At 67.1% G+C, this 114,533-nt stretch carries 103 protein-coding genes and 3 tRNA genes (1 of these 106 cut by a window edge); 54 read left to right on the forward strand and 52 right to left on the reverse strand.

The genetic code is table 11. From position 1 onward, the window contains the following. Positions 1–142 precede the first annotated feature (142 nt). Positions 143–862, forward strand: a complete 720-nt coding sequence (gene coxB / locus NGM10_RS03150) for a cytochrome c oxidase subunit II (protein WP_253481725.1) — start codon at positions 143–145, stop codon at positions 860–862. Positions 863–1,037: 175 nt separating this feature from the next. Next, positions 1,038–1,313, forward strand: a complete 276-nt coding sequence (locus tag NGM10_RS03155; RefSeq protein ID WP_253481727.1) for a hypothetical protein — start codon at positions 1,038–1,040, stop codon at positions 1,311–1,313. Positions 1,314–1,352: 39 nt separating this feature from the next. On the opposite strand, the gene NGM10_RS03160 is transcribed toward NGM10_RS03155, so the two are convergent. Then, entirely contained in the window at positions 1,353–2,015 is a 663-nt protein-coding gene (locus NGM10_RS03160) for an HAD family hydrolase (protein WP_253481729.1), read from the reverse strand. Positions 2,016–2,227: 212 nt separating this feature from the next. Between NGM10_RS03160 and NGM10_RS03165 the strand changes: the two genes are divergently transcribed. After that, positions 2,228–3,118: an ABC transporter substrate-binding protein gene (locus NGM10_RS03165; protein WP_253481731.1), complete on the forward strand. Its 891-nt coding sequence runs from the start codon at positions 2,228–2,230 to the stop codon at positions 3,116–3,118. 76 nt (positions 3,119–3,194) lie between these two features. On the opposite strand, the gene NGM10_RS03170 is transcribed toward NGM10_RS03165, so the two are convergent. Both NGM10_RS03170 and pdhA read right to left on the reverse strand, forming a co-directional pair. Next, entirely contained in the window at positions 3,195–4,061 is an 867-nt protein-coding gene (locus NGM10_RS03170; RefSeq protein ID WP_253481732.1) for a cytochrome c oxidase subunit 3, read from the reverse strand. Positions 4,062–4,208: 147 nt separating this feature from the next. Further along, positions 4,209–5,279 carry a pyruvate dehydrogenase (acetyl-transferring) E1 component subunit alpha gene (pdhA, locus tag NGM10_RS03175; RefSeq protein ID WP_253481734.1) on the reverse strand — a complete coding sequence of 357 codons (1,071 nt, stop codon included), beginning with the start codon at positions 5,277–5,279 and terminating at the stop codon, positions 4,209–4,211. A gap of 208 nt (positions 5,280–5,487) precedes the next feature. Here pdhA and NGM10_RS03180 point away from each other — a divergent pair, with 208 nt between their 5' ends. Continuing rightward, positions 5,488–6,798, forward strand: a complete 1,311-nt coding sequence (locus NGM10_RS03180; protein ID WP_253481736.1) for a M28 family peptidase — start codon at positions 5,488–5,490, stop codon at positions 6,796–6,798. 46 nt (positions 6,799–6,844) lie between these two features. Here the strand turns inward: NGM10_RS03180 and NGM10_RS03185 are convergent, their stop codons facing one another. The 16 genes from NGM10_RS03185 to NGM10_RS03260 all read right to left on the reverse strand — a co-directional run bounded on the left by NGM10_RS03185 (position 6,845) and on the right by NGM10_RS03260 (position 23,778). After that, positions 6,845–8,545 (reverse strand): acyl-CoA mutase large subunit family protein, encoded by a 1,701-nt coding sequence (locus tag NGM10_RS03185; RefSeq protein ID WP_253481739.1) that lies wholly within the window; start codon positions 8,543–8,545, stop codon positions 6,845–6,847. A 95-nt stretch (positions 8,546–8,640) separates the two neighbouring features. Then, the gene (locus NGM10_RS03190) at positions 8,641–9,420 is read right to left on the reverse strand and encodes an ABC transporter permease (protein WP_253481742.1); all 780 of its coding nucleotides are present in this window, start codon (positions 9,418–9,420) and stop codon (positions 8,641–8,643) included. Beyond that, positions 9,417–10,445: an ABC transporter ATP-binding protein gene (locus tag NGM10_RS03195; RefSeq protein ID WP_253481745.1), complete on the reverse strand. Its 1,029-nt coding sequence runs from the start codon at positions 10,443–10,445 to the stop codon at positions 9,417–9,419. Before NGM10_RS03195 ends, NGM10_RS03190 begins: the two co-directional genes overlap by 4 nt. Before the next feature lie 40 nt (positions 10,446–10,485). Next, positions 10,486–11,313, reverse strand: a complete 828-nt coding sequence (locus NGM10_RS03200; RefSeq protein ID WP_253481748.1) for a CBS domain-containing ParB/RepB/Spo0J family partition protein — start codon at positions 11,311–11,313, stop codon at positions 10,486–10,488. A 111-nt stretch (positions 11,314–11,424) separates the two neighbouring features. Next, positions 11,425–12,909, reverse strand: a complete 1,485-nt coding sequence (locus tag NGM10_RS03205) for a DHH family phosphoesterase (RefSeq protein ID WP_253481751.1) — start codon at positions 12,907–12,909, stop codon at positions 11,425–11,427. Positions 12,910–13,375: 466 nt separating this feature from the next. Further along, positions 13,376–14,857, reverse strand: a complete 1,482-nt coding sequence (locus NGM10_RS03210) for an NADH-quinone oxidoreductase subunit N (RefSeq protein ID WP_253481753.1) — start codon at positions 14,855–14,857, stop codon at positions 13,376–13,378. Next, entirely contained in the window at positions 14,858–16,387 is a 1,530-nt protein-coding gene (locus NGM10_RS03215) for a complex I subunit 4 family protein (protein WP_253481756.1), read from the reverse strand. Continuing rightward, complete coding sequence (gene nuoL, locus NGM10_RS03220; RefSeq protein ID WP_253481759.1) at positions 16,388–18,427, reverse strand: NADH-quinone oxidoreductase subunit L; 2,040 nt, start codon at positions 18,425–18,427, stop codon at positions 16,388–16,390. It abuts the gene before it with no gap. A 4-nt stretch (positions 18,428–18,431) separates the two neighbouring features. After that, positions 18,432–18,734, reverse strand: a complete 303-nt coding sequence (gene nuoK / locus NGM10_RS03225; protein WP_132057608.1) for an NADH-quinone oxidoreductase subunit NuoK — start codon at positions 18,732–18,734, stop codon at positions 18,432–18,434. Then, positions 18,734–19,135 (reverse strand): NADH-quinone oxidoreductase subunit J, encoded by a 402-nt coding sequence (locus tag NGM10_RS03230; protein ID WP_253481762.1) that lies wholly within the window; start codon positions 19,133–19,135, stop codon positions 18,734–18,736. The genes nuoK and NGM10_RS03230 overlap by 1 nt, the downstream gene beginning before the upstream one ends. Beyond that, positions 19,132–19,401: an NADH-quinone oxidoreductase subunit J gene (locus NGM10_RS03235; RefSeq protein WP_253483745.1), complete on the reverse strand. Its 270-nt coding sequence runs from the start codon at positions 19,399–19,401 to the stop codon at positions 19,132–19,134. The genes NGM10_RS03230 and NGM10_RS03235 overlap by 4 nt, the downstream gene beginning before the upstream one ends. Before the next feature lie 58 nt (positions 19,402–19,459). After that, a complete protein-coding gene (locus NGM10_RS03240) occupies positions 19,460–19,921 on the reverse strand; it encodes a NuoI/complex I 23 kDa subunit family protein (RefSeq protein ID WP_253481766.1) in 462 nt (153 codons plus the stop codon). Further along, complete coding sequence (locus NGM10_RS03245; protein ID WP_253481768.1) at positions 19,921–21,009, reverse strand: complex I subunit 1/NuoH family protein; 1,089 nt, start codon at positions 21,007–21,009, stop codon at positions 19,921–19,923. Before NGM10_RS03245 ends, NGM10_RS03240 begins: the two co-directional genes overlap by 1 nt. Continuing rightward, positions 21,006–22,667 carry an NADH-quinone oxidoreductase subunit D-related protein gene (locus tag NGM10_RS03250; protein ID WP_253481770.1) on the reverse strand — a complete coding sequence of 554 codons (1,662 nt, stop codon included), beginning with the start codon at positions 22,665–22,667 and terminating at the stop codon, positions 21,006–21,008. Before NGM10_RS03250 ends, NGM10_RS03245 begins: the two co-directional genes overlap by 4 nt. Next, the gene (locus NGM10_RS03255) at positions 22,664–23,368 is read right to left on the reverse strand and encodes an NADH-quinone oxidoreductase subunit B (RefSeq protein WP_253481772.1); all 705 of its coding nucleotides are present in this window, start codon (positions 23,366–23,368) and stop codon (positions 22,664–22,666) included. The genes NGM10_RS03250 and NGM10_RS03255 overlap by 4 nt, the downstream gene beginning before the upstream one ends. Beyond that, entirely contained in the window at positions 23,365–23,778 is a 414-nt protein-coding gene (locus NGM10_RS03260) for an NADH-quinone oxidoreductase subunit A (RefSeq protein ID WP_253481774.1), read from the reverse strand. The genes NGM10_RS03255 and NGM10_RS03260 overlap by 4 nt, the downstream gene beginning before the upstream one ends. A 544-nt stretch (positions 23,779–24,322) precedes the next feature. Here NGM10_RS03260 and NGM10_RS03265 point away from each other — a divergent pair. Then, positions 24,323–25,072, forward strand: a complete 750-nt coding sequence (locus NGM10_RS03265) for a hypothetical protein (RefSeq protein ID WP_253481776.1) — start codon at positions 24,323–24,325, stop codon at positions 25,070–25,072. 246 nt (positions 25,073–25,318) lie between these two features. On the opposite strand, the gene purE is transcribed toward NGM10_RS03265, so the two are convergent. The 3 genes from purE to NGM10_RS03280 form a co-directional block, all read right to left on the reverse strand. Further along, complete coding sequence (gene purE / locus NGM10_RS03270; protein WP_253481778.1) at positions 25,319–25,948, reverse strand: 5-(carboxyamino)imidazole ribonucleotide mutase; 630 nt, start codon at positions 25,946–25,948, stop codon at positions 25,319–25,321. Beyond that, positions 25,945–27,084: a 5-(carboxyamino)imidazole ribonucleotide synthase gene (locus tag NGM10_RS03275; protein WP_253481780.1), complete on the reverse strand. Its 1,140-nt coding sequence runs from the start codon at positions 27,082–27,084 to the stop codon at positions 25,945–25,947. Before NGM10_RS03275 ends, purE begins: the two co-directional genes overlap by 4 nt. Before the next feature lie 93 nt (positions 27,085–27,177). Beyond that, positions 27,178–28,947 (reverse strand): flippase activity-associated protein Agl23, encoded by a 1,770-nt coding sequence (locus NGM10_RS03280; protein ID WP_253481782.1) that lies wholly within the window; start codon positions 28,945–28,947, stop codon positions 27,178–27,180. Positions 28,948–29,027: 80 nt separating this feature from the next. On the opposite strand from NGM10_RS03280, the gene ribH reads away from it, so the two are divergent. The 3 genes from ribH to NGM10_RS03295 are packed head-to-tail and all read left to right on the forward strand — an operon-like array spanning position 29,028 to position 31,062. After that, positions 29,028–29,429, forward strand: coding sequence for a 6,7-dimethyl-8-ribityllumazine synthase (gene ribH / locus NGM10_RS03285; protein ID WP_253481784.1), 402 nt, complete (start codon positions 29,028–29,030; stop codon positions 29,427–29,429). After that, positions 29,426–30,568 (forward strand): pyridoxal phosphate-dependent aminotransferase, encoded by a 1,143-nt coding sequence (locus NGM10_RS03290; RefSeq protein WP_253481786.1) that lies wholly within the window; start codon positions 29,426–29,428, stop codon positions 30,566–30,568. The genes ribH and NGM10_RS03290 overlap by 4 nt, the downstream gene beginning before the upstream one ends. 44 nt (positions 30,569–30,612) lie before the next feature. After that, positions 30,613–31,062, forward strand: coding sequence for a hypothetical protein (locus NGM10_RS03295; RefSeq protein ID WP_253481789.1), 450 nt, complete (start codon positions 30,613–30,615; stop codon positions 31,060–31,062). Position 31,063: 1 nt separating this feature from the next. Here the strand turns inward: NGM10_RS03295 and NGM10_RS03300 are convergent, their stop codons facing one another. The 10 genes from NGM10_RS03300 to NGM10_RS03345 all read right to left on the reverse strand — a co-directional run bounded on the left by NGM10_RS03300 (position 31,064) and on the right by NGM10_RS03345 (position 41,649). Continuing rightward, the gene (locus NGM10_RS03300) at positions 31,064–31,660 is read right to left on the reverse strand and encodes a class I SAM-dependent methyltransferase (RefSeq protein WP_253481791.1); all 597 of its coding nucleotides are present in this window, start codon (positions 31,658–31,660) and stop codon (positions 31,064–31,066) included. 289 nt (positions 31,661–31,949) lie between these two features. Then, complete coding sequence (locus NGM10_RS03305) at positions 31,950–32,774, reverse strand: nucleoside phosphorylase (protein WP_253481794.1); 825 nt, start codon at positions 32,772–32,774, stop codon at positions 31,950–31,952. A gap of 91 nt (positions 32,775–32,865) precedes the next feature. Beyond that, a complete protein-coding gene (gene cdd, locus NGM10_RS03310) occupies positions 32,866–33,252 on the reverse strand; it encodes a cytidine deaminase (RefSeq protein ID WP_253483747.1) in 387 nt (128 codons plus the stop codon). A gap of 120 nt (positions 33,253–33,372) precedes the next feature. Further along, positions 33,373–33,660, reverse strand: a complete 288-nt coding sequence (locus NGM10_RS03315; protein WP_253481796.1) for a hypothetical protein — start codon at positions 33,658–33,660, stop codon at positions 33,373–33,375. A gap of 53 nt (positions 33,661–33,713) precedes the next feature. Then, positions 33,714–34,796: an ABC transporter permease gene (locus NGM10_RS03320; protein ID WP_253481798.1), complete on the reverse strand. Its 1,083-nt coding sequence runs from the start codon at positions 34,794–34,796 to the stop codon at positions 33,714–33,716. Beyond that, positions 34,793–36,100: an ABC transporter permease gene (locus NGM10_RS03325; protein WP_253481800.1), complete on the reverse strand. Its 1,308-nt coding sequence runs from the start codon at positions 36,098–36,100 to the stop codon at positions 34,793–34,795. The genes NGM10_RS03320 and NGM10_RS03325 overlap by 4 nt, the downstream gene beginning before the upstream one ends. After that, positions 36,097–37,653: an ABC transporter ATP-binding protein gene (locus tag NGM10_RS03330; RefSeq protein ID WP_253481801.1), complete on the reverse strand. Its 1,557-nt coding sequence runs from the start codon at positions 37,651–37,653 to the stop codon at positions 36,097–36,099. Before NGM10_RS03330 ends, NGM10_RS03325 begins: the two co-directional genes overlap by 4 nt. 97 nt (positions 37,654–37,750) lie before the next feature. Then, on the reverse strand, positions 37,751–38,821 hold the full coding sequence (locus NGM10_RS03335; protein ID WP_253481803.1) for a BMP family lipoprotein: 1,071 nt from the start codon (positions 38,819–38,821) through the stop codon (positions 37,751–37,753). Positions 38,822–38,983: 162 nt separating this feature from the next. Continuing rightward, complete coding sequence (locus NGM10_RS03340) at positions 38,984–40,132, reverse strand: BMP family lipoprotein (protein ID WP_253481804.1); 1,149 nt, start codon at positions 40,130–40,132, stop codon at positions 38,984–38,986. 98 nt (positions 40,133–40,230) lie between these two features. Beyond that, on the reverse strand, positions 40,231–41,649 hold the full coding sequence (locus NGM10_RS03345; RefSeq protein WP_253481806.1) for a phosphopentomutase/phosphoglucosamine mutase: 1,419 nt from the start codon (positions 41,647–41,649) through the stop codon (positions 40,231–40,233). Between the two features lie 246 nt (positions 41,650–41,895). On the opposite strand from NGM10_RS03345, the gene NGM10_RS03350 reads away from it, so the two are divergent. After that, positions 41,896–42,906, forward strand: coding sequence for an aldo/keto reductase (locus NGM10_RS03350; RefSeq protein WP_253481809.1), 1,011 nt, complete (start codon positions 41,896–41,898; stop codon positions 42,904–42,906). A gap of 316 nt (positions 42,907–43,222) precedes the next feature. Here NGM10_RS03350 and NGM10_RS03355 read toward each other — a convergent pair whose 3' ends face one another. Further along, complete coding sequence (locus NGM10_RS03355; protein WP_253481812.1) at positions 43,223–43,696, reverse strand: DUF5793 family protein; 474 nt, start codon at positions 43,694–43,696, stop codon at positions 43,223–43,225. Between the two features lie 447 nt (positions 43,697–44,143). Between NGM10_RS03355 and NGM10_RS03360 the strand changes: the two genes are divergently transcribed. The 6 genes from NGM10_RS03360 to NGM10_RS03385 all read left to right on the forward strand — a co-directional run bounded on the left by NGM10_RS03360 (position 44,144) and on the right by NGM10_RS03385 (position 51,431). Then, positions 44,144–44,647 (forward strand): DUF7549 family protein, encoded by a 504-nt coding sequence (locus NGM10_RS03360; protein ID WP_253481815.1) that lies wholly within the window; start codon positions 44,144–44,146, stop codon positions 44,645–44,647. A 369-nt stretch (positions 44,648–45,016) separates the two neighbouring features. After that, a complete protein-coding gene (locus NGM10_RS03365) occupies positions 45,017–46,657 on the forward strand; it encodes a type II/IV secretion system ATPase subunit (RefSeq protein WP_253481817.1) in 1,641 nt (546 codons plus the stop codon). Further along, positions 46,654–48,924 (forward strand): type II secretion system F family protein, encoded by a 2,271-nt coding sequence (locus NGM10_RS03370; protein ID WP_253481819.1) that lies wholly within the window; start codon positions 46,654–46,656, stop codon positions 48,922–48,924. Before NGM10_RS03365 ends, NGM10_RS03370 begins: the two co-directional genes overlap by 4 nt. A gap of 348 nt (positions 48,925–49,272) precedes the next feature. Continuing rightward, complete coding sequence (locus NGM10_RS03375) at positions 49,273–50,322, forward strand: RNA-guided endonuclease TnpB family protein (protein WP_253481820.1); 1,050 nt, start codon at positions 49,273–49,275, stop codon at positions 50,320–50,322. Between the two features lie 315 nt (positions 50,323–50,637). Then, a complete protein-coding gene (locus tag NGM10_RS03380) occupies positions 50,638–51,309 on the forward strand; it encodes a class I SAM-dependent methyltransferase (protein WP_253481821.1) in 672 nt (223 codons plus the stop codon). Positions 51,310–51,360: 51 nt separating this feature from the next. Beyond that, positions 51,361–51,431: transfer RNA gene (locus NGM10_RS03385), tRNA-Gly, on the forward strand. 340 nt (positions 51,432–51,771) lie between these two features. Here NGM10_RS03385 and NGM10_RS03390 read toward each other — a convergent pair. Beyond that, positions 51,772–52,626 (reverse strand): hypothetical protein, encoded by an 855-nt coding sequence (locus tag NGM10_RS03390; RefSeq protein WP_253481822.1) that lies wholly within the window; start codon positions 52,624–52,626, stop codon positions 51,772–51,774. 133 nt (positions 52,627–52,759) lie between these two features. Here NGM10_RS03390 and NGM10_RS03395 point away from each other — a divergent pair, with 133 nt between their 5' ends. The 4 genes from NGM10_RS03395 (at position 52,760) to NGM10_RS03410 (ending at position 57,210) form a co-directional block, all read left to right on the forward strand. Then, positions 52,760–53,020: a hypothetical protein gene (locus tag NGM10_RS03395; protein WP_253481823.1), complete on the forward strand. Its 261-nt coding sequence runs from the start codon at positions 52,760–52,762 to the stop codon at positions 53,018–53,020. 168 nt (positions 53,021–53,188) lie between these two features. Next, a complete protein-coding gene (locus tag NGM10_RS03400) occupies positions 53,189–56,482 on the forward strand; it encodes a PAS domain S-box protein (RefSeq protein WP_253481824.1) in 3,294 nt (1,097 codons plus the stop codon). Between the two features lie 126 nt (positions 56,483–56,608). Then, positions 56,609–56,926, forward strand: a complete 318-nt coding sequence (gene ddfA / locus NGM10_RS03405) for a DdfA family disk-determining factor (RefSeq protein WP_253481825.1) — start codon at positions 56,609–56,611, stop codon at positions 56,924–56,926. 38 nt (positions 56,927–56,964) lie between these two features. Then, positions 56,965–57,210 carry a DUF7576 family protein gene (locus NGM10_RS03410; RefSeq protein ID WP_253481826.1) on the forward strand — a complete coding sequence of 82 codons (246 nt, stop codon included), beginning with the start codon at positions 56,965–56,967 and terminating at the stop codon, positions 57,208–57,210. Positions 57,211–57,328: 118 nt separating this feature from the next. Here NGM10_RS03410 and NGM10_RS03415 read toward each other — a convergent pair whose 3' ends face one another. Beyond that, the gene (locus NGM10_RS03415) at positions 57,329–59,701 is read right to left on the reverse strand and encodes a DUF2298 domain-containing protein (RefSeq protein ID WP_253481828.1); all 2,373 of its coding nucleotides are present in this window, start codon (positions 59,699–59,701) and stop codon (positions 57,329–57,331) included. A 194-nt stretch (positions 59,702–59,895) separates the two neighbouring features. On the opposite strand from NGM10_RS03415, the gene NGM10_RS03420 reads away from it, so the two are divergent. From NGM10_RS03420 to NGM10_RS03485, 14 genes are all read left to right on the forward strand, one after another. Continuing rightward, positions 59,896–59,970 (forward strand) — tRNA-Met (locus NGM10_RS03420). 384 nt (positions 59,971–60,354) lie between these two features. Then, the gene (locus NGM10_RS03425) at positions 60,355–61,050 is read left to right on the forward strand and encodes a DJ-1/PfpI family protein (protein ID WP_253481831.1); all 696 of its coding nucleotides are present in this window, start codon (positions 60,355–60,357) and stop codon (positions 61,048–61,050) included. A gap of 219 nt (positions 61,051–61,269) precedes the next feature. Beyond that, a complete protein-coding gene (locus NGM10_RS03430) occupies positions 61,270–63,186 on the forward strand; it encodes an ABC transporter substrate-binding protein (protein WP_253481832.1) in 1,917 nt (638 codons plus the stop codon). Positions 63,187–63,234: 48 nt separating this feature from the next. Further along, the gene (locus NGM10_RS03435; RefSeq protein WP_253481833.1) at positions 63,235–64,209 is read left to right on the forward strand and encodes an ABC transporter permease; all 975 of its coding nucleotides are present in this window, start codon (positions 63,235–63,237) and stop codon (positions 64,207–64,209) included. Between the two features lies 1 nt (position 64,210). After that, positions 64,211–65,398, forward strand: coding sequence for an ABC transporter permease (locus NGM10_RS03440; protein WP_253481834.1), 1,188 nt, complete (start codon positions 64,211–64,213; stop codon positions 65,396–65,398). 6 nt (positions 65,399–65,404) lie between these two features. Next, on the forward strand, positions 65,405–66,445 hold the full coding sequence (locus NGM10_RS03445) for an ABC transporter ATP-binding protein (RefSeq protein ID WP_253481835.1): 1,041 nt from the start codon (positions 65,405–65,407) through the stop codon (positions 66,443–66,445). Then, positions 66,438–67,799 carry an ABC transporter ATP-binding protein gene (locus tag NGM10_RS03450; protein WP_253481836.1) on the forward strand — a complete coding sequence of 454 codons (1,362 nt, stop codon included), beginning with the start codon at positions 66,438–66,440 and terminating at the stop codon, positions 67,797–67,799. The genes NGM10_RS03445 and NGM10_RS03450 overlap by 8 nt, the downstream gene beginning before the upstream one ends. 233 nt (positions 67,800–68,032) lie before the next feature. Then, on the forward strand, positions 68,033–71,992 hold the full coding sequence (locus tag NGM10_RS18270; RefSeq protein WP_368408642.1) for an ATPase, T2SS/T4P/T4SS family: 3,960 nt from the start codon (positions 68,033–68,035) through the stop codon (positions 71,990–71,992). Then, entirely contained in the window at positions 71,989–74,016 is a 2,028-nt protein-coding gene (locus NGM10_RS03460; RefSeq protein WP_253481837.1) for a type II secretion system F family protein, read from the forward strand. Before NGM10_RS18270 ends, NGM10_RS03460 begins: the two co-directional genes overlap by 4 nt. 2 nt (positions 74,017–74,018) lie before the next feature. After that, positions 74,019–74,693 carry a DUF7287 family protein gene (locus NGM10_RS03465; protein ID WP_253481838.1) on the forward strand — a complete coding sequence of 225 codons (675 nt, stop codon included), beginning with the start codon at positions 74,019–74,021 and terminating at the stop codon, positions 74,691–74,693. Between the two features lies 1 nt (position 74,694). Continuing rightward, positions 74,695–75,420, forward strand: a complete 726-nt coding sequence (locus tag NGM10_RS03470) for a DUF7288 family protein (RefSeq protein WP_253481841.1) — start codon at positions 74,695–74,697, stop codon at positions 75,418–75,420. After that, positions 75,408–76,466: a DUF7261 family protein gene (locus tag NGM10_RS03475; RefSeq protein WP_253481844.1), complete on the forward strand. Its 1,059-nt coding sequence runs from the start codon at positions 75,408–75,410 to the stop codon at positions 76,464–76,466. The genes NGM10_RS03470 and NGM10_RS03475 overlap by 13 nt, the downstream gene beginning before the upstream one ends. Further along, a complete protein-coding gene (locus NGM10_RS03480; RefSeq protein ID WP_253481847.1) occupies positions 76,463–76,945 on the forward strand; it encodes a DUF7266 family protein in 483 nt (160 codons plus the stop codon). The genes NGM10_RS03475 and NGM10_RS03480 overlap by 4 nt, the downstream gene beginning before the upstream one ends. After that, a complete protein-coding gene (locus NGM10_RS03485) occupies positions 76,942–77,715 on the forward strand; it encodes a DUF7289 family protein (RefSeq protein ID WP_253481850.1) in 774 nt (257 codons plus the stop codon). Before NGM10_RS03480 ends, NGM10_RS03485 begins: the two co-directional genes overlap by 4 nt. Here the strand turns inward: NGM10_RS03485 and NGM10_RS03490 are convergent. Then, positions 77,712–79,454: a DUF7289 family protein gene (locus tag NGM10_RS03490; protein WP_253481852.1), complete on the reverse strand. Its 1,743-nt coding sequence runs from the start codon at positions 79,452–79,454 to the stop codon at positions 77,712–77,714. The genes NGM10_RS03485 and NGM10_RS03490 overlap by 4 nt on opposite strands. Positions 79,455–79,630: 176 nt before the next feature. Here NGM10_RS03490 and NGM10_RS03495 point away from each other — a divergent pair, with 176 nt between their 5' ends. From NGM10_RS03495 to eif1A, 4 genes are all read left to right on the forward strand, one after another. Beyond that, positions 79,631–79,957: a HalOD1 output domain-containing protein gene (locus tag NGM10_RS03495; protein WP_253481854.1), complete on the forward strand. Its 327-nt coding sequence runs from the start codon at positions 79,631–79,633 to the stop codon at positions 79,955–79,957. Between the two features lie 79 nt (positions 79,958–80,036). After that, the gene (locus tag NGM10_RS03500; protein ID WP_253481856.1) at positions 80,037–80,228 is read left to right on the forward strand and encodes a hypothetical protein; all 192 of its coding nucleotides are present in this window, start codon (positions 80,037–80,039) and stop codon (positions 80,226–80,228) included. A 48-nt stretch (positions 80,229–80,276) separates the two neighbouring features. Then, positions 80,277–80,474, forward strand: coding sequence for a hypothetical protein (locus NGM10_RS03505; RefSeq protein ID WP_253481858.1), 198 nt, complete (start codon positions 80,277–80,279; stop codon positions 80,472–80,474). A 71-nt stretch (positions 80,475–80,545) separates the two neighbouring features. Then, entirely contained in the window at positions 80,546–80,833 is a 288-nt protein-coding gene (gene eif1A / locus NGM10_RS03510; RefSeq protein WP_135829043.1) for a translation initiation factor eIF-1A, read from the forward strand. Positions 80,834–80,980: 147 nt separating this feature from the next. Here the strand turns inward: eif1A and NGM10_RS03515 are convergent. Next, positions 80,981–81,052: transfer RNA gene (locus NGM10_RS03515), tRNA-Ala, on the reverse strand. Positions 81,053–81,313: 261 nt separating this feature from the next. On the opposite strand from NGM10_RS03515, the gene NGM10_RS03520 reads away from it, so the two are divergent. From NGM10_RS03520 to NGM10_RS03535, 4 genes are read left to right on the forward strand one after another with little or no spacing between them, the layout of a single operon-like run. After that, entirely contained in the window at positions 81,314–81,778 is a 465-nt protein-coding gene (locus NGM10_RS03520) for a 30S ribosomal protein S15 (protein WP_253481860.1), read from the forward strand. Further along, positions 81,779–82,954 carry an exonuclease RecJ gene (locus NGM10_RS03525; RefSeq protein ID WP_253481862.1) on the forward strand — a complete coding sequence of 392 codons (1,176 nt, stop codon included), beginning with the start codon at positions 81,779–81,781 and terminating at the stop codon, positions 82,952–82,954. Beyond that, positions 82,951–83,214 carry a KEOPS complex subunit Pcc1 gene (locus tag NGM10_RS03530; protein ID WP_253481863.1) on the forward strand — a complete coding sequence of 88 codons (264 nt, stop codon included), beginning with the start codon at positions 82,951–82,953 and terminating at the stop codon, positions 83,212–83,214. The genes NGM10_RS03525 and NGM10_RS03530 overlap by 4 nt, the downstream gene beginning before the upstream one ends. Next, on the forward strand, positions 83,211–83,846 hold the full coding sequence (locus NGM10_RS03535; RefSeq protein ID WP_253481865.1) for a 30S ribosomal protein S3ae: 636 nt from the start codon (positions 83,211–83,213) through the stop codon (positions 83,844–83,846). The genes NGM10_RS03530 and NGM10_RS03535 overlap by 4 nt, the downstream gene beginning before the upstream one ends. Before the next feature lie 63 nt (positions 83,847–83,909). On the opposite strand, the gene NGM10_RS03540 is transcribed toward NGM10_RS03535, so the two are convergent. Continuing rightward, entirely contained in the window at positions 83,910–84,362 is a 453-nt protein-coding gene (locus tag NGM10_RS03540; protein ID WP_253481868.1) for a plastocyanin/azurin family copper-binding protein, read from the reverse strand. 289 nt (positions 84,363–84,651) lie between these two features. Here NGM10_RS03540 and NGM10_RS03545 point away from each other — a divergent pair, with 289 nt between their 5' ends. The 3 genes from NGM10_RS03545 to NGM10_RS03555 all read left to right on the forward strand — a co-directional run bounded on the left by NGM10_RS03545 (position 84,652) and on the right by NGM10_RS03555 (position 86,936). Continuing rightward, positions 84,652–85,392 (forward strand): protein sorting system archaetidylserine synthase, encoded by a 741-nt coding sequence (locus NGM10_RS03545; RefSeq protein WP_253481870.1) that lies wholly within the window; start codon positions 84,652–84,654, stop codon positions 85,390–85,392. Between the two features lie 57 nt (positions 85,393–85,449). Then, positions 85,450–86,706, forward strand: coding sequence for a HEAT repeat domain-containing protein (locus tag NGM10_RS03550; RefSeq protein ID WP_253481872.1), 1,257 nt, complete (start codon positions 85,450–85,452; stop codon positions 86,704–86,706). A 77-nt stretch (positions 86,707–86,783) separates the two neighbouring features. Then, positions 86,784–86,936 carry a DUF7837 family putative zinc-binding protein gene (locus NGM10_RS03555; RefSeq protein WP_253481875.1) on the forward strand — a complete coding sequence of 51 codons (153 nt, stop codon included), beginning with the start codon at positions 86,784–86,786 and terminating at the stop codon, positions 86,934–86,936. Between the two features lie 10 nt (positions 86,937–86,946). On the opposite strand, the gene NGM10_RS03560 is transcribed toward NGM10_RS03555, so the two are convergent. Further along, positions 86,947–87,186: a hypothetical protein gene (locus NGM10_RS03560; protein ID WP_253481876.1), complete on the reverse strand. Its 240-nt coding sequence runs from the start codon at positions 87,184–87,186 to the stop codon at positions 86,947–86,949. Between the two features lie 79 nt (positions 87,187–87,265). Between NGM10_RS03560 and NGM10_RS03565 the strand changes: the two genes are divergently transcribed. After that, on the forward strand, positions 87,266–88,984 hold the full coding sequence (locus NGM10_RS03565) for a phospholipase D-like domain-containing protein (RefSeq protein WP_253481878.1): 1,719 nt from the start codon (positions 87,266–87,268) through the stop codon (positions 88,982–88,984). A gap of 2 nt (positions 88,985–88,986) precedes the next feature. Here NGM10_RS03565 and han read toward each other — a convergent pair whose 3' ends face one another. From han to NGM10_RS03580, 3 genes are all read right to left on the reverse strand, one after another. Then, entirely contained in the window at positions 88,987–90,891 is a 1,905-nt protein-coding gene (gene han / locus NGM10_RS03570) for a Hef-associated nuclease (RefSeq protein WP_253481880.1), read from the reverse strand. 197 nt (positions 90,892–91,088) lie between these two features. Further along, positions 91,089–91,970, reverse strand: coding sequence for a hypothetical protein (locus NGM10_RS03575; protein WP_253481881.1), 882 nt, complete (start codon positions 91,968–91,970; stop codon positions 91,089–91,091). Between the two features lie 178 nt (positions 91,971–92,148). Then, entirely contained in the window at positions 92,149–92,457 is a 309-nt protein-coding gene (locus tag NGM10_RS03580) for a hypothetical protein (RefSeq protein ID WP_253481883.1), read from the reverse strand. Between the two features lie 252 nt (positions 92,458–92,709). On the opposite strand from NGM10_RS03580, the gene NGM10_RS03585 reads away from it, so the two are divergent. Together NGM10_RS03585 and NGM10_RS03590 are read left to right on the forward strand one after the other, a co-directional pair. Further along, a complete protein-coding gene (locus NGM10_RS03585) occupies positions 92,710–93,216 on the forward strand; it encodes a Mov34/MPN/PAD-1 family protein (RefSeq protein ID WP_253481885.1) in 507 nt (168 codons plus the stop codon). Between the two features lie 100 nt (positions 93,217–93,316). Beyond that, positions 93,317–93,745, forward strand: a complete 429-nt coding sequence (locus NGM10_RS03590; RefSeq protein ID WP_253481887.1) for an FAD synthase family protein — start codon at positions 93,317–93,319, stop codon at positions 93,743–93,745. An 81-nt stretch (positions 93,746–93,826) separates the two neighbouring features. On the opposite strand, the gene NGM10_RS03595 is transcribed toward NGM10_RS03590, so the two are convergent. After that, on the reverse strand, positions 93,827–94,984 hold the full coding sequence (locus NGM10_RS03595) for an NAD(P)/FAD-dependent oxidoreductase (RefSeq protein WP_253481888.1): 1,158 nt from the start codon (positions 94,982–94,984) through the stop codon (positions 93,827–93,829). Between the two features lie 147 nt (positions 94,985–95,131). Next, positions 95,132–95,665 (reverse strand): Rrf2 family transcriptional regulator, encoded by a 534-nt coding sequence (locus NGM10_RS03600; protein ID WP_253481890.1) that lies wholly within the window; start codon positions 95,663–95,665, stop codon positions 95,132–95,134. A 166-nt stretch (positions 95,666–95,831) separates the two neighbouring features. On the opposite strand from NGM10_RS03600, the gene NGM10_RS03605 reads away from it, so the two are divergent. Both NGM10_RS03605 and rocF read left to right on the forward strand, forming a co-directional pair. Continuing rightward, positions 95,832–96,752, forward strand: a complete 921-nt coding sequence (locus NGM10_RS03605; protein ID WP_253481892.1) for an NAD-dependent epimerase/dehydratase family protein — start codon at positions 95,832–95,834, stop codon at positions 96,750–96,752. A 777-nt stretch (positions 96,753–97,529) separates the two neighbouring features. Beyond that, positions 97,530–98,450 carry an arginase gene (rocF, locus tag NGM10_RS03610; protein ID WP_253481894.1) on the forward strand — a complete coding sequence of 307 codons (921 nt, stop codon included), beginning with the start codon at positions 97,530–97,532 and terminating at the stop codon, positions 98,448–98,450. An 11-nt stretch (positions 98,451–98,461) separates the two neighbouring features. Here rocF and NGM10_RS03615 read toward each other — a convergent pair whose 3' ends face one another. The 4 genes from NGM10_RS03615 to NGM10_RS03630 form a co-directional block, all read right to left on the reverse strand. Beyond that, positions 98,462–99,061: a hypothetical protein gene (locus NGM10_RS03615; RefSeq protein WP_253481896.1), complete on the reverse strand. Its 600-nt coding sequence runs from the start codon at positions 99,059–99,061 to the stop codon at positions 98,462–98,464. Positions 99,062–99,210: 149 nt separating this feature from the next. Beyond that, positions 99,211–101,700, reverse strand: a complete 2,490-nt coding sequence (gyrA, locus tag NGM10_RS03620; protein ID WP_253481898.1) for a DNA gyrase subunit A — start codon at positions 101,698–101,700, stop codon at positions 99,211–99,213. A gap of 1 nt (position 101,701) precedes the next feature. Then, complete coding sequence (gyrB, locus tag NGM10_RS03625) at positions 101,702–103,615, reverse strand: DNA topoisomerase (ATP-hydrolyzing) subunit B (protein ID WP_253481900.1); 1,914 nt, start codon at positions 103,613–103,615, stop codon at positions 101,702–101,704. A gap of 158 nt (positions 103,616–103,773) precedes the next feature. After that, entirely contained in the window at positions 103,774–104,667 is an 894-nt protein-coding gene (locus NGM10_RS03630; protein WP_253481902.1) for a mechanosensitive ion channel family protein, read from the reverse strand. 222 nt (positions 104,668–104,889) lie between these two features. On the opposite strand from NGM10_RS03630, the gene NGM10_RS03635 reads away from it, so the two are divergent. From NGM10_RS03635 to NGM10_RS03645, 3 genes are read left to right on the forward strand one after another with little or no spacing between them, the layout of a single operon-like run. Beyond that, positions 104,890–107,286: a DNA topoisomerase VI subunit B gene (locus NGM10_RS03635; protein WP_253481904.1), complete on the forward strand. Its 2,397-nt coding sequence runs from the start codon at positions 104,890–104,892 to the stop codon at positions 107,284–107,286. After that, positions 107,283–108,374, forward strand: coding sequence for a DNA topoisomerase IV subunit A (locus NGM10_RS03640; protein WP_253481905.1), 1,092 nt, complete (start codon positions 107,283–107,285; stop codon positions 108,372–108,374). The genes NGM10_RS03635 and NGM10_RS03640 overlap by 4 nt, the downstream gene beginning before the upstream one ends. Before the next feature lie 42 nt (positions 108,375–108,416). Continuing rightward, a complete protein-coding gene (locus NGM10_RS03645; RefSeq protein ID WP_253481907.1) occupies positions 108,417–108,629 on the forward strand; it encodes a TOBE domain-containing protein in 213 nt (70 codons plus the stop codon). Positions 108,630–108,635: 6 nt separating this feature from the next. Here the strand turns inward: NGM10_RS03645 and NGM10_RS03650 are convergent, their stop codons facing one another. From NGM10_RS03650 to ligA, 3 genes are read right to left on the reverse strand one after another with little or no spacing between them, the layout of a single operon-like run. Beyond that, positions 108,636–109,385, reverse strand: coding sequence for an MBL fold metallo-hydrolase (locus NGM10_RS03650; protein WP_253481909.1), 750 nt, complete (start codon positions 109,383–109,385; stop codon positions 108,636–108,638). Between the two features lie 25 nt (positions 109,386–109,410). After that, positions 109,411–109,839 carry a hypothetical protein gene (locus NGM10_RS03655; RefSeq protein WP_253481910.1) on the reverse strand — a complete coding sequence of 143 codons (429 nt, stop codon included), beginning with the start codon at positions 109,837–109,839 and terminating at the stop codon, positions 109,411–109,413. A 36-nt stretch (positions 109,840–109,875) separates the two neighbouring features. Continuing rightward, entirely contained in the window at positions 109,876–111,594 is a 1,719-nt protein-coding gene (ligA, locus tag NGM10_RS03660; protein ID WP_253481912.1) for an ATP-dependent DNA ligase LigA, read from the reverse strand. 138 nt (positions 111,595–111,732) lie between these two features. Between ligA and NGM10_RS03665 the strand changes: the two genes are divergently transcribed. Further along, on the forward strand, positions 111,733–112,533 hold the full coding sequence (locus tag NGM10_RS03665) for a hypothetical protein (RefSeq protein WP_253481913.1): 801 nt from the start codon (positions 111,733–111,735) through the stop codon (positions 112,531–112,533). A gap of 61 nt (positions 112,534–112,594) precedes the next feature. Beyond that, positions 112,595–114,142, forward strand: coding sequence for a glutamate-cysteine ligase family protein (locus NGM10_RS03670; RefSeq protein ID WP_253481915.1), 1,548 nt, complete (start codon positions 112,595–112,597; stop codon positions 114,140–114,142). 159 nt (positions 114,143–114,301) lie between these two features. Here NGM10_RS03670 and psmB read toward each other — a convergent pair whose 3' ends face one another. Then, positions 114,302–114,533: the final stretch of an archaeal proteasome endopeptidase complex subunit beta gene (gene psmB / locus NGM10_RS03675; RefSeq protein WP_368408653.1), read on the reverse strand. Its footprint extends 485 nt past the window's final position; 232 of the gene's 717 nt are visible here — the last part of the coding sequence; its start codon lies beyond the right edge, outside the window; it ends in the stop codon at positions 114,302–114,304.

Consider the following 114,533-nt stretch of genomic DNA (forward strand, 5'->3'; position numbering starts at 1 on the left):
CGTATTTAGTCCAACCGGTCCGGGACCGACCCTGCGTGACGGTGGCCAACTGCGGGGGTCCGAACGTGTTCGCGGAAAAACGGAAGCGGTCGGAGGGGAAGTCAGCAACTATTTATGGGTCTCGTCCAAAGTTCGAAGCAGTATGAGTTCCAAGCGGACAGCGCTCGCAACGCTTCTGGGCCTCGGGGCGCTCGCCCTGTTCGCCGACCCGGTCCTCGCCCAGGGGTACGACTCCACCACCGAGGAGCTGATTCGGTCGCTCAACAACCAGCTCCTGTACATGGCGATTCCCATCACGGTGCTGGTCGAGGGCATCCTCATCTACACCGTGTGGAAGTACCGCAACAACGACGAGCCCAAGCCCACCAAGGAGAACCGCCGCCTCGAAATCTCGTGGACCATCGCGACCGCCATCGTCCTGCTGGTCGTCGGGTACGCCTCCTACGGCGTGATGGCAAACGAGTACGTCTCGACCTCCCAGACCGAGTTCGACACCCAGAACGAGGACGTGGTCGACGTCGAGGTCGTGGGCGTCAAGTACCTCTGGGAGTTCAACTACGAGGGCGAGAACGTCTCGAACCAGGGCACCCTCGTCATCCCGAACGACACCGACGTGCGGTTGCACGTCACGTCCGAGGACTGGATACACGCGCTTCACGTCCCCGAGATGGGGCTGAAGCAGGACGCGATGCCCGGACAGACCAACACCATCGTGACTCACCCGACCGACGAAGACAACTACACGCTCTACTGTGCGGAGTACTGTGGCGTCGGTCACTCCGAGATGCTCGGTGAAGTCGAGGTCGTCTCCCAAGAGGAGTACGACGAGTGGCTCGACGACCAGCGGAACGGTTCGGACTGACTCTCGCGGCTTCGCTTTCTCTCCGTTCTCGACCGTTCGATAGCCCCGCGCGTCGTCGTCACGCCGAGGTCCTTCCGTCGCCGCAACTGTCGCGCGTCGAGCGAGGCCGCTCGCGGGCGGCCTCGCTCGACGCGCGACCGAAACGTACAGAACCGGCCCGCGCGGTACCGTACGTATGTCCCGGACCGTCGACGACCTCCGAAACGAAATCCGGCAGGCCGTCGGGAGATACGAACGCGTCGAATCGACCGCATTCACGAAGGAAGCCCTCGCGGCGATCTGCGACGCGGTGAACTGCGAGATCGACACGAACGGCCGCCCCTCCAAATCCCGGATGCGCGCCGGTATCCGCCGGAGGGTGGAGGGACTGGACGAGGACCCGAACGGAACCGAGCGCCCCTTCCGGAAGGCCGAACTCGAATCCATCGCGGCGGCGCTTCGGGGCGAGTAGCTGGCGGCGCTCCGAGCGGCGTAGCCGACGGTCGTCGGCTCAGACGCAGAGGTCGTGGAGGTCGCTCAGCCCCTCTATCTCCCACGTCGGCCAGACGTTGAGCTCCCAGTCGCGCCGATGGGGCCGCCGGATGAACGCCGAGTCGACGCCCGCGTTCTCGGCGGCACGCACGTCGGACTCGTTGTCGCCGACGAACAGCACCGAGTCGGCGTCGGCGTCGAGTTCGGAGACGGCCTGATCGATGTAGTAGGAGTTGGGTTTGCGCCGCCGGAGGCTCTCGACGGTGGGTTCGCGGCCGTAGGCCGAGCCGAACAGGTCCGAGACGCCGAAGTGGTCGAGGACGAAGTCGACCGTCGCCTGCTGGTTCGAGCTCACGATGCCCATCGGCACGCCGAGGTCGTGGAGTTCGTCGATGTCGTCGTAGAGGTCCTTGCGGCCCGTGCGGACCTCGACCTGCTGGGCGCGCGAGAGCGTCCGGTCGCGCGCGGCGAAGAACGTCCCGGGGTCGAGGCCGTATTCCCGGCAGACCTCGGCGACCGACTCGGGGGTCGCACCGATAGTCATCCCCTCGACGTGGGCGGGGTCGGGGTCGGTGACGTCGAACTGCGCGAAGGTGTCCACGATGGCGTCTTCGAGTACGTCGTAACTCGTTCTGCCGACGAGGACACCGTCGTTGTCGAACACGACGGCGTCGTAGTGCATACCGGATATGGGGTAGTGGGCCTGATAAGTGTTTCACCCGGACCCCGACCCCGATCCGGCCCCCGACCCGGACCGCGAGCGTCGCTCGCGGTCCGGGTCCGGGTTCGGGCCAGCGACCTTCGGGGCCCAAGTCGGTACGCCCGCCCCGAACCCGAGTAACCAATTTCAGTTATGCCAAAGCTATTTTGTAACCGAGAGTAGTTATTTCTGCCATGGACCGTCGACGGTACGTGCAGGCGCTCGGCCTCGGTGGCGTGCTGTCGCTCACCGGCTGCATCAGCGACTCCGGTCCGTCCGAGCAATCTCGAACGGCCGACCGTGACCTGACGCTCGCGACCGCGACGACCACCCACGACAGCGGTCTCCTCGACGCAGTCGTTCCGGGGTTCGAGCGGGAGTTCGGTGCGACGGTACGGACGGTCGTGCGCGGGACCGGGGGAGCACTCCGGACCGCGCGCGACGGTGACTGCGATGCGGTCCTCGTCCACGCCCGGCCGCTGGAGGACGAGTTCCTCCGGGCCGGATACGGCGTCAACCGGCGGTCGGTCATGGTCAACGACTTCCTGCTGGTGGGACCAGCCGACGACCCCGCGAATGCGGCAGGGGACGACCCCGTGGCGGCCTTCGAAGCTATCGCCGACGCGGAGGCGACCTTCCTCTCGCGGGGTGATCGGTCCGGGACACACGTCCGCGAACGGCGACTCTGGGACGAGGCGGGAATCGACCCCTCGGGGTCGTGGTACCGCGAGTCGGGGCAGGGAATGGGCGACACGCTGGTCGCGGCCGGACGGACGGACGCGTACACGCTGACCGACCGCGGGACGTATCTCACGGTCGACGACGATTCGCTGGTGGCCCACGTCGAGCGGGGCATCGACGACCCGCCGGAGCTACTGCGCAACGACTACGCCATCATACCGGTCAATCCCGCGCGACACGAGGTGGCCTTCCCGCTCGCGCTCGGGTTCGCCGGGTATCTCACCGGTCCCGCCCGGTCTCGAATCCGGGACTTCCGGGTGAACGGCGGCCGGGCGTTCCGGCCGCTCGGTGCCGCCGAGGAGCCGAACTTCGGACAGTACCTCCCCACGGACTGGCGCGAGTGAGCGCGAGTCGAGCGACGGGACCGGCGGCGTCGTCTCGGTGGACGTGACGCCCGAACGAGAACAGAAACAGGGTCGTTCAGAGGGTAATCTCTGCGCCAGCGTACATCACGACCACGAGGAAGATCCACACCGCGTCCACGAAGTGCCAGTACATCGAGACGGTCGAGACCGAGACGTGGCGGTCGGCGGTGTACTGCCCGTAGAGCGCGCGGATGAACACGATACCGATGAGCACCGCGCCCATCGAGACGTGGAGGCCGTGGAGGCCGGTGAGGCCGAAGAACGCGCTGGCGTAGATGCCCGAGGTGAGCGTGAAGCCCTCGTTGACGATGAACTCGTAGTACTCGAGGACCTGACCGCCGATGAAGATGACCCCGAGCAGGAGGGTCGCCCCCATGCCGATCAGGAAGTTCTTGCGGTTGCCCTTCCGGAGTTCGACGTGGCCCCAGTGGAGCGTGAGGCTCGACACCACCAGGATGGCGGTGTTGATGAGCACCAGCGACGACAACAGGTGGGGCAACTCGGGCCCCGAGGGCGGCCACGTACCCACGCGGATGAAGAAGTAGTACGCGAACCCGGCCCCGAATGTCGCGATTTCGGACCCGAGGAACAGTATCATCCCCCAGCGTAGCGCGCTCCCGTCGCCGTGCCCGCCGCCCGTCCAGAAGGCCTTGACGAAGGCGTGGTAGACCCACCCGTACAGGCCGACGAGGAACACCCCGACCGACCCGACGAACACCGCGGAGCCGTACAGGCTGTCGAGGATGGGTTGCTCGCCTCGCGCGAGGACGAACAGGGCCGCCCCGACGTAGATGCCCGCCCCGCCGAGGGCGGTGATGAAGGGCCACCAGCTCGCCTCGCCGAACCCTCGCGGCCAGTCCTCGACGGCCGGGAGGTGATGGCTGTGGCCGTGCTCTTCTGCTGAATCGTCCGCTACTGTCATACGAGACGATTGCGACCCGAATAGTAAAAAGCCACCTGAACGCGTCGGCCGCCCGGCCAGTTCCGGTCGGAGTTATCGACCCGTTACCGCCGCCGACCCGTCCCGGGCCGCGGGCGACTCGCGACGAGTCGCCCGCGGTCGGGGCCATTACCGGTCGACTTCGGGGTCGTCGACCACCTGCTCGCGCTGGCGGCGGAGCTTCCGGGGGGTCTCGGCGTACACCTGCTCGAAGATGTCCTCGACACCGAGGCCGGTCGCGTCTTCGGCGGTCGCGACCGCCTCGGCGACCCGCTCGTCGGCCCACTCCCGGAGTTCGCGCTCGTCGTCGTCGGTCCACCCGTGGGCGTCTTCGAGGTACTCGCGGGTGCGCTCGACGGGGTCGCGCTCGACCCACTCGGCGACCTCCTCGTCGTCGCGGTACTTCGAGGGGTCGTCAGTGGTGGTGTGTGCGCCCTGCCGGTAGGTGACCGCCTCGATGAGCCGCGGCCCCTCGCCCGCCCTCGCGGCGTCGAGGGCGTCGCTGACCGCGGCGTACACCGCCAGCACGTCGTTGCCGTCGACCCGGACGCCCTCGAAGCCGTAAGCGCGGGCCTTCTGGGCGATGGTCGCGCTCGCGGTCTGGCGCTCGCGCGGCACCGAGATGGCCCACTGGTTGTTCTGGCAGAAGAACACCGTCGGGGCGTCGAACACCCCCGCGAAGTTCATGCCCTCGTGGAAGTCGCCCTCGCTGGTCGCGCCGTCGCCGAAGCTGACGAGCGTCGCGCAGTCGTCGCCCCTGTAGTCGGCCGCCATGCCCGTCCCGACCGCGTGGGGGAGCTGGGTGGCGATGGGGATGGTCGGCGGGAAGGTCCGGAGGCCCTCCGGGTCCTGCCGGTCGACGTAGTTGCCCTCGCCGAGCAGGTAGACCAGCACGTCTTCGAGGGGCAGACCGCGCGCGAGGTACATCGCGTGGTCCCGATAGGTCGGAAAGCAGTAGTCGTCCTCCGCGAGCGCGTACGCCGCGCCCACCTGCGCAGCCTCCTGACCCTGAAGGGGGGCGTAGGTCCCGATGCGACCCTGCCGGTGGAGCGTGACTGCCTTCTCGTCGAACGTCCGCGCGAAGACCTGCAGGCGGTAGAGGTCCACGACCGCCGACGCCGAGAGGTCGGGGTCCGCTCGCTCGTCGACGGTGCCGTCCGGGGCGAGGACCCGGTTCACGTCAGGTGCCTGTATTGCCATATCGTCGATCACCGACTGTCAACCGATATGAGGGTTCCCATCGTAATAAAGGGTCGCTGAGCCGCCGAAATGCCAAAGATACGGAACCGAGTTTAAAAATGGGGTTCGAAATCGTCCGTTTACGAGGCGGCGAACCCGCTCGCAGGTGAAGAATCGTCGGACCTTTCGATTCGAAAAGCTTAGGCGTCGGGCGAATCCATGCCACAGCATGGCAAACTGGATCGGCGAGACGTTCACCAGCGACGCCGGATGGACCCACTTGGAGGACCTCGTTGACATCGGCGACCGGATGGCCGGGAGCGAGGGCGAGCGCAGGGGCGCGGAGCTGACCCGCGACGCGCTCGACTCGGTCGGGGCGCGCGACGCCCGACTCGAGGAGTTCGACATCCAGGGCTGGACCCGCGGTACAAGCGCGATTCGGGCGGGCGACACCGTTCAGGACTGCATCGCGCTCCCGCGGAGTCCGAGCGAGAGCGCCGCTGGCGAACTCGTCGACCTCGGTTACGGCCTGCCCGAGGACTTCGAGGCGACCGACTTCGAGGGGAAGGTCGTGATGGCGGCCTCGAACGTCCCCGACCACTACGACCGGTTCATCCACCGCAGGGAGAAGTACTACCACGCGGTCGAGGGCGGCGCGGCCGCGTTCGTCTTCCGGAACCACGTCGAGGGGTGTCTCCCGCCGACCGGGAGCGTCGGGACCGAGGAGGACCCCATCGGCGACGTTCCGGCGGTCGGCGTCAGCAAGGAGGTCGGCGCGCGCCTCGCACGCCGATGGGACGGCGAGCGGGTGGAAGTGGAGGTCGAGGCCGACGTTCACGACGCGACCAGCCAGAACGTCCACGCCGAACTCGGCCCCGACACCGACGAGGAGGTCCTCGTGACCAGCCACGTCGACGCCCACGACATCGCCGAGGGCGCGGCCGACAACGGCGCGGGAACCGCGATGGTGGTCGAACTCGCCAAGGCGCTGGCCGCCCGCGAGGACGAACTCGACACGAAGGTCCACTTCATCGCCTACGGCTCCGAGGAGGTGGGTCTCGTGGGGTCGGGGTACGACGCCGCGAACCGCGAGTTCGACTCGGTCAAGGCGGTCCTCAACAGCGACGGGGTCGTGCGCGGGCGCACGCTGTCGTTCTACACCCACGGCTTCGACGCGCTCGACTCGGCGGCCGAGGGCGTCGCCGACGACTTCGGCCACCCCGTCAAGACCATCCCCGAGCAGGGACCCCACAGCGACCACTGGCCGTACGTCAAGTGGGGCGTCCCCGGCTACCACGTCATGAGCGAGACGGGGTCGGAGGGCCGCGGCTGGGGCCACACCTACGCCGACACCCTCGACAAGATCGAGGTCCGGGACCTCCGCGAGCAGGCGGTCCTGCTGACCGAACTCGCGGTCCGACTCGCGAGCGACGACTTTTCGGTCGACCACAAAGAGTCCGAGGAGATCGCGGCCGCGCTCGAAGCCGAGGACAAGGCCGAGGGCATGAAGATAATCGGCGACTGGCCCTACGACGAGTAGCGCCCGGCCGCGTTCTCCGGGGCGGTTTCCGCGACCGAGAAGCGAGTCAGGCGATGCTCACGGTCTCCTGGTAACTGCCGTACTCGGCCTCGAACACCTGCATAATCTCGCCCATCGTGGCGTAGGCCTTCACCGCGTCGACGATGGCGGGCATCACGTTCTCGTCGCTCTCGATGGCGTCCCGGAGGTCGTCGAGCGCGGCCTCCACGGCCGCGTCGTCGCGCTCGTCTTTGACCTCCGCGAGTCGCGCACGCTGGCGTTGCTGGACCTCCTCGTCGACCTTGAGGATGTCGGGCTTGGTGTCTTCGTCGATCTCGTACTCGTTGACGCCGACGACCGTCTCCTCGCCCGACTCGACGCGCTCCTGGTACTCGTAGGAGGCGTCCTGAATCTCGCGGTGGAAGTACCCCCGCTCGATGCCTTCGAGGACGCCGTCACGGACCGAGCCCTCGCCCATCTCCCGTATCTCCTCGATGTAGGCCATCGCCTTCTCCTCGACCTCGTCGGTGAGGCTCTCGACTGCGAACGACCCGCCGAGCGGGTCGGCGATGTCGGCCGCGCCCGACTCCTCGGCGATGATCTGCTGGGTCCGCAGCGCGACCCGGACCGCCTTCTCGCTCGGGAGCGCGAGGGCCTCGTCGAAGCTGTTGGTGTGGAGGCTCTGGGTGCCCCCCAGCACGCCCGCGAGCGCCTGAATCGTGACCCGGACCACGTTGTTCAGGGGTTGCTGAGCCGTCAGGCTCTGTCCGGCGGTCTGGGTGTGGAACTTGAGCTGTTTGCTCGCCTCCTCCTCGGCACCGTACCACTCGTCCATCACGGTTGCGTAGATGCGCCGTGCCGCGCGGAACTTCGCGACCTCCTCGAAGATGGAGTTGTGGGAGTTGAAGAAGAAAGAGAGCTGGGGCGCGAACTCGTCTACGTCCATTCCGCGGTCGAGGCAGTCCTCGACGTAGGCGAAGCCGTCGGCGAGGGTGAACGCGAGTTCCTGGACCGCGGTCGACCCCGCCTCCCGGATGTGGTAGCCCGAGATGGAGACCGGCTTTATCTTGGGGGTCTCCTCGACCGCGAACTCGATGGTGTCGGTCACGATGTCGAGGCTGGGTTCGGGCGGAATCACCCACTCCTTCTGGGCGATGAACTCCTTGAGCATGTCGTTCTGCATGGTGCCCCGAATCTCCTCGCGGGGGACGCCCTGCTGGTCGGCCAGCGCGATGTACATCGCGTAGATGACCGGCGCGGATGGATTGATGGTGAACGACGTGGAGACCTCCCCGAGGTCGATGCCGTCGAACAGGATTTCCATGTCCCGGAGGGTGTCGACCGCGACGCCCTCCTTGCCGACCTCGCCGTCCGAGAGGGGGTCGTCGCTGTCCTTGCCCATCAGGCTCGGCATGTCGAACGCGGTCGAGAGACCGGTCTGGCCGTTCTCGATGAGGTAGTGGAACCGCTCGTTGGTCTCCTCGGCGGTCCCGAACCCGGCGAACTGGCGCATCGTCCACGTCCGACCGCGGTACATCGTGGGGTAGACCCCGCGGGTGTAGGGGTCCTCGCCCGGGAAGCTCAGGTCCTCCTCGTAGTCCATCTCGGCCACGTCGTCGGGAGTGTAGAGCCTATCGACTTCGAGGTTCGAGACGGTGGCGAACCGGTCTTTGCGCTCGCCGTAGGCGTCGAGGACGGGGTCTAAGGTCTCGTCCTCCCACTCCTCTTTGGCCTGCCTGATGTCGTCGAGGTCGTCCTGATCGTACATAGGCCAACGTTCGGGTTCGGGATAATTAATATGATTGCATCGATGGGCGGCGACTCGGCCCGGGCCGCGACGGGTCGGGGGCAGGGGCCGTCGGGTTAGTAGTCGCCCAGCACGCCGCGACGCCGCGCTTCGCGCTGGATGTGCCGGAACGCGAGATAGCCCGCGAGGAGGTACGCGACCGCGACCCCGACCAACAGCGCGAGGTCGCCCGCCGGAAGCTCCCAGAGACGCGCGCCGCCGCCCATGGCGTCTTGGAGGAGCGCGCTACCGAGCGAGAACGGCGCGACCTTCAGCGCGGGGAACTGGCCGACCGGCGCGGCGATGAGGCCGATGAACACGAACTGAAGGATGCGGAACGCGTTCTCGACGCGCTTGTAGAGGAGCGCGAGACCGCCGAAGACGTAGCCGAGCCCGACGGCGGGCGTGAGTGTCAGCACCGTTATCGGGACCACCGTGAGCAGGTCGAGGGCGAGGTACTCGCCGGTCGTCACCAGCATCAGTCCGAGCAGGATTCCGCTGATCAGCAGGCTGACGAAGACGTTCACCACCGTCTTTATCCCGACGACGGAGGTGATGCCCAGCGGGGACATGTAGAGCTGTTCGAGGGTCCCCCACTGGGCCTCCCGGGTGATGTCGCCCGCTATCGACGAGTAGGCGCTCATTATCAGCATCCAGAGGAAGTAGCCGACGATGATGCCCTCGATGGACGAGTCGATGGCGGTCGGCGCTATCTGTCGCCCGCCGAAGAACAGCAGGACGAAGAAGAGATACCCCGTCAGAATCTGGCTCAGGGTGTTGAAGAGGTACCGGCGCATCAGGATGAGCGACTTGTACAGCGACGCGCGGGCGAACAGGTAAATGTGCGAGGCGCTCACGGCCGACCCTCCACCGGCGGGGTCGTCTCGTCGTCGGTACCCGGAACGGCCTCCTCGTCGACCCGGTTGGTCACTTCGAGGAACACCGATTCGAGGTCGGGTTCGACCGCCGACACCGACAGCAACGTCGCGCCAGCGTCACGGAGCGCGTCGGTCAGGTCGTAGAACCGGTCGGGGTCCCGGAGCGACACCTCGAACACCGTCCGGTCGGCGCGCTCGTCCCACGACCCAGCGTCGAACTCGCGTTCGAGTTCGGACCGGAGCCGACCCGAGACGCGGTCGCCAACCGTAACCTCGTACGCCTGCGTCCGGAACAGGTCGACCAAGTCGTCGACTCGCTCGTCGGTGACTATCTCGCCGTCGTCCATGATGATGACTCGGTCACAGAGGTCCTGAACCACGTCCATGTCGTGGCTGCTGAGTATCACGGTCCGGTTCTCCTGTTCGACGAGCCGTTCGAGTTCGCGTCGGAGGTCGTAGGACGCTTCCACGTCGAGGCCGAGCGTCGGCTCGTCGAGGAACAGGACGGGGGTCTGGCGCGCGAGCGCGCACGCCAGCGCCGTCTTCTGCTTCATCCCGCGCGAGAGGTTCCGGACCACCTCGTCGCGCTTGTCGGCGATGCCGAGGAGTTCGAGGAGCTGTTCGTGTTCCTCGCGGGCCTCCCTCGGGTCGATGCCTTGGAGGCTGGCGAAAAACGAGAGGTTCTCCACCACGGTCAGCCGCCAGTAGACGTTGCGCGCGCCCTCCAGCACCGCGCTGACGTTCTCGTAGGCCTTCCGGTGGTCCTCGTGAACGTCGACGCCGTTCAGCCGAATCTCCCCTCGGTCGGGGATGACGATGCCCAGCGCCGACTTGATGGTCGAAGTCTTGCCCGCGCCGTTCGGCCCGAGCAGTCCCACGACGGTGCCCGACTCGACGGAGAACGAGACGTCGTCGACCGCGACCACCTCGCCGTCCCCGTAGGTCTTCCTGAAGTTCTCGACCGAGAGGACGGGTTCGTCGAGGTTCGGTTCTCCACTACCCATGATAATTCCTCACCAATTCGTATTTTATAAACCCACCGCACTACTGCAACCGCTTCGTGGTCTCCACCAGTGGATGGCGGGCGTAGTCGACCACGTTCACGTCGTCGATGGTCTCTAGCCCCTCTTTGGCGGCTGTCTTCGCCATTCCGAGCTCGACCGATTCGTCGACTTCGATGACGTAGGCGTCCATCTCCTCGATGTCGAGGCGGTCGGCCGCCAGCGCCCGGTGGTGGCCGTCGGCCAGCAGGAGGTTCCCGCCGTCCCGGGCGTCGTGTTCGATGACCACCAGCGGTTCGGCCAGCCCGCGTTCGAGTTCGTAGGTCCGGCCCTCGAGCTCGTCGGCGTACACCTTCCCCTGCGTCGGGGTGAGGTCGTGGAGGGGGACCTCCCGGCGGGTCTGGGTGACCTCGGTGTCGTGGATGGATTCGAGGGTCCGCATCAGCTTGCCGACCTTCTCGGGGGTCGCGCGCTCTATCTGCGAGCGAATCACGTCGGTGTTCGAGATGATACCCACGAGGTTGCCCGCGTCGTCGACCACGGGGAGCTTCTGGATGCCCGACCGGAGGATGACCCGGGCGGCGTCGTCGACCTTCATATCGGGGTGGGCGACGATGAGCTCCTGACTCATCACCTTGAAGATGGGCTCGTTGGGGTCGGCCAACAGCATGTCCCGGGCCGTGACGAACCCCTCGACGCGCCGCCCGTCGCAGACGGGAAAGCCGTTGTGCTCGTCGCTCTCGGCGATGCGACGCGACACCGCTTCGACGGTGTCGTCGGGCGACACCGTCGCCACGTCGCGGGTCATGTAGTCTTTGACCTTCGCGTTCCCGCTGGCGGTTCCGCCGTCGGACACTGCCGCCACGTCCATGCACGCACGGACGGACCCCGTCCCCAAAAGGCTTCGCGGTCGGGCCCGGATTCGTCGGTCGGGGTCAGACTCGTCGAGCGCGAGGCGTCCCGCGCCGACCGGCGGCGGCCGTCAGTCCTCCGGTTCGGCCACCGGCGGGTCGAAGGAGGTCTCGCCGCCGGGCGCGTACTCACTGTCGGCGCTGGGAGCAGACTGGATCGTCTCGAAGAAGCGGTCGGTGACGACGTCGCTGACCACGTCGGCGAGCGACGACTCCTCCTCGGCTTCGACCTCGCCGAGCAGGCCCAGCGAGATTTGCGCGCCCGCCATGTCGGCGTGGCCGCCCGCGCTCCCGATCTGGCCGAACGCCGCCCGAAGGGTCTCGCCGAGGTCGACGTCGGTGCCCCGCGCCCGCGCGGAGACGTACACCGTGCCGTCCCTGAAGCCGTAGACCAGCGTGGTCGTGACCCGGTCCATGTTGAGCAGCTGGTCGGCCGCCTGCGCCAGCGCGTCGCGGTCCGACAGCGACCCCACGCACGAGGCCAGCACGGTGCCCTCGATGCGGCGGTTGCGGATGGCCCGGGCGATGGTCTCGAAGGTGTCGGCGCTGACCGACGGGCTCTCGACTCGCTCCAGCATCGACACGTCGGCGCGGGGCAGGAGGTAGGAGGCCGCCTCGAAGTCGGCGGTCGAGACCTCCCGCGAGAAGTCCTTGGTGTCGACCCGGATGCCGTACAGCAGGCCGGTCGCCACGTCCTCGGTGAGGTCGATACCGAGGCGCTGGAGGTGCTCGGTCAGCAGGGTCGAGGTCGCGCCCACGTCGCTGCGGAGGTCGACGAACGTCGCCTCGACCGGTTCCTTGGGCGGGTGGTGGTCGACGACCACGTCGACAGGGGTGTCGGGGGGCAACTGGTCGTTGACGCCCGGCCGGGAGTGGTCGACGAGCGCGATGCCCGCGAACTCCGAGAGGTCTGCGCCCGCCTCGAAGTTCCGCAGGTCGATGTCGAGGAGGTTGACGAACGCCCGGTTCTCCTGGTGGGAGATGTCGCCGAAGTAGCAGGCCTCGGCCTCGACCCCGACCGCCTCGGCGACCCGCGAGAGCGCCACCGCGCTCGCGATGGCGTCGGGGTCGGGGTTGTCGTGCATGAACACCCCCAGCTTGCCGTCGATCCGCCGGAGGGTCCGGCGGAGGTTCGCGGTCCGGAACGCCGCCTCGCCGGTCGAGACCGACAGGGCCTTCTCGGCGAGCGCCCGCTTGGGGTCGACCACCTTCGACGCGAGTCGGGCCATCGCGTGCCTGTCCTCGTCGCTGGGGTCGTCGCCGACGAACGCGAGGATGTAGGCGTTCGGAAACAGGTCGGCCGCGAGTTCGGTCGCCCGGCGGTTGGCCGACGACTCGCCGCCCGCCACGACCACGACCTCCGGGTCGTCGGCCGCCTCGCCGACCACCTCGGGGTCGGTCGGGTCGGCCCGGCGCGCCGAGACCCCCTCGTCGCGCAGCGCGTCGACCCGATTCTCGCTCTCGTCGACTACCAGCAGGCTCCCGGGCGCGTCGGCTATCGCCTCGATGAGCGCCTGTCCGTCGGTGCCACACCCCAGCACCAGCCGGGAGACCATTCTAGCCCGCGGTTTCGCTTGCTCGGCCTAAAGTCTACCGTCTACGATACGACCCGAGAATCCGGCGGGAAAAATCCGTCTTCGGGCGTCACTTCTCTGCTCGACCGTCCTTCCGAGACCAGAGAAACGGGCGCAGGGATGTCGAAGCTAGCGACTCCCTCCCGGTGAGAGGACCGCACCGCGACCGCGCGCACCACGAAGACCGTGTCGTCTCGCCATTCCGTCCCTCGGTCACGGCGCGCGCTGGCGCGGCCCTGTGCCGCGCCATCGGTCGCGCGAGGGATGAGTGAGCGACTGGAAGGAGCGAGCGAATCGGCTGGGGAGGCGTGTGGTTGCGGTCTCATAGGTATCGGGAGTAGCTAGCGTCACGTCGAGCAATCCCGTCGAATCACGTCGAGCAATTCTCCCGACTCGACCGTTCCAAAAAATCCGCGGAAACCGAGGTCTGCGAACCGGTTCGGCGAGCCTACGCCACGAGCGCCCCGGCGGCGCTCTGGGCGAACTCCCAGACCGGGGCGAACCCGGGCAGGAGCAGGACGGTGGCGACTGCGGCCGCCACGATGGCGGCGTAGAGGCCGACCGGCTTGGACTCGATGTCGAACTCCCGGGTCGGCTCCTCGATCCACATCGCCTTGACGACCCGCGAGTAGTAGTACAGCGACAGCGCGCTGTTGATGGCACCGACCGCCGCGAGCCACCAGAAGCCCGCGCCGACCGCGCCCGCGAACAGGAAGTACTTGCTCAGGAAGCCGCCGAACGGCGGGAGCCCAGCGAGGCTGAACATGAACACGGTCATCGCGACGCACGCGAACGGGGCCTGCTTGGCGAGGCCGTTGTAGTCCTCGAACGTGCGGCCGACCGACCAGTACTCCGCCAGCGCGATGAACAGGAACGCGCCGGTGTTCATGAAGCCGTAGACCAGCAGGTGGGTCATGCTCGCGCCCAGCACGAACTGGTCGTTGCCGCCCGACAGCGCCGCCAGCCCGATGAGGGCGTAGCCAGCGTGGCCGACCGACGAGTACGCGAGCATCCGCTTGACCGTGTCCTGCGTGGCGGCGGCGAAGTTACCGAGCGTCATCGTGACGACGGCGAGAATCTGGACCGCGAGCACCCAGTCGATGCTCGCGAGGTACGCATCCACGGGGAACGCCACGGTGAACACCCGGAACGCCACGGCGAACCCGGCGGCCTTGGAGGCCGACGAGAGGAACGCCGAGATGGGCGCGGGCGCGCCCTCGTAGGCCTCGGGGGCCCAGAAGTGGAACGGGACGCTCGCGGTCTTGAACGCGAACCCGCCCAGTATCATCAGGACGCCGATGCCCAGCACGCCCGTCAGACCCTCGGTTCCGGCCGCGCCAGCGACCTCGGGGAGCAACAGCGAGCCGCTGGCCCCGTAGACGAGGCTGATACCGTACGCGAGGATCGACGACGACAGCGCGCCGATGAGGAAGTACTTGAGTCCCGCCTCGACGCTACCGCGGTTCTTCTTGAGTATCGCGACCAGCGCGTACGACGGCAGGCTGGAGAGTTCGAGGCTGACGAACACCACCGCGAGGCTGTTCGCGGCGGGCATCAGCGTCATCCCGGTCGCCGCCAGCATCACCAGCGCGTAGTACTCGCCCTGATAGGAGTGGTCGCGCATGTAGTCGTAACTGGCGACCGAGACCAGCGCGGTCACGCTCGCGAACACGAACGCGAAGAACAGCGTCATCGTGTCCACCACGAGCGTGTCGGCGTAGAGGCTGATGGGCTCGTCGCCGGTCCCCGCGAGCAGGAACCACACCGCGAACCCGGCCGCGGCGAGCGACCCGAGGACCGAGACGCCCGCGAGCAACGCGCGGTTCTCCGAGTCGGGGTCGATGCTATCGATCAGGAACAACACCAGTGCGGTGGCGACGAGCACCAGCGTCGGTGCCAGCGCCGCCCACGCGGGAAGTTGGTACGCCATTCAGACACCACCTCCGGCTTCGGGAACCAGCGGATTCACGGCGTCCTGAATCATCTCGAAGAAGATGTTCGGGTCGACGCCCAGCAGGATGACCAGCAGGACGAGCACCACGAGGGGTGCCACGTCGTGGAACGCCGCCGGGCCGACCTCGTAGTCGGTCTCGACCTCGAACTCGCCGAACAGCGTGCGCTGCATCGCGAGCAGCAGGTAGCCCGCGACGATGACGATGCCGAACATCGCGGCCGCGGTGAACGCCACCGACCCCTCGAACGCGCCGAACGCGCCGAGGAAGATGAACAGCTCAGCGGCGAACCCGGCCATCAGCGGCAGGCCCATGTAGCCGAACGCGCCCGCGACGAACACCGCCACGGTGATGGGCATCTTGCTCGCCAGCCCGGACATGTCCGAGACCATCCGGGTGTGGGTCGTGTTGTAGATGACGCCGACAGCCATGAACATCAGCCCCGAGATGAGGCCGTGAGCGACCATCTGGAAGGTCGCGCCGCCCAGCCCGTAGACGGTGTAGGCGACGAGACCGAGGATGACGTACCCCATCGACGACACCGAGGAGTACGCCACGATTCGCTTCAAGTCGGTCTGGGCCAGCGCCAGCATCGCGCCGTAGATGACGCTCACCACCGCGAAGATGGCGATGAGCTGGGCGTTCTGCTGGGCCACGTCCGGTAGCATCGTGAAGTTGAACCGGAGCAGGGCGTAGGTGCCCATCTTCAGCAGGACTCCGGCCAGCATGATCGAGACCGGCGTCGGGGCCTCGACGTGGGCGTCCGGCAGCCACGTATGGAACGGGACGACCGGCACCTTGACCGCGAAGCCGACGAACATCGCGACGAACGCCGCGAGCTTCAGCGTCTCCGGGCCGACCGGACCGAGCGAACCGAGTTCGCCCGCGCGCAGCGCCTGCGCGACCGTCGGCATGTCGAAGGTGGTGACCGAGTCGCCGAGCCCGAACACGAGCGCGACGAACCCGATGAACAGCGCGAGGCTCGCGATGTTCGTGTAGACGAACATCTTGATCGCCGCGTACTTGCGGCGCGGCCCGCCCCAGACGCCGATGAGGACGTACATCGGGACCAGCACCATCTCCCAGAAGACGAACCAGACGAAGAAGTCCAGCGCCGTGAAGACGCCGATGAGGCTCGCCTCCAGGAAGAGCATCAGGCCGTAGAACTGGCTCTGGCGCTCCTGAATCGGCGTCCACGACGCCAGCAGGGCCAGCGACGTCAGCACCGTGGTGAGCGCGACCAGCGGCATGCCGATGCCGTCGAGGCCGACGTGCCAGTTGAGGCTGTAGGGTCCGGCCACGACCCACTCGGTGTTCGTCTCGAACGCCAGCGTGCTACCCGACAGCAGGGCGTTTCCGCTGGCCTCGTACGTGCTGTACATCCAGAGGCTCCCGACCAGCGGGAGCAGGCTGAGCGCGAACGCGAGCTTCCCCGCCACCTTGTTCGGCGCGAGGAAGACCGCGGCCGCGCTCGCCAACGTTACCGCGATGAGTGCTTCGATCCACATCTAGAACCAACCTCCCATGAGACCGAGGACGACGAGAAGGACGACGAGGCCCGTCGTCAGCAGGAAGGCGTAGTTGGTCACCACGCCCGACTGGACGCGCTTGATGCGGTCGCCACCGAACAGGCTCACGCTCGACACGCCGTTGACCACGCCGTCGATGACGCCCTGATCGAACTTGTCGGCGACGCGCGCGAGCGGGAGGGTGAGACCCGTCGCGAGCCAGACCTGGAACTCGTCCTGGTAGTAGTTGTTGAACAGCACCGTCTTGGCGCTGCCGAGCTTGTCGGTGTGCTCGACGGGGCTCGGAACGGCGTAGAGCTTCCACGCGAGTCCGGCACCCGCCAGCGCGAGCCCGAGCGAGACGCCCGCGCTCAGCAGTACCGTCGTCACCTCGCCGCCCACGTACGCCGACGAGTAGGGGATGAGGTCGGCGTAGTGGTGGGCGGTCAGCGCCTCGGGCCCGGCGTCGAGCCACTGGTGGAGGAAGTCGATTCCCTCCACGCCGAGGACCTTCTGGACCGGCACCATGTTGACCAGTCCGGCCACCGCGGCCAGAACGCCCAGCACCGCGAGCGGGACCTTGACGTTCCAGCCCACGCCGTGGGGGTTCCGGGCGGTGTCGGTCCGGGGCTCGCCGTGGAAGGTCAGCGCGACCATCCGGAAGGTGTAGAACCCGGTGAAGAACACCGCGAGCAGACCCATCGCGTACGCCCCGAGCAACAGCGGGCTGTCGAGGCCGTGGATGAGCGCCTCGTAGAGCACCTCGTCCTTCGACCAGAAGCCCGAGAACGGGAGGATGCCCGCGAGCGCGAGCGACCCCGAGAGGAACGCGTAGTAGGTCACGGGCATCCGCTCTTTCAGGCCGCCCATGTCCCACATGTTCTCGTTGTGGTGCATCGCGATGATGACCGACCCGGCACCGAGGAACAGAAGCGCCTTGAAGAACGCGTGGGTCATCAGGTGGAAGGTCGCCGCGACGTAGCCGCCAGCGCCCAGCGCGAGCATCATGTACCCGTACTGGGAGATGGTCGAGTACGCCAGCACCTGCTTGATCTCCTTCTTGACGACGCCCATCGTGGCGGCGAACAGCGCGGTGAAGCCGCCGACGAACGCGATGAGCGCAAGCACCTGCGGGAGCAGGGCGTAGAACCCGTACATCCGCGCGACGAGGTAGACGCCCGCCGCGACCATCGTCGCGGCGTGGATGAGCGCCGAGACCGGGGTCGGGCCCTCCATCGCGTCCGGGAGCCAGGTGTGCAGCGGGAACTGGGCCGACTTGCCGACGACGCCGCCGAGCACCAGCAGTCCCAGCACCGAGAACCACGCCTCCGGGCCGAGCCCGAGGAACGTGGTGGCGCTCGCGTCGCCCGCGAGCGCCTGCTCGGCGAGGTGGGGGAACGACTCGCTCCCGGCGAACGCCGTGGTGCCGAAGGTGGCGAACACGCCGACCACGCCGATGAGGAAGAAGTAGTCACCGAACCGGGTGACCAGGAACGCCTTCTTCGCGGCGCTCGGCGGGCCGTCCTCGCGGAACCAGAAGCCGATGAGCAGGAACGAACACAGGCCCACCAGCTCGAAGAACATGAACGCCATCAGCAGGTTGTCGGCGAACACGAACGAGAGCATGCTCGCGGTGAACAGCCCGAGACCGGCGTAGTACCGGGGCAGGCCGGTCTCGCCCTCGTCGTTCATGTAGCCGAGGCTGAAAACGTGGACGAGCAGGGCGATGAGCGAGACGATGACGAGCATCATCGTCGACAGCGGGTCGAGCAGGATACCGAAGTGGAGGTCGAACGCCGCCTCGCCGACCCCGGCGACCCACGTTATCGAGTCGTGGTACATCCCGTCGGACGCGCCCGAGACGGCCACGAACGCCCACACCGAGAGGACGAGCGACCCGGCGGTCGCGAGGATGCCGGGAATCGCGCCGCCCTTCGGGAGCAGTCGCGGGGCGAACGCGCCCACGAGCAGTGCGATCAGGAACGATACGAACGGCAACGCCGCGATGGCCGGTGCCAGTTCGAAGGGGAGTGCTGCCATCGTTTTACCACCTCATGGTTGTCGCTTTCGTCACGTCCACGTCTGCGAAGTTGCGATACAGCACGAGGATGATGCCGATCCCGATGGCCACCTCCGCGGCCGCCAGCGCGAGCGTGAACAGGCTGAACGTCTGTCCAGTCAGGTTGCCGTGGAACCGCGAGAACGCGACGAGATTGATGTTCGCGGCGTTGAGCAACAGCTCGACGCTCATCAGGAACAACAGCGCGTTCTTCCGCGTCAGGATGCCGAACACGCCGATGCAGAACACGGCGGCCGACAGCAGGAGGTAGTACTCGATGGGTACCATCAGTCGTTCACCTCCTCGGCGTCGCGGTCGGTTCCGGCGGGCGTGCCCCCGTCGGTCGCGACTCGCTCCTCGGTCGCGTCTTCGTCGGCCGCGTCCGAGCGCAGCGCCGTCGTGATGACGCCGTCCTCGTCGCGTCGTGCCAGCAACACCGCGCCGTCGAGCGCGGCGTCGAGCACCACCGCGATGACGAGGAACGCGACGAGGAAGCCCTCGCTCGGGATGGCGTCGGGGTGCTGGATGTTGAACATCGCGTAGCCGATGCTTGCCGTGACGCCCGCGTCGCCCGCGAACTCCGCCGCGGGGTCGCCGAACGACGCGCGGACGAACACGACCGCCAGCACTGCGAACAGCGCGACGGCGGCCAGTCCCGGCAGCAAGCTACCTCTGTCTCGGTTGGTCATGCTTCGGTCACCTCCTCTTCAGTCTGTGCCTGGCGCGTCAACATCACCGCGAACGTGATGAGGATGAGAACCCCGCCGACGTAGACGAGGATCTGCATCGCTGCGAGGAACTCCGCCTGCAGCATCACGTAGTGGACGGCGACGGAGAGCAGCGCGACACCCAACAGCAACGCGGAGTGCCACACGTCCCGCACCAGGACGACGCCCAGACTGCTCGCTATCGTGACGAGAGCGAACAGGCCGAACGCGAGCGTCTCGTATACCATTTCAGTCACCTTGGATTTCTCAGAATCGCCCTTTTAAGGTTTCGAGATGGGCGTCTCGTTATTGGTAGTCTACCTCGCCTTCTCCCTCGCCGATCCACGCACCCCGGTCGGGTTCGCGGGATTCGAGGGGGTCGATGTCCTTGTACCAGGGGACGTTCTTCAACTGCTCTTTGTTGTACACCAGATCGTCCTTGGTGTCGCCCGTGAACTCGAAGTTCTGGGTGAGCAGGATGGCGTCCACCGGGCAGACCTCCTCGCACAGCCGACAGTAGACGCACTGGCCGATGTGGAGGTTGTACTGCTCGCCGTTGCGCTGGTCGTCCTGAACGATCTGGATGGTGTCGTTCGGACAGACGTTCTCGCACTGGCGACACCAGATGCAGCGCTCCTGGCTGAACTTGTGGACGCCGCGGAACCGCGGGCTCACTTCGGGTGCCACGTCGGGGTACTCGACCGTGAACGTGGACCCGTCCAGTGCGTGCTTCAGCGTGGTTGCCATTGACTTGAGGACTCCGATCATTAGAGCATCACCCCGACGATGATGGCCGTGAGGATGAGATTGGCGAACGAAAGGACGAGCATGCCCTTCCAGCCGATCTCGATCAGCTGGTCGATCCGGACGCGCGGCACGGCCGACCGCGCCCACTGGGTGAACAGGAAGACCGCCCAGATCTTGATGATGAACCAGACGAACCCTGGCAGTACCGGACCGGCCGGTCCGCCGAGGAACACGGTGGCGACGATGGCACCGCCGAGGAAGATGTGGATGAACTCGCCCATGTAGAACAGGACGAAGTAGATGCTGGAGTACTCGGTCATGTACCCGGCGACGATCTCGGTCGGTGCTTCGGGGATGTCGAACGGGTTCCGCCCGACCTCCGCGAGGTTCGCGACCATGAACAGCACGAACGCGAACGGGTTCACGAAGGCGTACCACGACGGAATCGTTAGGCCGCCGAGGCTCACCAGCGGTTCGGCCTGCTGGGCGACGATTTCGCTCATCTGGAGCGTGCCCGCGAAGATGACGACCGACGCCGCGGTCACGATGAGCGGAATCTCGTACGCGATGTTCTGCGCGATGGCGCGCAGACCGCCCATCAGCGAGTACTTGTTGCTCGAGGCGTACCCGGCCATCGCGAGCGCGAGGGTGGCGATGGAGGCCACCGCGAACACGAACGCGAGTCCGGTCTCGGGGTCGGCGATCTGGAGGTTGATTCCGAAGATCGACCCCATCGGGATGACCGCGAACCCGAGCAGCGCCGAGAGCGCGAGGATGATCGGCGCGAGGTCGTACGCCGGACGGTCGACCCCGTCCGGGATGATGAGCTCCTTCGCCATGAGCTGGACCGCCGAGGCGGGGATGATGAGCAGGCCCGCCGGTCCCACGCGGTTGACGGCGATGCGGTCGGTGAACGCCGCGGTTATCTTGCGTTTGGCCCACGGACCGGCGACGCCAGCCTGCGCGAGCATGATGTTCGCGACGACGAACGCCGCGAGGAAGCCCGCGATGGCCTCCTGCCAGATGGCCATCTCGGAGCCGAACAGCAGGCGGCCGATGGTCTCGGGGAGCAGGGGGTCGGATTGGCCCTGCAGGGGGACGAACGTCATCGGTCCACCTCCCCGAGAATCACGTCGAGGCTACCCAACGTCGCCACGAGGTCGGGCACGTACTCGCCCTTGCTCATCGCATTCAGCGCCGAGAGGTTACAGAAGCACGGGCTCCGAATCTTGAACCGGCCGGGCTTGTCGGTGCCGTCCGACCGGATGTAGATGCCGAGTTCGCCCTTCGCGCCCTCGACGGCCCGATAGACCTCGGTGTCGGGGTCGGGCTTGAGGGTCCGGGGGACGTTGGCCTGAATCGTCTGCTCCTCTTCGGGCCACTCTTCGAGCAGGTCGACACACTGGCTGATGATCTTGGCCGACTCCTCGACCTCCTGCATCCGGACGAGGAATCGCGCGTAGTTGTCACAGCCGTCCTCGGTCACGACGTTCCAGTCGAGTTCGTCGTAGTAGCCGTAGGGGTCGTCCCTGCGCAGGTCGTAGTCGACGCCCGACCCGCGGGCGACCGGACCAGTACAGCCGAACTGCTTGGCGTCCTCGGGGTCGAGGATGCCGGTCCCGATGGTCCGGGTCTGGAATATCTCGTTGCCCGTGATGAGGTCGTGGTACTCTTCGAGGGTCTCGGGCAGGTCGTCGATGAAGTCCCGAATCTTCCCGAAGAACTCCTCGCGGGGTTCCGGGATGTCCCAGACGACCCCGCCGAGTCGGAAGTAGTTGAACATCATCCGCTGGCCCGTGAGGTCTTCGAGGATGTTCTGGACCTTCTCGCGGTCGCGCATCGCGTACATGAAGATGGCGGTGAAGTCGCCGTAGATGTCGAGCGCGAACGTCCCGACCGCCAGCATGTGGGCCGCGATGCGACACAGCTCGGCGCTCATCGTCCGGAGGACCTGCGCGTACTCGGGGACCTCGATGTCGTTGAGGTCCTCCGCCACGCGCGCGTACGCCCACTCGTTGAGCAGTCCCGCCGACGCGTAGTCCCACCGGTCGGGGTACGGCATGATCTGGTGGCGGTAGGTGCCCTGCTCGCACATCTGCTCCTCACAGCGGTGGAGGTAACCGATGTCGGGTTCGACGTCGGCGACCTGCTCGCCGTCGAGGACGGTCTTGAGGTGGAGCACGCCGTGGGTCGCTGGGTGGTGGGGACCGATGTTGATGAACATCGTGTCCGATTCGGCGTCCGACCGCCGGTCGTCCTGCAGGGGGTTCTTGTGCTCCTCGAACGAGACGATCTGGGGCTTGTCCTGGTCGTAGTCCGAGCTCAGGGGGTGGCCCTGCCACGTCTCGGGCAGGAGGATGCGCCGCAGGTCCGGGTGGCCGTCGTACTCGACGCCCACGAGGTCGTAGGCCTCCCGCTCGTGCCAGTTGGCCGTCTTGTACACCGACGCGGCCGACTCGCTCACCGGGTTCTCCGGGTCGGTGGGGACGACCACGCTGACCTCCTGAGTCCGGTCGGCGTACTTCGTCAGGTGGTAGATGGTCTCGTAGCGGTCCTCGTAGTCCTGCGCGGTGACCATCGAGAGGTGGTCGAACCCGGCCTCCTCGCGGAGGAGTTCGAGCGACTCCGCCACGTCGTCGGGCCGGACCACGAAGCCCTCGGCGTTGAGGTGGCTCTCGCGGCGAATCACGCGGTCGCCGAGCAGGGCGTCGAGCGCGTCGTAATCGACGCCCTCGGTGTCGGGAGTACGTACTTCCTGCGAACTCATGGCGAGTCAGCCCAGTTGTAGCGCATGACGAGGTCCTCCTCGTCGATCTCCTTCGCGAGCTTCTCGACCAGCTCGTCCTGTTCGAGGTCGCCGAACTGCTCCAGTTCGTACGGCTTGACGGTCACGGGACTGCTCTCGCCGTTGGCGATCCGCTCCTGGAGCTTGACGACGCCGTAGATGAGGGCCTCGGGGCGGGGCGGGCAACCGGGGACGTGGATGTCCACCGGGATGACCTCCTCGGCACCCTTGATGACGTTGTAGCCCTCCTGGAACGGGCCGCCGGAGATGGCACACGACCCCATGTTCACGACGAACTTGGGCTCGGGCATCTGGTCGTACACCCGCTTCATCCGCGGGGCGAACTTCGTGACGATGGTGCCGGGCACGATCATCACGTCGGCCTGCCGGGGGGAGGCCCGCGGCACGCCCGACCCGAAGCGGTCGAGGTCGTGTTTGACCGCGTAGGTGTGCATCATCTCGATGCTACAGCACGCGATACCGAACTGTAGCATGAACATCGACGACCCCCGCACCCAGTTCATGAACTTGTCGAACTTCGTGAGGATGAACGGCGAGGAGCCGAACGCCTCCCGTAGCTTCGAGTTGAACCGGTTGTCGACGCCCGGGCCCATCCGGGCCTCTCGGGTCTTGCTCTGGGGTTCTGTACTCCCGCTGATCGCGTCTCGTGGTTCGTTGCTCATTGTCTATCGACGCTCCGTTGGGATTCGGTCGGGTTCTTGACCCACTCGACGGCACCCTGTCGCCACGCCCAACCGAGACCGACGACGAGGATGCCGATGAACGCCAGCATCGGATACAGTGCGCCTGCGAGTCCGACGCCTTCCATCGAGACCGCCTCCCGGTAGATGACCGTCCAGGGGAAGATGAGGACCGTCTCGATGTCGAACACGACGAACAGTAGCGCGACCATGTAGTACTGGATGTTAAAGCGGATGCGCGTCCCGCCCGTCGGAACCTCACCGCTCTCGTACACGGTGGTTTTCCCTTTTTCGGGCACGCTCGGCCGGAGCAGGCTGGATACCGTCATCATCCCGAGCGGTATCAACAGCCCCACCAGCGCCAGCGCGCCAATAGCTATCCACGGATTCATTCTCCTACCACGCGGAGGTTATGACCGCACCCCTATAAGCGTTGATTCTTGTGATTCGCATGGATTCGGCCGCCTCACGCGCCTTTCGAGGGGTTGACGGTTACTGTCGAGAAACGGGAGGTTTCGAGGAGGAAGTGGCGGGACGCGAGCGGTCAGCCCCGCCGTCCCGCGAATCTCGATGCGGGATAACCGATAGTATGCCGACTCACCCCGATTCGGGGTCGTCCGCCGAGCGGACCCGTCCGATTAAGGTCGTCGTTACTCGCCGCCCTCGCGGAACCCGGGGGTCCCCTTCTCGTGGAGTCGCCGGGACACATCTTCATTAGTCACCCCGATCTTGGTCATTTACGCGACAAGAAATATTATCGAGGTTTTGAATTGGCGCCGAGGAAAACCGAACAGCCTCCGCTTCGGTTGGCATGCAAAGTGCGTACAAACTTTCTGAATCAATCCGCGAGAGGGCTATTTAATAACTGAGTTTTCATTATTTATGCTAAATAAATTAATAACACTTATTTTTACTATTCACAGATTCGTGATTGCAATGGTGAAATCAAACCGTAGAAAGCTACTAAAGGCAGTAAGTACGGGAGTAGCGGCCAGTTCGGGGTTCGGACTCGGATCGACCAGTGTTGCCGGTTCTGAGGGCGATGGACCAGACCTTACGGAACTCGACGGTGAGCGGAAGAACCAACTCAGAGCGAAGGCAGTGAAGTCCCCCGAATTCAAGACGCTGAAACGTTATGTGAAGAAAACCTACGATGTTCGGCCGAGCATCTCGGATGCCAGCGCGTATAAGGTAGAAAACGGGAATGAGACACGGTACGGCGTTGAGATACCGCTTCCCGGTATCAAAGACTCCATTCACTCCGCGATAGCCGTGTTCGTTCGCGAGGGTGCAGTGATAGGAGCGTCTGGGAGTACGGCGAAAGTTGATGGCGAACAAGTAGTCCGATATACGCGGTTCAAAGCTGAGGACGGAGCAGTAACCGCCGAAAGTATCTCGCTAGCCACGGAAGAAGATAGGAGGACTATTCTCAAGGACTATGGACCGTCAGGCCCACATCTCGCCGGTCAATGTAGCGACTGCGAATGGGCCATCAGTCGCCTCTGTGGCTGGGGTTGTGGCATTTCGGCGGCCACCTTCTGTGGATTGATAGGTGTCGCCTATCCCATCGCTGGCATCGGATGCGGTTCGCTATTTGCGCTGTACTGCTACGAACTCGACGCCTCCGGATCGTGTTACTACAAGGGGAGCGCGAAAGCGGATTGCGAATTTATGGGCTACTGCTGAACTCGACCCCACCCGTAATCTACCCGTAATTTTCAATGTTAAGCGTAAATGAAAGCTGGCATGGGATTGAGAGTGGGTAAGTCGAAGCGGAATCTCGTCTTGCTAGGTCAGTTCGTCGGCGTTGCCGCGTTGATCTGGGTGTTATACGGGTCCCTCGTCGAGAGTGTAATCGCCGGAGTGGTGACGGTCGCCCTCATGTACGCGCTATTCTTTAGAAGCTCGTAAACCGCCAGTCCGGAGTTACGGTTATTCCTCTCGGAATCCCGGCGTCCCCTTCTCGTGGAGGTCCCGCGAGACCTCCGCGACGCCCTCCTGCAGGTCGTCGTGGTACTCGACCAGTCGCTCGCGGAGGTCGTCGTGCTGGCGGGCGAGCATCTGGACCGCCGACAGCGCGGCGTTGAACGACTTGCCAGCGTCCACCGCGACGATGGGCGCACCGGTCGGCATCCCCACGACGGAGGGCAGGGACTTCTCCTGGACCGGCACCCCGACGACCGGCAGGGGGTACGCCAGCGAGGCGGTCATGTTCGGCAGGTCGGCCGACTTGCCGCCCGCACCCGCGATTATCACGTCGAGCCCGCGCTCCTCGGCGGTCTCGGCGTAGGCGTACATGAGTTCGGGGGTGCGGTGGGCCGACACCACGTACGTCTCGAAGGTGAATCGGGCCTCGGGCGGGTCGTCGTAGTCGGTCACCTCCTCGAAGCCCAGTTCAGTCAGCGCGTCGTAGGCCCCGGGTCGGCCGTCCTCGGACCCGGCCATCACGTCGAGGTCCGAGTCGCTCCCCATCACGATGCCGATTTCGGGTGTGTCCTCGGGGTCCCTGTCGCGCTCTGCCTCGGCTCGCAGGTCGTCGATGAGTCTCTGGAGTTCGGTCATTCGAAGGTCACCTCCTCGCGCAGTCGGCGGGCGGTCGCCAGCAGTTCGTCGGTCGATTCGTCGTTTCGACCCACCAGCGTCATGTGGCCCATCTTCCGGAGTGGTCGGACCTCGCGCTTGCCGTACCAGTGGTAGCTCGCGCCGGGGTGAGCGAGGACGGACTCGACGCCCGCGGGATTCGCGGGCCGGGGCTCGGCCACGTCACCCAGCACGTTCGCCATCACCACGGGACTCCGGAGGTCGGTCGCGCCGAGCGGTCGTCCGGTCACGGCGCGGGCGTGCTGTTCGAACTGCGAGGTCAGCGCGCCCTCGATGGTGTAGTGGCCCGAGTTGTGGGGCCGGGGCGCGATCTCGTTCACCAGAATTTCGCCGCCAGCGGTTTCGAAGAGTTCGATGCCGTACACGCCCCGGCCCGAGAGCAGGTCAAGTACGTCCTCGGCGACCTCGCGGGCGCGCTCGGCCACGTCCTCGTCGGTCCGGGCCGGGACCACCGTCTCGCGGAGTATCTCCTCGCGGTGGACGTTCTCGCCCAGCGGGAAGGTCCGGGTCTCCTCGTCGCCCTTTACCCCGATTATCGACACCTCGCGCTCGAAGTCCACGAACCGCTCGGCCATCGCGGGACCGTCGAGTTCGTCGAGCGCGTCGAGGTCCTCGGCTCCCCGGACCGGGACGTTGCCCCGGCCGTCGTAGCCGCCCTCGCGGGCCTTCAGCATCACGTCGCCGAACTCGTCGAGCGCGGCTTCGAGGTCCGAGCGGTCGTCCACCCGCCGGAACTCCGGCACCGGGATTCCGGCCTCGCCGAGCGCCTCCTTCTGGACCAGCTTGTCCTGAATCGTCCGGAGGGTCTCGGGGTCGGGGTGGACGGGCACGTCGTACTCCTCGCCGACGCGTTCGAGGGTGTCGGGGTCGGCCAACTCTATCTCGTACGTGAGGTAGTTCGCGCGCGAGGCGAGTTCCCGCACGCCGTCCTCGTCGCCGAAGTCGCCGACTATCTGGTCGCGGGCGACCGTCGAGGCCGGACACTCCGGGGTGGGGTCGAGCACGACCACCTCGATTCCGAGCGGTGCGGCCGCTTCCGCGAGCATCCGGCCGAGTTGCCCGCCGCCGACGACTCCGAGGGTCTCTGCGTCGCTCATCTACCCCGATGTTGTGGACACGACTGCATAAGATTTGCCAAATAGGGGCTTCAATATGCACGAACGTGAGGTATTAGTCGCGCTCGTCCGAGGCTACTCGTCGTCCCCGTCCGGGTCGGCCCCGTCGGCGCGCTCGACGTACTCCTCGTCGACGAAGAACACGGTCTCGCTGCCGTGGACGGTGAGTTCGTGCTCGAACGCCCGGTAGCCGTCGAGTCGGGACTCGACGCCAGCGCGGTCGTCGGCGCGGGCGACGACGACCGGCGCGGCGGTCGACTCGACGTCGGCGAGGTCGTTCGTGCTGTCGACCTCCGCGCCGTACAGTTCGGTGTACCACGGGACGGGGAGCCGGTCGTACCAGTTGCCCTCCGCGGCCCAGTCGTCGTTCTCGGTCTCGTCGGCGACGTAGAAATCCGAGCCGTACCACAGCACGTCGGTGCCGTCGTTCCGGTCGATGGCGTACTCGACAGTCTCCAGCGTCGGCCGGAGGCCGTCTGCGGGCTGGCCGAACTGGACCAGCATGTTCTCCTCGGTTCCGGCCTCGTCGAGATACTGGTCCTGCGGGTGGGCGAACGAGGTGTCGGCCGCGGTCACCGCGACCTGCCCGGCGACGAGCAACACGACCATAGCGGCCAGCACCGCGCTCACGCCGTCCTCGTCGTCGATGGCGTCGAGCCCCCACCGGACGAAGATGGCGAGGCCGACCGCCGCGGGAATCGCCAGCGGAACGACGGCGTGGACGGTCGCCCACGGCGCCTGGATGTCGGTGGCGATGGGATAGCCGAAGATGCTGACGAACCCGCCGTAGAACGCGAACGACACGAGGTCGCGGGGTCGGTCGCCCCGGTAGCGGTCGGCGACGAAGCCGACGCCCGCGAGCAGGGTCAGCGGCGCGGCCCCCTGCCAGAGCGTCTCGACGTAGTGGACGAGGAAGGGGATGTAGGCGTGGTCCTGGTGGCTGCCCGCCCACGTACTCGCGAACTCCTCCCACGCGCCGACCGTCCCGGCTTCGAGGACCGCGGGGAACATCGCGGGATTCGAGAACGCCTTCCAGAGCCCAGGGCCCGAGACCCCGCGGGCCCGGGGCGCGTAGAAGAAGACGACGACGGCGAGGAAGACGAAGAGGGCGGCCAGCAGGTGGGGCGACCAGTGCCGGAACGCGGTCCACCCCGACCGGACGTACCCGCGGGCGAGCGCAAGGCGCTCGCCCGCGTCGGCCCGGAGCGTGAACCGGTGGTCGAGCAGGAGGACCGCCGCGCCGACCCACGTCAGGACGTATATCAGCACGTTCTCCTTGGTGGTGAACGCCAGCGCGAGCGCGAACGTCCCGGCGTAGAGGTGGCGCGCCCTCCCGGTGTCGAACAGTCGGACGTAGAATCCCAGCGCGAAGATCATCAGCGCCGCCAACAGCGCGTCGTTGCGCATGAACCGCGAGTAGTACAACAGCACGGGGTTGAATGCGAAAAAGAGCGCGAGCGCGACCATCTCCGTCCGGTCCAATCGCTCGCGGAACAGCCACGCCGACAGCGGGAGCAGGCCGGTCACGACCGCGACCGGGAGGCGCGCGACGAAGTCGCTCGGCCCGACCAGCCCGAACAGGAACTTATCGACGTGATAGAGGAAGGGCCCGTGGATGATGGCGTGGTACTCCCAGACGCCGGTCTCGGCGTACCGGAGTATCCAGTAGCCGACCCGGCCCTCGTCCCAGTGGAACACCCGCGACCCGAGCCCGAACAGTCGAACCGAAAGCGCCAGCGCGGTCACCCCGACGAGCGCGACGGCCGTCCTCGTCCGAACCCCGAACGCGGTCTCGGAGGAGGCAAGCCGCTCGCGAACGCTCGCGGGCGTCTCGTCTGCACTCATCGTCTGCGGAAAGCATCCCGGGGGATACAAATTTTCCGGAGAGCGGTAGTTCTTTTACCCGCGCAGGACACCCTTCCGGTATGACTGCACTCGGCCTCGTCGTCTCGCGGTTCAACCGCGAGGTAACCGAGCAGATGGAAGAACACGCCCACGAGGCGGCCGCCGACCGGGGCGCGGAGGTCGTCGAGACCCTCCACGTCCCGGGGGCCTACGACGCGCCGCTGGCGGCCGACAGGCTGGCCCGCCGGGAAGAGATAGACGCTGTGGCGGTCGTCGGTACCGTCGTCACCGGCGACACCGATCACGACCGGGTCATCGCCGACGCCGCCGCGCGGGGGCTGACCGACGTGAGCCTCGACCGCGACACCCCGGTCACCTTCGGCGTGAGCGGACCGGGGATGTCGGGCGCGGAGGCCCGCGAGCGCGTCGGCAAGGGCGCGGAGGCCGTCAACGCCGCCATCGAACTCGCGGAGGAACTATGAAGTTCAGCGACCGCATCCGGCGGGTCGAGCCGAGCGCGACGCTGGCCATCTCCAACCTCGCCTCCGAACTCGAAGCCGAGGGGGCCGACGTGGTGGACCTGAGCGTGGGCGAACCCGACTTCCCGACGCCCGAGAACGTGGTCGAGGCGGGCAAGGCGGCGATGGACGCGGGCCACACCGGATACACCTCCTCGAACGGCATCCCCGCGCTCCGAGAGGCAATCGCCGCGAAGCTCCGGGACGACGGTCTGGACCACGAGGCCGGGAACGTCGTGGTCACGCCCGGCGCGAAGCAGGCGCTCTACGAGGCGGTCCAGACGCTCGTCGGAGACGGCGACGAGGTCGTCCTCCTCGACCCGGCGTGGGTCTCCTACGAAGCGATGGCGAAGCTCGCGGGCGGCGACCTGAACCGCGTGGACCTCGCGCCCTACGACTTCCAGCTCGAACCCGCGCTCTCTGACCTCGCCGACGCGATGTCCGACGAGACCGAGCTCCTGATAGTCAACTCTCCGAACAACCCCACCGGAGCCGTCTACTCCGACGCCGCGCTCGAAGGGGTCGCCGACCTCGCGGTCGAGAACGACGTGACCGTCATCAGCGACGAGATCTACGCCGAAATCACCTACGGTGCGGAGCCGACCAGCCTCGGCACGTTCGACGGGATGGCCGACCGGACCGTTACCGTCAACGGCTTCTCGAAGGCCTACTCGATGACCGGGTGGCGGCTCGGCTACTACGCGGGACCCGAGGAACTCGTCTCGCAGGCCGGAAAGCTCCACTCCCACTCGGTCTCGTGTGCGACCAACTTCGTCCAGCACGCAGGGGTCGAGGCGCTCGAACACACCGACGACGCGGTCGAGGAGATGGTCGACGCCTTCGCCGAGCGCCGGGAGTTCCTGCTCGACCGCCTCGGCGAGGAGGGCGTCGACGCCCCCGAACCCGACGGCGCGTTCTACCTGATGATTCCGGTGGACGACGACGACCAGACGTGGTGCGAGGCGGCGTTAGAGGACGCCCACGTCGCGACGGTGCCCGGAAGCGCGTTCGGCGCGCCGGGCTACGCCCGCATCTCCTACGCCAACAGCAAGGAGCGCATCGGCGAAGCCGTCGACAGACTCGTGGACGCCGACCTGCTGTAATCTCCGACAGAAGACTTATACTTCTCTCCAGAACGGTAGTACGTGTGACAGTTCGATCTCGCCTCGGGGTTCTCCAGCTACCGATAGCTGGCCTCGGCGTCCTCGTCGTGGCGTGGACCGCCTACCAGTTCGCGACGATTCCGCCCTCCCCGCCCGAGAGCGACGGGTTCGTCGAGGGGCTGGTCGGCTTCTTCCTCGGCGTGAGCGCGTGGAGCGGGTTCCTCCTCGCGGCGCTCGGGTTCGCCATCCCGCCGGGAGACGCCCCCGGAATCCGGTTCAATCGGTGGCAACGTCGACTGTTCGTGGGTGCCGCGGCGGCGGCGGTCCTGAGCCTCGCCGCACCGTTGGTCGCGCTACTGCTACCTTCGGTTGGCGTCGGGATGGGAGTCGCCGTTCGGACGTGGCTGGTGCTGTGGCCCGCCGCAGTCCTCGCGTTGGTCGGTGGCCTCGGATGGCGCGCCGCCGAAGCGGTCGCGGTGCGGGTTCGGGCGTGACTCACGCCCGCGCGAGCAACGTGATCCACTCGCCGTCCGAGAGCGACTCGACCTCGAACCCGGCGTCCGACACCAGCGACCGCAGTTCTCCGGCCCGATACAGCGTGAACCGACGGCTATCGCCCTCGTAGCCGTCGCCCTCTTTCTCGCCGTCGCCGCGCTTGACCGAGAGGTAGGCGACGCCGTCGGGTCGGACCGTCCGGCGGAACTCCCGGAGGGTCGCGGGCGCGTCCTCCCGGGGGACGTGGAGGAACGACGCGCACGCCCACAGGCCGTCGAAGGCGTCGGCGGCGAAGCCGAGGCTCCGCATGTCCATCCGCGCGAACGCGGCGTCGGGGGCCTCCTCCCGAGCGACCCGGAGGAACGCGGGCGTGAGGTCGGCGGCCACGACCTCGTGGCCGCGGTCGGCGAAGGTGGCCGACTCCCACCCGGGACCACAGCCCACGTCGGCGACGCGACCGGGTGCGCCGCCGGTCGCGTCCTCGACGGCTGTCAGGAACTCCTCGACCAACTCGGCGACGCCCGAGCGGTCGGCGTGGCGCTCGCGGTACTCGTCGGCGACCGACTGGTAGGTCGCCACGGTTTCGGGGTCGGTCACGTCCGGAGATTCGGAGCCGTCGCTCAAGAGTGTTGTCACGAGTCGTCGCGGCCCGGGCCGCGACGACTCGCGGGATGTTTCTGGGGCTCGGCCCTCCCGGGCTTAGCCGGACTGGCGGTCACGAGATGGAGCGATTTCGCCGCCGTTCGGCGGCGAAATCGCTCGGCGACCGTGCTGACTGACTCGCCAGCTATCTGTCCGTGACCGCGCGAAGCGTCCGAGGAGAGTTGGCCTCGGCTTCGTATTTAAACTCTCGCGTCCGAGTCTCGATGAAAGAACAGCCCCGGTCCTACTGGTCAAGACTCAGGCCGGGGTGCCACCGGTCGACGCCCGCCTCGGCTTTCACTTCGTCCATCTTCGCCAACAGTTTGACCGCGAGGCTCGCAGTTTCGGCGGCGTGGTTCTCGCCCTCGGTCAGGAACTCGCCGGTCTCGCGGTTGGCGAACACCGAGCAGACCGCGCCCGCCCGCAGGCCGTAGATGTTCGCGAGGGTCATGATGGCGCTGGCCTCCATCTCGATGTTCTTGACGTTGGCGGCCTTGAGGCCCTCGACCAGTTCGTCGCTCCCGGCCGCCTCGAACCCCTCGAATCCGGGCCGACCCTGCCCGGCGTAGAAGCTGTCGGCGCTCATCGTGATGCCGGTGTGGTAGTCGTAGCCGAGGCGCTCGGCCGCCGCGACGAGCGCCGAGACGACCTCGTAGTCGGCGACCGCGGGGTAGTCCTCGCGGACGTACTCGTCGCTGGTGCCCTCCTGACGGACGCCGCCTGTCGAGATGACCAAGTCGCCGACCGCCATGTCGGGCTGGATGGCCCCGCACGACCCCACCCGGATGAAGGTGTCGGCACCGACGCGGGCCAACTCCTCGACCGCGATGGCCGCCGAGGGGCTTCCGATACCCGTGGAGGTGACGCTGATGGGCGTCCCCTCGTAGTCGCCGGTGACCGTGCGGTACTCGCGGTGGTGGGCCATCTCCTCGGCGGAGTCCCAGAACCGGGTTATCTTCTCGATGCGCTCGGGATTGCCGGGGAGGAGGACGGCGTCGGCCACGTCGCCCTCGCCGACCTCGACGTGATACTGGACTTCGTCGTTGGGGTCTTCGCTGTCGCCGGGCATGAATACGGGACGTTCTCCCCGACCCCTCAAATAAGCTGTCGGTCCAGTCGGGGTCGAGACGGGTCGGAAGCGACGGCTCTCGGACCCGACCCTACTCCAGCATCTCCTCGGTGATGGTGTTCGGGAGGAGTTCGCCCAGCGAGTACTCTGCCACCTCGTCGCCCTCGTCGCAGACCACGGGCAGGTCGTCGTCGCAGAACTCCGCGAGCGTCTGTCTGCACATCCCGCAGGGCGTGACGCCGTCTCGCCGCGCGGAACTCACCGCGAGCGCATCGAACTCGCGGTGGCCCTCCTTGACCGCCTCCGCGATGGCGACCTCCTCGGCGTGGAGGCTGTTGCTGTAGTTGGCGTTCTCGATGTTACAGCCGACGTAGACCGTGCCGTCGGCGGTCCGCAGGGCGGCCCCGACCGGGTAGTCCGAGTATGGGACGTGCGCTCGCTCCTGTACTTCGCGGGCTGACTCGATGAGTTCGTCCATGGTGGCGAGGTTGGGAGCCATCGGTCAAGTATCCCCCGTCTGCGCGGTCGGCGCTCGCGCTCGCTCGACGCCCCTCGCGCGTGGGACCCCGGCGTTCACCTCCGACGACTCGTTCCCCCGTTAGCTCCCGAGCCAGTCGTTGTCGGACACGTCGTAGCCGTTCCGCTCGCAGAACTTGCGCGCGCGGCGACGGACCTCCCTCGACCCCGGTCGCTCGCCGTCGGTCTCCAGTCGCTCGACTATCCAGTCGGCCACGGCCGCGATTCCCTCGTCGTCGTCGTCCGGTTCGATGTCTTCGAGTGCCCGGAAGGTCTTCCGGTACATCTCGTACTGCTGTTGGCGGTCGTCGGCGTCGGTGCGGGAGTCGTCGGCCGCTTCGATGCGGCGCATCGCTGATTCGACTGTCACACCAGTACGTCGAGAGCCACGATAGTAAAGTTCCGGACCGCTCGGGCGGTTCGCTACTCCTCGCCGGACTCGTAGTGCTCGCCCGCCGCCGAGGGAATCCGCGTCCGGCCGACGAACGCCAGCACCACCACGACCGTCACGTAGGGGATGATTCCGATGAGGTCGCTCGGAACGTTGTACCCGACCTGCTGGAGGCGGAACTGCAACGCGTCGAGGCTCGCGAACAGGAACGACCCGCCGAACGCGCCGACCGGGTTGTAGTTACCGAACAGGTAGGCGGTGATGCCGATCCAGCCGCGTCCGTTGATCATCGTGGTGCCGCCGCCGATGAACTGCCCGACGCGGCCGATGGCGAGCCCCGCACCGCCGATGCCCGAGAGGAATCCCGACAGCAGGACGCCCGCGTACCGGACCTTCCGCACGTCCACGCCGACGGTGTCGAGCGCCTTCGGGTTCTCGCCGCTGGCCTCTATCCACCGGCCGAACGCGGTCCGGTTCAGGACGTACCACGACGCGGCCACCGCGACGAGCAACAGGTACACCATCGGACTGGCGTCGAACAGCACCGGACCGACGAACGGAATCTCGGCGAGTAGCGGGACCGTCCAGTCGTCGAACGTCCCGATGGTCGGACTGTTGACCTGTCCCCAGATGACCTTGCTGGCGAACGGCGCGAGACCGAGCGCGATGAGCCACACCGCCAGCCCCGCGATTATCTGGTCGGCCTTGAACTCGATACAGACTATCGCGAACAGGAGCGCGAACAACGTGCTCACCAGCACCGCGATACCGAACCCGAGCCAGAGTTGGGTCTGGTTCGGGTCGCCGCCACCGAGCGCGGCCGCGGCCGCCAGCGACGTGAACGCCGAGATGATGAGCAGTCCTTCGAGACCGATGTTGATGACGCCGGACTTCTCGGCGAAGATGCCGCCGAGCGCCGCGAACGCTATCGGAACCGTGAGCCGCAACACGGAGCTCACGTAGTTCGCGTCGACGACGATGGTGGCGAGGACGACCGCGATGTCGGTGATCGGATTCGCGGGGAACAGTAGCTCCACCGCGAGGAGCGCCGCGACCGCGAGCCCACCGAGCGCTACGAGTAGCCGACGACCGGTCGGGAGGCGGCCGACGCTCATCGGTCCTCACCTCCCTCGTCGTCGTCGGACGCGTCGGTCGGCCCCGAGTCCCGGTCGGTCCCGGGGTCTTCGGGTCCCGCCCCGTCGGCGGCGACCGTCGCGTCGTCGCCGTAATCGTAGCGAATCCCGATCATCCGGAAGAACTCGGGCATCGCGACGAACAGGATGACGAGGCCGCGGAGGATGCCGACGAGTTCCTGGGGAACCGCGAGTTCGAACTCGATGGCGAGGCTCCCGCCCTTCAACGCCCCGAACAGTAGGGACGCGGGGAGCACGCCGATGGGGTTGTTGCCCGCGAGGATGGACACCGTGATGCCGTCGAAGCCGAGCGACGGAATCCCCTCCTGCCAGTATCCGGCGACCATCAGCACGTACACCGCGCCGCCGATTCCGGCGATGGCACCCGAGAGCGCCATGCTCGTCACCGTCATCCGCTTGGCATCGACGCCGCCGTACTCGGCGGCGTCGGGCTGTTCGCCGCTGGTCCGGAGGTCGTAGCCGAACGTCGTCCCGCGGAGCATCCAGTAGACCCCCACCGCGAGGGCGATACCGCCGATTAGCACGAATATCGAGAAGTCCTGAACGCCGAGTAGCGACGGCGGGAACTCCGCGTGCTCGGGGACCGCCCGCGTCTGGATGTTCTGCGTCTCGGGGTCCTTGAACACCTCCGAGACGAGGGTGAGCGCGAGTCCCGTCGCGACGAAGTTGAGCATGATGGTGGTGATGACCTCGTTGGCGTCGGCGTACGCCTTCAGCGCGCCCGGAATCGCGCCCCAGACGCCGCCGACCAGCGCGCCAGCGAGGAGGCCGAACGCGGCGAGGACGACGCCGCCGACGAGTCCGGCGGGCACGAACGGCGCGGCCCACACGACTCCGAGACCGGTCCCGAGCGCGCCGAGGACGAGCTGGCCCTGCGTCCCGATGTTGAACAGGCCCGCCCGGAACGCGACCGCGACCGACAGCCCGGTGAACACGAGCAAGGTCGTCTCCTTCAGCGTGATTCCGAGGTTGTACGTCGAACCGAACGCGCCCACCACGAGGACCCGATACACCTCGATGGGGTCGTAGCAGAACGCGCCGACGCCCGGAATCGAGGCGAACGGGGTCGACGGACACGGCGACAGCACCAGCCCCGAGACGAGGATGACGAGCGTGCCGACCACGACCGACAGCACGAGCGCCGCGAGGCTGATGAGGATTCGCTCGACCGCCGAGGCGTCGACGAGTCGGCCGAGGGTTCGGCCGAACCGACCACCCGAGTCGCCTCCGCCGTCGACCGAGTCCTCGGCGTCGTCGCCGCTCATGCGTCGCCCCCGCTGGCGCTAGCGATGCTCGGGGCGTCCTCGGGCGTCTCGCCCGCCATCAGCAGGCCGAGTTGCTCTTCGGTCACGCGCTCGGGGTCCACGACGTCGACGAGTTCGCCCTCGTACATCACGCCGAGTCGGTCCGAGAGCTGTCGGACCTCGTCGAGTTTCGAGGAGACGAGCAGGATGGTCTTGCCCTCCCGCCGGAGGTCGAGCAGGCGGTCGTGGATGAACTCGATGGACCCCACGTCCACCCCGCGGGTCGGGTGGGAGGCGACCACCACGTCGGGGTCGCGAGCGAACTCCCGTCCCACGATGAACTTCTGCTGGTTGCCGCCCGACAGCGATTCGGCCTCGGCGTCGGGGTTCGGCGGGCGGACGTCGTACTCCTCGATGACCGCCTCGGCGTGGTCGCGGGTCCGCGACCAGTCGATGCGGCCGTTCTCGGCGTACGGGCGGGCGTGCTGACTTCCGAGCAGGCCGTTCTCCACGAGGTCGAATCCCATCACGAGCCCGCGCTCCTGTCGGTCCTCGGGGATGTAGGCCATCCCCTCGTCGATTCGCTCGCGCCGGGAGCGGTCGGTCACGTCCTCGCCGTGGAGCGAGACCCGTCCCGAATCGGGCGTCCGAAGCCCCGTGATCGCCTCTACGAGTTCGGACTGACCGTTGCCGTCCACCCCCGCGATGCCGAACACTTCGCCCTCGCGCGCCTCGATGTCCACGTCGCTGACCTGCTCGACGCCGCGGTCGTCGGTCACGCGGAGGCCGGACACCGACAGTCCCGCCTCGCCCACGTCGGCGGGGTCCTTGTCGGCTTCGAGCAGGACCTCCCGACCCACCATGAGTTCCGCGAGTTGCTCGCGAGACGTCTCGTCGGTGTCGACGCTCCCGACGTTCTTGCCGTCCCGAAGCACGGTGATCTCGTCGGCCGCCTCCATCGCCTCCCCGAGTTTGTGGGTGATGAAGATTATCGTCTTGTCCTCGGCCGCGAGTTCGTCGAACACCTCGAAGAGGTCCTCGACCTCCTGTGGCGTGAGGACCGCGGTCGGTTCGTCGAGAATCAGTACGTCCGCCCCGCCGTACAGCGCCTTGAGAATCTCGACGCGTTGCTGGACGCCGACGCTCACGTCCTCGATCCGCGCGTCGGGGTCCACGTCGAAGCCGTACCGCTGGCTGAGTTCCCGGACCTCGCGCTCGGCGCGAGCGCGGTCGACGGCCAGTCCGCCCCACTTGCGGGGTTCGTGACCGAGGACGATGTTCTCGGCGACGGTGAGCGTGTCGACGAGCATGAAGTGCTGGTGGATCATCCCGACGCCAGCGTCGATTGCGTCCCGCGGGGTCTCGAACGTCCGGGGCTGGCCGTGGAGACGGATTTGGCCGCCGTCGGGGCGATACAGGCCGTACAGCACGTTCATCAACGTGGTCTTTCCTGCGCCGTTCTCACCGAGTAGCGCGTGAACGGTCCCGGCCTCGACCTCGAGGTCCACCTCGTCGTTGGCGACGACGCCGGGGAACCGTTTGGTTATCCCGTCCAGAGTGACGGCCGTGCTCATCTTGGTCGGTGTTCCGGGCCAGTATGCTTAAGAGAACCGGATTTCCGGCCGATGCTTCAAACGAATTATCGGTGATTCGACCGACGTATCGGCGGAATCAGAGGTCGCCCGGTTCGGCGGGCACCTCGATGTCGCCCGCGATTATCGCCTCGCGGGACTCCTCGACGCGCTGGACGACCTCCTCGGGGATGTCGTCTTCGAGCCCCCGACCGTACACCGCCGCGACGCCGTCCTCTTCGAGTCCGAGCTCGTTGACCCCGCCGCCCTCGAACGCGTCGTTCACGACGCTCTCGACCGACCGGAACACGGCTTGGTCCACCCGCTTGACCATGCTGGCGAGGATGACGTCGTCGTACTCGGGCAGGCTCTCGGACTGGTCGGCGTCCACTCCAATCGCGAATCTGCCCTCCTGTTGGGCCGCCTGGAACACGCCGTTGCCGGTGCCGCCCGCGGCGTGGTAGACGATGTCAGCGCCCTCGTCGAACATCGACAGCGCGACCTCCTGACCCTGCGCGGGGTCGTTGAACGACCCGACGTACGCCGACCGGACCTCGATGTCCTCGTTCGCGTGGGCGACCCCGGCCCGGTACCCGGTCTCGAACCGCTCGATGAGCGGGACCTCTTGGCCGCCGACGAAGCCCACGAGCGACTCCTCGTTGGTCTCGCCAGCACCCGCGCTGAACTCGCGTGTCGTGAGCAGACCGGCGAGGTGGCCCACCTGGAACGACCCCTGGTGTTCCTCGAACACGTAACTGGAGACGTTGGGTTCCTCGACCGTCGTGTCCACGACCATGAAGTTCTGGTCGGAGAACTGCTGGGCGTTCTCCGCGAGCGCGTCCCGCTGGACGAACCCGATGCAACAGATGAGGTCGTAGTCGGGATTCGACGACTGGGCGAACCGGCGCTGGAGGTTCGCGACGTCGCTCTGGCTCTCGGGTTCGGCGTTCCGGAACTCCACCCCGAACTCCTCGGCGGCGTCCTGAACGCCGGTGTGGGCCATGTCGTTGAACGAGTTGTCGCCCAGCCCGCCCGTCGCGTACACCATCCCCACGTTGACCGCCCCGTCCTGTCCGACCCCGGCGGCCCCGACGTTCCCCACGACCCCGGCGGTTCCGAGCGCCGCGGCCAGCCCGCTCACGAACTGTCTGCGTGTGTTTCTCCCCCACATACCCCTCATCTCGACACCCCGGGCAAAGAAATCGACGCTTTGTTGCCGGGCGACTCGCGCGAAACCGACGAGTTCCGACTCGTCGGCGAATTCAGACTTCCGGACGAATCCCACCGCGCCGACCTCGGCCGCGGCCGAGGTCGGCGGGGCGAACCGACGGCCTCAGACCTCGTCGGGGTCGGTCGGCACCTCGATGTCGCCGTCCACGATGGCGTCGTGGGAGTCTTCGAGCGTGGACGTGACCTCCTCGGGGATGTCGTCTTCGAGTCCCTGACCGTAGACGACCTCGACGCCGTCCTGTTCGAGGCCGAGCTCGTTGAGTTGGCCGCCCTCGAACTCGCCGTTCACGACGTTCTCGACCGAGCGGTACACCGCCTCGTCGACGCGCTTGACCATGCTGGCGAGGATGACGTCGTCGTACTCGGGCAGGCTCTCGGACTGGTCGGCGTCGACGCCGACCGCGAACCGGCCCTCCTCCTGGGCCACCTTGAACACGCCGTTGCCGGTGCCGCCCGCGGCGTGGAAGATGACGTCCGCGCCCTCGTCGAACATCGACAGCGCGATCTCCTGGCCCTGCGCGGAGTCGTTGAACGACCCGGCGTACGCCGACCGGACCTCGATGTCCTCGTTGGCGTGCTTGACTCCGGCCGTGTATCCGGCCTCGAACTTCTCGATGAGGGGGGACTCCTCGCCGCCGACGAACCCGACGACCGCGTCGTCGGTGGTCTCGCCAGCGCCCGCGCTGAAGTCCATCTCGGTCAGCAGACCGGCCATGTGACCGACCTGGAACGACCCCTCGTGTTCGCGGAACGTGTAGCTCTCGACGTTCGACTCTTCGACCACCTCGTCGACGACGGTGAAGTTCTGGTCGGAGAACTCTTGGGCGTTCTCCGCGAGCGCGTCGGCCTGCACGTAGCCGATGCAACAGATGAGGTCGTAGTCGGGGTCCGACGACCGGGCGAACCGGCGCTGGAGGTTCGCGACGTCGCTCTGGCTCTCGGGTTCGGCGTTCCGGAACGAGATGCCGAACTCGTCCTCGGCGCCCTGAACGCCGGTGTGAGCCATGTCGTTGAACGAGTTGTCACCGAGCCCACCCGTCGCGTACACCATCCCGATGTCGCCCGCGCTGTCGTCTCCGCCGTCGGAGCCGCTCTCGGTCCCCTCGTCGTCCGAGCCGTCGCTTTGGTTGCCCTCGTCGTCCGAGCCGTCGTCTTGGCCGCCGAGACATCCCGCGAGACCGGTCACGCCAACCGCGCCCGCGCCACCTGTGAGTTCGAGGAATCGCCGCCGCCGCGGATCTATTTTCACCATCTCTACCAGAGAGACACGGACAGTTCGGCATAAATTCGTCGCTTCAGCTATCGGACGGTGGGAGATAGTAGAATCAGCGAGCGCTACGGCGACGAATGCTACTCCGAGTCGCCGACCGCGGTCGCCTCGACGGCCGCCTCGACGACCGCGACCGCCTCGGCCACCAGCGCGTCGACGTCGTCGCTCTCGGCGTAGACCCGGACGTACGGCTCCGTGCCGCTCGGCCGGACCAGCACCCACGACCCGTCCGGGAAGGCGGCCCGGACGCCGTACTCGGTCTCGACCGACGCCTCGGGGAACCGCTCGGGAATCGCGGTCTCCAGTCGCTCCATCGCCCCGCCCTTGGCGGCGTCGGGACACGAGACGCTGCGCTTGCGGTAGGGGCGCTCGGTCACGGGCTCTCGGAGGGGGCCGACCCCGCCAGCCTCCGCGACGAGTCGGCAGACGACCGCGGCGCTGGTGACGCCGTCTATCCACCCGCCGAAGCGGGTGTGGACGTGCTTCCACGGTTCGGCCGCGAACGCGACCTCGGTGTCGGGGCCGCCGTCCTCGCGCGCGGTCGCGATGCCCTCGTGGAGCGCGCCGAGTCGAACGCGTTCGACTCGGCCCCCCTCGGCCTCGACGCGCTCGTCGATTCGTCCGGACGCGTTCGGCGTCGTGACGACCACGGGGTCGGCGGCGTCGCTCTCGCGAGTGTAGTGTGCCGCGAGGACCGCGACCACGGTGTCCTCGTGGACAACCTCCCCGTCGGAGTCGACCACGACGATGCGGTCGGCGTCGCCGTCGTGACCGATGCCGAGTTCGGCGTCGCCGGTCCGAACGAACTCCCGGAGGTCGGCCAGCGTCTCGGGGGTGGGCTTGCTCTCGCGGCCGGGGAAGTGGCCGTCGACGTTCGCGTTGAGGGTGACGACCTCCGCGCCGAGCGCCCGGAGTACCTGCGGCGTGGCGAGCGCGGCCACGCCGTTACCGCAGTCGACCGCGACCCGGAGGCCGTCGAGGGGCGCGCCCTGCTGGCGCGCGTCATCGGACTGCGTCCGATTGCTCGTCGAGCTTCGCTCGACGGTGTACTCGACCACGGCGTCGCGGTAGGCGTCGAGGACGCCCACGCGCTCGCTGTCGCCCCACTCGTCCCACGCCCCCGGCGGGTCGTCGGCCTCGACCCGGTCTTCGACGGTCAGTTCGGCCTCGCGGTCGTACTCCTGCCCGTCGGCGAACAGCTTGATTCCGTTGTCGGTCGGGGGGTTGTGGCTCGCGGTGATCATCACGCCGCGCCGCCCCCGCGAGGCGAACGCGAGCGCGGGGGTCGGGAGTCGGCCCGCCCGACGCACGTCGGCACCGGCGCTCTCCAGTCCGGCCTCCATCGCGGCCGCCAGCGCCGGGCCGGTCTCGCGGCCGTCGCGCGCCACGACGAACTCCGACCCGTCGCGGCCCGCCGCCCGCCCGACCGCGAGCGCCAGTTCCGGCGTCACCGTCTCGACTGCGCTCCCGCGGATGCCCGCGGTTCCGAAGAGGTCCATGCCCGACACTCACGGTCCCGGATACTTAGCTTTCCTCGGTTCGCGCCTCGGTCGCCGCCCGGCGACCGAGGCGCGTCGGCGGCGGATGCGGGGGTGGAAAGCGAGGCACGTCGGCGTCCGGTGCGGGGGCGGAAAGCGAGGCGCGTCGGCGGGCGAGGCGAGGGACGCGACCGGACGCCGTCGAACCCCGTCGCTCTGCCGATTACTGAACCCTTTTGGGCCGACGCCCGGTAGGTGGAGACGAGCATGACCGACGCAGACGCACTCGACCTCGACTTCGTCCAGTTCGGCGGAACCGGAATCCACACGAGCGAACTCCAGTTCGGCACCTGGCGGTTCGGCAAGGAGACCGAGCAGGGCAACGTCGAGATCGACGAGGACCGCGCGTACGAACTGCTCGACGCCTACGAGGCGGCTGGCGGGCGCTTCATCGACGCCGCCGACGTCTACGGCGGCGGCAAGGCCGAGGAGTGGATCGGCAACTGGCTGGCCGAGCGCGACCGCGAGCGGTTCACCGTCGCGTCGAAGATTTACTGGCAGATACGCGACGACGACCCGAACAGCCGGGGGACCAACCGCAAGAACCTCCGCCACCGGGTCGACCGCATCCTCGACCGACTCGACACCGACTACGTCGACGTCCTCTACATCCACCGCTGGGACGACCTGACCTCGACGCGCGAGATGATGAAGACGCTGAACGGCCTCGTCGAGGCCGGGAAGGTTCACTACCTCGGTGCCTCGACGCTGCGACCCAACGCCTGGAAGGTGGCGAAGGCAAACGAGATCGCTCGCGCCGAGGGCTGGGAGCCGTTCGCGGTCCTCCAGCCCCGCTACAACCTCGTCGACCGCGAGATTGAGGGCGACTACCTCGAGATGGCCCACAGCGAGGACCTCGCGGTCTGCCCGTGGAGCCCGCTCGGGCAGGGCTTCCTGACCGGGAAGTACAGCCGCGAGGACGGCCTCCGCGGGGAGTCGCGGGCCGCCGAGTCCAGCCGGTTCCAGGACGCCTACCTGACCGAGGAGAACTTCGACGTTCACGACGAGCTCGACGCGGTGGCCGACGAGGTCGACGCCACGCCCGCCCAGACCGCGCTCGCGTGGCTGATGCACCGGCGAGGGGTCACCGCGCCCATCGTCGGCGCGCGCACGACCGACCAGCTGGAGGAGAACCTCGCGGCGGCCGCAATCGACCTCACCGCCGAGCAGGTCGACCGGCTCACCGAGGCGAAGGGCGGTCCGTACGCCGGTCTCTGAGCGGCCGCCGGTTCTACCGTCGCCCCGTCCGGGGGCGCGGGTCGCGCCGATTCGTCCGAGGGCGCTGGCCGTCCCGACGACCGACGACGCAGTCGGCCCCGAACCCGCGAAAGCGGGGCGTTCGCCGTGACTACTAAGCGTTCGGTCGTCGGAGAAGGTACCATGCAACTGCCGAGTCTCACCACGCCGGAGGGGCTGTTCGACTACCTGCTCTGGAGCATCGTCCTGCTCGCGTTCGTCATCGCGGTGGTGCTGGTGGTGTTCGGGACGCTGTAGCGGTGGGCGGGCGAGCCCCCGGCGAGCGACACGGGCCCGTTCAGAGTTCGACGCCGCTCGGGATGAGGCTGTGCTGGCGCAGGAGGTTGCCCTCGCTGTTGTAGACGAGGAAGGTCCCCTTGTCGTACTCGACGAGGTCGTCGTCGTTGATGCTGATCTCGACGTGGTAGCGTCCGTCGGCGTCGCCCGACTCCTTGCCGTACTCGCGGGCGGCCTGGATGAACTTCAGCACGTCGTCGGCGTCCTCGTTGAGTTCGAGGACGAAGTCGCCCGTGATGCGGTTGGTGACGCTGACGACCCCGGTCGCGTCCTCGTCGTCTATCGAACCCTGGAGGCGGAACGCGACGTCGGTCTCTCCGGCGTCGAGCAGTTCGTCGTCCATCCCCGTGAGGCGCTCGCGGAGCGTCGAAGAGGGCCCCTCGAAATCGATGATTACGGTCGGCTTCCGAGCCTCGCCGCCCTCTTCGACCCAGTCGATGTTTCGAACGTCCAGCGTGAAGTAGTCGCGCCTCATTCCGTATGCCCTCGTATGGTCCGGCGCGTCATGAACGTAACGCCGCCGGAGGTCTCCGGACGGATGATTTATCAGACGTGTTACGGATGCTCTGGCGGCGCGTCGGCCGCGTTCGCGGCCGACGCGCCGCCCGCAGTCGCTACGGTTCGGACCGCGCACTGAAGGCGGCGTGGCCGTCCTGATAGCGCGTGACGCGGTAGCCCTCGTCGGTGAACGTGCACCGCAACCGCGGGACCTCGTTCAACCGGCGCCCCCGTGTCGACCGTTCGGCCGCCTCACGAAGCGATTGCTGGCCGGTCAGTTCGGGTTTCGGTTCTAATCCTCTCGTTACGACGACGGTCTCGCTCTCCCGGGACGAGCAACGAACGATGTCGCTCCGTCCCGCGCGTCTCGTCGGGCCGCTCTCGTCCCGATAGCTTTTACCGTCGGGGCTTCGCGGTCCTCCGCATGGTCTGGGTACGCTCGGAGTACGCCGGAGAGCTCGCCGTCGTGTCGGCGTGGCTCGCGGCGCTCGTCCCGTGGAACATCACGTACTCGACGCTTTCGGGCCTCGGAAGCGTTCTGTTCGTCCGCTTTCCGTTCGCGCAGGTGCGGTTCGCGTTCGGCATCCCGCTGGCCGAGGGTGTCGCGGTCTCGACCCCACTCGGCGCGCGGGCCTACCAGCAGGGCCACCCCATCGCGGCGGCCTACACCGCGTGGGCGGTCGGCGCGGCGGTCGTGGGCGCGGCCGTCCTCGTGAGCGTCCTGCTCTATCGCTACGAGGCGCGGTTCGAGCGCTCGCGGTTCGACGCGGTCCGGGTCATCGGCGGCCTGCTCGCGCTCGCGGGCGTCGTCCTCACGGCCGCGACGTGGCTGCTCTGGACCCGGGGGTTCCCGGGTCTGCCGATTCCGGTCGGGGTCGTCCTGCTGTACCTCCTCGGCGGCGTCCTGCTCGGTGCGCGTCGGGAGTGAATCGATAGGGCTTCTGTGGGTTCTGTGAGCATTTCGCGTGTCATTGCACAGTGAGAAATAGCTACGTCTTCGAAAGCCCCCGGACGCTCGCGGGCCTTCGGCCCGCGAGCGCCCGAAGACAAACCGCGTCTTCCGAGGTCACACTCGCTTCGCTCGCGTGACCGCCCGGCCCCTTTCAGTCCACCGTCGGAGACAGGCTCCGAGGAGCCCTCGTTCGCTTCGCTCACGAGGACCACCCGAGGTGAATTAGTCGCCCTGCACGACACGGCGTCGGTCCCGCGAGACGCCCGACCGTTGATTTAAGTACCGCCGATTCGATGTGGCGGGTGAACCGGTGTGCGGGGCACGATTCCCGGCCCGGACCCAGCCATGTCCCAGTGGACCACCGACGACGTTCGGATTCGCATCCAGGAGTTCGAGCGGACGCTCCGTCGGACCGCGGAGGTCATCCGGGGGTCTGCCGTCGAGGTCGACGGCTACGACCCCGACGACCACGGGCCGCTGGTCTCGTTCTCGGGGCTCGACGGCTTCGAGGAGGTCGACCGCTACTGGGTCAACGCCCCGTTCGCCTTCGTCTCGGTCAACTACGACGACGAGGAGAACGAGCACCGCTACCACGTCGTCGAACCCGACCTCGACGACCTCGAAGCCGACCTGCTCGACCGACTGCTCGAAGACATCCGCGACTCGCTCATCCACCGACGGGAGGTCGGCGAGGGGACCGACGAGGACGCCGAGGCGGTGCTGAAAGACGAACTCCGCGAACTCCTGTCGGTGTACGGCGTCGAAATCGAGCCCGCGAGCTTCTATCGGCTGTTCTACTACCTCTACCGGTCGTTCCGCGGGTTCGGCAAGCTCGACCCGCTGATGCGCGACCCCGGCATCGAGGACATCTCGTGTGACGGCTACGACCTGCCCATCTTCGTCTACCACGACGGGTACACCGACATCGAGACCAACGTGGTGTACGGCAAGGAGGAACTCGACAACCTCGTGGTCCGGCTCGCCCAGCGGTCGGGCAAGCACGTCAGCATCGGCGACCCCGTGGTCGAGGCCACCCTTCCCGACGGCTCTCGGGCCGAGCTGGCGCTCGGCGAGGAGGTCACCCCGCGCGGGTCGGCGTTCACCATCCGGAAGTACGCCGACGAGCCGTTCACTCCGGTGGACCTGATCGAGTACGGCACCTTCAGCCTCGACCAGATGGCGTACCTCTGGCTCGCCATCGAGTCGAACAAGTCGCTCATCTTCGCCGGGGGCACGGCCTCGGGCAAGACCACCTCGATGAACGCCATCTCGATGTTCATCCCGCCGCGCTCGAAGGTGCTGACCATCGAGGACACCCGCGAACTCGCGCTGTATCACGACAACTGGCTGTCGTCGGTCACGCGCGAGCGAAGGGGCGCGGGCGCCGACATCACGATGTACGACCTCCTCCGGTCGGCCCTGCGCCACCGCCCGGAGTACATCGTGGTCGGGGAGGTCCGCGGCGAGGAGGCCATGACGCTGTTCCAGGCGATGAACACCGGCCACACCACCTACTCGACGATGCACGCCGACTCGGTCCAGACCGTCATCAATCGTCTCGAAAACGAGCCCATCAACGTCCCGCGGGCGATGATACAGAGCCTCGACATCCTCTCGGTCCAGACGCTGACCTACGTCGGCGACGAGCGCGTGCGCAGGAACCGCACCCTCGCCGAGATAGAGGGCATCGACCAGCGGACCGGCGACCTCGACTACTCGACGGCCTTCTCGTGGAACGCCAACCGGGACACCTTCCGGCGCGACGACAGCACCGTCCTCGACGAGATACAGGACGAGCGCGGGTGGTCGCGGAGCCAACTCCTCGGGGAGGTCCGGGACCGCAAGCGCGTCCTCCAGTACCTCCGCGAGAGCGGCGTCACCGACTACCGGCGGTTCACCGCGATGGTCAACGAGTACTACGCCCACCCCGAGCGCGTGCTAGACGCCATCGACCTCGACGACCAGGTCTCGGCCGGGTTCGAATGATGCTCGAGTTCCTCCCCCTCGCGGTCGTCGCGCTCGTCGCGCTCGCGCTGGCGCTCGCGCCGCTGACCCGGCCCGGCGACCGGGTCGTGACCCACCTCTCGCTCGCGGCGTTCGGCGGGTGGGTCGCCGACCGCGGCAGGCGACACCGCGAGCGCCGGGGGCTCCTCCAGTCGGTCCACCTCGACGACACCTACCGGATGTACGCCGCCAAGACCCTGCTGTACTCGGGGGTCGCCGCGGTGGTCGGGAGCGTCGCGGGCGTCTACCTCGTGGCGGGGGTGCTGGCGGTCCTCGGAATCCCGCCCGAGACGATTCGGGCGACCCTCCCGACCCGGCTCTGGTTCCTCGCCGACCTGCTGGTCGACCCCGACCTCTCGGTCGGCGAACTGTTCGGCGTCCTGCTGGCCAGCAGCGCCGTCCTCGGCGCGGCCGCCGGGGGCCTGACCTACTGGATTCGGTGGGAGAACCTCTCCTACAGGGCGAACGCCCGCGAGCGCAAGATCGACGAGAGCATCGCGCGCACGGTGGCGTTCGTCTACGCCCTCTCGCGCAGCGGGATGGCGTTCCCCGAGATACTGCGGACGCTCGCGCGAAACCGGAGCGTCTACGGCGAAGCCGCCGAGGAGCTCTCGGTCGCGGCCAAGTCGATGGACTACGCCGGTCTCGACATGCTGTCGGCCATCGAGCGACTCGCCGACCGCACGCCAAGCGAGAAGTTCGGCGACTTCGCCGAGAACCTCGCCAGCGTGCTCCAGAGCGGCCAGTCCATCCCGGCGTACCTCGACGACCAGTACGAGCGCTACCAGGAGGACGCCGAGGCCCAGCAGGAGTCGTTCCTCGAACTCCTCGCCACCCTCGCGGAGGCGTACGTCTCGGTGTTCGTGGTCGCGCCCCTGCTTTTCATCACCATCCTCGTCATCATGGGGCTGATGGCGCTCGGGGACACCCTCTCGCTCCTGCGTGTCATCGTCTACTTCGCGCTCCCGCTGGCGAACGCCGGGTTCGTCATCTACCTCGACAGCATCACCGAGTCCCTGCGGGCGACCCGCGAGGACCGCGACGTGGACCTCGCTCCGGGCTTGCTCTCGGGCGTCCGGCGGACCGATTCGCCCGACGCCGACCGGGACGGCGTCGAGCGGCCCGCGGCGTCTGCAGACGCCGCGGGCCGCGGGGCGCTCGCTCGAAGCGACGGCGGGAGCGTCACCCGCGGCGAAAGCGTGGCCCGCGACGAGACCGCGTCCCACCGCGACAACGCGGTCGCCGGGGGCGTCGCCGACGCCCCCGGCGACCCGACCGATCCGGTGGCCGGGGGTCGCCCCGATGTCGACTCCGCCGCCGCGAACTTCGAGCGCCTCGACGCCTTCGAGCGCGTGCGCTGGCTCCGGGACCTCGTCTCGGACCCGGTCCGGACCCTCCGAGACCGACCGACACTCGTGCTCTACGCGCTGGTCCCGCTCGGCGTGCTCTCGGTTGCCGTCCGAGCGTGGCCCCACCTCGCGGCGGGGTCGCTCACGCTCCGACTCGTCGACGACTTCGTCGTGCAGGCCGCACTGGCCGTCCTCGGGGGGTTCGCGGTCGTGCAGGAGCTGCACCGGCGGCGCATCGCCGCCATCGAGGCCGCGGTGCCCGACTTCCTCGACCGCCTCGCCAGCGTCAACGACGCCGGGATGTCCGTCGTCGAGAGCCTTGGCCGGGTCGCGGGCGGGGACCTCGGCGCGCTCGACGACGAGATAGACCGCGTGTGGGCCGACGTTCAGTGGGGCGTCGACGCCGAGACCGCGCTCTACCGACTGGAGGACCGGGTGAACACCCCGACCATCACGCGGGTCGTGACCCTGCTCGGGAACGCGATGCACGCCAGCGGCGACCTCGCGAAGGTCCTGCGCATCGCGGCCGACGAGGCTCAGGACACCCGACGGCTCAAGCGAAAGCGCCGCCAGGAGATGCTGACCTACGTGGTCATCATCTACCTCTCGTTTTTCGTGTTCCTCGTCATCATCGGAGCGCTCAACAGCATCCTCATCCCGAACCTCCCGACCGGGGGCGCGCCCGACGGCGGCGGAGGGGTCGGGGGCGGCCCGCTGGCCGACATCGCCAGCGTGAACGTCGACGCCTACACCCTCCTGTTCTTCCACGCCTCGCTGGTGCAGGCGGTGTGTTCGGGCCTCCTCGCCGGGCAGATGGGCGAGACGAGCGTCAGGAACGGCGCGAAGCACGCGACCGTGCTGTTGGCGGTCGCGTACGTCGCGTTCCTGGTGATGCCGTGAGGCGGCGTTTCGGTGGGTGAACTCACCCTCCGGATTACGGCCGGTGACGCGAACCGCAGGGGTGGGACTGAAAGGGGCCGCCCGCTCGCGGGCCGTAGGCCCGTGGTTGCTCCGCAGGCAACTATTTCCGCGCCGGGCAGTGCTGAGAGGCGCGGAAATATCCCGGGGAGCAACCGCGAGCGGGCGGGGGCTTTCTGAAACGCCACCTTCAGTTACGGAAGTGCGAGGAGAAAGCCCCGCCCTTCAGGGCGGGGATGAATCCGACAATTGATTACACGGTCCACCGACGATAGCACGGCCTGATATTTCAATAGGTACTTAACCCATCAAAATCTAATTACAATTGTAATGGTCACGGTGACTGTCACCGCGAAGTTCCACAACCCATCCCTCTCACGGAAAAAAGAGTGGCAACACGCTGCTCATCTCTACCGTGATACCAAACAGTTCTGTATCGACGGATGGGAGAACGACGACTTCGGCAAGTCCGTGACCACCGCCAGCATCAACAACGACCTCTACTCGGCCATCCAAAACCAGGCCATCCGAGAAGCGAAATCCGACCACAACAAGGACGGTGAGGTTCGCTATCGAGAGAGTCAACCGTTCGCCGTCAACAACCAAAACTGGGAAATCGACACGACCGAGAACGGCACGGTTATCGTCGGCTTCCCGTGCGTCTCCCAATGGTGGTTCACCCCGATAGAGGTGTACGACGACATAGCCGACCCCGTAGACCGACTGGTCGAAGGAGACGCCGACAAGACCCGCCTACAGGTCTACCGTCGTAGTGACGACTGGTTCTGTACGTTCAACGTCAAGTATGACACCAACACGTCGGGTGAGACGCCCATCGGTGTCGATATTGGTGAACGACACATCCTCGCTGTGACGGCCTACGGTGAGGGTGAGTCGATGTTGGTGTCTGGTGGTGAGGCGAAGTACGTTCGACGCAAATATCGTTCCCTACGTGATTCGCTTTCGGAAGCGGGTGCGCTTCGCGCACGTAACCGCGTGGGTAACAAAGAACAGCGTCGAATCAAGGATTTGAACCACAAACTCTCCCGTCGTCTCATTACGTTCGCGGAACAGTTCGAGAATTCCGTCATTCGGATGGAAGACCTCGAAGGCATCCGTGAGAACAGTTCGTGGTCGGGTGTCCACTCGTGGCACTTCCACCAACTCCAACAGTTCATCACGTACAAAGCCGAACGCGCTGGTATCTGCGTCGAGAAGGTTGATGCGTACCATACCAGCCAGCGGTGTTCGGAGTGTGGTTCGATGGGAACCCGTGATGGCGACCACTTTTTGTGTTCGGAGTGTGGTCGTGGACGCCACGCCGACCTGAACGCTTCGGAGAATATCGCACAACGGGAGGGTGAACCATGCACGGCGTAGCAGTTCGGCTGACGCGAACCGTGCTACCTCGCTGGTTGAACAACCAGACGTCGTTGACGCCCGCTGTATGCGGGGAGGAAGGCCCCATTGACAGGGCTGTACGCGCTGAAAAGCACACCGTTGGTCACAACTCGGTGGCGACCTTCGACGTTCCACGCGAAAGCGTACTTGAGAACCGAGGAAACGCGCAACCTGAATATCCCCTTCGGGGAATCCTCGCCCTTTAGGGCGGGGAGGATGTCAAGCAACCACTATACCGAGCGGCTTTCCCGCACATCCGATGCCGTTTTGTCTCACCACCGCCCACGAACCGACATGGAGGACGCCGAGGAGTCGCCCGTCGCCGACGCGACTCGCGACGAGGTCCGGGAGACCTACGACCGCATCGCGGCCCACTTCTCCGCGACCCGCGAGTACCCGTGGCCGGAGGTCGAGGCGTTCCTCGCCGACCGGTCCCGGGTCGAGGTCGCGCTCGACCTCGGATGCGGCAACGGCCGCCACGCCGAACTCCTCGCGAGGTCGGCCGACCGCGTGGTCGGTGCCGACGCGAGTCCGGCACTCCTCGCGGAGGCCCGCGACCGCGCCGCAGACCGCGGGTTCGACGCCGACCTCGTGGGGGCCGACGCCGCGCGGATTCCGCTCCGGGACGCGACCGCGGGGCTGGCGGTGTACGTCGCGACGCTCCACCACCTCCCGTCCCGCGAGCTGCGAATCGCGAGTCTGGACGAACTCGCGCGCGTGCTGACACCCGGCGGGACCGCGCTCGTCAGCGCGTGGAGCACCGCCCACGACCGATTCGAGGAGAGCGAGAGCTTCGACACGACGATAGACTGGACCCTGCCGGGCGGCGAGCGCGTCGAGCGCTTTTACCACATCTACTCGCCCGCGGAGTTCGAGGCCGACATCGCGGCGAGCGCGCTCGAACTCGTCGAGTTCGAGCTTTCGAGCGGGAACTGCTACGCCACCGTCTCCCGGGCGAAACAGTAAGGCCCTTAACGCCCGGGGGTGAATTTCCGAGTGCGGGTAGAGTGACCGACTGCGCCGATGGTCTAGTGGTAGGACCTGAGCCTTCCAAGCTCATGGCCCGGGTTCAAATCCCGGTCGGCGCACTTCTGGGCCGAACCGATTCGAGTGATTTGACGGAGACGGGTCTCACCCCTCCGGAATCGGACCCCTCGCGAACGACACAGCAGGACAGACTCTTTCGACGACGAACCGCGGTACGGGACACCGATTTCTCACCGCTGGGAGATAGCTCTGGTACGCCCGGTAGAAGTAGACGGATACTGATTACTCGGAGAGCCGCCCGAGAAGGCGGTCCAAGAGCTTATTCTGCCGGTCTTCGCGTCGAGGACCCTTCGAGACGCTTTGGCCCTCGAACGCGTCGTCCTTGTCGGCCATTCTGTGTGTTACTATTCTTTTTCGGGTTATAATTCTTTGTGGTACGGTTCAGTATTCGAGGTGGTAGATGGAGTACCCCACGAACGGATAGCTCACTAGAATCAATCCAGCGGTCAGGAGGTCTATCGTGAACCGCTTTTCTGTAAGCGGGACGCTGGCCCAGATTCGGAGTGGGGCACGAAGAAGGCCCTCCATCGGCCCGACGAACGACGTTCCGAAGAGACCGAGTAAACCGACTGCCAAGAGCCCTCCCGTCGCTTTCAGATACCTCGGTAGCGACCACGATTCGAGGAGCCAAATCTTGTTCCAGAACAGGGCGGCGAGACAGAGACAGACCAACAGAGCGTGAACGAATATGAAATAGGTCTCCGCGTTCACGATTGCAGTTACGACTACGCCCCCCGAGAGATAGGCGAGCGCCCAGACCTCGACGATGATCGTATAGACCATCAGGTCGCCGTTTTCCTGTAGAACGTCGTCGTTTTCGGCTATCCAATCGGCGTATCCGCTCGCCAATCGGAAATACAGGTCCTTCGAGTTGTAATCGTCCTCTATCGCGTCTCTGATATCGTTGTGAGTCACTCCGATCTCCAGATTGGACGAAGTGTACGTGATTCCTGCGAGCGCGATGGCGACGACGAGCAACAGGAGGCCGAGAATGGAGTTGAGATTAGCGAAATACGAAAACGCCCCGTCCGAAGCGAGCGACATCGCACCGATGATGACACTCAAAAGCAGGACGTTCGCCCGATAGATACGAATCGCCTTGTCGTCGATGTCCGTGAGCGTTCGAGTCTGCTGTTCGAGGGTGTTTCGCCCCTCCTCCGCGATCTTACGAGCGGTTACGAGTGATGCGTCCGACGCTTTGATATCGATTCCGTCTTCGGCCCTCTCTTCGGACATGAGTTCCGGGGTATCGAAATCATCCTGACACCGAGGACATGATTCTTGCTATATTCATCTGGAGGAAATCAGCTGGCGAATCCGGCTACGAAACGGGCGTAACCTTCTGGACCTTCCGCCCCCTTCACCACTCATGAGCAAACGCCCCTTCGAGCGTCGAATCTACCCGTGCGAGAACTGCAGTCGCGACGTGACCGTTCGGTCGGTGTTCCGCCACTACGAGACCATCCACGGCGAGCGCCTCCTAGACCCCCGCCGCGAGGGACCCGACGCGTGCGCGCTGTGTCGCCTCGAACTGCCCGCCCCCGACGAGACCCACGGCTGGAAGCGCCGGGTCCGTCACTTCCGGGACGAACACGGCAAGCGCCTCCTCGACGTGGGGTCGCTCGGGTGAGACCCCGGGCGCTCGACGCCGTTCCCCGGCGTCTCGGGTCCGTTCGGGCCGCACCTTTTTTTACTCTTGCCTCCCTGTCTCCGGTATCCGTACTCCGACGACGCTCCCGAGCGCGCCGTCCCAGTCAGAGATGTCGAGACGAACCCGACCCCCGTCCCCACGCCATCGATGACTGACGCCGTTAGCGTCGTCTACCTCGCGCCGGACCGCGCGACCGCGGAGTCCGTCGAGTCGCTCCTCGAAGACGAACGCCCCGGGATATCCCTGTCGGCGGTCACGAGCGTCGAGCGCGTCGAGCGCGCGCTCGACGCGCTCGACGGCGACCCGCCCGGCCGCGTGGTCGTCGACGCCGAAGTCGTCGGGCGGTCCGACGGCGACCTCGTCGCGGAGCTCCGCGACGCGAACCCGGACGTACCGGTCGAGACGGTCGAGTCCGACGCGTCGGGCGGCGAGCGCGAACGCGCGCTCGCCGCCGGAATCGCGGCGGCCGCGACGCCCGCGAACGGCGACGGATTCGTCGAGGACGCCCACTTCCGCGCGCTGGCGGAGGCCGTCTCCGACGCCATCCTCGTCATCGACACCGACAGCGTCGTTCGGTTCGCCAACCCCGCCGTCGAGGGCGTGTTCGGCTACGCCCCCGACGAACTGGTCGGCGAGTCGCTGACCGAACTCATGCCCGAGGAGTACCGCGAGCCCCACCGGGAGGGAATCGAGCGGTACCTCCGCGAGGACGAGCGCCGACTTGACTGGGAGTCCCTCGAATTCCCGGGCGAACACCGCGACGGCCACGAGATTCCGCTGGGCCTGTCGTTCAGCGAGTTCGTCCGCGAGGGCGAACTCCTGTTCACCGGCATCGTGCGCGACATCACCCAGCGCAGGCGTCGGGAGGACGAACTCCGCGACCGGGTCGACCAACAGCGCGCGGTCGCGGAGTTCTCCCAGCGCGCGCTCGAAGACCGACCGCTCGACGAACTGTTCGAGGAGGCGGTCGAACTCGTCGCCGAGACCCTCGACCACGAGTACACCAAGGTGCTGGAACTGACCCCCGACCGCGATGACCTCCTGTTGCGGAGCGGCGTGGGGTGGGACGAGGGCGTCGTCGGCTCGGCGACCGTCCCCAGCGACGAGGGGTCGCAGGCGGGCTACACCCTCCTCTCGGAGGAGCCGGTGGTGGTCGAGGACCTCGACGCCGAAGACCGGTTCTCGGGGCCCGACCTGCTCACCTCCCACGGCGTGAAAAGCGGCGTCAGCACCGTCATCGGGACCCCCGGCGACCCGTGGGGCATCCTCGGCACCCACGACACCGACCGCCGGACGTACGCCGACCACGACGTCCAGTTCGTCCGGAGCCTCGCCTCCATCCTCGCCACCGCCGTCCAGCGCCGCGAGCGCGAGCGCGACCTCAAACGCTACGGGGCGATGGTGGAGGCGGTCGGCGACGGGGTCTACGCGCTCGATTCCGAGTCGCGGTTCCTCGCGGTCAACGACGCCTACGTCTCGCTGACGGGCTACTCCCGCGAGGAACTGGTCGGCGAACGCGCCTCGACGGTCGTCCCGGAGTCGGCGCGCGAGGCGGTCGAGCCGACGCAATCGGCGCTCGACCCCGAGACCGTGACGACGACCGAGACCGCGACGACGGAGACGGCGATTCGGACCGCCGACGGCGAGGAGGTCCCCGTCGAGGCGCGCGTCTCGGCGCTCCCGCTCGGCGACGGCCGGTGGGGACAGGTCGGCGTCGTCCGTGACATCTCCGACCGCAGACGCCGCGAGCAGAAGCTCACCTCGCTCCACGAGATGATGGGGGCGCTGGCCGACGCCGAAGCCAGCGACGACATCGCGAGCCTCGCGGTCGACGCCGCGGTCGAGACGCTGGGGTTCGAGAACGCGGCCGTGGCGCTCTACGACGACGACGAGGGGCGACTCACGCCCGCCGCCCGGCGGTGGCGCGAGGACGAACCCATCGACGAGGCGCTCCTCGGGACCCGGAGCGACGACCTGCTGTGGCGGACGTTCGTCGACGGCGAGACCCGGGTCGTCCGGGACCTCCCCGCGGAACTCGACGCCGAGGTGTCGATGGGAGCCGCGTTGGCGGTGCCGCTCGGGAAGCACGGCGCGTTCCTCGCGGCGGACCCCGAACCGGGGTCGTTCGAGGAGACCGACGTCTCGCTCGCCGACATCCTGTGTGCGAACGTCGAGTCGGCGCTCGACCGGGCGGGTCGCGAGGAGACGCTCCGGGACCAGCGCAACGCCCTCCGGGAGAAGAACCGAGAGCTCGAACGCGTCAACCGACTCAATCGGGTCATCCGGGAGATGACCCGGGTCCTGACCAGCGCCTCGACCGACGAGGAGGTCATGCAGGCGGTCTGCGACCGGCTGGCCGCGACCGGTCCGTACCGGTTCGCGTGGTTCGGCGAGCCCGACCCCGCGACCGGCGAGGTCGAGCCGCGAGCGTGGGCCGGAGTCGAGGAGGGGTACCTCGACGAGATATCGGTCACGGCCGACGAGTCGCCGACCGGGAGAGGACCCGCGGGCCGGGCGCTCCGGACCGGAGAGCCCAAGGCGCAGGCCGACCTGCTCGGCGACCCGCCGTTCGAACCGTGGCGCGAGCAGGCGCTCAAGCGGGGGTACCGGTCGAGCGTGTCGGTTCCGGTCACCTACGGCAACACGACGCACGGCGTCCTCAACATCTACGCGGGCGAACCCGGCGTGTTCGACGAGACCGAGCGGTCGGTGCTGGCGGAGCTCGGCGAGACCATCGGGTACGCGCTCAACGCCATCGAGCGCAAGGAGGCGCTGGTGAGCGAGCGGTCGGTCGACCTCGACTTCAGGGTCCGCGACGAGGACGACCCCATCCTCTCGTTCGTGGCCGAGACCGGGGCGCGCCTCGACTTCGAGAACGCCGTCCAGCGAAGCGACGGTCTCCTCCACATCTTCGTCACGCTCAGCGACGTCTCCCCCGATTCGGTGGCGTCGGCCGCCGACGACATCTCGCGGATCGCGGAGGCGCGACTGGTGGCCGACCGCGGCGACGAGACCCTCTACGAGGTGGCGCTCGGCGGCGAGTCCATCCTCGCGGTGCTGGTCGACCACGGCGCGATTCCCCGGTCGATGACCATGGCGGGCACGGAGGCCCGGTTCGTCGTCCGGGTGCCACAGAGCGCCGACGTGCGGACCATCGTGGGGCTGTTCGAGGACATCTACGACGAGGTGGAACTGGTCGCCCGGCGGGAGCGCGACGAACCGGTGATGACCCGCCACGAGTTCGAGCGGGAGCTCGAGGACCGACTGACCGACCGCCAGCGCGAGGTGCTGGAGCTCGCGTACTTCAGCGGCTTCTTCGAGTGGCCCCGCGAGAGCACCGCCGAGGAGATCGCCGAGGCGCTCGACGTGTCCCAGCCCACCGTGAGCCGCCACATCCGGGGTGCCGAACGGACGCTGTTCTCGCTCATCTTCGAGGAGTAGCGCGAGGCGGCGGCTCGCCCCGCGAACCGAGGGATTTAGATGTATAAATCGACCGCACCCGGGTCGGATATACATCTATCGTGAACCCCTATCCCGGTAGCCCCCCTCAGAGTGAAGTAGAGATAGATGAGCCAGACAATGACCACGGAAACCTTCGACGACATGTCGGCCAGCCAGCGCGTGATCGAGGCGGTCGCAGACGAGACCGGCGACGACCTGACCGAGGTCGGCCCCCTCTATCACGTCATCGACCCCGACGCCCTCGACCGACTGTTCGCGCCGACCAACCGGACGGGACGCACCGAGGGGTTCGTGGAGTTCACCTTCGCCGGATGCGACGTGGTGGTCCGCGGCGACGGGACGGTCGACGCGACCCGGCGCGGCATCGACGCGGAGACCGAGAGTGACGCCCACGTTCGGCCGCGGTCGAACGCCGACCGCTGACCGCATGACCGCACCCCAGCACCGCACGCGGAAGACCGATGCTCGAACCGACTGAATGGCGCGGAGACCCGACCCGGCGAGCCGAGACCGACGACGCGACCAGACGCGAGGAGGCGACCGTTGAGCCCGTGTCGAGCTGCGACTACTGCGGCGGCCCGATAGCCGCCGACGAGTGGCATCCGGTCGTGACCCGACGCGACGACGGCGAGCTGGAGATCTACGCGTTCTGTGACGAGACCTGTCGGGAGGAGTGGGAGCGCGACCGCGACGACCTCGACCGGTGAGGCGACCCCGACCGGTGAGGCGACCCGGACGCCGAACTCGACTGCGGGCCGCGGCCGACGATTCCGAACCGCCGGTCTGCGGTTCCGATGCGCCTGTCTACGATTCCGAACCGCCCGTCTACGATTCCGAACCGCCCGTCTCTAACTCCGAGTAGTCCACCCTGTAGACGACCACGCCGTCGTTCTCGAAGACGGGGTCGTACCCCGGGCGGTCGCCGAATCGGAGGTCCTCGCCGTCGTAGCGCTCGCGCTCCAGCGGCCCGACGTAGACGTACTCCACGTCGTACTTCGCGAGGAGTTCCGCGCGGTTCTCCCAGCTCGCGTCGGTGTAGATGAAGTCAACGTCCTCCTCGCGGCGGTCGGCCACGTCGTAGCCGCGGTACGCGCCCTCCTGATACACCCACCCGACGACCGCGGGGAGTCCGGTCAGCGACGGGACCGGGCTCGACCACTGGTAGGGGCTCCCCGGTGCGGTGACGACGTGGGGTCGGCCCTCCCTGTCGTCGAGCCAGTGGATGGCCTCGGCCTCGTCGGGGTGCTGGGTTTCGAGGTACGCGAGTCCGTCGAGGGTCGCGTCGTCGGTCGCGAGCTCGCCGTCGGTCGTGAAGTGGTCCTGCATCGTGAGCCCGCCGTAGAGGCCGGTCGAGACGAGGAGGACCGCGGCCCCCACGGCCGCGAGGTCGCCCCGACTCACGTCGAACCCCCCGACGGAGCGCGGGCGGGCGGCGGGGGCGACGCGGTCGCTCACCAGCGCCGCGAGCATGGCACCCGCCGCGGTCCCCCACAGCACCCACACCTGCATGTACACCTTGAACACCGTGTTGAACCGGCCCGCGATGGCGTTGTCCTCGACGTACGCGAACTCCACGAGCGTCACCAGTCCGGCACCCGCGATCAGGAGGACCGCCTCGTAGCCGACCGACCCGTCTGCGCGGAGCAACAGCCACCCGACCGCGAGCAGGGGGACGACCAGCACCACGACCGGGTAGCCCGCGAGCCACGCCAGCAGGGCCGCGAGGGCCGCGAGCCCGCCGACCCGGACCGCGTCGGTATCGAACGCCTCGCGGGCCCGCGGCCAGAGGTAGCCCGCGAACACCGCGAGGAACGCGCCGTGGACGAGCAGGAGGCCGACGGCGGTCGACTGGTCGGGGAGGAACGCGAGGCTCCGACTGCTGGAGGAGGCCAGCAGGACGCCGACGAGGAACGGCGACAGCCAGACGACCGCGAGCGCACCCACCACGCCGGTGGCCGCGAGGGCCGCCGCGACGCGGCGGCCCTCGCCCAGCAGGGCGGTCGCCGGGGACGGCTCGCCGCCACCGTCGGGCACGGGCGCGGCTCGCTCTCTCGCCGAGACGCCGGGGAACAGGGTGAGCGGGTCGGCGGGCGCGAACACCAGCGCGAGCCAGACCACGCCGAGACCGGTCGGGAGGCTCCAGACGTTGACGAGTCCGAGGAGGGCGACGACCGCCGGGAGGACGCCGAACGCGAGGAGGCGTCGCCGCCCGCGGTTCTCCGGCGGGGTCCGGAAGTAGGCGTAGCCCAGCGCGGCCGCGAGTATCAGGAACTGGGTGCTGAGCATGTGGCCGTGGAGGTCGCCGTTGTAGAACGCGAACAGCGGGAACTCGTTGATGGTGCCCGGAATCACGCGGCTCGGGGCCCAGTAGCTGAACTCGCCGATCCCGTCGAGCACGAGCTGGCCCGACGAGGAGAGTTCGCCCCCCGAGTCCCGCAACGCGTCGGCGACCCGGTCGGCGATTTGGGACGCGAGCGTCTGGGGGAGGACCCAGATAAGCCCCACGACGGGCGCGACGAGGTTGCTGGCGAACCCGACCAAGAAGGCAGCGAACACCCCGCCGACCCGGCTCGACGCGCCCCGGGCGTCGGCGACGGCCCCGCCGAGTCCGTAGACCGCGGTCACGAGCGACGCGTAGAAGCCCGCGAGCGCGAGGTTGTAGGCGTACCGGGGCGCGGTGCCCGTCAGAGACGAGAGGACGGCCGCCATCAGGTGGCCGCCGTAGTAGTACATGACGTGGTCGCCCGCCCACCACATGTCCTCGGGCGGGAGCGCCTCCGCGCGCATCAGCGATTTGAAGATGCCGAAGTCGAGGAACTTCTCGCCGCCGCCAGGAACGATGGCGGGGTCGACCGCCCGGACCGCCACGAGGAACAGGAACGCGACGGTGAAGACGGTCACGGCCTCCGCATACGCACGCGGGCGAATCAAACCTTTATAAACTCGCGGTCGGTTGTTCCAGACGACGAGGGCCGACAGCCCCGCGACCGCGAGGACGCCGAGCGCCGCGGTCCACCGGCCGAACGACAGGTGGCCGACCCAGTAGACGACGGTGGTCGCGACGAACAGCGAGACCGGCAGGGAGAGGGCCGCGCCGCGGTCGGGGAACCGAGGGAACAACCGGGCGGCCACCGGCAGGCCGACGAACGCGAGCGCCTGAAACGCGACGAGCCACAGCAGGACGAGCGCGTACTCCATCGGTTCGTAGAACGAGCGACGACCGATAAACCTCTTGGGGTTCGCGAGCGCGTTCGACGCCTCGAAGGCGCGAGCGGTGTCCGAACGGCGGATTCTCGACGGGCGACTCGGTGCGGGTTCGGACGGAGAGGGAGAAACTCCCATACGGCGACCGAATCACAATCCTTATCTGTCGAACGGGGTTACGAGATAGTAGCGGGATGGGATAGCCAGGAGATTCCGGCGGGCTCATAACCCGCAGACCGGTGGTTCAAATCCACCTCCCGCTACTTTTCCGAAATTCAACGCACGAGCGACGAGCGTCACGAGGAGCGAGTGCCGAATTTCGGAACGTGCTTCGGAGTGGATTTGAAATAGACCGGACGCACGCCCGCGGAGCGAAGCGAGCAGGACCGTCCGGGCGTGGTTCAAATCCACCTCCCGCTATGTTTTGTCGGACTCACTCCCGACGAGGCGTGCCAACGCCGAGTCGAATCCGAATCCGACGAACTCGCACGGAGTGGATTTGAACTAGTCCACCTCCCGCTACGTTTCCGAAATTCGACGCACGAGCGACGAGCGTCACGAGGAGCGAGTGCGGAATTCGCCACCGGAACCGGCAACAGCGCGAGGGGCCACGGCGCTTATTGAAGTACGGGCCCAATCTATCGGCGATGACATCCGTACTGTTCGTAGTCAGCGAAGAGGGGTACTGGGGCGAAGAGTGCGTCGAACCGCTCGAAACCCTGAGCGAGACCGACGCCGACATCGACGTGGCGACCCCGAGCGGAGGAACGCCGGTCGTCGACGAGCGGTCGGTCGACCCCGACACCGTCGGGGAGGAGACCGCCGAGCGCGTGAAGGAGGTCCACGAGAACGACGAGCGCCTGCAGAATCCGATACCCGTCGCCGACGCCGACGCGGATATGTACGACGCCGTGGTGTTCCCCGGCGGTCACGGCACCGAGTGGGACGTGAATCAGGACAGACACGCCCGCGCACTGCTCCGCGAGGTGGTCGAGCGCGAGGACGGCGGCAAGGCGCTGGTGGTCTGTCACGCGGTCGGCCTGCTCGCGTTCACCCGCGATAGCGACGGGGGCTTCCTCGTCGACGGCCGCGACGTGACCGGGTTCCCGAACGAGTGGGAGGAAGACATCGTGGACGACCGCGACCGGATGCCCGACGGCCGCAAGCTCCCCTACTGGGTCGAAGACGAGGTGGAGGCCGCGGGCGGCGACTGGGACGCCGAACTCGACTCGGACGCGAGCGTCACCGTCGATGGCGACCTCGTCACCGCGAGAGGCCCCGAATCGTCGGCTGCGGCCGCCCGAACGCTGGTCGAGGTACTCGGAACGACACCGCCCGCGTAGCGGTACGGACTGCTTACCGTCGGTTCTGGACGGCCGTTATCCATAATATCGGTCGTTTTTGCTCCGATTGTATCGAGGAATATCCAAACCCAATTCGTATAAGCGCATCATTCTGTAGATTTGCACCATTAATACCGCGGTAGTTAATACCACATCCGATATCTGGGTTAGTTGAACAAACCGGTACATATTTGTAGGTGGTGGGAACAGTTAGCCGATATGCCATCCGGCAACAGAAGTTTTGATAACATTGGGCAAGGGACGACCGGCATCAGCCGCCGAAAGTGGCTTCAGGCCCTCGGCGTCGCCGGTGCGGCTGGCCTCGCGGGCTGTCAGGGTTCCGACGATCAGGAGACGACCACCACGACCGACGACGGGACGGAGTCGGACCCGAGCACCGACTCGGAGACCGAGACCGAGACCGAGAGCGGCAGTCGGTCGGTCGGCGGCACCTACAACAGCGTCACGTCCTCCCCGTACGAGACGCTCAATCCGCTGTACAACGACGAGTACGGCGCTGGCGTCGCGATCGGGTACGCGCTCGACCTGAACTACACCTTCGCGCCCGAGACCGAACCGTTCTGGCTCCACACGGAGTTCGAGACCGACGACAACGAGGTGTGGGTCGTGAAGGTCCGGGAGGGGCTGGAGTTCGGCGGCGACTACGGCGAGGTCACCGCCGAGACGTACACCTACCAGATACAGGAGGTCCACCAGAGCGAGTGGGCGAACACGCCCGACGCGACGAACTGGATCCGAGACGAAGAGCCCATCAACGTCGAGGAGACCGGCGAGTACGAGTTCCAGATCGAACTCCCGAGTCCGGACCCGGTGTATCTGGAGTCCTACGACCCCCAGATGTACCCCATCCCGGTCGATCTGATGCAGCCGTACGTCGACGAGGAGGACGCCGAGGGGCTACAGGACGACGAGGACCTCCTCGAGCTGACGTTCACCGGGAACCTCGGGGCGTTCTCGCTCGACGAGTGGAACCGTAGCTCCGGAGTCACCTTCTCGCGGAACGACGATTACTTCCTGCAAGACGTCGACGACGCGCCCGACGAATTCGAGAACGCGCCGTACTTCGAGGGCGTGCAGGTCGACGTCGTTCAGGAGGAATCTTCGCGGCTCGCCGCGCTCGAAACCGGCGAGACCGACACGGCGGCCGTCCCGCCGAACCGCGTTCAGGAGTTCCAGGACCTCGATAGCACCTACGTGAGCGTCCAACCGCAGTCATACAACGAGATCTGTGCGTACAACATGCGGGACAACGGCTGGACCGCGGGTCCGGGCAACCTCTTCCGCGAGAAGGAGTTCCGGCAGGGACTCGCCTGCGCCGTCAACAAGGAGCGACTCGTCGAGGGCGTCTACCGCGGCTTCGCCGAGATCGAGTACACCTGGCAACCCCCGTGGTCGCAGTGGTACCCCGACGAGGACGACCTGATGACGTTCGGTACCGGCGACCTCTACGGCCCGGAGGAGACCCGGAGCCGCATCGAGAGCGCCATCGAGAACGTCGACGAGGACTACCGCTACGACGGCGAGAACCTCGTCACGCCCGACGGCAATCAGGTCACGCTCAGCCTCTACCACAGCGCCGGGCAGAACACCGAGAAGAACTTCGCGCAGTTCATCGCCCAGGAGTTCAGCGAGAACGCGGGCATCGAGGTCGAAGTCGAGGCCATCGACGGCGTGAAGTTCTCGGAGGACTACTGGCAACAGGAGGTCCCGGACAACCCCGACGAGTACGAGTGGAGCGAAGGCCCCAACAACGCCGGACCGCGCGAGGTCACCAGCGCGAACGAGTGGGACATGTCGGTGGTGTTCGGGCTGAACGCCTACCCGCTGAACCCGCTGACGGCCGACGTGTTCTTCCTCAAGGACGGCGTCTACAACCCCTACGGCTACTACCCGTCGTGGGACGCCGAAGGGCTGTTCGACAAGGCCCGTAACGCCGAGAGCAGGGACGAACTGAAGGAGGCGCTTCGGGATATCTTCATCAACATCTCCGAGGACCAGCCGATGGGGATGCTCGCGTTCCCCTCGGACACCATCGGGTACAACAGCAGTGTCCAGGGTCCGATGGAGGACTACTTCAGCGGTTGGGACTTCCCGGCCTGGTACTTCGAGGAGTAGCGCGTCGACCGACCGCATTCCGTTTTATACAAGGTAAGACACAGATACATGGGACTCGAATGGTACGTTGCGAGACGGGTGGCGTGGGCGATAGTCGTCACGTTCATCATCGTCTCTGTTACGTGGGCACTATTAGCGGCAGCACCGAATCCGGAGGTATCGCAGGCGGCGTCACAGGCGGCGTTGGAGGGCGGTGACCCGGCGGAGGCCCAAGAGCGGGCCAAAGAGCTACGCGGCCTCGACGCACCGCTACACGAACGATACATCGACTACGTGACCGGAATCTACACCTTCAACTGGGGGTGGTCCGAATCGCGAAACCAGCCGGTGACCGACGCACTGATGGAGTCGCTGTACTACACCGTCCAGTACTCGGTTCCGTGGACGATTCTGACCATCCTCCTCGGACCGCTCGTGGGGATATACTCGGCCGCCAACCAGTACAGCTGGAAGGACCACGTAGCCACGGGATTCGCGTTCTTCGGGTACTCGATACCGAACTTCTTCTTCGGTATCATCCTGCTACTGTTGTTCGGGGTGTACCTGGACGCGATTCCCATCGTCTACAACACCGACGTCCCGGTGTTCAGCGTCGAGAACGCCATCCAGTTGGCGATACCGGTGTTCGTTCTCGTCACCGGTTCCATCGGCGGAACGATGCGCGTCTCGCGTAACGAGTCGGCGGAGTACATCAACGCCGACTTCGTGAAGACCGCGACCGCGAAGGGCGTCTCGCCGCTTCGGGTGTACGCCAGACACATCCTCCGGCCGACCATGGTCCCGCTGTCGACGACCATCGTCGCCCAGTTGCTCTACCTGTTCGTCGGGTCGTCGCTGCTGGTCGAGGTCGTCTTCGGCATCCCGGGGCTCGGTCGAACGACCTACCGGGCAATCGTCTCCCAGGACACGAGCCTCGTGCTCGGGGCGACGCTGTTCTTCACGTTCATTGCGACCATCGGAAACCTGCTACAGGACCTGGTGTACACAGTGCTCGACCCGCGAATCAGCTTCGACGATAGATAACATGGCGACCGATAGATCCAATTCCAAGTTCGACCAAGTCGATTGGGACGAGATTTCCAGCGGTAGCGGCCGCGAGCTGACGATTAACGCCAAAGGCACGTTGCTTTCGACACTCGCGCTGGTCGCGCTCCTGCTGTACGACCACTTCGCGGTTCCCGAGCGGACCCCCACCTTCGATGCCATCGGGTGGGGCTACGACGTCCCATACATCGACTACATGTTCGCGTTCACGCTCGTCCTCTTCGGCTTCTACGCGGTGCTGCCGCTGTATCAGAATCCGCGGATGACGAAGTACTACTGGCAGGAGTTCAAGCGCAATCGCCCGGCCATCGTCAGTCTGGCCTGGCTGATCGCCATCTTCCTGATCGGCGTCGTCGGCCCGCTTTTCATCAGTCCGACGGAGACCGAACTGTTCCGGAAGTACCAGCCGCCGATCTGGATGACGATAGAACAGAACTACGTCATCGAGTGCGTCGGGACGATGTCCGACGGCACCTGCGCGGGGACCTGGGAACACCCGCTCGGCACGACCCCCGACGGCCGCGACATCCTCACGATGATCGTCTACGGGATGCAGATCAGCATGAAGATCGGCTTCATCGCGACGTTCATCGCCGTAGCCATCGGCACCGCGTTCGGCACGGTCAGCGCCTACATGGGCGGGATGGTCGACGAGGTGCTGATGCGGTACGTCGACATCCAGCAGTCGTTCCCGACGCTCATCGCGTACCTGCTGATCATCTACATCTACAGCGGCGGGCTGTGGTTGCTGATACTCCTGCTGGGGCTGTTCTCCTGGGAGGGAATGGCGCGGTACGTGCGCAGTAAGGCCCTCTCGGTCACCGAGGAGGAGTACATGAAGGCGACCAAGATAAGCGGTGCGAGCACGTATCGAATCATCCGACACCATGTGATTCCGAACTCCGCGAGCAGCATCATCACCGACATCACGCTCCTGATTCCCGCGTTCCTGCTGGCCGAGGCGCAGCTGTCGTTCCTCGGACTCGGGGACTCGACGGTCTCGTCGTGGGGTCAGCTCATCGCGATCGGTCGGGACTACCTCTCGTTCGCGCCGTGGATCACGCTCGCGCCCGGCATCGTCCTCTTCATCACGATTCTCGCCTTCAACTTCCTGGGCGACGCACTGCTGGACGCGCTGAACCCAGAAGCGGAAGCGGAGTCGGAGTGATTCACGATGAACGACACACCACTGCTCTCGGTCGAGAACCTCACCACCACGTTCAGAACGGGGAACGGAACGCTAACCGCGGTCGACGGCATCGACTTCGAGGTGCGCGAGGGAGAGACCCTCTGCATCGTCGGCGAGTCCGGGTCGGGCAAGACGGTCGCGACCGAGTCGATCACGAACATCGTCAAGACCCCGCCCGGAAAGATAGACGGAACGGTGCGGTTCCGCGGTCGGGACATCACGGAGATGAGCGACGACGAACTCCGAGAGATCCGCGGGAACAACATCGCTCACATCTTCCAGAACCCACAGGACGCGCTCAACCACTGCTACACCATCGGGTGGCAGATCACCGAGGCGATCCAGATTCACGAGGACGTCTCGGATTCGGCGGCCCGCGACCGCGCGGTCGACCTGCTCGACAGGGTCGGCATCGCCAACGCGACCGCGCGCTTCGACGACTACCCCCACGAGTTCTCGGGCGGACAGCGCCAGCGCGTGATGATCGCGATGGCGCTGGCGACGAACCCGGACCTGCTCATCGCCGACGAGCCGACCACCGCGCTCGACGTGACCGTCCAGTCTCAGATACTCCGACTGCTCGACGACCTACAGGAGGAGTACGGCATGAGCATCCTGTTCGTGACCCACGACCTCGGGGTCGTCGCCAACATCGCCGACCGCATCGTGGTGCTGTACGCGGGCAAGGTGATGGAGCGTGGCGGCGTCTACGAGGTGTTCGAGCGACCCGCCCATCCGTACACGCAGGCGCTGATGAAGTGTCTCCCCGGGCGGGGAAGTACCGAGGGCGGAATCCCCGGCTCGCTCCCCGACCTTGCCGACCCGCCGGACGGCTGTCGGTTCGCGCCGCGGTGCGAGTACGCGGTCGACGAGTGTCGGTCGGGCGGCCAGCCCGAGGAGATCGACGTCGGCGACGGACACCGGGCCTCCTGTATCTACTACCGGCCCGGCTACGACGAGTCGGTCCTGTTCGACGACCCGGTGGGAACCGACGCCGCCTCCGAGGGAGGTGTCGGCGATGACTGAGCGCAGCGAGCCGCTTGTCTCGGTCCGGAATCTGAAGAAGCACTACCCCATCAGAGAGGGCATCTTCTCGAAGCAGGTCGGGGCCGCCAAGGCCGTCGACGGCATCAGCTTCGACATCCAACCGGGCGAGACGCTGGGGCTGGTCGGCGAGTCGGGCTGTGGGAAGTCGACCGCCGCCTCCTCGATCATCCGCCTCGAAGAGTCCACCGACGGCGAGGTGATATTCAACGGCGGCGGCCGCGGCGGCCGGACCCGAAACGAGGACGGCACCCACCCCAACGACGTGACGAAGTTCGACGAGCGCGAACTGAAGGCGTTCCGCCGGGACGCCCAGATGATCTTCCAGGACCCCTCTTCGAGCTTCGACCCCCGGATGACGGTCGGGAGTTCGGTCGCCGAACTCCTCCAGGTCCACGGGATGAGCGACAGGGAGCGTCGCCGCGCCATCGTTCAGGACCTGCTCGAACGCGTCGGCCTCTCGGCCGACGACTACGACCGGTACCCCCACGAGTTCTCCGGCGGGCAGAAACAGCGCATCGCGCTGGCGAGGGCGCTCGTGTTGAATCCGGAGTTCATCGTGGCCGACGAGCCGGTGTCGGCGCTCGACGTCTCCATCAAGTCCGAGATACTGTCGCTGATCAACGACCTTCAGGAGGAGTTCGGGCTGTCGTTGCTGTTCATCAGCCACGACATGTCCGTTATCAGGGAAGTCTGCGACCGGGTCGCGGTGATGTACCTCGGGGAGATCGTCGAGATCGGCGAGACCGAGGAGCTGTTCTCGAACCCCGCACACCCCTACACCGAGGCGCTCCTGTCGGCGATTCCGACGCCGGACCCGCGGGTCACCAAGGAGGGAATCGAGCTCAAGGGGACGGTTCCGAGTCCGAGCGACCCGCCCAGCGGCTGTCGGTTCAACACCCGGTGTCACCGGGTCCTCCAGTCCGACGAGTACGACCTCGAACAGTCGGTGTGGCGGTCGGTGTTGAACTTCCGAAACAGGACGCTCGGCCGCGAGATAGACGTAGAGAGCGTCCGGAAGTTCGTTGCGGCCGAACAGGACGTCGACCCCGAAACGGTCTCGGCCGACGCGGTCAAGAGCGAGATTCGGGCGGAGTTCGAACTCCCCGACCGGCTCTCGGACCCGGACGCCGAGCGGGTGCTCGACGAGGCGCTCGACCACGTAGCCGCCGAGGAGGCCGAGGAGGCCATCGAGATGCTCTCGGAGGTGTTCACCACGCCCTGTGAGGAGACGGCTCCGGAGTTCGTCGAGATCGGTCGCGGCCACCGCTCGGCCTGCCTGCGCAACGAACCCGACGCTCCGGGCGAGAGTATCGCGGCCCCCAACGACGACTGACGGCCGTCGGCCGACCCCTCGCTCCGAAGCGCGGGCCCGGCCTCGGTCGGGCGGCGGGAACGGCGACCGCCGGAACCCGTCGCCGGACCGGCGACGGGTTCCGGAAGCCGATGAAATACGTTTTGAAGCCTTGCGAGCTGGTTTTTCGAGATACTTCGATGCTCTTCAACCCCCTCCACATGTTTCTAAATCGGCAAGAGGTTTTTTCAACCATTAGCCGAAGGAAATAGCCAATGAACGACGGATCGGACTCGGGGAATGGGTCCCCCGACGAACCGGGCGCGGAACGCAACGACGAAGCGGCCGATTCGGAGCCGGTCGACGGAGGAACCGAACCGGAGGACGACGCGGCCGACCGACGGGAGACGAACGACGGGAGCGAACCGGAGGACGATAGGAGCGAGTCGGAATCCGACGGCGAGACCGAACCGGAAGCCGACGAGACGGAAACGGGACACGGCGACGAGACGGAAACGGAACGTGAGGACGCGAGCGGTCCGGAAGATGACGACGAGAAGGGTTCAGCGGAAGTCGAAAGCGACCCGGAACGAGACGACCGACCCGACGGACTCGACATCGCCGACGAGCAGCTCGCGTCGGCCCGCGTGACCGCGGGCGAGTACGACTGGGAGGATTTCAAGCGGGAGTTCTTCTACGAGGACGGCAGTCCCCCGACCAACTGGCGGGGCAAGGCCCGTCCCTTCGAACCCGAGGAGTACCTCGGCCACGACCCCGAGGAGACCGACGACAGGGTCGAGACCGCGGCCGAGACCGCCGCGGGGCTCTCGACGTACTTCGAGGCGTTCCTCGACCCCGAGGAGACGCCGGTCGAACTCGGCGAGTACCTCTGGGAGCACTTCCGCTACGAGTACTACTACGAGGAGAGCGACGAGGGCGTCGCGCTCCCGCGCGACGACGCGGGCGAGGTCGTCGCCTTCGACCGCAGCGAGTGGACCGGCCACGACGACGTGGCCGCGAGCGTCTTCGAGTCGGGGCTGGCGGTCACCGACCTGAGCGCAGACTTCGAGGAGTGGCTCGACCCCGCGACCACCCCCGTCACGAAGGGCGAGTACTACTGGGAGCACTTCAAGTACGAGTACTACTACGAGGACACGACCGTCACCGCGCCCGAGCGCCCGCGAGACGAGGAGGGCGAAATCGAGCGCTTCGAGAAGGAGGAGTGGCTCGGCTTCCCGGAGGAGGACATCGAGGACCTGCTCGCGGAGGGCGCGGCGAAGGCCGAGAAGCTACTCGAAGTCGAGGACGACCGCACCCTCGACGTGCCCGAGGAACTCGACGAGGACGCGTTCTTCTCGACGGTCGAGGGCCACACCACCCTCGTGAACCGCTACGACCTGGAGAAGGAGGTCGCGCTCCCCAAGAAGGACCATTTCCGAGAGGTCGACCGCTACTGGGTCAACAAGCCCTACTCGTTCGTGGTCATCTTCCACAGCGAGAAGGAGAACGAGACCAAGTACTACCTCGTCGAACCGTACTGCACGCCCATCGAGGACGACCTGACGGAGTTCCTGACCGGGAAGCTCCGGTCGTCCATCAAGTACTCCAGCGACGACGTGGTGGTCGAGGCCGAGGAGGAAGAGCGCGCCGAGGTCATCGAGCGCGAGACCCTCCAGCTGCTCGCGCGCTACGACCTCTACGCCGAGAACGACGGCGAGCGCGCCGAGCAACTCAGGGAACTGCTCGACCGCTACGACGAGACCAGAGACGCGGTCTCGGCGTTCGTCGAGCGACTCCGCGAGGAGACCGACGCCGCGGTCGAACCCGTCCGGGAGAGCTACGCGGCGTTCCGCGAGCGCAGGGAGTCGGACGACCCGGACGACGACGGAGCGGGCGACGAGAGCGACGACGAGGAGAGCCCCGAGGCCGACGAGGGCGCGGAGACGCCTGACGGCGAGGCACCCGCCGAAGGACCGGCCCCCGACGCCGAACCCGAGAGGAGCGACGAGGAGGTCGCCGCCGACGGCGGGACCGTCGAGGACGACGCCGACGCGGGCGCGTCGGCGTCTCCGGACCCATCGGCCGGTGGCGACGCGACCGAATCGACGGACGGGCCCGTCTCGCCCGACGACCCCGTCTCGCCGGACGCGCCGACCCCCGCCGCGGCGGGGGTCGGCGCGTCGGCGGAGGGCGAGTCACCGGCCGGAGCAGACGCCGCGAGCGGCGACGACGACCCCCCCGAACCGCGAATCCGACTCGACGAGTACCTCGACCTCGACTTCGAGGCCGAGGGGAGTCTGCGCCAGCAGGTCCGGGCCGCGGTGGAGGCCAAGATCGAGGACCTCGAACCCGACGAGTCGGGCGGGCTCGACGGCATACAGGTCCGGCCCGAGCCGGTCCTCATCGAGGAGGACGACGACACCCTCTCGGAGTATCAGGCCGAGAAACTGCTGTACTACCTCGAACGCGACTTCATCGGCTACGAGCGCATCGACGGCATCAAGCACGACATCAACGTCGAGGACATCTCGGTCGACGGCTACAACTCCCCGGTGTTCGTCTACCACACCGACTACGAGCAGGTCATCACCAACGTGTTCCACGCCGAGACCGAGCTGGACGACTTCGTGGTCAAGCTGGCCCAGCGCTCGGGCAAGGGCATCTCCAAGCGCCAGCCCCAGGTCGACGCGACCCTGCCCGACGGCTCTCGGGCCCAGCTCACCCTCGGCCGGGAGGTCAGCGACCACGGCACCAACTACACCATCCGGCAGTTCAAGGACGTGCCGTTCACGCCCATCGACCTCGTGAACTGGAACACCTTCAGTCTGGAGGAGATGGCGTTCATGTGGCTCGCCATCGAGAACCACAAGTCGCTCATCTTCGCCGGGGGCACCGCCTCGGGCAAGACCACCAGCCTGAACGCGGTGTCGCTTTTCATCCCCTCGAACACGAAGATCGTCTCCATCGAGGACACCCGCGAAGTGGAGTTGCCCCAGCGCAACTGGATCGCGAGCGTGACCCGCCCGTCGTTCTCGGACGACGACAAGGGCGACGTCGACGAGTTCGACCTGCTGGAGGCCGCGCTCCGCCAGCGCCCCGACTACATCGTGATGGGCGAGATTCGCGGCGAGGAGGGCCGCACCCTCTTCCAGGTCATGTCGACGGGCCACACCACCTACACCACCTTCCACGCCGACACGGTCGGGGAGGTCCTCAAGCGCTTCACGACCGAACCCATCAACGTCTCGAAGACGCTGTTCACCGCTCTCGACCTCGTGTCCATCCAGACCCAGACCCGGGTTCAGGGCAGCAAGGTCCGGCGGAACAAGTCGCTCACCGAGATCAACCACTACGACCCCGAGAACGACGAGATAAACGTCCAGGACATCTACCAGTGGCGCGCGGAGGACGACGAGTTCATGCGGCTCTCGGGGTCGTCGACCATGGAGGAGATCATGTTCGACCGCGGGTGGGACCACCAGCAGCTCGAAGACGAGATTCTCAAGCGGCGGGTCATCCTCGCGTACCTCATCAGGAACGGTCTCAACGAGTACACGCAGGTCGCCGCCACGGTCCAGGCGTTCATCAACGACCCCGACACCATCCTGACCCTCGTCGCGAACGAGAAGCTCGAAGAGAGCCTCGCCGACCTCCGGGAGATGGAGAGCGTCCACATCGACATCGACCCCAAGAAGGAGGAGATGGTCCCCCGACCCGACCCCGACGAGGAGACCTACGAACTCGCGAAGGGCATCCTCGCGGAGGCCGACGAGCGCATCCTCGACGACTACCGGGGCGTGGACGCCGACGTCGACGGCCTCGCGGTCGCGCTCGCCGACGCCAACGAACCCGCCGAGGGAGCCGACGGTTCCGCGGGCGCGTCGGCGTCGCCCGACGCCGACGCGCCCTTCGGCGGCGACATCCTCGGGACGGGCGCGACCGACGGGACCGGCCGCCCGGACGTGGCCGACGCGACCGACGAGGCGGGTCGCCACGGCGAGCGCGAACCCTTCGAGGGCGGCGAACTCGGGAGCTTCCCGGACGACGACGCCGGAGGGGACGCGACGAGCGAGGAGGTCCCAGACGACGACCGGGACGGCTCGTTCGGCGACTTCGAGGCGGCGTTCGACGAGGACGCGGAGGGCGGCCGGGAGTCCGGTGCCGACGACGGCGGAGCCTTCGACGCCGACGACGGCGGAGCCTTCGACGCCGACGACGGGGGCGAGGAGCGATGAGCCACGGGGCCGCGACCGGCACCGAGCACACGGCCGACTCGCTGGCCGACGCCTTCTACCCCCTGTTCGCGTACCTGTTCGACGAGGACGGCGACTTCGTCGACGACGTCGAGACCAAGCTCGCGGAGGCCAGAATGGCCGACACCGTCGAACTGTACCTCTCGCGTGCGCTCGCGGTCGGCGTCCTCGCGGGGGTCGTCCTCTGGTTGCTGGGCACCCTCGTGGGCTACGGCCTGTTCGCCACCGGTTTCGTGGACGTGGGGGTCCTCATCGGTCTACCGGTGCCCAGCGAGTCGATGGCGGCGCTCATCAACGCCGTCAAGGTGCCCGCCCTCATCCTGGTCAGCGGCGTCGTCTTCGGCGCTGTCGGGTTCGGAATCGGGTTCGGGACGCTCGCGGCGATTCCCTACTACCGGGCTGGCGAACGCAAGCGCGAGATCAACATGCTCCTGCCCGACGCAATCTCGTTCATGTACGCGCTGTCGGTCGGGGGGCTGAACCAACTGGAGATTCTGGAGGCCATCGCGAAGGCCGACGACACCTACGGTGAGGTGTCCCGGGAGTTCCAGTCGGTCGTCCAGGAGACCGAGTACTTCGACACCGACTACCGGACCGCCATCCGCAAGCGGTCGCTGGAGACCCCGAGCGACGAACTCGGTCAGTTCCTCACCGACATGCTCTCTATCATCAACTCCGGGGGGAACATGAGCGACTTCCTCGACGACAAGAAGGACAAGCACATGCGGACCGCAAAGCAGGAGCAGGAGATGACCCTCGAAACGCTGGAACTGTTCGGCGAGATGTACATGACCCTCTCGCTGTTTCCCCTGCTTCTCATCATCATCCTCGTCATCATGTCGATGCTCGGGCAGGCTCAGGAGTCGATGCTGTACGCCACCGTCTACGGCCTCATCCCGCTGACGGGCGTCGGGTTCCTCGTGCTGGTCTCGACGGTCAAGCAGGACGACCCCGGCGACGGCTACCTCGACCCAGACGACGGCGGCGAGCGCGTCGCGACGACCACCGGCGCGGGCCTGCTCCACCTCGGCCTCGTCGAGAAGTACGTCGGCGAGTTCTCGGTGTTCGACCGCATCAAGAGCCGCGAGGGGACCTACGAGACGGTCGCATTGCTCAAGCGCCCCCACGTCTTCTTCCGGGACCACCCCCTGTTCACGCTGGGGCTGACGGTGCCCGCGGCGCTGGTGCTGGTCGGCAACGCGGTCTTGACCGGCGCGGCACCCCGGACGTTCGACGGCATGATAGCGAGTCCCGTCTGGGGGACGTTCATCTACGTCTACGTCCCGGTGTACGTCGTCCTCCTGCCGCTTGCGGTGTTCCACGAGTGGAACGTCCGGTCGCGCCGCACGGTCGTCGAGAAGCTCTCGGACAACCTCCGAAAGCTGTCGAGCGCCAACGACACGGGGTTGACCCTCCTCGAATCCATCCGGACCGTGGCCGATACCTCCTCCGGGAAGCTGGCCGACGAGTTCGACGTCATCCACGCCAAGGTCGAGTACGGCATGGGGCTGAAGGCCGCACTGATCGAGTTCAACAACAAATACCACATCCCGCGGCTCGCGCGCACCGTCAAGCTGGTGGGCAAGGCCCAAGAGGCCTCCAGCCAGATATCGGCGGTGCTCTCGACCGCCGCGCAGGCCAGCGAGAACCAGGACGACATCGCCCGCGAGCGCCGGTCGCGCTCGCGGATGCAGGTCGTCATCATCATCATGACCTACCTCACCCTGCTCGCGGTGATGGCCATCCTGAAGGTCGAGTTCCTCGACGTGATGGGCGGGCTCGCGGGACAGGCCGACGGCGGTGGCGGCGCGAGCGCGGGCGGCATGGACTTCGGGGGCGGTCTCGACACCAACCTCCTGTCGATGCTGTTCTTCCACGCCGTGACCCTCCAGGCCATCCTGTCGGGGTTCATCGCGGGCTACATCCGCGACGCCTCGCTGTTGGCTGGCGTGAAGTTCGCCGTCGTGCTACCGACCGTCGCGCTCGTCGTGTTCAGTTTCATCTGACCATGTTCCGCGAGACCATCACTTCGGACGAGAACGGCCGACCCTCCCACGAGAATCGCCGCCGCTCGGCGTCCCGACGGGAACGCTCGGGTACGCCGTCCACCCGTCTGGGCGGACTGAAAGGGGCCGAGGTCTCTCGGAGCGACCACGTCGGCGTTCGAGCCCCCGGTTCCGACGGCCGTGACGATTCCGCGCGCGCCCAGACCAGCATCGACTTCGTGGTCGGGATGAGCGTCTTCCTGCTGACGGTGGCGTTCGTCGTCGCGTTCGTCCCGGACGTCTTCGAGCCCTTCACCGCGAGCGGCGAGGGAGACGCGCTGGCGGCCGACCGGACCGCCGCACTGCTCTCCGAGCACCTGCTGGTCGACCCGGCGACGCCGAACGCGCTGAACGCCACCTGCACCGTGGTGTTCTTCGATACCGACGCCACCGCCGACGAGGTCGAGGAGTGTCGGTTCGACGCCAACGCCGACGACCTCGAAACCGCGCTGGGCGTCTCGGCGACCACCTCGGTCAACGTCACCGTCGAGGAGGACGGAGCGGTCCACGAACTCGGCGGCGAGGGACTGGAACTGCGCGCGGGAGCGACCCCGCCCGAGTCAGAGAGCGCCACGACCGCCCGCAGGGTCGTCCTGCTCGACGGCGAGGAGCGCGACCTGTACGTGAGGGTGTGGTAGCGTGGCCGAGAGCGACGCTCCGCGCGGGCCGGGACGCGCCTCTTCGCGAGGGAAGGGACACACCTCCTCGCGCGGGAAGGGGCGCGCCTCCTCGCGCGGGAAGGGGCGCGCCTCCTCGCGCGGGCGGTCCCCCACCGGCGCTCGCGGGCAGGTCCACACCCTCGAAGCGTTCACCGCCGCGTTGCTGGTGGTCTCGGGCGTCCTCTTCGCGATGCAGTCGACCGCGGTGACGCCGCTGACCGCCAGCACGTCGAACCAGCACATCGAGAACCAACAGCAGGCCGCCGCCGCCGACCTGCTCGCGACCGCGGCCGAGCGCGGGAGCCTCCGCCCGGCGCTCACCTTCTGGGATTCGGACGACCGGGCGTTCGTCAACGCGTCCGACCGGGGATTCTACTCGAACGGCGGGCCGCCGAACGACTTCGGGCGCGCCCTGAACGAGACGTTCGGCGAGGTGGGCGGGTCCGACGGGCGGGTCGCCTACAACGTCTACGTCGAGTACCGACTGCCCGACGATTCCACCGACAGCAAGACGATGGTGTACATGGGTTCGCCGAGCGACAACGCCGCGTCGGCGACGCGAACGGTCGCCGTCTACGACGACACGCCGGTCTCCGGACCCGCGGGCGAGACCGCGGGCGAGGCCGACCTCTACGCGCCCGACGCCGCACCCGACGCCGCGCTGTACAACGTCATGGAGGTGCGAATCGTCGTATGGCAGATGTGAGCGACCGCGGTCGGTCCGGCGGTGACCGACTCGGAGAGGGTCGGTCTCGGTCCGGAGAGGGTCGGTCTCGGTCTGGAGAGGGTCGGTCTCGGTCCGGAGCCGGTCGGCCGCGACCCGACGACGACCCACGCGAGCGGGCCCAGCTCATCCTCGTGACCGGGCTCGCGGTCGCGGTGACGCTGGTCGCGCTCGTGTTGCTCCTGAACACCGTCATCTACACCCAGAACCTCGCCACCCGCGGGGCCCAAATCGAGGACGGCGAGGCGGTCGCGTTCCGGGCCGAGGCCGTCGACGGCGTCGGCGACCTCCTCGACGCCGAGAACCGCGAGGAGTACGCCGACCGGGACGACCTCGACGAGGCGGTCCGGGACGGAATCGCCAGATACGACGACCTGCTCTCGCGGTACCACGCCGAGGACGGGACGGTCGCCGAGATACGCACGGACACCGTGACCACGACCGAGGGCGTCCTCGTTCGACAGACCGACCCCTCGCGGAACTTCACGAACGTCGACGACGAGGAGAGCGACTGGACCCTCGCCGAGGACGTAGACGACGCCCGGAACGTCAGGCTGACCGTCTCGGACGACGAGCTGGCCGCCGACTCCGACGACGCGTTCGCGGTGGTGCTCGACGACGGGAGCGAGACGTGGCGCGTCCCCGTCCACGAGGACGGCGACGGCGACATCGCGGTCGGGGGCGACTCGGCCCCCGACGAGTGCCGAGTCGACGGTTCGACGGCGAGCGTCGACCTGACCGCCGGAACCGTCAACGGTAGCGAGTGTCCCGAACTCGATTACCCGACCGAGATGGACTCGTACGACATCGAGTTCGAGAACCCCGACCGGGTCACCGGGACCTACGAGCTGACCGTCGACACCTCCGAGGGCGCGACCGTCGAGGAGTCGAACTTCGCCGCCCCCGGCTCCGAGGACTCGCCGCGCCGGACGCCCGCGGTCTACGCCGCGGAGTTCGAGGTTCACTTCCAGACGCCCCGCGTCGAGTTCCACACAGCGGTCCGGGCCGCCCCGGGTGAGCCGCGATGACCGGGCGAACGGGGCGAACCGGCGGCGACCGCCGCCGGTTCGCCCGCGACGAGCGCGCGGTGTCGGTCACGGTCACCTACGCGCTCAATCTGATGGTGGCGGCCCTGCTCGTCGGGGGCGTGCTGACCGCGACCGGCGGCATGGTCGAGGACCGCCGGGACGCGGCGGTCCGGTCGGAACTGGAGGTCGTCGGCGAGCGCGTGGCGACCGACCTGTCCGCGGCCGACCGCCTCGCTGTCGTCGGGTCCGACGACCCGACCGTCTCGGTGTCGGTCACGTTGCCCGCACGAGTCGGGGGGAACCGGTACGACGTGACCGTGGAGGGTTCACAGCTGGAACTGGTCTCGCGCGACCCCGAGGTCCGGGTGACGGTCGGGTTCCACGCCGAGACGCCGGTCGCCGAGACCACGGTTCCCGGCGGCGACCTCCGGGTCGAGTTCGACACCGACTCGGACCGACTGGAGGTGCGGTCGGGATGATGGACGACCGCGCGGTCAGCGAGACCCTCGGGTTCGTGTTCGCGTTCGCGCTGGTGACCGCCTCGGTCGGCGCGGTGTACACGACCGGCATCGGCGGGCTACAGGACGCCCGCGAGGACGAGCAGGTGACCAACGCGGTCCGGGCGATGGACGTGCTGGCCGACAACGTCCGGGACGTGACGACCGCAGACGCCCCGAGCAGGGCGACCGAGCTGAAGCTCTCGGGCGCGACGCTGCGGTACGGCGACCCGGTCGAGATCGAGGTACAGGCCAACACCACCGACCCCGACGACGACCGGAACGCCACCTACCGGACGACCACCCGGCCGCTGGTCTACGACGCCCCGGCGGGCGAGGTGGTCTACGCCAACGGCGCGACCTTCCGGGTCGACGACGGCCGCGCGGCGATGCGGTCCGAACCCGGGTTCGTCGTGGGCGAGGGCGAGGAAAACACCTCGGTCGTCCCGCTGGTGCTCACCTACCCCCGCGGGGACTCGGGGGGAGTCGGCGGGAGCGGGACGGTGCTGGTCGTCGCCCACCGCCAGAGCGTGGAACTCGACGGCCGGTTCGACACGCCCGCGGAGTCGGGAGAGACGGACGCCAGAATCAACGTCACGGTCGATTCCCCGCGCGCCGACGCGTGGGGCCGGTACTTCGAGGCTCAGGGAATGGACCGAATCGACCACGGCGAGGGCTCGGTGACCTACCAGTTCCACACCGACGGACTGGTCGTTCCCGAGGCGGCCGTGGAGTTCGAGCTGAGACACTAGGTGGCCGTGACGTTCACTCGATTGACCGAGACGTGCATGTAGGTGACGTACGGGGCGGTCTCGTAGTCCTCGGGGAGCGTCGACGACCGGGCCAGCGCTTGGTCGTAGTGGACCACGCCGCCCGACTGGAGGGTCGTCTGACCGCCGACCAGCGCGCCGAACACCTCCGCCTGAGACGTGACCGATATCTCGCCCTGCCGACCGTCGCTGTCGGGGGCGTACACCATGCCGTCGAACTCCGAACTGGAGAACTCGGCGTCGAGTCCCGGCGGGGCGTAGATGCGGAAACTCCCGGCCTTCTCGTCGGGCACGTCGACCTCACCGTCCGTGACCGCGAGCTCCGAGCTGTCCATGTAGACGTCGACTCTCCCGTCGTCGGGGTTCTCGACCTCGATGGTGCCGCCACCGACCGCGATGGGTCCGGCGACCGCGATGTCGATGTCCCCCTCCGAGAGGTCGAGCGTGAGCGTGCCGCCGTCGTGGTCGAGCTCGTCGAGGTAGTAGGACCCCGACGACAGCTCGCAGGTCGAGTCGCAGTCCAGCCTGTCGCCGTCGATGGCGTCGGCGTCGTCGTTGTCGTTGTCGTCGTGGATGCTCTCGTTGCGCGAGGAGACCATCGAATCCACGGGGTCGATCTCGCTGACCGACCCGTTCGACTCGGTCCAGCCGCCGACGGTCGCCTTCTTGTGGAGGTCGGCGCTCCCGCCGTACGAGAGGTTGCCGTCGATCTCGGTGTTCGAACTCTCCATCTCGACCTCGCCGCCGCCCGAGACGAGGTCGCCGCGTATCTCGGCTCCGCCGCTCATCGTCACGCCGCCGACCGTCTCGATGGTCCCGTCGTCGCCCTCGGTCGAGTCGTAGTCGCCGTCCGAGGAGTTGTAGCTGTCGGTGAACGAGGGATTGCCTCCCGCGCCCTGAATCGAGAGCTCCTGGGAGGAGGTAGAGGCGATGCCCTGCTCTATCTCGGGGACGTTCGGGGGCGTGACGAGTCGGAGGGTGACCGACTCCTCGTCGTGGTCGACGGTCGCCTCGCCGCCGGTCCGCTCCTCGAAGAACCGACCCCACGCCTCGTAGTACTCGCTCTCGACCGTGAGGTTGACCTCCGCCTGCAGGAGGGGGTTGCGGAGGTCCTCGCCGTCCTCGACCTCGACGGGGTACATCGGCTCGCTGGACCCGTTCTTGGTCGCGACGGTCCTGCCGTCGAGCGGTCCCTGCCCCGAGACGGCCACGAGCGGGAGCGTCAGGGTGGTATCGCGGTAGTGGACCTCCGGCGGGGAGACCATCGTGGTCCCGTTGTCGGTCCGCCGCCAGACGCCCCCGCCCTGGTACGCGACCCTACTGCCGCCGTTCTCGTAGACCACCGCGCCGAGGCTCTGGTTCATCACCTCTGTCTCGGGGACCTCCGAGCCCTCGGTTGGATTTATCGACACCACCATCCGCCCGCTCTCGTTCTCGACGGCGGTGTGGCCGTCCACGCCGAGCGACATCGACTGGGAGTCCGAGTCGCCCACGCCGACGAGGCTGAGCTTCGAATCGAGCTGGGTCATGGCGTGCTCGGCGCTGTCGAGCTCGGACGCCTGCTTGGAGTCGTCGAGCGCCGAGGACCCGAACGCGACGATGACCCCCGTCCCGGTGATGGTGAGTCCAAGCAACAGGACCACGCCAAGCACCTCCGACTGGCCGCGCCCCGCCGACGACCGGCCGCGCCCTGCCCCCGACGACGTCGCCCGCGATGTCATATCCGGGCCAAGGAACCCCGGTATTATAAACTAATCCGCCACTCCTCGGAAATGTATCAGCTTCCACTCTCGCCCGCGGGGGAGGCCGCGAGGGAGGCAGGAAAAGCGACTGCAGTCTGGCGGTTTCCCCCATCGCAACACCTATGTGCGTGCCACCCTGAGAGGGCGTAGCATCAATGAGTTCGTCGAACGACATCCACCCGGTCGAAATCGAAGCCGAAGCCGACAACGGCGATTCGACCTCTACCTACATCTTCAACGTCAGCGACTACATGCTCTACGGGGAGGTGTGCACCGGCATCGCGCTGGCGCTCTCGGACGTGGTGGGCCGCCCGCCCGAGCGACTCACCCCGCTGAGTTCCGTCGTGGACTGCGACGCCCTGGGGATGCTCTTTCACACGCGACGCTACGGCGACCTCCGGGACGACGTGTCGGTGTCGTTCCCCTACGACGTCTACGAGGTCACGGTGCATTCGAGCGGCCGCGTCGTGGTGCGGGGATAAGTCGAAGGCGCTCGCGTCGCCCCGCGGGGCGACGCGAGCGCCAACAGTAATGCGCCCCGGGCCCGTACTCGGCCGACAAATGGGAGCGCTCACCGTCAGCGGCTATCGGAACGCCGCCGCGGTCGTCGCGGTCGCGGCCACGCTCGCCACCGCGTACCTCCTCTTTCCCCACCCGCTGGTCCGGTACGGCGCGTGGCTGGTCGCCTTCGCGGTGTGGATGGCGTGGTTCGTGGCCGCGGCCCGCGACTGGATCGCAGACGCCGACTTCTGAGTCTGCGCTGGCGACAGGACTACGTAACCGGGAAAGTTATGTCATACCATGGCAAACGTATTCGGTCGGTTCGACTGGCGACTCGTCGCACTGCTGGGAGTCGTCGTGGGTGCTGGCGCGGTCCAGACCCTCGCCGCCGCGGGGGCGGCCGACGGGGACGTGCAACTGCTCGTCATCGGGACGGCGGCCATCCTGATGTTCTCGGCGGTCGGAATCGCGTCGTATCTCCTCCGAGGGGGCGGGTGAGATGACTGGCCCGCCCACGACCCCACTTCGAAAATCCGACCACTTAAACGTCCCCACACCGTATTACGACCGTGAGTGAAGAATCCGGGCGACGGAACCTCCGCATGCCCAACGACGACGAGCAGTTCGCAATCGTCACCGAGATGTTAGGTAAGAACCGCGTCAGACTCCGATGCAACGACGGCGTAGAGCGAATGGGCCGAATTCCGGGCCGGATGCGAAAGCGCATCTGGATTCGGAAGGACGACATCGTGCTCTGCGAACCGTGGGACTGGCAGGACGAGAAGGCCGACATCGAGTGGCGCTACGACGGCTCCGCGCAGGACCAACTCCGGCGCGAGGGCCACATCAACGTCTGAACTGGCGATTTTCTCTGCGGTTATCGAGTGCAGTAGCAAGCTCGCCGTGCAGAAAATAGACTCGCCGGGACCGAGCGGACGCGGTTTGTTCGCGAGGGTCGGCGAGTCCACGACTGCCTGACCAAGCGAAGCGAGGGAAGGAAGGAGTGGACTCGCCGGGATTTGAACCCGGGGCCTCTCCCATGCCAAGGGAGTGATCTACCGCTGATCTACGAGCCCTCGAACGCATTCCAACGTAGTCCGGGGGTATTGATAAACCTCTCGGAATCCTGCGCGGCGCGGCACTTCACCCCACGACCCGAATAGCAATCATTTAACTACCTCGGGCCATTCCTCCTGAACACGGGAACAGCACAGCCGCAAATCTGACTCGCCGGGCGATTGCTCGGCTCGGGATTGCGGACGTGCACGCGTCAGACCGACGCACCGCACGCCTACACTCAAAGCGACAGCGGTCTGTGCAGTTCCAATCCAGAAACCATGGCACGAATGCACACCCGCCGTCGCGGGTCGTCCGACTCGGACAAACCCGTGGCAGACGAACCGCCGGAGTGGAGCGACGTAGACGAAGACGAGATTGTCGACCGCGTGGTCGAACTGGCCGAGCAGGGCCACAGCCCCAGCGAGATCGGCCTGAAGCTGCGCGACGAGGGCGTGAAGGGCACGCCCGTCCCGGACGTCAAGCTGGCGACGGGTAAGAAGGTCACCGAGATTCTGGAGGAGAACGACGCCGCGAGCGACCTCCCCGAGGACCTCCGGAGCCTGATGGAGCGGGCCGTCCGACTGCGCGAGCACATGGACGAGCACCCCCAGGACGCCGCCAACAAGCGCGCGCTCCAGAACACCCAGTCGAAGGTCCGGCGTCTCGTCGACTACTACCGCGGCGACGAACTCGACGCCGACTTCACGTACTCCTACGACACCGCCAAGGAACTCCTCGACTAGATGTCGACCTCGGGCCGAACCGGAACCGACGGGTCAGCCTCCGACGCCAGCGACGCGGCCGCGACGCTCCGCGATGCGGCGTTCGTCCGCGTGCTCGTGCGCGCCGACGGCGACTGCCTCGCGGCCGCTGGACTGCTCGCGCGCGCACTCGGCGGGCGCGGCGTCCCGTATCAGGTTCGCGTCGGTCGGTTCGGCGAGACGCTCGCCGACCCCGACGACGCGAACCGGGCCAGTTCCGAGGACACCACGGTCGGTATCGGTCTCGACCCCGGGGCCGACGCCCACCTGCCAGCCGCGGCCACCCCGGCGAGCGCGACCGCCTACGACGTCGCGCGGGAACTCGACGCCCGGCCCGACCCGACGCTCGCGCTCGCGGGCGTCCTCGCGGCCGACGGCGTTCCGAGCGCTGGCGAGACGGCTCACGTCCTCGAAGCGGCCCGCGAGCGCGGCGTCGAGCGCCGACCCGGCGTCGGCGTCCCGACCGACGACCTCGCCGACGGCCTCGCGCACGCGACGCTCGCGCACGCCGACTACTCCGGAGACGCCGGGGCCGCGCAGGCCGCGCTCGCGGAGCTCGGCCTGCCCGCCGAACTCGACGAGTCGGCCCACCGGCGGGTCGCCTCGGAGTTCGCGCTCGCGGTCACGGGCGGGCAAGCCGCGACCGCGCGGGCCGCCGACGCGGTCGAGCGCGCGCTCCGACCCCACACCGCGCCCGAGGGCCCCTTCGCCACGGTGGAGGGGTACGCCGACGTGCTGGACGCGGTCGCGCGCGAGCGACCCGGCACGGCGACCGCGCTGGCGCTGGGTCACGACGCCCGCGCCGACGCGCTCGACGCGTGGCGCGACCACGCCGAGCGCGCCCACGCGGTCCTCCGAGAGGGGACGACCGGCCGGTACGACGGCCTGTTCGCCCTTCGAACGGACTCTGCGCCCGTGGAGACCGTCGCCCGACTCCTCAGGGACTTCCGGTCGCCCGAACCGGTCGCGCTCGTCGTCGCCGACGAGGCGGCCGCCGCGGCCGCGACCGACGACCGGAGGATCGGCGCGGCGATGAGCGAAGCGGCCCGGAGCGTGGGCGGTCTCGGCGGCGGCCTCGCCGACCGCGGCTACGCCCGGTTCGACCCCGAGACGGACACCAAGGAGTTCCTCGCCGAGTTCCGGGAGGCCCGACGATGAAGCCGACCCGAACCGCGACGATTCGGACCGAACACGACGACGCCGAGATAGTGGCGGCGTCGGTTCGCCCCGACAACACGCCTCAGATCGACACGCGCGTCGAGCGCGAGTCGGGCGTCGAGCGGGTCGTCACGACCGTCGAGCGCGAGACCACCGGCGGCCTCCGGACCACGGTCGACGACTACGTCGTCAACCTCGCGGTGGCCCAGGAAGTCGTACAGACAGCCAAGCGACACGCAGACACGACAACACAATCATGAGCGAACGATCAGTTTCCAAGCAGAAACAGGAGAAGCGGTGGTACACCATCCACGCCCCCCAGCAGTTCGACCGGGCGGAGCTCGGTGGCACCCCCGCAGACGAACCGGAGAAGGTCCTCGGCCGCAACGTCGAGACCACGCTGGGCGAGCTGAAGGACGACGCCAGCGAGAACAACACCAAGCTCACGTTCAAGATCAACGACGTGGGTAGCGACGCGGCCTACACCGAGTTCATCAAGCACGAACTCACCCGCGACTACCTCCGCAGTCTGGTGCGCCGCGGTGCCTCGAAGGTCGAGGCCTACGTCACGGTCCTGACGACCGACGACTACCGCGTGCAGGTCCAGCCGGTCGCCTTCACCACGAAGGACGCCGACGCGAGTCAGGAGAAGGCCATCCGCGAGACGATGACCGAGATCGTCGAGGACGCCGCCGAGGACCGCACCTTCGAGGACCTCATCGACAGCGTGATCGAGGGTCGGATGTCCTCGGCCATCTACGGCGAGGCCAAGACCATCTACCCGCTCCGCAGAGTGGAAATCCAGAAGGCGACGCTCGAAGCCCGGCCCGAGGAGGTCGCCGCCGAGGAGGAGACCTCGGTGGACGTGGACGAAGAAGAAGTCGAAGTCTGAGACGCCTCTCGAATCGATTCTCGTTTTATCGGCCGTAATCGCGACGCCGCGAGCGTCGAGTCCCTACTCCGTCACCACGACGCGCCCGACCATCGCCGACGCCTCGTGGGGGATGCAGAAGTAGTCGTACTCGCCGGGCACCTCGAAGGTGTGTTCGTACTCTTCGCCGGATTCGATTTTGCCGCCGAAGTCGTCCATCCACGCGTCGCGGGCGGCCTGCTCGGAGTCGAAGTCGCCGGAGGCGAAGAAGTCGGCGTCGTCGGGAATCTCGCCCTCGTAGGCGGTGACGGTGTGACGGCGGTTGCCGGTGTTGCGCCAGACGACGGTCTCGCCCACCGCGACCTCGACCTCCTCGGGGCGGAAGAACGACGCGCCCATCCCGACGTCGTAGTCGTCTTCCTCCTCGTCGTCCCCTTCCTCCCCGTCGCTGTCTCCGTCGCTTCCGGACTCCAGACACCCCGCGAGCGCGACGAGCGTCGCCCCCGCGCCTCCCGCGAGGAACGTTCGGCGGTCCATGCCAGAGCCTCGGGACGCGGGGAGTATAGGCCTCACGAATCCGACCGCGAGCGCGCCGGACCGCTCCGCGGTCCGGCGCGCTCGCGGTCGGGGAGGTCGCCCGAAACGCCCGCTGGGCCTTCCACCGAAACGCCCGAGGGACCTTCCACCGAAACGCCCGCGGGACCTTCCACCGAAACGTCCGAGACGACCTTCCATCGAAACGACTCCCCGGGTCGGGGCGCACCGCGCCCCGACCCTGGCGTCCGATTATAAAAACGTATCAAGGGCGGTCACCCACCCCGAACGTATGCAACCCCGGTTCGTCGGACGGCTGGGTCTGGCCGACGCCGTCACCGTCGCCAACGCCGCGCTGGGCTTTCTCGCGGCGGTCGCGGCGACGCTCGACCCCGGACTCGCCGCGCGCCTCGTCCTGCTCGCGGCGGTCGCCGACGGCCTCGACGGGGTCATCGCGCGCAAGACCGGGGGCACGCCAGCGGGCGAGTACCTCGACTCGCTTGCCGACGTGGCGTCGTTCGGGGTCGCGCCCGCGGTGCTCGTGTTCGCCCTCGCGCGCGAGCAGTGGGGACTGGCCGACCCCACGCTCGCGACCGCGGCGGCGTTCTGCGTCCCCGCGGTGTTCGTCGCGATGGCGGTCGTCCGACTCGGCCTCTACACCGCCTACGACATCGGCGACGCCCACACGGAGGGGGTCCAGACCACCCTCTGTGCGACCCTGCTCGCGGCCGCGGTGCTCGCGGGCGTCGACGACGCCGCGGTCCTGCTCGGCGCGACCGCGGCGTTCGCGTACCTGATGGTGACCTGCGTGCCCTACCCCGACCTCTACGCCCGAGACGCGCTCGCGATGGGCGGGGTCCAGATGCTGGCCGTCCTCGCGCCCGCGGCGTTCGGTCGGGCGTTCCCCCGCCTCCTGCTCGGGGCCGCGCTGGCGTACCTCCTGCTCGCGCCCCGGTTCTACTGGCGGGACGCCGACGACCCCGACGCGAGGGGCCGAGTCGAGCGCCGCGACGTGGAAGGGAAACGCTCTTGAGGCGTACGGACCGACTTTCGGGCATATGAGCCGAGTCAGGAAAACGGGGTGGACCGCATGAGCGACGACGAGGAGGCACCCGAGGAGACCGAGGACGCCGAGGAGGAGACGGCCCTCGAAGAGAAGGTCACCGAGGAGACCGTCGAGGAGGAGCTGGACGCCGCCGAGGCCGACCTCGAATCCGCCGAGACCGAGACCGACCTCGACGCGGTCGAGGCCGAACTCGACAAAATCGAGGGGCTCATCGAGAGCGCCGACCTCCCCGAACCCGACGACGAGGACGAGGAGAGCGTGCGCGAGGCCTTCGAATCCCGGCTCGCCGACCTCCGCGACGACCTCGAAGAAGCCCGCGGCCCCTACGACGAGGACGTCATCGAGATCGTCGAGGACGCGGGCACCACCGTCGAGGAGACGCGCTGGACCGAGCGGGGCGTCGAGCAACTCCGCGAGGCGGTCGAGACCTTCGTCGCCGAGGTCGAGGCGGTCCTCGACACCGACCTCGGAGCCGACGTGGCCGGCGACACCGACGACCTCGTGAGCGCGCTCGAAGACGCCGCGGTCGCGGTCGGCGACGCCAGCCTCGACCCCGACGACGACGCCGAGACGGTCGAGACCCTGCTGGCGGCCGCTGAGGACCTGGAGGCGGGCGTCGAGGACGCCGAGGAGTGGGACGATCTGGAGACCCGCGAGCAGTTGCAGGCGCAGGGCTACTTCGACGTGCTCGACCACCGCAAGGACTACCCGCCCGAGTGGCACGCGCTCAAGATCTGGGAGAAGCGCGACCGGGCCGACATGGTCCTGCTGGCGCTCGACAGCCTCCAGTCGAACTTCATGGAGGAACACTGCCTCGACGCCCTCAAGCGGATGGGCAACCCCGAGTCGCTCGACGAGATGAAAGAGCGCGCCCAGCGCCGCGACGAGGACGCCATCGAGATCATCGGGAAGATCGGCGACGAGGACGGCCTCGACGCCGTCCTCGACTACGTGGACTCGGACCCCGGCCTCGCCAAGCCCGCCCTGAAGGCGGTCGGCGAAATCGGTAGCGAAGAGGCGACTCAGGACGTTGCGAACCGGCTCGCGGCCGACGACGCCTCGGTCCGGAGTCAGGCCGCCCGCGCGCTGGGTCTCATCGGCGACACCCGCGCCATCGAACCGCTCGCCGACGTGCTCGAAGACGACGAGGCCGACGAGGTCCGCGCGAGCGCGGCGTGGGCGCTCAACCAGATCGCCACGGAGCGCGCCCGCGAGACGGTCCGAGAGTACCGCGACGACCGGGCGTTCCTCGTCCAGACCGAGGCCGAGAAGGCGCTGTAAGGCGGTAACGGCTCGTTACGCCGGGTTACCCGACGAATAACAAAGACCCTCGTGTGCTTTTTTCGGCGTAGCGGGCCATGACACGCGTAACGACGCTTGGGTGCTGTCCGAACTGCGGTAGAGCGATCACCCGCGATTACCTCCTCATCGAGTACGAGTCCGACGGCTGCCCGGCCAAGTTCGCGGAGTGTCCCGACTGCCGAGACGTGGTCCACCCCTCCGCCGAGTAGCGTCGCCGGGTCAGCCGAGCAACGCCACGAGGAACTGAATCGCGAACGCGACCGCGAGCAGGAAGGCACCGACGCGTCCGGCCCACGAGTACTCGTCGGCGTCCTTGGGAGAGATATCGACGCTGTAATCGTTGTACTCGGTACTGTACTCGACGTAGCTCGGCATCTGGAAGAACTCGAAGAAGACGAGACTGGCTCCCAGCGCGCCGAGCGCGTAGCCCGCGAGTTCGAGCGCCAGCACGTATTCCATACTGACATCGGCGAACCTGCAACTCAAATATCCACCGGTCGGTGAAGGTTTAAGTCCGAGAACGGGACCACTTCGCGGCGTGCGCGCTTCGATACTCGTCGCCGTCCTGCTCGTCGGTACGGTGGTCGCGCTCGCCGGACCCGTCGCGGCCGCGGGAGCGACCGCTCCCGCGGCCGCGACCGGGCCCTCGACCGCCGCCGTCGGTCCCGGCGCTTCCGACGTTTCGGGCGATTCCGGCGCTTCCGACGTTTCCGCCCCGGAAATCGTCGCCGTCTACCCGAACCCCGCGACCCCGGAGGACGCCGGGGAGTTCGTCGTGGTCCGGGTCCCGCGCGAGACGAACGTCTCCGGGTGGGTCCTCGAAGACGACGAGACGGCCGCCCGACTCCCGAACGTCACCGTCTCGGGCGAAGTCGCGCTCTCGACCGACCCCGAGGTCGCCCGAAACCGGACCGAAAGGCGGGTCCTCGGCCTTTCGGGCCACCTGTCGCTGGCGAACGGCGGCGACACGGTTCGTCTCGTCCCCGACGACTCGACCGCCACGACAGGGACCGGCAACGTCACCTACCCGCGAGCGCCCGAGGGCGAGCGCTGGAACCGCACCGACGGCGAGTGGTCGTGGGAGCACCTCGGCGCGACCGACTTCGAAGTCGGTCGCGCCGGACCCGCAGACGCGCGGGCCTTCGTCCTCCCCGACTCGCCCGCGGTCCCGCTCGAAACCGTCCGGAGCGCCGACGAGCGACTCCTGCTCGCGGGCTACACGTTCACCTCCGAGCGGGTCGCCGACGCGCTCGACGCCGCGCGCGAGCGCGGCGTCGAGGTCCGGGTCCTCGTCGAGGGCGGCCCAGTCGGCGGACAGACCCGCAGGCAGGCGAGAGTCCTCGACGGACTCGCCGACCGAGGAATCGAGGTCCGGGTCGTCGACGGCCCGCTCGCGCGCTACGACTTCCACCACCCGAAGTACGCCGTCGCCGACGACCGCGCGCTCGTCCTCACCGAGAACTGGAAGCCCGCCGGAACCGGCGGCGCGGGAAGCAGGGGATGGGGCGTCGCCCTCGACAGCCCCGCGGCCGCAGACCACCTCGCCGACGTGTTCGCCGCCGACGCCGGGTGGCGCGATTCGGTCCCGTGGACCGAGTTCCGCGAGGACCGGCGCTTCGAGGAGGCCGACCCCGCGAACGGGTCGTACCCCGCGGAAATCCCTCCCGAGACCCTCCCGGTCGAATCGGCCGACGTACTGGTCGCGCCCGAGAACGCAGAGGACGGGATGGTCGGCCTGCTCGACTCGGCCGACGAGTCGATCCGCGTCCAGCAAGCGGGAATCGGCGGCCGGGACCAGCCCTTCCTGCGCGCGGCGCTCAGAGCGGCCGACCGGGGCGTCGAGGTTCGCGTCCTGCTGAGCGGCGCGTGGTACGTCGAGGAGGAGAACGCCGCGATGGTCGAGTGGCTGAACGAGCGCGCCGACGACGAGGACCTCCAGATAGAGGCCCGACTCGCCGACCCACGAGGTCGCTACGAGAAGGTCCACGCGAAGGGCGTGGTCGTGGACGGCGAGTCGGCCGTGGTCGGGAGCCTCAACTGGAACAACAACTCCGCGCGCCAGAACAGGGAGGTCGCGGTCGTCTTACACGGCGAAGAGGTCGCCGGATTCTACGCCGGGGCGTTCGACGCCGACTGGCAGGCCAGCGCCGACGGAGGCAAGAAGGTGCCGTTCGGGCTGCTCGTCGGGGTCGCGGTCGGCGCGCTCGCGGCGCTACTGCTGGCGAGGCGGGAGGTGCACTTCGAGCGGGAGGTGTGAGCTCAGTCGTCCTGCTCGTGGCCGACGACCGTGCTCTGCAACTCCTCGTCCAGTTCGGCGTCGGCCATCTTCTCGACCAGCGCGTCGAGGACCGCCTCGCGCATCCCCGGCACGAACTTGATGGAGCCGACGACGAGGTGGCCGCCGCCCGAGACGCCGCCGCCGACGACCTCCTCGTCGAGTTCCGATACCATCTCGGGGATGTCGAGCCGGACGCCGTCGCTCCGGAGGACCGCGAAGTCGGGCCCGTAGCCGATGGTGATGACGGGGTCGCCGGTCTCCCGGACCTTCCGGTCGTGTATCTCCCCGGTGGTCTTGCCCGGCGCGGGGTAGGTGAACCGGTGGGCGTGGTTCTCCACGTCGATTCGGTAGAGGTGGGCGTCGCTGTCGAGGCGCTCGTGTTCGACGTGGGGCATGGCGGCGTCGAGTTGCTTGTCGACGGCAACCTCGCTGCGCTCGGCGAGGAACTCCACGAGTTCGCGGTGGCGCTGCTCGCTGTCGGCCCCCACGTTCAGCACGTCGTTGATGAGGTTGCGCCCGTCGTCGTACTTGAGCCAGTGGGCCTCGTAGTCGAGGGCCTCGCCGATCTCCCGGAGGAACGACTCGGCGTAGCCCTCCGACTCGGCGAGTTCGACGTAGTCGGTCATCGCGTCGGCCTTCGAGCGGTCGCAGAGCCCGGCGACCGCCGGGACGTGGCGCAGCTCCTCGGTGATGTCGGGCCAGATCATCCGCGCCAGCTCGACGCACATCATCCCGGTCGTGATGCGGTAGTCCTCGTCGTGGAGGTAGGGGTTGACGTGGGCGTCGACGAAGGGTTCGACCGCGTCGGGGTCGGGGTGGTGGTGGTCCACGACCACGATGGGGATGTCGTAGTGGGCGAGGTTCTTGTACGCGGGCACGTCCTCGGCGGTGCTCCCGTTGTCGAGCATCAGCAACATCGGGAGCTTCTGGCCGTGGCGGGCCTGGTCTTCGAGCGCGAAGTTGAGGTCGCGGGTCACGTCCTCCATCTCGTAGAAGGGGGCCTTCGAGGGGAGGCGCTTGAACAGGTGGCGCTTGGCCTCGGGGTCCTGATGGGTCTCCTCGATGAAACGTTCGAGGGCGAGCTGGACCGGAATCGACGCGCACATCCCGTCGCCGTCGGCGTGGTGGCGCACCCGAATCGGCCTGCTTTCGAGGACGGTCCGGCGGAGTTGCGTGGCGACCTCTCGGAGGTCGGGGAACAGCTGGGACAGCGCGGGCCACTCGACGAGGGGTTCGACCTCGTGGGGTTCGGCGCGGGCTTCGAGCGCGGCCGCGAGTCGGCCCTCGACCTCGTCGGCCTCCTCGCCGGTCAGCACGTCGAGCTTCTCGACCTCGACTTGGAGGGCGTTGTCGCGCTCCTCGACCAGTCCGGTCACTCGGATCACGTCGTCTATCTCGACTTCGGGATACGCACGGACGCCAGCCTCCTCGAAGGCGGCACAGGGGATGACGCCGGTCTCGTCGCTCAGGTGGAAGATGGTCGGGCCGCCCGTCTGCTTGATCTGGACCACTTCGCCTTCGAGGTGAACGGTCTCGCCGACCGCGTCGGTGAGTTCGCCAGCGTCCGAGACGTCGTAGTCGTGACCGACTTCGACGGTCTCGTAGTCGTCGAGGTCGGCGGGCTCGAAGCTCAGGTCGCCGTTCTCGCGTATCTCGGTGAGTTCGACCACGAGTTCGTCGTCGACCTCGTAACTGCCGTCGTAGGTCGATTCGTGGGCGAGACCGGAGACCGAGTCGGAGAGGTCGACGAACACGCCGTAATCGACGACGCCGTTGACCGTCGCGCGGTAGTAGTTGTCGGGTTCGACGTCCGAGAGCGTGCAGTCCGGGTCGAGGTCGAAGACCACGGGTCGCTCCCCGGCGTCGGGGTCGGAAGACGGAGTCATTCTTGACCGGGACTTCGGCGTCGCCGTTTTTAACGCTTCGCAAGTGGTTCGAGACGGTCGCCGTAGCGCCCGCCTCGTTCGAAGCATCGTCCGCGAAAAGACGTCCCGGCGCACTCACACCGAGTGCGCCGTCGGATCGAACGTCTCGCCGGTCGGTGAACCGCCGTCGTCCACCATCGGTGAACGTCCGGCAGGAGCTACTGACGACCGCCGCACTCGGTGGTCCACTTGCAGTCGTAGAAGCCGCTGCGGTCTGCCTCGTGTCGGGTCACCGTCGTCGCGTTCAGCGACTGTCGACCCTGCGTGTTGTTCGCGTCGAGGTACGCGGAGAACTCGCCCGCGGGGCCCTTCTCGACGCCGCCGGTCTCGGGACCGAAGGTGGCGTCCTTGACGTAGACCTCGCCGGAGATACCGAACTCCGCACCGCCGTAGCCGACGGTCACGCCGACGCTCTTCTGGCGGCCGTTGAGGTCGCTCGTAGAGGAGGGCGAGATCTTCGTGACCTCCTCGTCGTTGCTCCGGATGTTGAGCCGGTTCCGGATGAACTGAAGGTGGGTCTCGTCGTGCCAGTAGTCGCTGTTGGTTTCGGTCTGGGACCAGTGCCAGTAGAAGTACCGGTACCGGCCTTGATCGTCCGTGTCGTTCGACTTGTACACCGACAGGAAGTGGTCGGTCGTCAGCAGAAGGCGTTCGGGAGTCCCGCCCTGAACCTTGTACTCCTGGTTCCAGCTCTTGAGGTAGTTCAGGTTCGTCGTGTTGTCCGGTCCGCTCCCCGAGACGCTCACCACGTCCTCGCCGAACTTTCCGGTCTCGGTATCGACCGGCCCCGCGAGGACGTTCTGGGCGGCCTCGTCGCCGTACTTCTCCGAGAGGCGCTGGACCTCCTTCTCGACCTGACTGCGACTGAGCGCGTTCTCGTCGGTCAGTCGCGTCGTCTTCGACGCCGCTCCGGCTTTCGTCTCGCTTTTGGTGTCGGACTGCGCGGCCTGTGCCGACCCAGCGACGCCGAGCAGGGTCGCCGACCCGACTATCGATTTGATCACGTTTCGCCGACTGGATGGGAGTTTGTCATTTCCCATGAAATTATACAACGAATTGACAGTGTTATATTTTTCTTCTAGAATATGATAAATTTAGTTTATTTAGTTTGTGATTATTATGGCTCCCGATTTTCCCGGCGCACCCGAGGGAGGCGGTATCGAAAACCGCCAGTAACGGTCGAGAACTCGAACGCAGCGGTCCACGTCGAGCGGGCGACTACTCCGGAGACGCGGTTCCGTCCCCGCCGTCCGTCTGCGTACCGCACCTCGAATAGAACCGTGCGGTGTCGATCACCGAATCGTCGCCGTCCGAGGCGGTGATGTCGAACACCGTCGCGTTCCCGGCGCGGAACGTAATCTTCTGCTCGCCCGGTTTCACGTTCGAGACGGTCCGAATCGTCTCGCCGTCCGAACTGACCGCTATCCGCGCTACGTCGCTCTGCTTGACTTCCAGTCGGAGTTCCAGTTCGTCGAAGTGGAGTATGTTGACGAACTCGAACGTCCCGTTCTCGGGACGCTCGGACACTCCGTTCCGGCAGCCTCGACCCTGTCCGTTCGTATCCATCGACTCTCCCTCCGAATCGGACCAATTCACCGCGAGGTACCCTCCGCCGACGACACATCCCGATAACCCCAACAGGACGGTTCTTCGTTTCATCACTTAAATGTAATATAATTATCCGGAGTGCAATAAGCTTGTGGCTGTTCGACCCCGCGGAGAGTCACGATTCGCCCGCGCAACGCAACCTTTAGAACGCGCCCGACCGGACGTTTCACCATGCGGTTGTTCCGGTCGAGCGAAATCCTCGGCATCGCCGAGGACGCCCTCCAGTTCGCGCTCGAAGCGTCGGCCGACGCCCACCCCCACGAGTACATGGGCTTCCTCCGCGGCGAGGACGCCCGGAGCCTCGGGCTCGACCGCGACGGGACCGTCATCACCGACGTGCTGGTCATCCCCGGCACCGATACCAACCCGGTGAGCGCGACCGTCAAGACCAGCCAAGTCCCCAACGACTTCAACTCGGTCGGGTCGGTCCACTCCCACCCGAACGGCGTGCTCCGGCCGAGCGACGCCGACCTCGCCACCTTCGGCCGCGGGAAGGTCCACATCATCATCGGCTACCCCTACGAGCGCGACGACTGGCAGGCCTTCGACCGCGAGGGCAAGCCCCGGAAGCTGGACGTACTGGACGTCTCGTTGCCCGAGGGCGAATCGTTCTTCGACTTCACGCAGGAGGACATCGACGCCGAGCTGGGCTACGACTTCGACGAGGACACCAGATGAATCCCGAAGGACACCAGACGACCCCGACAGGTCTCCAGACGAACCCCGCAGGACGCCAGACGAACCCCAGACGACACCACACGAACCACGAGGACCCAGAATGACCCACGTCATCGCACAGGGAACCTTCGACTTACTCCACCCCGGACACGTCCACTACCTCCGGGACGCGGCGGGGATGGGCGACCGCCTGACGGTCATCGTCGCCCGCCGGGAGAACGTCACGCACAAGGAGCCGCCGATCTTGCCCAACCGCCAGCGCCGGGACGTGGTGGCCGCGCTCGACGCGGTCGACGACGCCCGCGTGGGCCACCCCGAGGACATCTTCGCGCCCATCGAGGAACTCGACCCCGACGTCATCGCGCTGGGCTACGACCAGCACCACGACGAGGCCGCAATCGCCGAGGAGCTCGCCCGGCGCGGAATCGACTGCGAGGTCCGGCGCGCGAGCCCGCGCGACCCCGCCTACGAGGGCGAACTCCTCTCGACGGGCCGCATCATCGACCGGATTCTGGAAGAGCGAGGATAGCGCTAGCGGGCCGGAGGACGCTCGGTAGCCACGGCTCGGAAACCGAGCGCGTCGAAAACGAACCGCGACGAATCGACGGTTCTACAGGGAGTCCCAGGACTTCATCGCGCGGGGCCACGAGGTCAGTCCGGCGATCCAGCGCGCGGCGACCATCTTCTTGAGGAACTTCGCGGGGTACGAGCCGAAGGTCCGGACGGGCAGGGCGTCCACGTCGTGGGCGACCGCCTCCTCGCCGATGGAGACGAGCGTCCCCTTGTCGTCGTAGGTCCACGTTTCGAGGGGCTGGTCGTTGATGGCGCGGGCGATGTTCTGCCCGGCGACCTCGGCGGCCTGCCACGCGGCCTGCGCGGTCGGCGGCGCGGGGTCGTTGCCCTGGTCGATGATGGCCGAGTCGCCGATGGCGAACACCCGGTCGTCGCTCGTCCGGAAGTCCGACTCGCAGGTCACGCGGTTGTGCTCGTTGTCGAGGCCGCAGTCGGCCATGGCGTTCTGGCCCGTGATGCCGCCGGTCCAGACGAACACGTCGTAGTCCAGCGGGTCGCCCTCGTCGAAGTGGATGGTCGACTCGTCGGCCTCGGTGATGGGGTCGTCGGTCAGAATGTCGATGTCGGCGTCTTCGAGGCGCTTGCGGACCGCGCCCTGGAGTTCCGAGTCCTGACCCGGCATTATCTCGTCGAGCGCCTCGACGAGGTAGATGTCGATGGGCGCGCGGCGCTCGTCGCGGAGTTCCGCGACCTCGCCCGCGGTCTGGATGCCCGACAGCCCCGCGCCGCCGATGACCACTTTGGCGGGGTCGTTGCGGGTGGCCTCGGCGGCGGCCTCGGTGACCCGCTCGTGGATGTCGAGCGCGTCGTCGAGGCTCTTGAGCGTCAGCGCGTTCTCGGCCATGCCGGGGATGCCGTAGAAGGCGGTCTGGCTGCCGAGCGCGACCAGTAGGTAGTCGTACTCGACATCCTCGCCGCCGTCGAGTTCGACCGTCTGGCCCTCGGTGTCGACGCCCTCGACGGTCGCCTGCACGAACTCCGTGCTCGGGCTGGCGATGTCGCCGACCGGAATCGTGATGTCGGTCTCGACGCCCGGGTCGCGGATGGCCCGGTGGGCCTCGTGGAGAACGAGGTGGTAGTCGTCGTCGGACACCCACGTCAGTTCTGCGTCGGCGTGTTCGAGTTCTTCTTCGAGTCGCTGTATCGCGCCCGCACCGGCGTAGCCCGCGCCGAGTACGACGACCTTCTCAGTCATACGCGAAACTCCGGAGTCCTCCGATACAAAGGCTTTGAAAGCCCGAGGAGATTGATTGAGAATACCTATCACGGATTTGCGCACGTCGAAGAATCGAAGAAAACGGAGAGTACCGCAGAAGGACGTTCGACCTCCGGAAGCGTGGCGCTAGTGGGCCGTCTCCTCGGCGGGGGCCTCCATCGAGTCGATCTTCAGGATGAGGATGTTGCTGGTGTCGTCCTTGCCGTCGAGGGTGCCCTCGACGACCAGTTTCGAGAGGGGCGTCGGACCCACGCGGACGGTGTCGCCCTCGTGGAACTCCCGGACCGACCCGCGGAGGTGAATCTCGGCCCGGCAGAGTTCGGGGTGGTGGACGCTCGTGAAGTCGATCTCCTCGACGTTCGACTCCTCGACGGCCTCGCCGTTGTGGAACAGGGGGACCTCGGCGGCGCTGTCCATCTTCTGAACGTCGAGCGCTTCGAACGCGGTGGCGGTCGGCTTGTAGCCGCCCTTCGGGCCGGGGACGCCCTCGACCAACTGGAGGGCCTTCAGACTCTGCATCTGGTTGCGGATGGTGCCGGGGTTGCGGTCGACCTCGGCGGCGATGTCCTCGCCCTTGACCGCGTCCTCGGTCTCGCGATGGAGGTTGACGAGGGCGGTGAGTATCGTCTTCTGGCTCGGCGTCAGCTCGATGGCGGACATTGGCGAATTCTTGGTAATAGATGGCCTTAAATGCGGCGAACCGCCCGAAAATCCCGGGACGGTCGGAGTTCTTGCCGATTCGATTTAAGCGTCTCGGACTGGATTCGAACCGAACGTCCGGCGACGGAGCGACACCGATTTGACGCTGGGCCGGGAGGGTCCGGACATGCAAGGGAAACGCGTCCTCGTGACCGGCGGCGCGGGATTCATCGGATCGAACCTCGCGAACCACCTCGCGGCCGACAACGACGTGGTGGCGGTCGACGACTGCTACCTCGGGACGCCCGAGAACCTCGGCGACGCGGTCGAGTTCCGCGACGCGAGCGTGCTCGACGACGACCTCCCGACCGAGGGCGTCGATATACTGTTCCACCTCGCGGCGCTGTCGTCGTACCAGATGCACGAGGACGAGCCCGTCCGGGGCGCGCGGGTCAACGTCGAGGGGTTCGTCAACACCGTCGAGCAGGCCCGCGAGGACGGCTGTGACACCGTGGTCTACGCCTCGACCTCCTCGATATACGGCGACCGGACCGAGCCCTCGCCCGAGGACATGGACGTGGAGGCCCGGACGGGCTACGAGGCCTCGAAGCTCGCCCGCGAGCGCTACGGCGAGTACTTCTCGTACCACTACGACATGTCGATGGCGGGGATGCGATTCTTCAGCGTCTACGAGGGGTTCGGCGGTTCGGAGGAACACAAGGGCGAGTTCGCCAACCTCATCGCGCAGTTCGCCGACGACATCGCCAACGGCGAGCCGCCGGTCATCTACGGCGACGGCACCCAGACCCGCGACTTCACCCACGTCGACGACGTCGTCCGGGGGCTCGAACTCGCGGGCGACCACGAACTCGACGGCATCTACAACCTCGGCACCGGCGAGTCCTACAGCACCAACACGCTGGTCGAGCGCCTGAACGAGGAACTCGGGACCGACGTCGAACCCGAGTACGTCGAGAACCCCATCCCGGAGAAGGTGTACGTCCACGACACGATGGCCGATAGCTCGAAGATGAAAGAGGCGACCGGGTGGGAACCGGAGGTCAGCTTCGAGGAGGGGCTGGCGCGGGTCTGTTCGCAGTACGAGTAGCGTACGATTCGTTTCTCTTTCGTTCGGCTTCGGTTCCGTCTCGCGGTCTGCTTCGATTCCATTTGTCGGTCTGCTTCAATTCCATCTCTTCGAAAGTGGCGATTCCTCGCGCGTCACAACTGAGAGACCGCAACCACACGCCTCCCCAACCGACTGCGGTCCTCGGTCGCTTCGCTCCCTGCGGTCCTCATCCCTCACGCGGTTGGCGCGGCCCCAAACTGCGGGGCCGCGCCAGCACACGCCAAGGGGACTGTCCCACCGGCTGATTCTTCGTGGGACAGTCCACCGACCGACGACCGACGAGACGACCCACCGGGGGGGACTGAAAGGGGCCGCCCGCTCGCGGTCACGCGAGGGAAGCGAGTGTGACCTCGGGAGACGCGGTTTGTCTCCCGGCGTTTACGTGGTCGTCTCAGCGACCCCTATCCGAGCGAGCGAGGATATATCGCTGAGCGGCCTCCTCGTGAGCGAAGTCTGCGCGAGCGAAGCGAGCGCAGGCTCGTCGGAGCATGCTCCGACGGTGCGAACGAGGGCTCGGCAGAGCGGAGCTCTGCCGGTGGCGAGCGGGCGGGGGCTTTCTGGGCGGGCTCGTTCACGGACTCTGTTTTTCGTAGCGAGCGGGCGGGGGCTTTCTGGCTGTTCTCGATGTCGGTTTTTCCGGCGATTCATGACGACCGATGGATAGCGTTCGAGACAGAACCGTCCGAAGACGCGGCAACTGGGACTCCTCGAACCGAATGCAGGTGTTCTTTATCCCCACCGTCCGAAGCCTCACACATGAACCGACAGGTGCGGATAATCGGCGCGCCGATGGACCTGGGAGCGAACCGACGCGGCGTCGACATGGGACCCTCGGCCATCCGGTACGCGGGACTGGCCGACGAACTCCGGGCGGCGGGCGTCGACCCGACCGACGCGGGCGACCTGCTGGTGCCCCGCGCCGAGGAGCGCGACCCCGACGCAGAGCAACCCTCCGAGGGCTCGGCGAAGTTCCTGCGCGAGACCGCAGACGTGTGCACCCGTCTCGCCGACGAGGTCGCCGGAGCGCTCGACGCCGAGGCGTTCCCGCTGGTGCTGGGCGGCGACCACTCCATCGCCATCGGCACGATGCGCGGCGCGGGCCGGGACGCAGACCTCGGGGCGATCTGGTTCGACGCCCACGGCGACTTCAACACGCCCGCGACCTCGCCGAGCGGCAACGTCCACGGCATGCCGCTGGCGGCCGCGCTCGGCGTCGGCGACTTCGCCGACACCGAGTGGGCCAACGTCCCCACGCTCCGCGAGGAGAACGTCGCCATCGTGGGCCTCCGTAGCCTCGACGACACCGAGCGCGAGGAGGTCCTCGACAGCGACGTGACCGTCTACACCATGTCCGACATCGACGAGCGCGGGGTCGTCCCGGTCACCGAGGACGCCCTCGACGTTGCGACCGACGGCGTCGACGGCGTCCACGTCAGCCTCGACCTCGACTGGCTCGACCCCAAGGAAGCGCCCGGCGTCGGCACGCCCGTCCGGGGCGGGGTCACCTACCGGGAGGCCCACTCCGCGCTGGAGACGGTCGCCGAGCGCGACGAGGCCGAGGGCGTCCTCCGGTCGATGGAGGTCGTCGAGGTCAATCCGATTCTGGACGAACACAACGAGACCGCCGAGCTGGCGACTGAACTGGCCGCGAGCGCGGTCGGGAAAAGAATCCTCTGACTTCGACACCGCTATTGCTGTTGTCTCGGGTTGCAGTACAGTTCGATTCCAACGTCGGTGATGAATAGCGCGACCAAGACGGCCAGAGGTGCGAACATCCCCAGAACGAGTGTCCCGGCGAGCGCGCCGACGATTATCGGCGTGATTGCGGCGGCGAATTCTTTCCCACTCAATTCGAACACGCCGTCTAACGCACAGATTTCCTTCTTACAGGCCGCGGCGAGTCGTCGAAGCAGTTTTCGCCCGACTCGTCTGGTTTCTTCGTCGGGGTCGCTAAGGCTTCCGTGATCGAACACGGTTTCGTCGAGTTCCCGGTCCCCGTCAGCGATCTCCCTTGCGATACCGTAGTCCGTCTCCGTTTCCGTCGAGAGACCGAACTCCGAAGCGCGGTCGTCACGGAGAACTCGCGCTTCGGTCTTCACAATGTCGTACGGTTGCTGAAATTCCGGAGAACTCGGTGCGGGCATCTCCTCAAGTTCAGCGTTGATATCGTCGCTGAGTTCTGCAACGGCCGCCTCGAGTTGTTCCGTCTCTAGCTCTCGGGCCTGTTCGACTAGCGTCTCGATTCGATTCTCCGGAAGGTCGTTCGCTCGCTCGAATTCCCCCATCATTAGTTGACGGACCTACACGAGGTCCGGCTCTGGTACGACAACGACCGGCATAAGATTTGGGACCAGTATCGTTACAACGTTGGGGGTTCGGCGTCGTTCGACCCGAAGCGAGCGTCGAGGCCGTCCTCGACTTGTGCGAGTCCGACTCCTCACTCCTCGCTCTCGGCCGACTCCTCGGAGTCGTCGCCGCTGGAGTCCGGCAACACGTCGACGCTGGCGACGGTATCGTCGCCTTCGAGGTCCATCACCGTCACGCCCATCGTGTTCCGGCCAACCTCGGAGATGTCGGCCGCGCGGATGCGCATGATCTGGCCCGCGGCGCTCATGATGACGAGGTCGTCGTCCGGTCCCACGGCCTTGACCGAGGTGACCCCGCCGTTCCGGCCGTCGGTCTTGATGTCCACCAGTCCGTAGCCGTTGCGCGACTGGCGGCGGTACTCTTCGAGGGGCGTGCGCTTGCCGTAGCCGTTCTCGGTGACCGTCAGCAGGTCGCGGTCCTCCTCGTCGCCCGCGGCGACCATGCCGACCACCTCGTCGTCGCCGCGGAGTTCGACGCCGTGGACGCCCCGAGCGCTCCGGCCCATCTCGCGGGCTTCGGCCTCGTCGAACCGGATGGCCATCCCCCCGCAGGTCGCGAGCAGGAGGTCCTTGGTGCCGTCGGTCACCCGCACGTCCACGAGTTCGTCGCCGTCTTCGAGTTTGGCTGCGATGATGCCGGTCGAGAGGATGTTCTCGAACTCCGTGGCGGCGGTCCGCTTGACGTAGCCGTCGCGGGTCACCATGCTGATGCACTCGCCGTCCTCGAACTCGTCGGTGTTGACGACCGCGGTTATCTCCTCGCCGTCATCTAAGTCGAGGAGGTTGATGGCCGACTTGCCGCGGGCGGTCCGGGACATCTCCGGAATCTCGTAGGTCTTCAGGCGATAGACCTGCCCGTGGTTGGTGAAACACAGCAGGTAGTCGTGGGTGTTCGCGCGGAACACCTTCGACACCCGGTCGCCCTCCTTGATGTCACCGCCGATGATGCCCTTGCCGCCGCGGTTCTGGGCGTCGAACTGGGCGACGGGCATGCGCTTGACGTAGTCCTGCTCGGTGACGACGACGACCACGTCCTCCTCGGCGATGAGGTCCTCGCGGGTCACCTCGTCGGTGTCCTCGATGAACGACGTACGGCGCTCGTCGGCGTACTCCTCCTTGATTTCGAGGAGTTCCTCCTTGACGACCGAGAGGAGTTCGGACTCGTCTCCGAGGATGGTTTCGAGGCGCTCGATGCGCGCGTTGACCTCCTCGTACTCGTCTTCGATCTCGGCGGCCTCCAGCGAGGTGAGGCTCCCGAGCTGCATCCGGACGATGTGGTCGACCTGCTCCTCGGAGAAGTCGTACGCTTCCCGCAGTTCGGCCTTCGCCTCGTCGCGGTCCTCGGCGTCCTGGATGATGTCGACCACGTCGTCGGCGTTCTCTAAGGCCGTGAGCCGCCCTTCGAGGATGTGGGCGCGGTCCTCGGCCTCGTCGAGTTCGTACTGGCTGCGCCGCCGGACGACCTCCTTGCGGTGGTCGAGGTAGTGTTCCAGCGTCTCCTTGAGCGTGAGCACCTGCGGCTGGCCGTCGACCAGCGCGAGGTTGATGACGCCGAAGGTCTTCTCCAGATAGCTCTCCAGCAACTGGTTCTTGACGACCTCCGCCATCGCGTTCTGCTTGAGTTCGACCACGATGCGGATGCCGTCGCGGTCGGACTCGTCGCGCAGGTCCCGGATGCCCTCGATGGTGCCCTCGTTGACCGCGTCGGCGATCTTCTCGATCATCCGGGCCTTGTTGGTCTGGAACGGGAGTTCGGTGATGACGATGCGGTCGCTGCCGTTCTCGCGCTCCTCGACCTCGAACTCCGCGCGCACCCGGATGCGGCCCCGACCCGTCTTGTACGCGGCGTGGACCGCGTTCCGGCCGACGATGTTCGCGCCGGTCGGGAAGTCCGGACCCTTGACGTGGTCCATCAGGTCCTCGACGGTCGCGTCGGGGTTCTCGATGAGTTCGACCGTCGCGTCGATGACCTCCCCGAGGTTGTGCGGCGGGATGTTCGTGGACATGCCGACCGCGATGCCCGACGAGCCGTTCACGAGGAGGTTCGGGAACGCGGCGGGCAGGACCTCGGGCTCCTGAAGGCGGTCGTCGTAGTTCGACTGCCAGTCGACCGTGTCCATGTCGATGTCGGCCAGCAGCTCCTCGGCGATGGAGTCCATCCGCGCCTCGGTGTACCGCATGGCGGCGGGCGGGTCGCCGTCGACCGAGCCGAAGTTGCCCTGACCGTCGATGAGCGGATAGCGCATCGAGAAGTCCTGGGCCATCCGGGCCAGCGCGTCGTAGATGGACTGGTCGCCGTGGGGGTGGAAGTCGCCCATCGTGTCGCCCACGATGTTCGAGGACTTGCGGTGGCTCGCGCCGCTGGTGATGCCAGACCGGTGCATCGCGTAGAGGATGCGCCGGTGGACGGGCTTGAGCCCGTCGCGCACGTCGGGGAGCGCGCGGCCCGCGATGACGCTCATCGCGTAGTCGATGTAGCTCTGCTCCATCTCGTCTTCGACCCGGACGTTGCGCACTCGCTCGGCGACGTCGTCCGGGACGTCTGGTGTGTCCGTGCTCATATCAGATGTCGACCCAGTCTGCCTCGTTGGCGTGTTCCTTGATGAACTGCTTTCGCGGTTCGACGGCGTCGCCCATCAGCACCGAGAACATCTTGTCGGCCGCCGCGGCGTCCTCGATGGTGACCTGCTTCAGGATGCGGTTGTCGGGGTTCATCGTGGTCTCCCACAGCTGTTCGGGGTTCATCTCCCCGAGTCCCTTGAACCGCTGGACCTGCGAGGGGTTGCCGTCGCACTTCTCCTCGATGATGCGTTCTCGCTCCTCCTCGGTCATGGCGTCGTAGGTCTCGCCGCGGTAGCGGATGCGGTACAGCGGCGGCTGGGCCGCGTAGACGTACCCGGCCTCCAGCAGGGGCTTCATGTACCGGTAGAGGAGCGTGAGGTACAGCGTCCGGATGTGCGCGCCGTCCACGTCGGCGTCGGTCATGATGATGATCTTGTGGTAGCGCGCGTCCTCGATGTCGAACTCGTCGCCGATGCCGGTGCCCAGCGCGGTGATGAAGTGGCGGATCTTGTCGTTCTCCAGCACCCGGTCGAGGCGGTGTTTCTCGACGTTGAGCACCTTGCCGAACAGCGGCAGGATGGCCTGGAACTCCCGGTCGCGGGCCTGCTTGGCCGACCCGCCCGCGGAGTCGCCCTCCACGACGAACAGTTCGGCCTCGGTCGGGTCGCGGGTCTGGCAGTCGGCCAGTTTGCCGGGGAGCGCGGTCGATTCGAGCGCGCTCTTGCGGCGGGTCAGCTCCTCGGCCTTCTTGGCGGCCTTGCGGGCCTTCGCGGCCTCGACGGCCTTCGAGACGATGGCCTCGGCGGTGCCGGGGTTCTCCTCGAAGTAGGTCGCCAGCCCCTCGTGGACCGCCGACTCGACGATGCCACGGACCTCGCTGTTGCCGAGCTTGGTCTTGGTCTGGCCCTCGAACTGCGGGTCGGGGTGCTTGACCGAGATGACCGCGGTGAGTCCCTCGCGGACATCCTCGCCCTTGAGGTTCTCGTCGAGGTCACCGAGGAGGTCGTTGTCGTCGGCGTAGTCGTTCACGAACCGCGTGAGGGCGGTCTTGAACCCCGTGAGGTGGGTCCCGCCCTCGCGGGTGTTGATGTTGTTGGCGAACGCGTGTAGCGACCCCTGGAGTTCGTCGGTCGCCTGCATCGCCACCTCGACCTGAATGCCCTCGGCCTCGTCCTCGAAGTAGATGACCTCCCGGTGGAGCGGCGACTTCGTCTCGTTGAGGTACTCGACGAACTCCCGGATGCCGCCGTCGTACCTGAAGGTGTCGGACTCGCCGTCGCGCTCGTCGTCGAGCGTTATCTCGACCCCCGAGTTGAGGAAGGCGAGTTCGCGCAGGCGGCTTTCGAGCGTCGAGTAGGTGAACTCGGTGGTCTCGAATATCTCGCCGTCGGGCCAGAACCGGATGGTGGTGCCGGTCGCCTCCTCGTCGTCGAGGTCCCGGACCCGCTCCAGACCGGAGGCGGGTTCGCCCCGCTCGAACGACTGACGCCAGAGCGCGCCGTCGCGCTTGACCTCGGCTTCGAGTTCCGAGGCGAGCGCGTTGACGACGCTGACGCCGACGCCGTGGAGGCCGCCCGACACCTGGTAGGACTTGTTGTCGAACTTCCCGCCCGCGTGGAGGACGGTGAGGATGACCTCGACCGCGGGCTTGTCGTACTCGTCGTGGGTGTCCACGGGGATGCCCCGCCCGTCGTCGGTGATGCTGACCGACCCGTCCTCGCGGATGGTCACGTCAATCGAGTCACAGTAGCCAGCGAGTGCCTCGTCGATAGAATTGTCAACGACCTCGAACACGAGATGGTGTAACCCTCTCGCGTCGGTAGAGCCGATATACATCGCCGGGCGTTTCCGGACGGCCTGAAGACCTTCCAGGACCTGAATCTGCCCGGCCCCGTATTCGCTTTCTTGACTCATAAAACCTGATTCAGCATAGCAGTCCGGCACTGATAAATCCCTCGCACGCGCGCGCACGTTGCTCGGTAATCCCTCAGTTATCGAGGGTTATGGACGCGGTAATCACCGATTATCAGCCGAGTAAGAGATGTGTTCGGGCCGATCCCGCCCGGAGGATATCAGTCGCCTGTCGCTTGAAGCTGGTCGAGGTTGCCGACCTCCTGAATGTCGATGTCACCCGTGAGCTCGCGGTGGGGGTAGGGGATGTCGATTCCCGCCTCGTCGAACCGCTGCTTGACGCCCTTGACGTGCTCGGAGAGCGCCGACTTGAACTTCCCGCGTCCGGGGTCGTCTATCCAGATGCGCGATTCGAGTCCCACGTACGAGTCGCCGAGTTCCGTGGTCCGGACCGAGGGTTCGGGGTCGTCCAGAATCGCGGGGTTGCTCCGCGCGTCGTCGAGGATGATGTCGGCCGCCTCGTCGATGTCGTCGTCGTAGCCGATACCGAAGGTGAACTGGAGTCGGAGCCGGTCGTTCGCCATCGGGTTCGTGACGGGGTTGTTCGCGAGGTCGGAGTTGGGGACCGTGATGAGCTCGTTGTTGAACGTCTCGACCTTCGTGACCCGGAGGTCGATGTCCCGGACGACGCCGCTTTTGTCCTCCCACTCTATCCAGTCGCCGATCTCGAACGGCTTGTCCTTGAGGATGAACACGCCCGCGACGAAGTTGGCGACGATGTCCTGCGCGGCGAACCCCAGCGCCAGCGCGAGCGCGCCCCCCAACGTGGCGAACGCCGCGAGGAAGCTCCCGAACCCGGCCACCGTGAACGCGACCGCGACCGCGACGAAGAACGAGAGCGCCTGCACCGTCTTGGTCGCCAACTGTGCCACCGTCTCGTCGAATCCGCGGGCGTCCATCGACCGCCGGACGAGACCCACCAGCACGTACCGCCCGAGGACGTACACCACGACGAACGCGAGGACGAACGCGACGACGTCGGCGATGAGACCGCCGAACTGGTCTATCAGTTCGGCGGTCGTCATCGCCGACCAGTCGGTCTGTAACGGCAACATTTCCAGATACGTACGCATGGGGGTGGTAAAGAAATTGGGGTCGACCCACGATGTGGCGACGGGCCCGCCCTCGAACGGGCCGATATCGCCCGCGGCCCCGGATATTCTGTATATCCGTATCTGATTTATCACCGGGCGGTAGGTACCGGCGCTACCACTTTCACTTTCACCCCGCTTCACCGAGAAGCCTTTAAGAGTCCCGTCGCTACGTGACCTCACAGAATGCCATCCATCCAGTCGACGCTCGGCGAGGAGGAGGGGATCGCCGAGGAGCTGGCCGAGAGCCAGCGTCAGATCTCCATCGCCGAGTTCTTCGAGAAGAACAAGCACATGCTCGGGTTCGACAGCGGTGCCCGGGCGCTGGTGACGGCGGTCAAGGAGGCGGTCGACAACGCCCTGGACGCGACCGAGGAGGCTGGCATCAAGCCCGACATCTACGTCGAGATCGACGACGTGGGCGACTACTACACCCTCGTCGTCGAGGACAACGGGCCCGGCATCACCAAGGAACAGGTCCCCAAGGTGTTCGGCAAGCTCCTCTACGGCTCGCGGTTCCACGCCCGCGAGCAGTCCCGCGGCCAGCAGGGTATCGGTATCTCTGCCGCGGTGCTGTACTCTCAACTGACCTCCGGCAAGCCAGCGAAAATCACGAGTCGGACGAAGGGAAGCGCCGAGGCCCAGTACTTCGAACTCGTCATCGACACCGACGAGAACGAACCCGAGATACGCACCGAGGAGACTACCTCGTGGGACCGGACCCACGGCACGCGCATCGAGCTGGAGATGGAGGCCAACATGCGCGCCCGGTCCCAGCTGGTCGAGTACGTAAAGCGCACCGCGGTCGTCAACCCCCACGCCCGGCTCACCTTCAAGGAGCCGAGCATGGACGAACCCGAGCAGTTCGAGCGCGCGGAGGGCGCAGACCTCCCCGCGGAGACCGAGGAGATTCGGCCCCACCCCCACGGCGTCGAACTCGGGACGGTGCTCAAGATGCTCGCCGACACCGATTCCCACAGCGTCTCGGGGTTCGTCCAGTCGGAGTTCACCCGAGTGGGCAAGAAGACCGCCGACTCCATCATCGACAACTTCCGCGACCGCCACTTCGGGCGCGAGATGGCGTGGCGGCCACCGCAGGCCCACGACGAGGCCGACGTGGCCCGCGCGGTCCAGCAGGCCGTCGCCAACAAGGGTGCCGACGCGACCGACGCCTTCGCCGACGAAGTCTCCCGGAACGTCGACGCCCGCGACCGAGTCGCCCATCACGAACTGGCCGAAATCGTCGACGAGGTCGCCGACGAAATCGGCGACGAGTACGGCGTCACCTTCGGCGACACGGTCCAAGAGAACGCGGTCGAAGCGGCGTGGGACGAACTCACCGCCGACCGGACCAGCGACCTCTACCGACTGGTGGACAAGGCGACAAGCACCCGGAAGGACGACGAGGCAATCAACGGCCTCGCCGAGCGCCTCGAAAAGCGATTCGAGAAGGGACGCGAGCGCGACCGCGCCACCCGCGCGCAACTCCGGGAGTACGTCGACCGCGCCGCCGACCAGACGGAGGAGTACGACGACGCCACCTTCGGCGACACCGCCCGCGAGAACGTCGTGACCGAACTCTGGTCGGTGATGGTCACGGTTCCCGACGAGGTGCCGAAGGTCCGGGACCTCGCCGACGACCGCGACGCGACAAGCGAACTCACGGAGGCGATGCGCGAGACCGACATCATCTCGCCCCCGACCAACTGCCTGTCGCCCATCACCGCCGACCTCTTGGAGGCCGGACTCCGCAAGGAGTACGACGCCGACTTCTACGCCGCTTCGACCCGCGACGCCGACGTTCACGGCGGCGACCCGTTCATCGTCGAGGCTGGCATCGCGTACGGCGGTGACCTCCCCGCGGAGGGAAGCGCCGACGTGTTACGGTTCGCCAACCGCGTCCCCCTCGTGTACCAGCGGGGGGCCTGCGCGACCACCGACGTGGTCAAGTCCATCGGCTGGCGCAACTACAACCTCGACCAGCCCGGGGGCTCGGGCATCCCGAACGGTCCCGCGGTCATCATGGTCCACGTCGCCTCCACCAACGTCCCGTTCACGAGCGAGAGCAAGGACGCCGTCGCCAACGTCCCCGCAATCGAGGACGAAATCGAGCTGGCGATTCGGGAGGCCGCGAGGGAGCTCAAGTCGTACCTCAACAAGCGCAAGTCGCTGGAGAAGCGCAAGAAAAAGCAGAACGTCATCGCCTCGATTCTGCCGAAGATGGCCGAGAAACTGGCCGACGTGACCGAGGCCGAGGAACCCGAGTACGACGACGCGCTTGCCCGCATTATGAACAACGTCCTCGTCGAACGGGAGCGAGAGGACGGACGGGTCCGACTCGTCGTCGAGAACCACACTAGCTCCAACGAGTCGCCCGAAGTCACCGAGATCGTGACCGCAGAGCCGTCGAACCTCTCGGATGGGGCGACCGCGGTCGACATGGACGGCGAGTGGTTCATCAAGTGGTCGCCGACGGTCGCGAGCGGCGAGGAGGCCGTGCTGGAGTACGACATCGACGGCGACGCATCGTTCGACGTCAGCGTCGAAGGAATCGAGGACGCCAAACTCACCAACAACGCATGAGCGCAGACAACGAAGCCAAGGCCCAGGAGAAACTCATCGACCTCGCCGCGGAGTTCTACGACCAGCTCGAACGGGGCGACATCCCCGAGATGTCGGTCCCGACGCGGACCAAGAGCAACATCGTCTTCGACGAGGACGAGGACGTGTGGGTGTACGGCGACCGCGAGAGCACCCGGAGCGCCAACAGCGTCCGGGGCGCTCGTAAACTGCTGAAGGCGATATACACCATCGACTTCCTCGCCGACCAGCTCGACGCCGACCGGTCGTCGACCCTGCGTGAGCTCTACTACCTCAGCGAGAGCTGGGACGTCGAGGAGGCGCAGTTCTCCTCGCAGGACGAGTCGAACCAGCTCGTCGAGGACTTAGAAATCGTCTCGGAGGTCACCCGCGAGGACTTCCACATGCGCCCGGAGGAGTCGGGCGCGACCATCATGGGGCCACTGTACCTCCGCGAGCAGACGCGCAGAGGCGAGCGGGACATCCACTGTCAGGAGGACGTGGGGGAAGGAGGGTATCAGATTCCGAACAACCCCGACACAATCGAGTTCCTCGACAACGACGCCGACTTCATCCTCGCGGTCGAGACCGGCGGCATGCGCGACCGGCTCGTCGAGAACGGGTTCGACGACGAGTACAACGCGCTCGTCGTCCACCTCAAGGGCCAGCCCGCGCGTGCGACCCGCCGCATCACCAAGCGCCTCCACGACGAACTCGGCCTGCCGGTCACGGTCTTCACCGACGGCGACCCGTGGTCGTACCGCATCTTCGGGTCGGTCGCCTACGGCTCCATCAAGTCTGCCCACCTCAGCGAGCACCTCGCGACGCCGGAGGCGGAGTTCATCGGCATCCAGCCCGAGGACATCGTGGAGTACGACCTGCCGACAGACCCCCTCAGCGACTCGGACGTGAACGCGCTCGAAAGCGAGTTGGAGGACCCGCGCTTCCAGACCGACTACTGGGAAGAGCAGATCGAGATACAGCTCGACATCGAGAAGAAGTCCGAACAGCAGTCGCTTGCGTCTCACGGGCTCGACTTCGTCACCGAAACCTATCTTCCCGAGCGATTGGACGCGATGGGCGTGCTGTAATCCGCCGCGGCCTTTTTCACTCTCGTCGGCGTACCCCGCGAGATGCCGCTTAGCGCACGCAACCGACTCGCGGGGACAGTGCAATCGGTCGAGACCGAGGGACTGATGGCGGAGGTCGAAATCGAGACCGACGGCGGGCAGACGGTGACGGCGGTCATCACTGCGAACTCCGCGGAACGCCTCGGCCTCGCCGAGGGCGAGGCGGTGAACGCGGTCGTGAAGGCGACCGAGGTGCTGGTCGAGAGCCGCGAGTAGCCCGACTCACCGCTCGTCCAGCACCACGGGAACTCCGCGACTCGCCACGTCGGCGGCGAACGCCCCCGAATCGGTCTCTAGCGCGTCGAAGGTGTTGTAGTGAATCGGAAGCACGAGGTCGGGGTCCATCGCCTCGGCGAGGTCGGCGGCCTCCCGGCGGTCCATCGTGAACGACCCGCCGATGGGCGGGCAGAACAGCGACACGTCGAGTTCGGCGTGGCCGTCCAGCGCGTCGGTGTCACCGGGCCAGAAGACGGTGGTGTCGGCGAGCGTGACGTGGTAGCCGACGCCGAACCCCTCGGGGTGGAAGGGTTCGCCGGTCGAATCGGTGTGGGGGCCGTCGGGTTCGTTGTACGCCGCCACGGTGCGCACGATAACGTCGCCGAACATGCGGTCTTCCTCGTCGCCGACCCGAACTGTCTCGTAGGGGAGGTCCCGGAGGTCGGCCACGTCGCGGTCGATTCCCGGCGGGTAGACCGCGTCGTAGACCGCCACGGTGGCGTCCTCGCCCGCCACGCGCTCGATGCCGTCCGAGTCGTAGTGGTGGTCGTGAGTGACGAGAACGAGGTCACCGTCCTCGGGCCGGTAGTCGCGCGCTGGCGGGTGGCCCGCGCCCGCCGAGTCGGGTGTCCACTCGCCAGTGAGGGTGCCGTACCGGCCGGGGTCGAGGTAGACCACGGGGCCGTCTGGCACTTCGAGTCGAAGGCCCGCGTAGCCGAGCCACTCCGCGGTGATGCCGTCGTGTCGGATGGTCATGGGCGGAGGTTCGGTGGGGACGGGCCTAAAGCCCGCGGTCCGCGGGGAGGTGGTGGCGAAGGACGTAGGCCGACCCCACGGGAACCATCGCCAGCGCGAGCGCGACCCCCGGCTCCCAGAGGCCGAAGAACGCGTCGTCGCCCGTGCCGTGGTAGCTCAGGACGACCGCGACGGTGAGCGCGCTACCGGCGTACCACAGCGCTGGCGTCCTCTTCCGTCGTCCGTCGAGTACCAACCCCGCGAAGGATAGTACCCCGACGACCGGCGTCGCGTAGGTCAGAAAGACGCCGAGCGCGCCCGTGGCGGCGTGGCTCGGACCGAGAGTGTAGGAGGACGCCATCGCGAGGCCCGCGACCGGCAGTTCGGCGGCGGGGAGCACGACGAGGTAGCGCCACGGGAAACCGTCCGTTTCGGACCCCGCTCCGGTCGGTCCGACCGCCGTTTTCCGCGTCACGGTTGACCAGACGAACGACTGACAGAGATAGCTATCTCACTGCTTCTCTGCCAACCGCTCGACCCGCTCCAGCGAGTCGGCGTCCTCAGGGTCCTTGTCGTCGCGAACTCCCAAGAAGCGCGGGAACCGGAGGGCGTACCCCGACGAGTAGGTCGGCGACTCCTGTATCTCCTCGTAGCCGACCTCGAAGACGACCTCGGGGCGAATATCGACCTCCTGTCCGTCTTGGGCCCGGATGTGTGGTTCGAGCAGTTCCGTGAGGTCGGCCAGCTCCTCGTCTGTGATGCCGGTGGCGACCTTCCCGAGGGTCTCGAACTCGTCGCCCGCGTCGCCGACGCGGGCCGACAGCAGGAAGGTCCCGAGGAACTTCGCGCGCCGACCCTCGCCCCACTCCGCGCCCGTGACCACGAGGTCTAACGTCTCTACTGCTGGCTTTCGCTTGAGCCAGTTCTTCCCGCGTCGGCCGGGCGAGTAGGTCGACTCGGGGTCCTTGAGCATGATTCCCTCGTGGCCCGCGTCGAGGGCGTCGGCCTCGATGTCGGCTATCTCGTCGGCGTCGTCGGTGATCCGGAGGTCGGCGACGCCGGAGGCAAGCACCGCGTCCAGTCGCTCGTGGCGTTGCGCGACGGGCGCGCCGAGCAGGTCCTCGCCCCCGGCGTGGAGGCAGTCGAACGCGAACAGGTCGAGTTCGACCGCCTCGCGGGCGCGGGCCACGTCGTGCTTCCGGCGAAAACGTCTGAGGACCTCCTGAAAGGGCAGGGGGTCGCCGTCGTCGTCGGTCGCGACCACCTCGCCGTCGAGGATGGCCGGGACGTCGAGGTGCGCCTCGACGAACTCGACGACCTCGGGGAGGGCGTCGGTCACGTCCTCCATGTTGCGCGAGAAGACCGCGACCTCGCGGGCGTCGCCGTCGGTCGCGGCGTCTGCGGTCGCCTCGCCAGCCCAGCCGAGTCCCTCGGGGTCGTGGTGGACCTGAACGCGCGCGCCGTCGTACTTCGTCTCGACCGCCGCCTCGCCCCACTCGTCGAGCGCGTCGCTCACGGTCCCGGCCTGCGCGAGCATCGCCTGGACGGGACGGCCGAGTTCGAGGTCCATCGCGTCGAGTCCGGCCTCGCCCTCCTCGCGGGCGACACGGGCGACCTCGCCGTAGTCGTTCGACACCTGGAGGGCGCGCTCGACCGACTCGACGGGCACGTCGAACGCCGACGCGACCGCGTCCCGGACGGTGCCCTCGCCGACGCCGATTCGCATCTCCGAGAGGACGAGCCGGGCGAGGTACCGGGCCTCGCGGGGGCTCGCGCGGTTGAACAGGCCGAACAGGATGTCTATCTTCTTGTCCCGGCTCCCCGACCCCTCGGCGTCTGCCAGCGCCGCCAGTTCGTCGGCGACCCCCGCGACCGAGAGGGCCGAGTCGTCGCCGCCGGACCCGAACGCCGCGAGTCCCCGCTGGCCGCCGAACTCGTAGCTCGCGGCGACCTCGCCGATGTCGCCCACGTCGGCGAGTCGGGCCTCCACGTCCCCCGCGGAGACGTTCGTGCCCGCGGCGCGCGCGACGGCCTCGTAGCAGTAGTTCGGGCCGATGTCGAGCGTCTCCGAGGACCACGCCGGAAACACCCGGCCCTGCACGAACCGCGCGAGGACGGGGAGGTCGTCGGTCGCGCTCCCGAGGAGCGAGGTCACTCGCTCGGTTATCTCGGTGTCGGCGCTCAGCTGCTCGATCTCGGCCGCGGCGTCGGCGAACTCCCCGAACTCCATCGCGCGGGAGTAGTGACGGCCCGGATTTAAACCGTGTGGGTTCCGGTGTCCGAGGGCCCGGTCGCGAGGCGACCGGGCCCTCGGACACCTTCGGGAGTGAACAAGACTTATCGCGTCGGACTCCCCCAGTTCCGGGCGATGCCCTCCACCGACCGACCATTCTCCGCCCGACTCGAAGCCGGGTGGGAGCGAGCGACCGAACACCTCCCGCTGGCGGCCGTCCCCGTGATTTCGAGCCTCGCGAGCGTCGACGAGGTCCGGCGCGTCCTCGAATTCCGGGACGGCGCGCACTTCGGACTCGCCTTCCGGTTCCCGCCCGCGCTGGCAGACGTCTGGACGTTCGTGAGCCTGCCGAACCGAGAGCCGGGAGTCCACGTCTCGCCGACGCTCGCGCTCCTGCCGGTGGTGATACTCGTCGAGTCGGTCCTGCTCGCGGGCCTGCTCGGGAGCGTCCGCGAGGCGCTTGAGACGGGCCGGTACGACTTCGGGGAGAACGCCCGGCGGTACTTCGCGCCGGTGTTGGTCTATCAGGCGCTGGTCGCGGTCGTCGGGTTCGCGGCGTTCGCGGTGATGGCGGCGGTCCTCCCGCTCGCGGTCGTCCTGATTCCGGCGTTCATCGCGCTCTCGTACCTGTTCTACGCCGCGCCGTACCTGCTCGTGGTCGCCGACGCGGGCGTGGAAGACGCGCTGGTCCGGAGCTACGAGTGGGCGGTCGCTGGCGGGCCGTACCTCCGGTTCGGCGTCGGCTACCTGCTCGTCGTGACCGCCGTCTCGCTGGTCGGGACCGCGGTCGTGGTCAACCTCGGCGCGCTCGGGGTGCTGGTCGGGGCGTTCGCGTCGGCCCCGGTCGCGCTCGCGCTGACGTTCGCCACGGCCGAGTTCGTCGCCGAGATGGACCGGGAGGGGATGGGGACTGCGGGGACCGACGCGGGGAGATAGCCCGCGGCCCGCCGAGGACGTAGCCCGTGGATTGAAGGCGATTCCGTGAGACCTACTCCCCATGCCCGAGTCCGACCTCGCAGCGCGGGTCGAAGACGTGCGCTCGGTCGACCCCGAGACGTTCCAGTCGCGAGTCGAAGCCGACGCGGAGGTCATCATCGAGGAGATAGACGCCGGGACCTTCGACAACCCGCAGGCGATAATCGGGTTCGAGTACGAGTTCTACGCGGTCGACGCCGAGACCGCCGCCCTCACGCGAGTCCCGCGCCAACTGCTCGACCTCATCGGATTCGAGAAGGAACTCGGTCTGCACAACGCCGAGATGTCCACGAGCCCCCAGCCGCTGAACCCCCACGGTCTCGACGCTCAGGAGTCGGAGGTCAAAGCCCGCCTCTCGGCCGCCGAGGACCGGACCGGCGCGGAGGGGATGCGACTCGTCAGCGACGCGATGTGGACCATCCCGCCCGAGGGCGAGACCGCCCGGGGGTACCTCACGAACAGCGTCGAGGACCGCGGGGTCCGAATCGCCTCGAACATGAGCGACTCGGTGCGCTACCACGCGATGGCCAACACCGACGCCGACGTGGGGATGGGACTCGACGCGCCCCATGTGAGCCTCGACGCCGACACCGTGATGCCCGAGAGCCTCATCACCTCCATCCAGCCCCACTACCAAGTGCCTCACGCACGCGACCTGCCGACCTACTTCCAGTACGCGGTCCGTATCGCCGCGCCCCTGCTCGCGCTCGGGGTCAACTCTCCCTTCTTTCCGCCGGACCTCTACGACGCCGACGCCGACCCCGAGGAGATACTCGCCGACGGGTGGCACGAGAACCGAATCAGCGTGTTCGAGACCGTGCTCAACGGCCGCGAGGGCGTCCCCGACAAGGTCCGATTCCCCGAGGACATCGCGAGCGCCGTGGAGGCGGTCGAGCGAGTCGCGGCCGACCACACGGTCGTGCCGATGCCGGTCGAGTCGAGCGACCGCTTCGACGACGAGTTCGCCCACTTCCGGCTGAAACACGGCACCTTCTGGCGGTGGGTCCGGCCGGTCTTCGGCGGGGCCACGCGGTCGGATGCCAACGCCCGCATCGAGTTCCGGCCCATCGCGGCCCAGCCCACGGTCCGGGACTCCATCGCGTTCCAGGCCGCGTTCGCGGGGCTTCTGGAGTCGATGTTCCGGCGCGAGCATCCGGTCCACCACCTCGACTGGGTGGTCGCCCGGGACAACTTCTACGCCGCGATGCGCGACGGACTGGACGCCGACGTCTACTGGATCACCAACGCGGGCGAGGAGACCACCGACACCGAGAAGCTGTACACCGACGTCTTCGCCCACGCCAAGGACGGCCTCCAGGCCCGCGGGCTGACCGACGAGCAGGCCGCCAAGTACCTCTGGCCGCTCCGCCAGCGCGCCCGCCACGGGCTGACGCCCGCGAGTTGGAAGCGCGAGCGGGTTCGAGAGCGACTCGACGACGGCGAAGACTTCGAGGAGGCGGTCTACGGCATGCAGCGCGAGTACATCAAGCACCAGTCCGAGACCCTCATCGACGGGAGCTTCGCCGACTGGGTCGGCCGCGGCGGGGGCGAGATGGACCGCGAGGAGTGACGCGACGATGAGGCGGTCCACCGACGAGCGACCGAGCGAGAGCAAGGCGGCAGAGCCGCCTTGCTCGACGCGAACGAGGAGGTGACCCCGGTTTTGGCCCGGGTTTCATCAGAAAAGAATCGCGGCGAAGCCGCGATTTTGAACGCGATAAACGGCCGGTTATAGCGCGTCGTCGTAGTCCTCGAACTCCGAGATCTCGACGCCCTCGCCGTCCATCTCGGCCATCCACATCCCGTTTCCGGAGGCGGTGTCGCGCTCGACCGCGCTCTTGAGCGCGCGGACCGCGACTTCGCGGGCCTCGTCCTGACCGATGTCCTCGTGGTAGTCCTGTTCGAGCACGCCGAGCGCGAACTGCGACCCCGACCCCGAGACGGTGTAGGTCTCCTCGGTC

The organism is Halorussus salilacus (assembly GCF_024138125.1).
Taxonomy (GTDB): Archaea; Halobacteriota; Halobacteria; order Halobacteriales; family Haladaptataceae; genus Halorussus; species Halorussus salilacus.

Coding starts and splice junctions, on each gene's coding strand:
- coxB (WP_253481725.1), top strand. CDS start 143: ATGAGTTCCAAGCGGACAGCGCTCGCAACGCTTCTGGGCCTCGGGGCG.
- NGM10_RS03155 (WP_253481727.1), top strand. CDS start 1,038: ATGTCCCGGACCGTCGACGACCTCCGAAACGAAATCCGGCAGGCCGTC.
- NGM10_RS03160 (WP_253481729.1), bottom strand. CDS start 2,015: ATGCACTACGACGCCGTCGTGTTCGACAACGACGGTGTCCTCGTCGGC.
- NGM10_RS03165 (WP_253481731.1), top strand. CDS start 2,228: ATGGACCGTCGACGGTACGTGCAGGCGCTCGGCCTCGGTGGCGTGCTG.
- NGM10_RS03170 (WP_253481732.1), bottom strand. CDS start 4,061: ATGACAGTAGCGGACGATTCAGCAGAAGAGCACGGCCACAGCCATCAC.
- pdhA (WP_253481734.1), bottom strand. CDS start 5,279: ATGGCAATACAGGCACCTGACGTGAACCGGGTCCTCGCCCCGGACGGC.
- NGM10_RS03180 (WP_253481736.1), top strand. CDS start 5,488: ATGGCAAACTGGATCGGCGAGACGTTCACCAGCGACGCCGGATGGACC.
- NGM10_RS03185 (WP_253481739.1), bottom strand. CDS start 8,545: ATGTACGATCAGGACGACCTCGACGACATCAGGCAGGCCAAAGAGGAG.
- NGM10_RS03195 (WP_253481745.1), bottom strand. CDS start 10,445: ATGGGTAGTGGAGAACCGAACCTCGACGAACCCGTCCTCTCGGTCGAG.
- NGM10_RS03200 (WP_253481748.1), bottom strand. CDS start 11,313: ATGGACGTGGCGGCAGTGTCCGACGGCGGAACCGCCAGCGGGAACGCG.
- NGM10_RS03205 (WP_253481751.1), bottom strand. CDS start 12,909: ATGGTCTCCCGGCTGGTGCTGGGGTGTGGCACCGACGGACAGGCGCTC.
- NGM10_RS03210 (WP_253481753.1), bottom strand. CDS start 14,857: ATGGCGTACCAACTTCCCGCGTGGGCGGCGCTGGCACCGACGCTGGTG.
- NGM10_RS03215 (WP_253481756.1), bottom strand. CDS start 16,387: ATGTGGATCGAAGCACTCATCGCGGTAACGTTGGCGAGCGCGGCCGCG.
- nuoL (WP_253481759.1), bottom strand. CDS start 18,427: ATGGCAGCACTCCCCTTCGAACTGGCACCGGCCATCGCGGCGTTGCCG.
- nuoK (WP_132057608.1), bottom strand. CDS start 18,734: ATGGTACCCATCGAGTACTACCTCCTGCTGTCGGCCGCCGTGTTCTGC.
- NGM10_RS03230 (WP_253481762.1), bottom strand. CDS start 19,135: ATGACCAACCGAGACAGAGGTAGCTTGCTGCCGGGACTGGCCGCCGTC.
- NGM10_RS03235 (WP_253483745.1), bottom strand. CDS start 19,401: ATGGTATACGAGACGCTCGCGTTCGGCCTGTTCGCTCTCGTCACGATA.
- NGM10_RS03240 (WP_253481766.1), bottom strand. CDS start 19,921: ATGATCGGAGTCCTCAAGTCAATGGCAACCACGCTGAAGCACGCACTG.
- NGM10_RS03245 (WP_253481768.1), bottom strand. CDS start 21,009: ATGACGTTCGTCCCCCTGCAGGGCCAATCCGACCCCCTGCTCCCCGAG.
- NGM10_RS03250 (WP_253481770.1), bottom strand. CDS start 22,667: ATGAGTTCGCAGGAAGTACGTACTCCCGACACCGAGGGCGTCGATTAC.
- NGM10_RS03255 (WP_253481772.1), bottom strand. CDS start 23,368: ATGAGCAACGAACCACGAGACGCGATCAGCGGGAGTACAGAACCCCAG.
- NGM10_RS03260 (WP_253481774.1), bottom strand. CDS start 23,778: ATGAATCCGTGGATAGCTATTGGCGCGCTGGCGCTGGTGGGGCTGTTG.
- NGM10_RS03265 (WP_253481776.1), top strand. CDS start 24,323: ATGGTGAAATCAAACCGTAGAAAGCTACTAAAGGCAGTAAGTACGGGA.
- purE (WP_253481778.1), bottom strand. CDS start 25,948: ATGACCGAACTCCAGAGACTCATCGACGACCTGCGAGCCGAGGCAGAG.
- NGM10_RS03275 (WP_253481780.1), bottom strand. CDS start 27,084: ATGAGCGACGCAGAGACCCTCGGAGTCGTCGGCGGCGGGCAACTCGGC.
- NGM10_RS03280 (WP_253481782.1), bottom strand. CDS start 28,947: ATGAGTGCAGACGAGACGCCCGCGAGCGTTCGCGAGCGGCTTGCCTCC.
- ribH (WP_253481784.1), top strand. CDS start 29,028: ATGACTGCACTCGGCCTCGTCGTCTCGCGGTTCAACCGCGAGGTAACC.
- NGM10_RS03290 (WP_253481786.1), top strand. CDS start 29,426: ATGAAGTTCAGCGACCGCATCCGGCGGGTCGAGCCGAGCGCGACGCTG.
- NGM10_RS03305 (WP_253481794.1), bottom strand. CDS start 32,774: ATGCCCGGCGACAGCGAAGACCCCAACGACGAAGTCCAGTATCACGTC.
- cdd (WP_253483747.1), bottom strand. CDS start 33,252: ATGGACGAACTCATCGAGTCAGCCCGCGAAGTACAGGAGCGAGCGCAC.
- NGM10_RS03320 (WP_253481798.1), bottom strand. CDS start 34,796: ATGAGCGTCGGCCGCCTCCCGACCGGTCGTCGGCTACTCGTAGCGCTC.
- NGM10_RS03325 (WP_253481800.1), bottom strand. CDS start 36,100: ATGAGCGGCGACGACGCCGAGGACTCGGTCGACGGCGGAGGCGACTCG.
- NGM10_RS03330 (WP_253481801.1), bottom strand. CDS start 37,653: ATGAGCACGGCCGTCACTCTGGACGGGATAACCAAACGGTTCCCCGGC.
- NGM10_RS03335 (WP_253481803.1), bottom strand. CDS start 38,821: ATGTGGGGGAGAAACACACGCAGACAGTTCGTGAGCGGGCTGGCCGCG.
- NGM10_RS03340 (WP_253481804.1), bottom strand. CDS start 40,132: ATGGTGAAAATAGATCCGCGGCGGCGGCGATTCCTCGAACTCACAGGT.
- NGM10_RS03345 (WP_253481806.1), bottom strand. CDS start 41,649: ATGGACCTCTTCGGAACCGCGGGCATCCGCGGGAGCGCAGTCGAGACG.
- NGM10_RS03350 (WP_253481809.1), top strand. CDS start 41,896: ATGACCGACGCAGACGCACTCGACCTCGACTTCGTCCAGTTCGGCGGA.
- NGM10_RS03355 (WP_253481812.1), bottom strand. CDS start 43,696: ATGAGGCGCGACTACTTCACGCTGGACGTTCGAAACATCGACTGGGTC.
- NGM10_RS03360 (WP_253481815.1), top strand. CDS start 44,144: ATGGTCTGGGTACGCTCGGAGTACGCCGGAGAGCTCGCCGTCGTGTCG.
- NGM10_RS03365 (WP_253481817.1), top strand. CDS start 45,017: ATGTCCCAGTGGACCACCGACGACGTTCGGATTCGCATCCAGGAGTTC.
- NGM10_RS03370 (WP_253481819.1), top strand. CDS start 46,654: ATGATGCTCGAGTTCCTCCCCCTCGCGGTCGTCGCGCTCGTCGCGCTC.
- NGM10_RS03375 (WP_253481820.1), top strand. CDS start 49,273: ATGGTCACGGTGACTGTCACCGCGAAGTTCCACAACCCATCCCTCTCA.
- NGM10_RS03380 (WP_253481821.1), top strand. CDS start 50,638: ATGGAGGACGCCGAGGAGTCGCCCGTCGCCGACGCGACTCGCGACGAG.
- NGM10_RS03390 (WP_253481822.1), bottom strand. CDS start 52,626: ATGTCCGAAGAGAGGGCCGAAGACGGAATCGATATCAAAGCGTCGGAC.
- NGM10_RS03395 (WP_253481823.1), top strand. CDS start 52,760: ATGAGCAAACGCCCCTTCGAGCGTCGAATCTACCCGTGCGAGAACTGC.
- NGM10_RS03400 (WP_253481824.1), top strand. CDS start 53,189: ATGACTGACGCCGTTAGCGTCGTCTACCTCGCGCCGGACCGCGCGACC.
- ddfA (WP_253481825.1), top strand. CDS start 56,609: ATGAGCCAGACAATGACCACGGAAACCTTCGACGACATGTCGGCCAGC.
- NGM10_RS03410 (WP_253481826.1), top strand. CDS start 56,965: ATGCTCGAACCGACTGAATGGCGCGGAGACCCGACCCGGCGAGCCGAG.
- NGM10_RS03415 (WP_253481828.1), bottom strand. CDS start 59,701: ATGGAGTACGCGCTCGTCCTGCTGTGGCTCGTCGCGTTTCAGGCGCTC.
- NGM10_RS03425 (WP_253481831.1), top strand. CDS start 60,355: ATGACATCCGTACTGTTCGTAGTCAGCGAAGAGGGGTACTGGGGCGAA.
- NGM10_RS03430 (WP_253481832.1), top strand. CDS start 61,270: ATGCCATCCGGCAACAGAAGTTTTGATAACATTGGGCAAGGGACGACC.
- NGM10_RS03435 (WP_253481833.1), top strand. CDS start 63,235: ATGGGACTCGAATGGTACGTTGCGAGACGGGTGGCGTGGGCGATAGTC.
- NGM10_RS03440 (WP_253481834.1), top strand. CDS start 64,211: ATGGCGACCGATAGATCCAATTCCAAGTTCGACCAAGTCGATTGGGAC.
- NGM10_RS03445 (WP_253481835.1), top strand. CDS start 65,405: ATGAACGACACACCACTGCTCTCGGTCGAGAACCTCACCACCACGTTC.
- NGM10_RS03450 (WP_253481836.1), top strand. CDS start 66,438: ATGACTGAGCGCAGCGAGCCGCTTGTCTCGGTCCGGAATCTGAAGAAG.
- NGM10_RS18270 (WP_368408642.1), top strand. CDS start 68,033: ATGAACGACGGATCGGACTCGGGGAATGGGTCCCCCGACGAACCGGGC.
- NGM10_RS03460 (WP_253481837.1), top strand. CDS start 71,989: ATGAGCCACGGGGCCGCGACCGGCACCGAGCACACGGCCGACTCGCTG.
- NGM10_RS03465 (WP_253481838.1), top strand. CDS start 74,019: ATGTTCCGCGAGACCATCACTTCGGACGAGAACGGCCGACCCTCCCAC.
- NGM10_RS03475 (WP_253481844.1), top strand. CDS start 75,408: ATGGCAGATGTGAGCGACCGCGGTCGGTCCGGCGGTGACCGACTCGGA.
- NGM10_RS03480 (WP_253481847.1), top strand. CDS start 76,463: ATGACCGGGCGAACGGGGCGAACCGGCGGCGACCGCCGCCGGTTCGCC.
- NGM10_RS03485 (WP_253481850.1), top strand. CDS start 76,942: ATGATGGACGACCGCGCGGTCAGCGAGACCCTCGGGTTCGTGTTCGCG.
- NGM10_RS03490 (WP_253481852.1), bottom strand. CDS start 79,454: ATGACATCGCGGGCGACGTCGTCGGGGGCAGGGCGCGGCCGGTCGTCG.
- NGM10_RS03495 (WP_253481854.1), top strand. CDS start 79,631: ATGAGTTCGTCGAACGACATCCACCCGGTCGAAATCGAAGCCGAAGCC.
- NGM10_RS03500 (WP_253481856.1), top strand. CDS start 80,037: ATGGGAGCGCTCACCGTCAGCGGCTATCGGAACGCCGCCGCGGTCGTC.
- NGM10_RS03505 (WP_253481858.1), top strand. CDS start 80,277: ATGGCAAACGTATTCGGTCGGTTCGACTGGCGACTCGTCGCACTGCTG.
- NGM10_RS03520 (WP_253481860.1), top strand. CDS start 81,314: ATGGCACGAATGCACACCCGCCGTCGCGGGTCGTCCGACTCGGACAAA.
- NGM10_RS03525 (WP_253481862.1), top strand. CDS start 81,779: ATGTCGACCTCGGGCCGAACCGGAACCGACGGGTCAGCCTCCGACGCC.
- NGM10_RS03530 (WP_253481863.1), top strand. CDS start 82,951: ATGAAGCCGACCCGAACCGCGACGATTCGGACCGAACACGACGACGCC.
- NGM10_RS03535 (WP_253481865.1), top strand. CDS start 83,211: ATGAGCGAACGATCAGTTTCCAAGCAGAAACAGGAGAAGCGGTGGTAC.
- NGM10_RS03540 (WP_253481868.1), bottom strand. CDS start 84,362: ATGGACCGCCGAACGTTCCTCGCGGGAGGCGCGGGGGCGACGCTCGTC.
- NGM10_RS03545 (WP_253481870.1), top strand. CDS start 84,652: ATGCAACCCCGGTTCGTCGGACGGCTGGGTCTGGCCGACGCCGTCACC.
- NGM10_RS03550 (WP_253481872.1), top strand. CDS start 85,450: ATGAGCGACGACGAGGAGGCACCCGAGGAGACCGAGGACGCCGAGGAG.
- NGM10_RS03555 (WP_253481875.1), top strand. CDS start 86,784: ATGACACGCGTAACGACGCTTGGGTGCTGTCCGAACTGCGGTAGAGCG.
- NGM10_RS03560 (WP_253481876.1), bottom strand. CDS start 87,186: ATGGAATACGTGCTGGCGCTCGAACTCGCGGGCTACGCGCTCGGCGCG.
- han (WP_253481880.1), bottom strand. CDS start 90,891: ATGACTCCGTCTTCCGACCCCGACGCCGGGGAGCGACCCGTGGTCTTC.
- NGM10_RS03575 (WP_253481881.1), bottom strand. CDS start 91,970: ATGGGAAATGACAAACTCCCATCCAGTCGGCGAAACGTGATCAAATCG.
- NGM10_RS03585 (WP_253481885.1), top strand. CDS start 92,710: ATGCGGTTGTTCCGGTCGAGCGAAATCCTCGGCATCGCCGAGGACGCC.
- NGM10_RS03590 (WP_253481887.1), top strand. CDS start 93,317: ATGACCCACGTCATCGCACAGGGAACCTTCGACTTACTCCACCCCGGA.
- NGM10_RS03595 (WP_253481888.1), bottom strand. CDS start 94,984: ATGACTGAGAAGGTCGTCGTACTCGGCGCGGGCTACGCCGGTGCGGGC.
- NGM10_RS03600 (WP_253481890.1), bottom strand. CDS start 95,665: ATGTCCGCCATCGAGCTGACGCCGAGCCAGAAGACGATACTCACCGCC.
- NGM10_RS03605 (WP_253481892.1), top strand. CDS start 95,832: ATGCAAGGGAAACGCGTCCTCGTGACCGGCGGCGCGGGATTCATCGGA.
- rocF (WP_253481894.1), top strand. CDS start 97,530: ATGAACCGACAGGTGCGGATAATCGGCGCGCCGATGGACCTGGGAGCG.
- NGM10_RS03615 (WP_253481896.1), bottom strand. CDS start 99,061: ATGATGGGGGAATTCGAGCGAGCGAACGACCTTCCGGAGAATCGAATC.
- gyrA (WP_253481898.1), bottom strand. CDS start 101,700: ATGAGCACGGACACACCAGACGTCCCGGACGACGTCGCCGAGCGAGTG.
- gyrB (WP_253481900.1), bottom strand. CDS start 103,615: ATGAGTCAAGAAAGCGAATACGGGGCCGGGCAGATTCAGGTCCTGGAA.
- NGM10_RS03630 (WP_253481902.1), bottom strand. CDS start 104,667: ATGTTGCCGTTACAGACCGACTGGTCGGCGATGACGACCGCCGAACTG.
- NGM10_RS03635 (WP_253481904.1), top strand. CDS start 104,890: ATGCCATCCATCCAGTCGACGCTCGGCGAGGAGGAGGGGATCGCCGAG.
- NGM10_RS03640 (WP_253481905.1), top strand. CDS start 107,283: ATGAGCGCAGACAACGAAGCCAAGGCCCAGGAGAAACTCATCGACCTC.
- NGM10_RS03645 (WP_253481907.1), top strand. CDS start 108,417: ATGCCGCTTAGCGCACGCAACCGACTCGCGGGGACAGTGCAATCGGTC.
- NGM10_RS03650 (WP_253481909.1), bottom strand. CDS start 109,385: ATGACCATCCGACACGACGGCATCACCGCGGAGTGGCTCGGCTACGCG.
- ligA (WP_253481912.1), bottom strand. CDS start 111,594: ATGGAGTTCGGGGAGTTCGCCGACGCCGCGGCCGAGATCGAGCAGCTG.
- NGM10_RS03665 (WP_253481913.1), top strand. CDS start 111,733: ATGCCCTCCACCGACCGACCATTCTCCGCCCGACTCGAAGCCGGGTGG.
- NGM10_RS03670 (WP_253481915.1), top strand. CDS start 112,595: ATGCCCGAGTCCGACCTCGCAGCGCGGGTCGAAGACGTGCGCTCGGTC.